This window comes from Rickettsia peacockii str. Rustic (assembly GCF_000021525.1).
GTDB lineage: Bacteria > Pseudomonadota > Alphaproteobacteria > Rickettsiales > Rickettsiaceae > Rickettsia > Rickettsia rickettsii.
The window spans coordinates 807,117-922,459 of record NC_012730.1 but is presented as its reverse complement, the minus strand read 5'-3'; the positions used below and the strand labels follow the sequence as shown (position 1 = coordinate 922,459).

Genomic DNA, 115,343 nt, shown 5'->3' with positions numbered 1-115,343 from the left:
AACAATTAATAGATAATTTTCTGATTGAATCTCATGATCGTAAGCTTAAATTTATGATTTCGGTATAATAACCTTAACTTTTTATTGTATAAAATATTAATTTATATTTAATTATAAAAATCAACTTAGGGTAAAATGGTTGATATAATAAAAAAATTGTCGTATTGATTGGTGTACCTTTTGCTTTTTTTGCACAAGCAGTTGGAGATTGGCTAGAAACAGGACAAATATCCGGCGATACTCAGACTGGAGATATTTGCTTTCAATTAGCATTAGTAGGAGTAGGGACACTTATCATAGCCCAGGCATTTAGTAACTTGCCTGATTATGTATACAACGAATATGTCAAAGTAGTACAAGATAGTGAGATATAAGTTACATTAGTTGGCTAATTTTTTTCTATTCATAATAGGCTACAAGTTATTCGATTTATAGCTTTTTTCTTATAAGTTATTACACAAACTTATTATTTCATCTTTATATTTTTGTTTGTGTAAATATTTGCTTTTTAAATTTAGATTTTTAAAATCCTTGTGATTCAATGGCGGGTATTTACTAAGCTTTATTAAATCTTCATCTAAAATAAAATGCTTACGAGGAATATTTATAGTTTGTGCATTCTCTTCACGATAAGCTGCAAGCATTTGAATTTTGTGATTAAAACTCTTATCATCACTTCCATATTTTATTTTTTTCCAAGCATCTTTCGGCTCAACCTTATAATTTCTAACATCTAATAAAGCACTAAGAGTAGTTTGATATTTATTAGTTAAATTATTTCTAACAATTATATTATTTAACTCTTTATATATCTTATACAAATACTCCACGTCTAACATTGCATAATTTAACATATCACTAGTAATAGGGCGTTTTAGCCAGTTAGATTTTTGGTGGGTTTTATCGATAGTAATACCGATTAGCTTATAGCAAAGGTCATCATAGCTTAGCTGTTTACCGAATCCGCAAATATTTGCTGCAATTTGTATATCAAAAACATTAGCAGGTAGTGTTTTAAATAAATTATAGAAAATCTCTAAATCTTCACGAGGAGCATGAAATATTTTAGTAATATTATTATCTGCAAGCAGCTTATTAAAAATATTCAGATCTAAATTGCTTAATGCATCAATTATTCCGCAATATTCTTCTGCTTTAACTTGAATTATACTAAGCTGAGTATAATAAGTATAGCGACGCTCAAATTCCGTATCTATGCTTAAGCATGCCTTATTTGCTAACCAGTTACAAAATTCTTCTAATGTTTTTTGATTATCGATAATTTGCATAGAAGCTATTTATAAAGCTCCGATAATTTTTAAGAAAAGATTAGTATGAGATAACGACAGAACCACTTCAAGACCGATTAAAATAATAATAATCCACTCAAGTTTGGTGGAATGTTTATAATTAAGATCGTTTGAAAGAATGTCTAAAAGCTCGTGAATCATATTAAGACGATGATTCATTATATTTTGCCGTATTTCTATGTCTTGAAACTCTGCTGTCATGAGATATAGAGGCTCATAACTCGGACGACGCCAAAAAAATTCTGGAGTATCGAATATATCGCTATGCAAACTGATTGAATAACGCTCGTTAAATAATATACCTATTTGCTGTAATATCTCCTTTTTAGAAAGCGATACGCTACCGGTTCTAGCTAGTTCCTGTTGTATAGGGGTTGTCTGAACAATCAAGTTACTAACAGATTGCTCAAGAACGCTAAGTTTAACCGATTGTGCAAGAGCATGGGAAATAGAAAGTTTAACAAAAACTGATTTATCTGCTAAGATTATTTTATTTTTTTCTTCATCAATAAATGTTTTCTTGACTTCCGTATTATATTCAAAATAAATATAATCGGATACCGGCTCTTTAAGCTTATTTACTGGTACTAAATCAGTATCGCTTAAAACTATTTTTTCTTGAATTTCATCGCCGCCCCAAATAGTTACACAACCAAACGGAAAGAAAAATATCTCTATAAAATCAGAATCTTTATTTATCTCTTTCCGAATATATAAAACATCATCAAAATGTTGAGGTTCAAGACCAATCTTTTTTAAATTAGTAACTAGATCACTCATCTTATATTCGGAAGAAGTACAGTAAGATGAACATCTCATGATTATTAAGTTTAATTTATATAAATTTAGAGTATAGTAGTTAGGAACCTATAAAGTCAATAATATTATAATTATGTATGAAATATTAAGTAATAGAGAAGTTATCAAAATAATAGGTTTCGATTCCGTAAAGTTCCTACAAAATCTCATTACTAACGATATTTGTAAGAGTATAGTCAATTCAGTTGAATTCGGATACAAGGAGCGAGGAGCGAAGCCTATAATAATAGGCGAGACGACGAGTAACGCAGTAGGCGAGTCCAAATCAATTGACTATAATTATTGCTATACTTATTTGCTTAATAATCAAGGAAGATATTTATTTGATTTTTTCGTGTATGTTCATAACCCTGAGGAAATTTACCTTGATATTGATAAAAGTAATAAAGCTGCTTTGATAGAGTATTTAAACTTCTATAAATTTCGCTCAAAAATACAAGTAATAGATTGTAGTAACGAATATAAAGTTATCTACTCACTTCAAAAATTAGATATAGATTCGCTAATTACGGTTCGTGATCCTCGTTATGCTAAGCTTGGTTTCCGCTCAATAAATAAGCTCGATGTCATACCGCTGTGCGGTATCCAGACAATAATTAAAAAAGACTGGATCTCGTGGTCAAGCCACAGGGTGACAGAGGGGGAACCGCCCCCCTCAACAACATCTCCCCGTGAAAACGGGAATCCAATATACCTAGAAGATAAATATAATTTTGCAATAATAGATGGTGTGGAAGATTTAATCACAGATAAATCTATTCCAAATATGTATGGTGCTGAGGAGTTAAATGCAATTAGTTTTGATAAAGGTTGTTATGTCGGGCAGGAAGTGATTTCAAGGGCTAAATATCAAGGAGTTATAAGAAGAAAGATATATAAAATTACAGCAGATGAAGATTTATCTTCATTAGTTAAAGATGAAGAAATACTCGCAGATAACAATAAAATCGGCGTAATATGCTCAAGTTATCACAATAAAGCAATCGCCTTAATCAGAGAAGAAAAATATCTTGCCGATAAAGAAGCTGATGTTACCGTTAAAGGGATTAAAATCAACTTATCTCTCGCACCTTGGTATTAAATAATAGTTAATTTTTTAATAATTACTTGACATTTATCAAGTTTTCATGTATTATTATAATTAGGCACATTAGATTAGACACATTAGACACAAACCATATTTCATGGTATTTTTTATAAAAAATTAATATAAATTGGAGACTTTTATGTATACACCTTTTCAATTATTAACTTCAGGAAACATACAATTAATACCGGCTATATTAAACAGAACTAATGTTAACAACAAACTTAATATTTTTGAAGCTCTTTGTAGTTTAATACCTCAACAATAAGATCAGAATGTTAAAAATGTTTTAGAAAATATTGCTGTACAGATATTAAACAAAATGATCCTCATCCCTGACACTAATTGGGATAAGAAAGATACAAACGGTAATACTATACTTGAATGGGGTATTTGGAGTAATAGCTCCAATGTTATTGATGTATTTCATCATAACCCTGCACTTATGGCAAAATTTGTTTCAACTGAGAAAGCACAAATTCATAATTTTTTCCGTGTTGCTATGGAGTCGCATATTTCTGATGATTTCCGTAAGACACAAATTGAAAAACTTACACAATTAGGTTTAGATATTAATGATCTTGGTCAAGATAATCATATTGCTTTATATTCTACAATAAATATCCGCTTATTACTAATAATCCGAGTAATCAAAATATAAGTTTATTTCAAACTCAAATGGATAAATATTATAAAATAATTGAGAATCTAGTTAAATTTGGTGTTAATCCTTCGCTTGAAGCAAATAATATATTAAATTTATTAGCTACCGGTACTTTACAAATACAAAATACAATATCTAAAATGTCCGATAACGGTCATAAATATTTAGCTCAAGCAGGTTTTAAAACTTTAATAATGAATGTAAAGGAATTAGTAGAAAAAACATTAGGAAAGTGTAACCTTAAAAATTCTACCGGCGGTAATAATATGATTGCTACGCTTGGTAATATAATATGGTCTATTAAACAAGATATTTCAAAAGCATCCGGTCAAGAAAAAACATTGTTAATCAACAATTTTAAAGAACTGAAATCTTTAGCTGAGCCTATAATAGAAAAAATAGTAAAACTTCTTAGAAAAATGCATAAAAATACGCATACAAAACCTGATGTAAATTTCTATGATAAGAGTGGTAAAACACCACTTGATTGGTATAGCGATTAACGCTACTAAAATCGTAGAAACTTTAATAAAAAATGGCGGTAATGTAAATCTTCAGTGTACTCAAGATGCAGCTACTCCTAGCCATAGATTATTTTTAAACAATTCAAAAGTATAATGCTAGTAACCCAAAACTGCCAACTCTAAAAGCATTATTAAATAAAGAAAACAAGCCACCATTTGATCCAAGTATCAAGATGGTAGGTAATAAAAACGGCAGCAGATGTATGAGAAGAGAAAAAAACAGCTATAGTTGATGACAATGATTGTCATAATGCACTTGATGAGTACACAACTTGGTATAATAACGATTATACTATAGCATCATTAGGTCAGGGCAGTAGAAGTTTAATCTTTATGAATAAAAATGAGTCTTGTATGTCATTCCTAGCTAAAAGCGGCCTTATTGCATGGCTCGTTTATGTCATGCCCGCAGAAGCAGGAATTTCAGCATAAAGCGAGCTTTAAAAAAAATCTTTTAAAAAGTTTTGAAGTACTGGATTCCCGCCTACGCGGGAATGACATCGAGTCTTATGACACCCATGTGTATTCGTAGGAATGACATACTTTTTTAACTCCACAAAAATATTGTTTGTTTCTTTTTTTATCTTTATTATTCTTTGCATAGAAAATCCCTATAACTTAACTCTATGCCAAATATAGATCTCCTTATTTTTACTAGCTTTTTAGCGATTAATTTGCTAGTTGGACTTCTAAATATCACAAATATAAAAAATATTTGCGAATATGCGATAGGAACAAGGAATTTTTCTACAGGTACAATAGTCGCAACTCTTATTGCTACTTGGATCGGTACTAGTACTTTTTTAATCGATAATTCAAGAATATATACGGACGGATTATTGTACTTATTACCTAGTATATTCGGTAGCGTTGTTAGTTGGTTATTAATTAGTGACTTTATAGCTCCTCGTTTTGAGAATTTTTTGGGTAGCTTATCGGCAGCAGAAATAATAGGGGAGGCGTATGGTAACAAAGTTCGTATTCTTACGTAGATAGTTAGTATATTAATGTCTATAGGTAGGATTGCCATGCAATTCCACGTAGCAAGTTTAATATTACAGCTATTCTTTAACATTTCAAATTTGTACATAGATTTATGTATTGCCACTGTAATAATAAGCTATTCTGCTTTTGGCGGTGTAAAATCGGTTACTTTTACCGAAGCCGTACAGTTTTTTACTTATAGTGCAATTATTCCAGTAATAGGAATTGTCGTATGGAATGTTTTTAGCGATCCGCATATAGTTATAGACTCAAATGTACAAACTCGTCTTACTGATTTACAAGGATTGTTTCACTATACTAGTCCTAAATTTTGGATTTCTTTAAATATTTTTATATATTTTGTGATTCCGTCACTTGGTCCTTCAATTTTTCAAAGAATATTGATGGCAAAAGACACAAGGCAAATATCACGAACATTTTTTATTTCGGCAGTTATTTGTCTTTTTTTATCCGTTTTATTCATTTGGATTGCAATATTATTATTGTCTCAAGATCCGGTAGTTAACACCAATGAATTGTTTTTACGGATCATTAAAAGTTATATAGGATTTAAGGGGTTAATAGTCGGCGTTATTATGGCAATGATAATCACAAGTACAAACTCTTATATTAACGTTGCAGTGGTAACTTTTACTAATGACATAATTAAAAAAGCTTCATTAAATTATAATTATATAACCGCAATTACTATAGGATTAATAGGTTTTATTATATCGCTCTACACTAAAGATTTAATAAATCTATTTTTATTATTGACTAGCATCTATTTACCGCTAATCACTTTGCCGTTAATTTTGTTAATATACGGTTTTAAATCAAGTGCCAAAAGTTTTTTTTATCGGTATGATTACTGCAATATTAACTATTATATTGTGGCAAATATTTTCTTTAAGAGCAGTTCTAGGTATTTATCCGATACTACCCGCAACTATTGTAAATTTACTCTTTTTCCTTGGAAGCCATTATATTTTAAAGCAACCCGGAGGGTTTAGTTCTTTAAAAGAGCCGCTAACCGTTAAAATAATCAGGCAAGAGAGAGAAAGAAAAGGTTTGACTTTATTTCGTGATCTTAAGAATTTTAACATCTTTAAATATTGGGAAAGTACCCTACCAAATCAAGAAATTACTTATAGTTATGTCGGTATATTTATTTTAATATCGATGTTCTCATCTTTATATATCACATCAGGTAGCAGAATAATGAACCATTTGGAGATATATAATATTATTTACCATACCACACTTATAACTGCTGCAATATTAATTACTTATCCTTTATGGTCTTTAAAGTTTCAAAAGAATTATATTATATCTTTATCTTGGTTTGTGGCTACTTTCGTTATATTAATATTTTTCGGTAGTTTACTTGTTATATCAAGTAGTTTTGATCAACTGCAATTAATGTGTGTGATAATTAACTTACTTATAATTGCAACGATATTCAGGTGACAAGCTACTTTACTACTTATGACCGTTACGTTTGCTAGTATAGAGCTTTATAAATATTTTATGGATGAGAAGTTATTAATTAGCATAGATAGTTTTCAATTCAAAGTAGTATATTCCTAACCTTATTTAGTAGCCTTTTAATAGTATGCTTAAAACCAAGGCAGGAGCAAGAAAAATTAGTTAACCTAAAAAATACTCATCCAGTCTTAATGATGCACTCAATAAAAAAGATATAAACTTAAGCGAATTGCTACATGAAAGGATTAAAATATGTAAGAAATTATATCTAAACGGCAAAATCTTAAATTTTGTATCTGATATTGAAAAGAATATAATAATTATATTCTTTTCAATTTTAACTGTGATCCTCATTATATTAAACACACATTCGATAATCTAATAATAAATGCTATCAGCTATTGTAGTGAGGGAATAATAAAAATTGATCTACACATGCGAGAAAATAATATCTTGTTTTATAGTATAAAAGACGATGGAATAGGAGTACTGAAAGAGGAATTGCAGAGTATATTCGGTGTATTTGTCGTAAGCTCTAAAACACGTACGGCAGGAGGTAGAGGAGTAGGACTTGCATTATGTAAGAAAGTAATAGAACTGCACGCCAGAAAAATTTGGGCAGAAAACGATAAACAGGGAAAGACTACTTTTATTTTTACGATGCCTTTGTAATTGAAAATGTCATTCCGTTGATCACAGGAATACAGTACTGTTTGCTGTCATAACGTGCCCCGCCACGGTATCCAAAAAACAACTTATAACACGCATTTTTTAACATTTTTACCGGATACCGTGGCAGGGCCACGGTATGACATTATTATGAAAAAAATTATTTTTAATAAACAACGAGATTTTATATCAATTATAGCACCGGCGTCAAGCTGTCTAGATGCACAAGATAAATTAAAGGAAGCTATTAAAATACTAGCGTTGCATGGTTTTAAAACTTTAGTAGATGATAAGATTTTTTCAGGTGATGCATTGCCTTTTTTCGCTGCTTCTAAAGAGGAAAGGTTAAGAATGTTTAAAGAAGCTATGGAAAATGAACAGGTTAAAATAATTTGGGCTTTTCGTGGCGGATATGGATGCAGTGAATTTGTAGAAGATTGTTTTAATATAGAACAAAAAGGGGATAAAGTCCTGATAGGCTATAGCGATATTACCGTTTTGCATTTATTACTAAATAACCATTATAATATCCCAACTATTCACGGTTCAGTGTTAACTTCGTTACTACCGCCTACTAATCAGGATATTATGCCTATAATAAATGTTCTTAAAGGAGAAAAGAGTGAAATACAACTTATACCTATAAAGAAAATTAGTGAGGAAAATATAACAGGTACAATAACAGGCGGGAATTTAACGGTTTTAACTAAATTGATTAGTACTGGTTTGCAAATTCATTCTCATTCCTATGCTTCTTTATGTCATTCCCGTGGAAGCGGGAATCCAGAAAAAATAATACTGGATCCCCGTTTCCACGGGGATGACAATAAAATTCTATTGCTTGAAGACGTTAATGAAAAAGCCTATGCCGTACATCGTAATCTAGTTCAATTAAAAAATACCGGTATATTTGAATGCATAAAGGCAATAATCTTTGGTGATTTTACTAAAGGGGATGAGTTTGTAGAACAAGCTATAAAAAGTTTTTGTTTAAATCATATTCAAAATATTGGAACTTATAAAGCAGCAGGAATAGGGCATGGAGAAGTAAATCATCCAGTTATTATGAATCATGAAGTAATTATAAACAGTAATGTTTTAAGTTTTACTAGCCCTTTTGAAATAGTAGAAAACAAATGACAAATTCTATCAGAATAGGTACAAGAAAAAGTCCACTTGCTTTAATACACACTAATTTAGTTATTCAGCAAATCAAACAATTTTTTCCTGATATCAATTGTGAAATAGTGCCGATTATTACTAGCGGGGATTTAATCCAAAATAAACCATTATACGATATAGGCGGTAAAGCTTTATTTTTAAAGGAAATAGAGCAAGCCTTGCTTGATAAAAAAATTGACTTAGCTGTTCATTCTTTAAAAGATGTACCGGGTAGAATACCTGAACCGCTAGTAATAGCTGCTGTTTTAGAGCGTGAAGACCCCAGAGATGTTTTTGTTTGTCTAAAATATAAATCTATAGAAGAGCTGCCGCAAAATGCCGTAATAGGTAGCTCGGCAGTACGAAGAAAAGCATTTATCCAAAAAATAAGACCGGATTTAAAGGTAACGGTTTTTAGAGGGAATGTTGATTCAAGAATCAAAAAGCTAATGACCGGCGAAGTTGACGCAACAATTTTAGCATATACAGGTCTTAAAAGGTTAGAGGTGTTTAATCCGGAGTATTGCCATTTGATAGAGTATTCACAGATGTTACCGTGTATAGGGCAGGGAGTCATTGCAGTTGAGATTAGAAAAGATGATAATGCTATGCTTGAGATATGCAACCAAATTAATCATCTTCCCACTTTTGAACTCATAAAACCCGAAAGAGCATTTTTAGAGTATCTAGATGCTAATTGCCGCACCCCGATTGCTGCTTATTCACAATATCTAGATGCAAATCCTAGACATCTTTCCAAACTCGCTTATAGGGAGGTATTTGAAGGAAACACAGAAGCACTTGCCACCGCAGCGTACAAAAGCAATCGCACAGATGCGAGTACCGGATTGACGTACAAATTACCCCTAGAAGTAGAGTTTGGGAAGATGTATAATATACAAACCAATTTTATGCTCGGTAACCTTGATGGCAGTAAAATAACTTTCCATACCGAAACTACCAATATAAAAACTTCAACAGAAGCAGGCATAAAAGCCGCTAAAATGATGTTGGAAGCTATCTGTAAATAAATCTTAATCGATAATTTAATTCTTTTTTGCTGCAAATTATAAGATTTTTTTGAAATATGAATAACACCCTATCAAAAATCTTATCAATTTTTGCTAAAAAAGCTCTTTACTTGCTAATTACAATTTATTTACAGATAACCTCTTAAATCAACTAGATAAATAGATATTTAGGGAATATACTCCTAAAATATCTAAATTTGCAAGATATTATCATGACAATACAAATTGTAATAGTTGAGATTATATCTTACGTTTAGTAAAATAAATTAATTATTAAATGGAGATGAAAAATGAACTTAAATCAAAAAATAATAAAGCCAAAAATAGGGTTACTAGAACTAGCTAAGAGTCTTGGTAGCATATCATCAGCATGTAAAGCGATGGGCTATAGTAGAGATAGTTATTACAGATTTAAAGCACTGTATGAAACTGGTGGCGAAGAGACATTATATGAAATTAGTCGAAGAAAGCCAATAATAGCGAATAGAGTTGATCCAGCGATAGAGAAAGCAGTAATGGATATGGCAATAGAATATCCAGCATATGGTCAGCTAAGAGTATCAAATGAGCTTAAGAAGAGCGGTATACTTGTATCGCCTGGAGGAGTGCGATCAATTTGGTTACGTAATGATTTAAACAATATCAGTAAAAGACTTAAAGCATTAGAAGCAAAGATGGCTCAGGATGGTATTGTTCTTACTGAATCTCAATTACAAGTGCTAGAGGAGCGTCGTAATGAAAGAGAAGCTCATGGAGAAACTGAGACGCAGCATCCAGGTTATCTAGGATGTCAGGATACGTATTATGTAGGTAATTTCAAAGGTATAGGTAAGGTTTATTCTCAGGTATTTATTGATAGCTATACTAGGGTAGCTGATGCTAAACTATATACTGATAAAACAGCTTTAACTGCTGCTGATATGCTTAATGACCGCGTGTTACCATGGTACGAGACCCAAGGGATACCAATACTTCGTATTCTTACAGATCGTGGGTCAGAATATAAGGGGAATATAGAGCATCATGCTTTTGAGTTGTTTCTAAGTATCGAAGGTATAGAGCATACTACAACTAAGGCATATTCTCCCCAAACAAATGGTATGTGTGAGCGTTTTAATAAAACCATGAAACAAGAATTCTTTGATACAGCTATGCGGAAAAAGATTTATACAGATCTTGATGATTTACAATTAGATCTTGATATTTGGTTAGAGCATTTCAATAATGAGCGACCACATTCAGGAAAATATTGTTATGGAAAAACTCCTATGCAAACTTTTAAGGATAGTAGAAAATTAGCTGTTGAAAAGAATAATGAAATCTTGTATCTTGAATACGTCTCTGACAGTCAAAATTTAACTGACAATCAGGTGCAAAATTTATAGTGTCTGTAAGATCAAATCTTGTCTTCTACAACAGCACTGCAGCGTACATAAAAGTACGTGAGGATGCGAGTACCGGATTGAAGTACAAATTTACCTTTAGAAGGAGGTTATGCAAGAAGCCTATTAATACCTATCATTATCATCATACACTCCCCAAATTACTTTCTTGGAAATCCAACCTGTGTAATCCTTACATGTAATTTGGCAGAATTGTTCTTTACATTTTTTTAAACTACAACGAACTTTTGGCATTAATTTTGCTATAACTCGGCTTTTATGGTCTGCGGATTTGGTAAGTTCTATTTCCTTATCAGAAGTAATAACTACTGATCTTTTACCTGATAAAACGCTTGAATGTATCCAACCGCCTTCGCCGTTAATGTCACGTACTTGTCGCCATTGCTTGTACTCTGCAGTTATTTCTACCGGTTCGCCTTTTTTAACAAAAACCCATTCTACGGCAGATTTAGTAGTTGGTCCGCTCCTTGCATTTACTTCATTAGATTTTATTGAAACAAATCTCGGAATAGGCAATTTTTTATTATCGGCATTAATTGTTGTTGATAATATTACAATAATTAAAGTAATAAGAATTTTAATCATTATCTTCCGCTTCAGATAAAGCATCCTCTTTTTTTGCTATTATATAATTACCAAGCCTAAATTGTACTTTTATTCTATTAATTTCCTGCTCACTAATACCTATATTTTTTAGGACTGTTCCACCTATTTGTAATCCAGTCTCATAACTTTCTGGAATAATAGTTGTGGCACCTAAATCATAAAACTCTCTAGCATTTTTTAAATTTTTTAACTTAACGACAACCGGTATATCCTGATAATTACCACTAATTGTTTTAAGCGATTTCTTGATAGTTACTTGATTATTCATAGTAAGTATTATAGCGAATGCTCTTTCCGTACCTAATGCCTTTAGAGTATCGGCTTGCGATACATCACCTTTAAAAACCGGCAAACCGTTTGATAGCTCTTCTTTTACTCTATCATCATCTAAATCAAGTATTACGTAACTTATACCTTCCGCTTCCAAAACTCTTGCTACCATTTTACCGGTATTACCGAGTCCGGCAATAATAATATGGTTTGTTAAATCTCTTGCCCCAAGCTCAATCATTTGAGTCGGAGTTTTACCAAGTCCTTTATCAACTTTCTCAGCAATCTTTTGCCCTAAAGCTGCGAGTAATGGAGTAAGTGCCATAGTAAAAGTAACTACGAGTAATAATATATCGGCAGTACTTTCTTCTAATACTCCACTATCTTTACCTAAACTGAATAATATAAAACCAAACTCTCCACCTTGCGATAATAATAAGCCTGAATAAAAAGCAACTCCTTTATTAAAACCGAATAAAATACAAAAAGCCGTTATGATTAAGGTTTTTATACCTATTAAAGCAATAGATAAAGTAAGAATATGAGATATTTTTTCATACATTTCTAGGGCATCGATATTCATACCCACGGTCATGAAAAACAATCCTAAAAATAAACTTTTGAAAGGATAAATACTTTCCTCTGCCTGCAATCTAAATTCAGTTTCTGCAACTAATACTCCGGCAACAAATGCTCCTAGAGCTAAAGATAAACCAAATGTTTCGGTAGCCCAAGCAGCAGAAAGTACTATTAACAAAGTCATCGAAATAGGTAACTCGCTTGCATTATTACTTTCTGATGAAATGAATGAAAATACAGGACGAAGAAAAACACGACCGACAATAAATATTGTAAGTAAGGCCGTTACGGCTTTTAAGAGTGCAATACCAAGAGCCGCTGCAAGCGAGGCTTTATTGTTACCGGCAAGTAACGGAACTATCACAAGCAATGGCACTACGGCCAAATCTTGTAGTAACAGAATAGCTAAAGAAACTCTTCCTATTTGCGTTGATTGACTACGATTTTCCTCAATAACCTGCATAACAAGTGCTGTAGATGAAAGGGCCAGACCACCGCCGGTAATAATAGCCGCACTACTATTGCCGTCTATAAGCACCATTGCACCGGCAATTACTATAGCGGTTGTTAAAACTTGCAAACTACCGAGACCAAATACATATCGTCTCATAGCTTTTAATCGCTCGAAGGATAACTCAAGTCCTATCGCAAATAATAGAAATACTACACCAAGTTCACCTAGTAACTTAGTTTGGTCATATGTTACGATTTTTAAACCGTGATCACCTATTGCAGCTCCGGCAATTAAGTAACCAAGTACCGGACTTAATCTAAGACGCTTAAGTATAGCCACGATAAAAACCGCAGTACCGAGTAAAATTATAACGTTAATAAGAATATGATCGTTCATCTTTTCCAAATTTCTTCTAACTTAAAATGCTCCCGTACTTCAGGATAAAAAATATTAATTAAAATAGTACCTGCATCTATTAGTACCCATTCTGATTTACCAAGCCCCTCAATATTACTATTTATACCAGCATTATTTTTTAATTCTAAAGCTACATATTCAGCAATTGCTCCAACATTTTTAGTCGAACGACCGCTAGCAAATATAATATAATCGGCTAATTTATGTTTTCCTGTTAAATCAATTACCTCAATATCTTCTGCTTTTTTCTCACTTAAACATTCTAAGATAAATAATTTTAATTCTTCAGTTTCTTTTTTCATAATAATTAATAGAATGACATAATAATATTAATTATTATATGCATAAGAGTCGATTTTATCAATGAATGTTTAAAATTCTATAATAAAAATTCATATAAAGCTTTACTTTAAGCAAAAAAACTTTAATTAATACTTAAATTAATATTGATAAAATAATGGCAATATCTGTAGAAGAGTTAGAAAAAATACTTAAAGAATCATTTCCGAACAGTACAATGAAAATTACTGATTTAGTAGGAGATCAAGACCATTATGCCTTAGAAATATCAGATGTTCAATTTAATGGACTTTCTTTAATTAATCAACATAAATTAGTAAAAAACGCCCTGTCTGAAATATTAAATAAAAAACTACATGCAATTACCATAAAAACTATCGCAGTTCCCGAAAAATAATTACAAATATTAATATGATAATCCTTGTATAAATTCAACTTATTATTTAATTTTATGCAAACAGCTGATTATATAGTAATCCGCTATTCGGTGTGTAATTAAGAATAAGGATTTTAAAATCCTTATTCTTAATTGATGCGGGTTTTTAGAAGTTTACTTTAAATCTTAGCGTACCGGACTGGGCATGGTATTTTTTAGCTAAGTTCAGACTGTAATGCACTCCGTACTCCATTCTACCCTTCTTAATTACTGCACCTGCCCCTAAATCATATAGCATTTTAGTAGGTTTAGGTGCCAGTACCGGTAGAGGCTCATTAAGACCGTTAAGATCTGCAACGATTGCCGGTGTTTTACCTTTGAAATCGTAATTAATAAAGGTATGAATTTGCGGTCTAATTATGCATTCATCCTTATAGTAGGTTGTCTTAATTTCACCGCCGAGTATACCTTCAACCTTGTTATATTGACGTTTCTGAATAGTTAGGTTTTGGAAAGAAGTACAGTATTCCTGATAACCGGAATCTTTAATCTTAGTAAGCCTGATTCCTGCCATCGGTGCAAATGAAGTTTCTTTCCATAGATAATTATAACCCCCAACTACTTGACCGCTATAAAAAGTTGAATTATATTTACCGTGTGCTGTTTCATAACCGCCTATAATATTACGTAGTTCATTAGTTTTAATATCACTTCGTGCATAGGTGGTTACGCCTTCTATAAATAGGTTATTTATAAAGCTATATAAACCATATTATAGAGCCCATATTAGTTCCGACCTTAGTAGTATTGCCGGCTTTAGCATTTTACGTAACTTCGTATCGACTCTAATAAGCAGCACCCAGAATTATATTATCGTTTATAACGGTATCAATCCCGATTGAGCCACCGGTAGATTTAGCTTTATAAAGTCCGTTAAAGGCTTTTTGTACTGCCTTACCGTAATATAGGCTAGCCCATACCCCGTAAATGGAATTATTAGCTTTACTTTCATCAAGTTCACAATCACCGCCTCCGACAGCTACACCTCTCGTACGTGATGTAGCATCTTCTGCTGTAGGATTCGTAGCATTGTTATTTTCATCTTCAAGAGCCTTAATTCTCTCCCTTACTTTTTGATTAGCGATACTAGTATTATCTTGTGCAACATTAAAGCCGTCATTCGCTTTAGCACGACTTATTCCGCTACCTGAGCTTCCACCGCTACTTGTACCTGCAGAATTATCTCGGCTACTACCTATAGCCAGACATATCGCTACCGGAACTACTTCCCATGCCGTTACTATTATTAGCGGGAGAAACACCTGTTGCTTTAGGATTACAGCTATTACCGTATGGACTACTTACGCTGTTGGTTACACCGCCTTTAGTTGTACCTCCCAAACTAGAACTGCTCCCTTGTGCTGAAGAGTTACCGCTATTAGCAGGAGCAATACCGGTTGCAGCAGGACTATTATAACTTGAGCCACCGGCACCACTCTAACCACTAGAAGCCATTGATGGACTGTATACATCCGAACCGAAAACTGAACTATTGTAGCTTGAGCCACCTGTTGACGGACTGTTATAACCCGTAGTACCTCCAAAGCTACCGCCTCCTCCAGTTGATAACTGGTTAGCGCCTACGTTTGAGGTTGGAGTCGTTACGACCGAAGCATTTGGACCGTAAGGATTGCCTCCGACATTAGCAGGACCGTTAGGACCAAAACCACCGGTACCAACTGATGGGCTACCGCCGCCTGTACCAATATTATTTCCTGTAGTTCCTCCTGTACCGGGTCCGTTAGGACCAAATCCGCCTGTGCCTGTAACCGGAGTAGTCGGAGTATTATATCCTGCCGGATTGCTAGGTGTTACGTCGTAGCCGCCCGGAGTGGTAGGCGGAACATATATATTGTTAACTACACTACCGCTAGTTGGTGGCGGCTGTAGAGGGTTAAAACCTCCAACACTCGAACCGACGGAAGGACCCCATTGGGGTAATAAGCGGAGTAGTTATTCTATGTATTTCATTTGAAGGTCTTTGTAATTATAGGTAATAGATGTTCAACGACTTCTCATCTTTGCCCTACAAGGGTATTTACTATAACATTACCAACAGGAGTATTTATTAAAATTTTGATGATATTATCTATTGTTACATCTCCTGTTGGTTCTATCGTTAAAAGTACAAAGGAATTACCTGTAATTTGCCATCTGACAAAACCACCTTCATTAGCGGTTACATTAAACGGTAAGCTTACAGCATTACCAACTATGATATTACCTCCTGCCGTGGTGATGATAGGATAAGCACTACCTTGCCCAATAGCAAACGGATTATTTTGTGCAGTTAAAAATACTTTAATTGAAGAAACATTTGATAAATCAAAGGTACTACCGCTTGCGAGTACTATATTACCGCTATTAGCGTTGCCTGTTTGCCCTGCATTTATAGTATCATAGAAGACATTTATAATAAGCTCACCGGTAGGAGTAGCAGAGCCTGTATAAGTAACTTTATTATTACCAAGATCGAAAGTTATATTACTTCCTGAGATATTGCCCCCGACATTTACGCTAGTATTATCACAGGTAAACATCATTGTTGCTTGATCGGCAACTTATAGTATTTGCTCCTAAATCCGATGCAATAATAAAAGCGGTTTTCTTCGGTGCAAAAGTAATAGTATTAGTGCCTGTTACCGCTTTTTGTAACCATACATCATCATCGCATTTATGACTACCGCCATTAATCGGTGCTTGTACAAGTGCAGCATTAGTGTATTCCGCTGAAGAGTTGCTGCTGCTCCCTTTGAAGTTCTCTGAAACGATTTTTGTTTTGTAATGAAATTTTGTTGTTGCTCTTGGCACTTTAACACCGCCGACCGTGGCTGACGGAATGTCTAAACTTCTACTGTTATAACCGGTAAATACCGCTGATTTACCGGCATCAATAGTAATATCTTTAGCATAGGTATCCCCTTTTACCGTGCCTTTATTACTACTGAACTAGTTTAAGGTTTAAATTCTCACCGCCTAAATCATCGGTCAAACCATTATTAGCGTTAAATATTGCCGTATCTTGATTATTAGTCTTGGTTGTTATACTCGAGTAAAAATCTTCGCTATCGATTGTGATTTTACTGTCTACACCGTTGAACTGAACGGTTTTAAGGTGATTTGAGTCTGTGAACCTACCGAACCACTACCGCTAGCTCCAGTTGTTAAATCATTTGATATTGCAAGAGTATGGATTTTATTACCTGTGGTCGTAATTGATTCATTTATTATACTTGTATTATTAAGGCTTAAAGTTGCAGACTGAGCAGTAGTAAATGAAATCGAGCCTGTTTTCACGGTACCTTGAATTGTAACATCACCCCCGTCTATTTGAACTATATCGACCATTCCTTTAGTACCCTATACTACCGGAATAAGTAATAGCAGTAAATTCATCAAAAATCACCATGCTCTATCCTCAGGATTTAAAAGCAAAGAAAAGCTTGATCCTTCAGAAATATCTAAACTATTCGTTGTTCCCTTAAATTTTATGTCGCCACCATTTATTAATATTACATATCCTGCATTAATACCTCCGGTACAATTTAATACATCACCGCTAATAGTTATATCACCCACTTTTGAAGTATTGCTACCTATAGCTCCACTAACGCTGCTTGGACCGGTAAACATTAAATCCACAGCTTTACCACCTGTGATGTTAATACCACTGGTTAAATTAGTTGCTTGAGTAAACACTTATTACCCGTGTCGGTTCCTTGGATTTCAGCAATTGACATATTACCGCCGGCGTTAATCGTAACGGTGCTGTTGTCAACACCCGCTTTTAACATTGCAAGGTTCGTAATTGTATTCGTTGAGTTTCCATTACCGTCAACTGTACCTATAGTACCGTTAGTACATCCGGTACTTGTTATATTACCGGTAATAGCTGATGTTATATTATTTGCTATATCACTAGCAAATATTGCTACGGTACCGACATTATTTTGGAAATTCATATTACCGTCAATCTTTACAGCCCCAAGCTCGCTATTAATAGGACCGGAAGGAGTGGAGAAAAAAATTTGATCCAAACTTTTGATCCTATAGCAACTTTTGCAACAGATACGTCGATATTTGGGGTATTAAGAGCAGTTATTACCAGTGTTCCGTGCCCTGTAAGTGGTACTTTACTCACCGGATTTGCTTTTGTTCCGATAGCATACTTATTAGCCATACCATCTATTGTTAACTTGGTATTAGCATTTCTTGCATTTATCTCAACTACACCGGTATTTGGAACAACTGGCTCTATATTACCTGTTAACTCTATAGTACTGTTTTTGCCGCTAGCTACGGTAGTCATTAACTTTAAAACAGATGCGGGATTCACGAATGTAACACCTGGTGCATCTAATGGAAAATCACCGTTTAATGCATCAAGGGCATAAACGGCTGGTCCAGCATTAACCTCACCGATATTAATTTTGGCAATCTTAGCCGAGGTAAGTGATGCATCGGCAAAAACCCCGCCAGCAGCAATATTAAGCACTGCAGTATTACTCATATCAAGTCCATTTGTACCTAACGTAGCATTAGTACCAACAACGCCGACATTACCACTAACATTTATAACAGCAAGGAGGTTTGCCTTTGTGCCAAGAGTTTCATTACCCAAATTACCCTGCAAAGTTAACACAGTTAACACATTGTTATTAGGTATAGTACTAGAAGTACTACTTAAATTGACGCTACCGCCTCCACCGGCAAAACCATCGACACTATTCATAAAGGTAACTTGTTGATTTTTGCTAGTAGTTAAACCAAATACGGATTTAGTATTATTCAAATTAATATCACTTCCTAGCGTTAAAGCCTTGTTAGATACATCTATCGTAAATGCCGCGACTGCATTTCCCTGCCCGATATTAATTGTGTTTACCATACCTATACTTGAATCAGTAGCCGTTAAAGTAGTACCGGTAGTATAAACGTTTAATGTTCCTGTGTTCCCGTTTTTGATTTGGCTGTTAAGTAAATAACCTGCAGGATTTGCTCCCGAAAACTCTAAAACACCGCCATTGGTAAAATCCACGTTACCGCTTTTTGTAAGCGAGTCTTGTAAATTCGCCACAGCATTGTTACCAAGTGTTAAAGAAGTAGCGGATACACTTTTTTGCAAGATAACCGTTTTATTACCTGCTGCATTAACAGTAATTGCTCCAATATTATTTATGACTCCGGTAACGTTACCGCCTCCTAAAAATACTAAATTACTGTTAGTTGCTGCACTACTTGTCACTGCTGCTAAAGTACCGGTATCATTAACGTTAACCGTACCTGCAGACCCTTTAAAATCAGTCTGTCCTGTAATAACTGTTGTGTTAATAGTTCCGGCCCCGCCAAAAGTTGCATTACCGGTACTGTATATGTTCCTGTTCCGACAGTAACATTACCCGTAGTATTTGTTGTAAGTTGGCCTGCTCCGACCGCAGCATTACGCGTACCTACTCCTAAAACATTAACAATGCCGTTAACACCTCCGCTACTTGTTACTGCCGCTAAATTACCGCCCGCAACAAGGTTTATTGTACCGGCATTATTGCCTTGAACATTTAATATATTAACCGGATTTGTAGCTCCTACATTACCGATAACCGTACTATTACCGACAAAATTTAATATATTCACACCTCCTCCTAATGTATTATCTATATTACCACCGGTAGTCCCACCAACATTCTTACCATCAGCGATTGTTACTTGTGCGGCCGTACCGTTAAAATCTACATCAGAAATTATATCTTGCTAAAATCGTACTAACGAGTTCTGCGTAAATTGTACTAATCCTCCCGCGCCGGTATCCAATCCACACCATACGGCGTGTCTACTCCTATATTAATAGGCTGATACTGGTTCCCTATCTGAATAGTTTGGGCAAAGATGGTTCCTGTAATTGTAGCTGGAGTGTGATTTAGAGGAGCTCCTATCCCATCGGTTAAAAATTTGTTAAGCCTTATTGTCCCTCCTGTTCCATTACCGCTACCTGCATTAAGTGCAATTTCTCGGCTACCGGAAGCCACGTGTACTCTTAATTGACCATCTACATCATTTGCTGGAACTAGGTTGAAGCTAGCCACAAATTCTGCAGCATTTGGCGATTCATTACTTACGTCATAAGTAGCATTTTGGCCGCCAAACTTGATACTATGTCTATAGGTTGTATATCCATAACTTCATTAACGTAAAGACCTGCGGCTGGTGAAGTATCAGTAGCAAAATTAAGTAGCTTATTATTTGCAATATTAAAAGTTTTTGCCTTAATCCAACTTGGATGTTTAAATTGAAAGTCAGTGTCAATCTGTAATGTAAGATCTGCCTGGCCTTGAACAGAAGTTACTATACTACCTGGATCTGAGATAAAGGCGATTCTATTATCACCAGTAGGAGGAAAAAGTAGATGTAGCCTGAAAAATCAAAGTACTAGCTAAATCGTTAAAATTAAAGCTGTTAAAAAAGTATTCCCTGGTGCTTCTCCTGGTCCTGGAGCAACAGGAGGAACCACTGCAAGTACTTGTGCATTTGTAACTGGCGTACCTGTTAAAGTGATGTTTATAGCGTTAGGGACATCTACAACACGCCCGACATTTTCTTTAGTAAGATCAACCAGGTATAATCGGTCCAAAATATGTTATTTGGCACAGTCATTGTTGCATTATTAAAGGTATCTAAATATATAGCAGGAATTGCTGGCACATCTACAGTAAAATTATTTACTTTGCCAAGGGTTACAAATGAACCTGGTACATATGCTCCTACGCCAAAAGCACTACCATCAGCTACTGAGCCACCCCCTACTGTTACGATTCGGTTAGCAGTACCAAGGGCACTAACTAGTGCTAGCAAGCATCAATGCCGCAATTGATGTAAACATGCCTTTTTTTATTAAATTTTTTATCGTTGACTTGACATAATATCTCCTAAATTTGGGCTTAATTTTTCTAACTTATGATTTTGTTATATAAATAACATATTACTTTTAATTGAAAAACATTAATTAATACTAAAAATATCTATAAAAATACTTATAAATAAGGTATTTTCTATATAGAAAAGTAACTTATGATTACTTTTTCTTGTTTAAAATAAATTAAACTTTATGTACTTTTTATAGAAATTCGGTAAATCCGTATATAAAACTTAAGAAATACAAGGGTAAAACCTATCTATTTTAGCTTCTTAGTGAAAACCGCAAAACTTTATTAATTTTTGTACCTCTTATGTCATTCCTGCGAAAGCAGGAATCCAGTAATCTTTAATGTCATCCCGCAACTTGATTGCGGGATCTCAGGACACAGTCTGTTATACAAGATCGGGGTCAAGTCACAGTATAACAGCAAAAAAGACTAGATTCCCGCTTCCACGGGTATGAACATAAGGGCCATACAACAAAGCCGCAGGACTAATACAATGACGCTTAGAACCTAACAAAACCACTTTTTCTAGGTAAAATCTATAAATTTTTACATAAACAAATTGATTTGCTACGAATAATAGAGTATATAGTATAGGTATAATTAATTATCGGGGCGTAGCGCAGCCTGGTAGCGCATCTGGTTTGGGACCAGAGGGTCGGGAGTTCGAATCTCTCCGCCCCGACCATAAAAACATAAATTATAATGTCAAAAGACGATCTCATTCAGTTTACAGGTACAGTACTTGAACTTTTACCTAATGCTACTTTCAGAGTAAAGCTTGAGAATGAGCATGTAATTATTGCTCATACTTCCGGTAGGATGCGTAAAAATCGTATCAGAATATTACTAGGAGATAAAGTTATGGTAGAAATGACTCCTTATGATTTAACTAAGGGGCGTGTGATTCATCGTCACTAGTCTTTATAAGTATGAAGCAGAACAGAAAAAACCTACCGATTATATTAGCATCAAGCTCTCCTGCAAGAATTGAGTTACTAAACAGAATCAAAATTATCCCTTCACAAATTATTCCGGCAGATATAGACGAAACACCTAATTTGCGTGAATTACCCGCTCCCTTAGCCATAAGACTTGCTTACGAAAAAGCTATAAAAATTGCATCTCAAATAGAGGAATCAGCTATAATTATAGCTGCCGATACCGTAGCGGCAGTAGGTAGAAGAATATTGCCGAAAGCTACTACTTATGAAGAAGTCAAGAATTGTATTAAGATGTTATCCGGACGTCGTCATCGTGTCTATACCGGTTTATGTATTATCAAAAAAGAGAATGATCAGCTTACAGTTAGACAAAAAATAGTTCAGACTATTGTTAAGTTCAAAAAATTAAGTGATGAAGAGATTAATTTTTATTGTTCTTTGGATGAGGGAATAGATAAAGCCGGCGGATGTAAAATTTCCGGTTATGCAGAAGCTTTTATCTCATTTATTTCCGGCTCATATTCAAATGTTATGGGATTACCTTTATTTGAAACAGTAAATGCTCTAACTTCTTTAGGTTTTAGATGTTCAAGTATCATGCCTGCAAAAATGAATTATTGTCATTCCGCGACTTGATCGCGGAATCTAGTTAAAAATACTAAAATTATTAATATAATAATTTGTTTTTCTAGACCCCGTTGTCAAGCCACGGGGTGGCATTAAATGTTTTTGGATTCCTGAGATCCACGCACATAAATTACCTAGCTACTTAATTCCCAGGCTCATCCAAATGACTTCTCTCATAATTTTCATGACGCTCTTGAGCTTCAATACATAATGCAGCAATAGGTCGTGCTTCTAATCTTTTTATACCTATTGGGTCGCCTGTTTCTTCACAGTAACCATATTCCCCATTTTTAATACGTGATAATGCTTCTTCTATTTTACTCATTAATTTACAATATCTATTTCTACTACGAAGCTCAAAAGCTCTTTCTGTTTCATGAGTAGCACAATCGTTAAGATCGGATTCTTTTAAATTTGCTTCCTTTAAATGATTTAAAGTCTCTTGAGATTCCTTTAATAAATCCTCTTTCCATCTTAAAAGTTTTTGTCTAAAATATTCTAGGTGATTAGGACACATATATTCTTCATCTTGAGAAGGTTTATATCCCATAGGTAATTTAGGTGTTTCTAGCATATTAATATCTCAATATTAACTTTAATATATTATGTTTATAAGGTTTTTAAAATAATATATAACTTAAAATTAATGCAAGAAGATTATGAATATTAATATATTTTATTTTTTAATTGGATATGCGGTAGTATATACAGCTTCTAAATGCTTTATACTTGTTTTAGTATAGTTTTGTGTAGTAGATAGACTTTTATGACCTAATAGTTCTTGAAGAGAGCGTAAATCTGCACCATGCTCAAGCAAATGTGAAGCAAAACTATGTCTAAATGAATGAGCAGTTAAATGCTGCGGTAAACCATAAAAATGCTTTAATTTAATTAATTCACGATTAAATACCGATGGTTGCAATTCCTTACCCTGCTTTCCTCTAAATATGGGTTCATTATCACCTAACTTATACGGCAATATTTCTAAATATTGGGTAATTAAATTTTTAGCAATCGGTAACCACGGAATTATTCTTTCTTTACTACCTTTACCTATTATTCTTATAAATTCTAGATTTTGTAGATGAAGTTTCGTAATTGATAATGCTTCCGATATACGTAGACCTGAAGCATATATAAGGACAAGTAGGGCTTTATTTCTAAGTTCTACCCACTTAACATTCCCGTATTCTTCAATATGTTCAAGTGATATTACTACATCATCTTCCGATAAAGCTTTTGGTAACAATTTAGTCTTTTTAGGAGATTTTATAGAAAAAATTATATGACTATTTAATTGTGTTGTTTTCTCTAAAAACCTATAAAAATTTTTTACTGCAGATAAACCACGTGAAATTGAAGAAGCGGTAAAATTATCACAGTTACGTTTTGCAAGCCAACTTCGGATTAATCTGATATCTGCGGTTTTAATATGATTTATCGTTACAAGCTCTGAATTATAATAATTCATAAACTCAAGAAAATGCTTAAGGTCATTATTATAAGAAATTACTGTATGATTAGAGTAATTTCTTTGCAAAACGAGGTATTTTTGCCACTTATTTATTAATGCTTGAATTGATGTATCTAACATTTATAAAAACTTAACTATTTTTAATATTATTCTTAATGCTAACAATTATTGACTCATAATTTTATAAATGTGAGCATGAATTGAGGGTTTATGTTTACATATACGTAACCTATAAAACACAAAAAATTTTTTAGGATAATGAATAATGTGAAATAATACACAATTTTTAGATTTAATGAAATCCTATATGAATCCAGAATTTTATATGAGTTCTATGAAAAATACAATATCCCTAGTGTAGATCTTGCATCTATCACAAATGCAAAGAGCTATGAATATTCTTTTAATAACTAACCAAATTGCTACAAAAAGCATGCAATCTTTGCTTAAGAAAAATTCCGAAATTATACAAAATAATGTTAATACTATTTTGAATACTACTAAAGAAGCAACAACTTCTAAAGATTTCAAACAAGCTAGTGAATGTCATCAAAAATGTTTAAAATCTATTTATATCTTTTAGCTACTAGATTCCTGCTTTCGCAAGAATGACATAGTGGGAATCTCCTCTCAGTTGCTCGCCTTTCTGTTTAACCAATTTTGTAAATAAGATTCTGCTAGCTCCTGATCTTCTATAATAATTACATTTTCAGCATTACGTTTATCGGCAGCAGCCGTGAAATTAAACGAACCGGTTATTACTTTCTTTTTATCAATAATTATAACTTTATTATGAGCGATTCCCGGTACTTTATCTATATATACATCAATTTTTGCTCGTTGTAATTCATGTAATTTAGAAAATTTTTGCTTTAAATGACTACGATCAAGCAATATTCTAACCTTTACTCCTCGCGCTTGTGCATTAATAAGTGCAGTAGTAATTAACGCATCGCTCATACCGTATGCCTGCATATAAATAGATTCTTCAGCTTTATCTATCTGATTGGCTATAAACTTAGTACAACCGGCAGGCGGAGTAAAACATGTACTAACTTTACTTCTTGAAAGCTCTGAAATATTGTAATGCTTTATTTGCAGAGCAGATAAAGCTAATGATTTTTGACTTATTAGATTAGTAAAATAATCCGGATTCTGTCCATAAATACCTAAAGCAATTCCCAAAATAAAGGCAATAGATATTTCTATAAATTTATTATTTTTTCTCTTCATGACTTATTTATATTTTAGGCATTGCATAGATCGGCTTTTCCGTCATTGCGAGGAAAATTACAAAGTAATTGACGAAGCAAAATCTCATGAGATTGCCATGCAGCCTATGGCTGCTCGCAATGACGATTTAGTATCCCCACAAACAACACCTACTTCCTTACGTAACTTCCTGGAGCTTCTTCAATAACCTCTAGATTCTGATAATCTAAAGAATCTACTAGCTTATTATCATTATTTTTTATAAGCCAATTAAGCCAATAATTCCACCATGAGCCTTTATATTCCGTAGCTTTCATAAGCCACTCATGACTACTTAAACTTAAGTCGTCATTAAACCGATAATTATATTTAGCACTAGCGGGAGGGTTAACTACAACTGCTACATGCCCTGAATCCGTGAGACAAAAAATCTTATGTCCGTTTAATAATACGAAAAAAGAGTTACAATTAACTTTTCCAAGATCTATTTTTGTTCAGAGTACCTCTAAATTATTAGACTCTTTTAGCAAGTTATTGCAATATGTATTTTGTAAATATTCCTCATACATTTTTGCCAGCAAATTAGTAGAATCCGCATTCCAATATAGCAAATCAAAAGGCATCGGTTTTTTACCGAGTAAGTAATTATTGACAAAAAACGTCCAAATTAAATCATTAGCCCTACGTGAGGATCAAAAAATATGAAACAACAACGCCAATTTTTCAAATTAAACGAGTATACCTTATATCTTTAAACTATTCCACATACTATTAACCTTGTCGATAACTTCCTGACTCATTTCTATTTTTTTACCCCATTTTCTATTTGTCTCAGGGTATATTTTATCGGTTGCATCTATTCCCATTTTACTACCAAGGCCTGACTCAGGAGATGCAAAATCCAAATAATCTATCGGGGAATTATCTATAAAGCTCGTATCACGCCTTGGGTCGCTTCTTGTTGCTATTGCCCAAATTACTTCTTGCCAATTACGAACATCAATATCGTCATCTACAACTATAATAAACTTACTATACATAAAGTGCCGTAAGTAAGACCAAATCCCAAGCATTATTCTTTTAGCATGACCGGGATAGGATTTTTTAATCGATACTACCGCAACTCTATATGAACAACCTTCAGGTGGAAGCCAAAAATCGACTATTTCCGGAAATTGTTGCTGTAATATAGGAATAAAAATTTCATTTAATGCTTCACCTAAGATTGATGGCTCATCAGGCGGTTCTCCTGTATAGGTGCTTAAATATACTGGATTTTTCTTCATCGTTATTGCGGTAACCGTAAATACAGGAAATTCCTCAACATCATTATAATATCCGGTGTGATCCCCAAAAGGACCTTCAGGCAAATACTCCTCTAAACTTACATAGCCTTCCAGAACTATTTCACTATGTGCAGGTACTTTGAGGTCAATAGTTTTGCATTGTACCAACTCTACTTTTTTATTACCGAGTAAACCAGCAAAATTATACTCCGAGATATTCTCAGGTATCGGCATAACTGCTGCCAAAGTTACCGCTGGATTTGCCCCGATAACGATAGCAGTAGGAAAAGGTTCTTGTTTTGCTTCTTTCCAACGTTTATGATGCTCTGCTCCCCCCCGTAACTTTAACCAACGCATCAATAGCTTATTTTCTGAAATAACCTGCATTCTATATATGCCAAGGTTGTAATTATCGATTTTATCTTTTGTTGGACCTTTAGTAAATACTATACCCCAAGTAATTAAAGGCGAAATATCATCCGGCCAACATCTTTGGATCGGCAATATATTAATATTCGGTTTGTCAATGACGATTTCATGACAAGCTGCTTTTGATACGGTTTTAGGAGACATAGCAAATATACGCTTAGCAAGCGGTAACATTGACAATGTTTCTTTAAAAGATGCGGGTGGTTGCGGCTGTTTAAGGAATGCTAGTAAAATGCCAAGTTCTCTTAATTCTTTGGGTGACTTAAGTTTAAGCCCCATACAAATACGATTTATACTAGCATAAAGATTAGTTAGAACAGGTATGTCGGACTTAATGCCGTCGACTTTTATAACATTTTCAAAAAGTAATGCAGGTCCGCCTTGTGCTAATACTCTTCTACTAATTTCAGTAATTTCTAAGTCAGTTTTAACCTCAAGAGCAATACGCTTTAACTCACCGTTTTTTTCTAAAAATTTTAAAAACTCCGGTAAATCTTTAAAGCTCATAGTTTTTTTTGTTTATAATGTGCGGCTTATTTTATCGTCATTGCGAGCAGCCATAGGCTGCGTGGCAATCTCATTAAATATCCTGAGATTGCTTCGTCAATTACTTAGTAATTTCCTCGCAATGACGATACGGTATGACCTGATGGATTTCGCTACTTACTAAAATTAGCTTTTACCTGCATATCATTCTGAATAATTGTGTAGTTAATTAGCTCATCAATTACAGAATTTTTAATATTATATATTATATTTTTTTCTGAATTGACATGAATATTTTTAGCTGTTAATTCATCGATACTGCTAGATTTAATATGTGCAAAATATACTTCATTACCTACTTGAAATACAGGCGTATTACTTCCTATTGTAGTATTAAAAATGGATAATAATATTTCAGGAGTTAGTGTTAGATCATTTTCCATTTCGGATCTAATATAGCTTTTTTTGCTTATTTTTATTCCGGTAGCTTTAAGCTCTTTTATGTTCTCTTGATCTGAATTATATTCCTTTGCTAAATCCTTGATAATTTTTAAGTTTACATCTGCAATATTCCGCTTTATCCAAGCTTTATTTACCTGCTCTTTAATAGCATCAAATTCAGGTATTTTTGCCGGCTGAATAGATTTTAATTCTACCAATATAAGATAGCTTTTATCCTCTGTTTCTATAGGATAAGATAATTCACCTTCCGAAAGCTCAAAAATACTATCGGCACTTTCAGCAATTATTTTATCTTCAATAAGCTCTGCATAACTGATATAGTTAACGTTTTGTATCGGTAGCTTATATTTTTCGGCAATTTCAACTAAGCTAGAACCGGCTGCCGTCTCATCTTCCAGCTTTTTAGCAAACTCCATATTAAGTATGTCGATTTTTTGAGCCTTTAATAAATCATGTAATTGTTTTTGTACCGCTTCAAAACTTTGATCACCGAATTCATCTTTATTTTCATTATAAAATTCTAACAACTCATCTTGAGTAACTGAGACTTTTAAATCCTTAATATTAGCTTTAATATAAGAAAAGCTGCGTTTCTCAGGTACCTCAAACGCGGTTTTATTATCTTGGTAAAAATCCTTTAATTGCTGACCGGTAGGAGTAGGGATTTGTAAATCTTTCGGTTTATTTTGTAAATCTATTTGTATTAATTCTACTTCTCTTTTTTCAGCCATATAATCTACTATATTGTCAGTCATAGCTTTAGGAACATAGAAACTTTCTATAAAAGTACCAACAAAAATATTTTTTAGAGCTTTTTCTTTGAAGTTTAATAAATATTTTTCTTCATCCATATAAGAATTTCTAAAATAAGTTTTAAAAATTTTTATATTGAAAACACCTTGCTCATTTTTAAAAACCGGTGATTCTTTAACTAAAATTTTAACTGTATCATCACTTAGATCTAAGTCATAATAACTCACTAAATAATCTAAGACATTATCGTAAACAAGCCTTTTTAGGATTCGGTTATCAATATTTAACTGTGCTATTTCTTCATCCGTTAAACTTGTTCCCGTTTGCTTACTTATAGCATTAATTTCTAAAGATTTTGCTCTCAAGAAATCTTCCTGGGAGATATTTTTCACATGAGAAAAAGTAACAATATCGCCGCTTCTTCTTCCATTTAATACATCTTTAATACCAAAGCCGACAAAAGCAAAAGCTATCATTGCGAATAAAACCCGCATTATAAAACTATCGGCAGTTTTTCTAATATTATCTAACATAATGTTTTATTTAAGTTTTTATCTTCATTGCAAGGAAATTACGAAGTAAGTGACGAAGCAATCTCAGGATATTTGACGAGATTGCCACGTTGCTTCGCTCCTCGCAATGACGCTTCTCAAAACTACATTATAAAGCAAAAAAGCCTATATAGTCAAACTATATAGGCTTTTTTTATGATTATAGAACGGTTAATTAAAAATTAACACGAACTTTTACACTACCTTGCTGAGCGAAATACTTACTTCCGATATTGGTATCGTAGTTAATCCCGTATTCCATCATTTTATGCTTAGCAGTAACACCGACACCGACATCAAAACTTGTTTTGCTTTGCTTAAAGCTGTTGGTTGGAAGAGGAGCAGTCATACCTTGTAATCTTGCATCAATCGCCGAAACTTTATTCTTGAATGCATAATCGACCATTGCGTAAAGCTCAGGTGTTAGCACTATTTCATTGACATTGATATTACTTGATACTTTAGCACCGAGTAAACCGTCGAAAGTATTATAGTTCTTGCCTTTAACGGTAAGATTTTGGTAAGTAGTACCGGTTTCCTTATAGCCCTTATCTTTGATAGTCGAATATCTAAGCCCAGCTAGCGGTGTTAAGTTAATGTTCTCAGGCATCATATAGGTATAACCAGCCATTAACTGACCTGTATAGCTTTCGGATTTATACTTACCGTTTGCAGTTTGATAACCGACAGTCTCTAGTGTCGTTGCAATAACACGTCTTGATTTGCTTCTTATCTTATTATCTGAGTAAGATGCTATAGCTTCAACGAAGAGATTTTCATAAGGTACATTATATAAACCGTATAAAGAATAGATGTTGCTCTCTACCTTATTCTTATCGCCCGTTTTATTATTTTTTAGCTTAATGTCAGTATCGGCTCTTGTATATGCAAGTCCGAGTGCTAGATCATCGCTAACGAAGCCGTCAAAACCTATAGTGCCACCAGTTGTATCAGACTTATAACCACTTATACTGTTACACATCTTCTGCGTTGCATTACCGACAAACGGGCTTATCCACGCACCAAACTTAGCATCCATATCTTCATCACCAGAAGAAACAGGACCTTTATTCCCTGATTGTACTTTATCCATTCTAGCATTTAGAGCAGTTATATTACTTGATATATTACTCGCTACAACTTGATTATTAACGGCAGCTATAGTGTTCGCTAGGTTTTACAACATCTTGCATGAGATGAGTTGTAGCATCTGCTTCCTGTAGCGGTGTCATTAGACCAAAGTTATTGAAAGCTTGACGTGCATCTGAACCATTGGGAGCATCCTCCATTAACTCAAGCGATTTCTTTATATTTGCTGCAGCATTTGGGATATTTGCAAGCGGTCCACCCGGTGCAAAATCTTCATCTATAACATCTGCAGCTATATCCTCTGCAAATAACGTTAAAGTCGATGCATCAAAAGTAAAGTCAACAAAACGGTTGTCATTATTAATAGTTATTTTAACATTCTCTTTAGGAGTAGGCTTTAAACCACCTGCTGTTTCTGCAGATATTACCGTATATTTTGTATCTGGGCTTATATTATTCATGTCGAAATTAGTAGCAGTAACAACAAGTGCTAAAGTTGAAACCCCTGATAAATCAAGAGTACTACCTGATTTAATTAAGATATTACCACCTGACTTAGCTGCTCCGTCAAAAGTAGTATTTAAGGTTAGCGTATCGGTAAAGCTACCGGTGCCAGTATATGTTACTTGATTTGCACCTAAAGTAAGTGTAGTACCGCTACCTGTTATATTACTATTAAAGGCTAGGCTATTGCCGAAATTAATAGTAGCACTGTTAGCTACAAAGCTGGTAGCCGTTACATTTTTAGCAAAACTAGTGATAGAACCTTTGGCTAAAGTAACCGCACCTGTATTAGTGAATGTATTGGCAAAACTTGTAGTACCGCCAAGTGTCGCCGTACCTTTTGCGTTAACACTGCTTGCAAAACTTGTAGCACCTGCCGTTGTGATATCACCAACCGAATTAGCCGCAGTCCCTACAACACCACTAACACTAACGCCATTCATGAAGTTTAGCTTCAGAGCCTGACCACCGGTTTTATTTATGCTGCCTGTTAAGTTAAAGTGTGCAGGTAATGTTAAAGTATTTGTGCCTGTACACCTTGGATTTCGCCGATTTTAACGTTACCGCCTTTGGCAATAGTTACATTTCCTGCACCTACTTTTAACATAGCAATCCCGTTTACTCTATTAAGATTACTTGCACCTAAAACTATTAACGTACCGTTATTAGTACCGCCGGTATTTTGGACTGTTCCCGCAACATTTACATTGTTATTTAATGTTACCGTACCGTTTTTTGCATTAAAATCTAAGAAACCGCCAATATTACCGGTTTGAGTTAATTGAACAGCATCATTAAATAAAACTACATTTGCTGTAGTAGCTCCAAGTTCTAATTGACCTGTAATATCAAGCACTATATTTGTTGTATTAAAAGTGGTACCTGCCGCGCTACAATCTCCCGCTCCTTTGAACAATATAGTTTGTAACTTATGAGCTCCACCAAACGTCTTGCCTCCGGCTATCGTTAATTTTTTTCCTGCAGTTACAGAATTTAATATTACTATACCCTCATCGTCATTATCAGGGTCTATATTCGCACCTAGTGTGATCGTACGATCGTTTCCTGAACTATTTTGTAATACTAATTGAGCATCCGCATGTGCAAATTGAATATTTCCTGCCGGTATATTTAAATTACCATTATTTGCATCAATCGTATAAGTAGCATCGTTTATTTGTATAGCACCAGCATTAAATGCTGTACTGCTAGTAAAATCTGCATTATTGTTAATAAGCACGTTCTGTATACCTTCTAAATTTACATCGTCAGTTATTGTAACGGCATTATAAATAAGTAAAGTGTTAAATTTATTACCGCCTCCATCACCGATATTTCTAGCGGTACCTGCTACATTACTCCCAATATTCAGGCCATTAACCCCACCATTAAAGACTATCGTACCTTCATCAGCACCGGGAGCTACTAAATCAGCTGCTAATAATATATTATTTACTCCGACTCCGGTTAAGTTAGAAAGTACTAAAACAGAATCTAGAGCTCTAAAATGAATATCTTGAGCATTTAATATAGTAACATCACCAGCACTTGCATCAATTGCAAAAAGATTACCAGCTCCAATATTGATTTCTGCAACTGTTCCTATAGTTAAATGATATGCCATAAGTAACTTTGTATTAACATTTAATATAGCATTATTGCCGTTTGCTATAGCTCCTTTAAAATAATAAGGGATTGCGTTACCACCACCATCAAGAGGTCCGTTAAACTCTAAAGTACTCCTGGCTCCAAAATCTATATTATTCGCAGCTAGGCTTCCTCCAGCTTGTAATGTTATTCCTGCTCCTACATTCACTGTTGCTAATGCATTTGTATTACCTATATTGCCAGTTACTGTACTATTACCGGTAAACGTTACTATACCATTATTTGCATTACCGGTATTATCTATCGCTCCGGTCACCACTACAGGATTCGTAAATGTTACTGCTGACGCAGCATCTGTCAACTTAGTCGTAGTAGCTTTAATAACCGCTCCCCCTAACGTGGCTGTACCTGCTCCTACACTTATCGTGGCTAATGAATTTGTATTACCTATATTCCCGGTTACTTGACTTAATGCACCATTTAAATTTAAGACACCTACATTATCACCGCCTGTGGTGTTATCAATCGCACCTGTTAATACTGCATTTGCATTTGTAAGGGTTAATACCGATGCAGCATCTGTCAACTTAGTCGTAGTAGCTTTAATAACCACTCCCCCTAACGTGGCTGTACCTGCTCCTACACTTATCGTGGCTAATGAATTTGTATTACCTATTGTTCCGTTAATGGCAGCATCTGTCTTGACAGTTATTATACCTCCTCCATCTATATTTCCTGCAAGTGTTATCTTTGCCGGAGCTGCAGATTGTATAATTAGTGCAGCATTCGCTCCCTCTAAATCTATATTTCCTAAACCTGTATAATTATCGGCAGGCGCATCAAAACCATGATTTGCAGCAACAGCATTATTACCATTTAAAGTTAAGCTTTTGCCGGCAGTAATAGTAACAGGCAACAAGTTACCTCTCGTTATAATCGAACCAAAGACGGTATTTTGAGCAATATTTAGATCTAAGGAGTAGTATCCGCAACATTTATAGCCGTAATAATATGATCGGCTACATCTGCAGTGATAGTATAATCACCACCGTAAGTAAATGCCCAATTGTTTTGAGGACTGTCAGCAGGAGTAATAATAATTAACCCTTCAGCCGTTATCTCATTCCAATTACCATTGCCAATATTATCACTAAATGCTGCATGATTATCAGTAGCAACAACACCTGCAGCAACACCGAGTGCCCCGCTACTACTCAGCATTATCGCTGCGGTTGAGGTGGTGAATAAAGCGGCTTTAAGACCTTGTTGTATTGCTTTTCGAAATAATTTTGGAGAAATATTCGCCATATGTAAAAGCTTAATAAAAATTAAATCACTTAAAAAGTGTTATAACGCAACTTTTTTAGTATGTCTATTATAATTAATAACATAGATGATATTTTTATGTATAGATTATATGTCATTCCGTAGCGGCGTTGGCCTTGTTGCATGGCTCGAGAAATCTGCTGGGTGTCATCCCGTGGACAAACCATGGGATGACAGGGAGGGAATCGCTCCACTCGGGCAATGCCCGCTCGCAATGACTATTTAGTATCCATATTCTCCTAACACCTTAATAACATCATCATACATATAATATTCAGAAGCATTAGCTTTGAGCAATAATTCTGTAGCCGGGACACAATGATTACTCTTCACCATAGCCAGCGGTGTTAGACCTGATTTATCACGATAATTAATATACGCAGTGTGTTCAATTAAAAACTGTATTAATTCTTCACCGCAATTAGCTTTTATAGCATGATGCAGAGCTATACGTCCTAATTGGTCTTTGTACTGGGCAATCAACACCTTTACTATATAAATAAAGTTTCTACTAACTCTAAATCACCGGCATATATTGCTTTTTGTAAAAGCTTTTGTCCTAAAGCTTTATCAAATTCGAATGTCAATGATAAATATATTGATGTCATTCCTGCAAAAGCAGAAATCCAGCATAAAGCGAGCTTTAAATTTCAAAAATTTGCTGTATCTATAATTTTTCTTGGATTCCTGCTTTCACAGGAATGACATAAGAGCCATGCAACAACGCCTACGGCTGCGTAGCGCATGACGAAAAAATACCCTACCTCTCAGGCAATAATATCTCTCTTTTACCTGTATGATTCGGTGGTGAGACTATTCCCTCTTTCTCCATCTTCTCAACTAAGTTGGCAGCTTTGTTATAGCCAATTCTAAGCGACCTTTGGATATAGCTAATGGAAGATTTGCGTTCGTCACGCACTATCTGCACAGCTTTTTTGTAAAGCACTTCATCAGAGGTGCCGTCACCGATATCAATGCTACTATCGTCTTCTTCAGGTTGCTCGGTAACGGCAGAGATATATTCAGGCGTACCTCTCTCTTTCAAATATTCCGTAATTTGCTCAATTTCGGCTTCATTAACAAACGGTCCGTGTACCCTACTTATCTTGGAAGTACTCCCCATAAATAACATATCACCCATACCGAGTAACTGCTCGGAGCCTTGCTCTCCTAAAATCGTTCGGCTATCGATTTTAGAGGTAACTTTAAAACTAATACGACTTGGAAAATTGGCTTTAATGACACCAGTAATAACGTCTACAGAAGGTCTTTGTGTTGCCATAATAATATGGATGCCTGCCGCTCTTGCCATCTGAGCAAGCCTTTGAATCAGCATTTCAATATCCTTACCGGCAACTAGCATTAAATCAGCCATCTCATCAACAATAACCACTATGTAAGGCAGTTTTTCCATGTTCATTGTAACGGTTTCGTAAATAGGCTTACCTGTTTCAGGGTCAAAACCAGTTTGAATCGAACGCTCAATTACCCTATTCTCTTTAACCGCTTCTAAGATTTTTGCATTATAACCTGCGATATTCTTAACACCGATATTGCTCATCATTCTATAACGGTTTTCCATTTCCTTAACTGCCCATTTAAGAGCAACTACCGCTTTAGAAGGCTCGGTTACCACAGGAGTTAGCAAATGCGGTATTCCATCATAAGCCGATAATTCAAGCATTTTCGGATCAATCATGATAAAGCGACATTCTTCGGGAGTATAGCGGTATAAGAGCGACACAATCATCACATTAATACCGACGGATTTACCTGAGCCGGTGGTTCCTGCTACTAATAAATGAGGCATTTTAGCAAGATCGGCAATCAGCGGCTTACCTGCTAAATCTTTACCCAAGACTAACGGCAATAAAGTTGATTTGTCTTGGTATTCTGGGGTCTCTATAAGTTCTTTTAAGCAAAAGAATTCACGCTGCTTATTAGGAAGCTCAATACCAAGTACATTTTTGCCGGGTATGACTGCTATCCTTGTTGATAAAGCAGATAGTGAGCGTGCTATATCGTCAGATAATCCTACTACCCTTGATGTTTTCGTACCTGCTGCCGGCTCAAATTCATATTGAGTTACCACCGGTCCTTGATTGATATTAATTATCTGCCCTTTAACTCCAAAATCATTCAGCACGGTTAATAACTCTTCAGCCTTTTGTTTAAGCTCTGAGGACGAAGCTCCTTTTACATGATGTTTTTCAGGATCACGTAATAACGAAATAGGCGGCAATTCTGCTATTTCGCTTTGAGATATTTTAGGGCTAACAGGTTTGCTAAAGAATTTTATAGGATTTGCAGGTACGGATCTCGCTTCTTCAGGAAATTTTACTTTTTCACTTACAGGCTTTTGGTAAGAAGAAGTTATATTTATCTTATCATTGTTTTTAGTAGGGAATAATCTTATCGACGACAATCGTGAAAATACATTATGTAAAAAAGATTGTATCCGATAGATTAAAAATTTCCCTAGCTTAATAATAAAATTACTTAAAGAAGTAAATTTAATTTCAAATAAAACAACTAATATAATAAAGGTAAAAAATATTAATAATAAGTATAGTTGATTTGTAAATCGCTCAAAAAAATTAGAAGCTATTATTCCGATAGCTCCACCTGCATTTGCCGGTATGAATTCTAGCTTAATCTTAGATAATAATGTGCTACTGCTAACGAGAGCAAGCAACATTACAAACATACGGATAAATGAGTCGCGATATCTTCCATACCAACAATTTCTCCCCCAAACAAAGCAAGCAAGCGGTATGATAAAAGCAGCCAACCCAAAAAATTGATATAAACAATCCGATAAATAAGAGCCAAAAATTCCTACTAAATTACTATGGTACTCTGTTGTGACCGAGTTAAACGACGGATCGTCTATATTATATGACGTGAGAACAGTAACAATCCCAAGCCCGATTATCCCTAAGATAACCGCTTGTACCTTATTGTTTGAAAGAATTTTATTTATGTAATATAGCATAGTTTTAAATATTAAGCTAAATTATGAGTTTTATATCTTTTTCTATAATACTCTATAGGCTTTTCAATAAAGAAATAATTATTACTGTTATAAAAGTAACCAACGTATTAAGAAATGTCCCATTATCAGCCCAATATGAAATAGCAGGTAATATATTATACAAGACAATTAAATGACAACAATATATTGGGTAGAGAGTAAAGCAATTAATTTGTCTAACTTATTATCTTTGGTTAAGTCAAATATTTTTCCTAAAGATAGAGCAAATAAACAATAAAAAAGTAATTTTTTTAGTTGAGGCTCTATTGGGATAAACGGAAAAGTAATAATTATTAATATAATATATAAATAGAGTAATTGACTAAGCCAAGACTTTTTTTCGTTTATTTGTTTATTTCTTGATTAGTATAAATATAAAATGCTTGACTACCAATTAAGAAAACTGCAAGTTCAGAAGGAAAGAATCTATAAGACCAAGAATCTCCTATAAATCCATTAAACTGAAGAATAATTCTAGTAATTAAAGATATACAAATTATGGATAAAATATAGATATTTTTCTTTTTTAGAATCCAAGGTGCCATTAAATAAAAAGAAATTTCTAGCCCAATGGACCAACCAGGAGGTATCAACAAAAATTGATAAAGAGGAGGCGTGGAGTCAATAAAGTATTTTGTAAAATGTACTGTATTATTATTAATTCCAATAAACATTGTTACATCTTGCAACAACATTGTTAGGTTTGCAAAAATTAAAAAAACCAGCCGGAAATGGAAGATTACACAATTGCTTAAAAAAGAAAATTTTTGCTGCAAGAAGAAAGTAACTAAAATACAAAAGATATAAGTAGGATTAAGCCTTAAATATCTACGTTTCCAAAATTTTATTTTGCTTGTATAATTGCTCTGAATCATAGCCATATAAAAGCCGGAAATCATGAAAAAAGATTGTACTGCAATTGTTGTACCTATAAATTTAAGCAATGGATGAGAAGTTGAATGTGCAGCCACAACAGAAAGAGCAAATAATAACCTCACTACACCCATTATGTTAAATAATAATTATATTAGCAATTATATAATATCCAAAACCTACATCAAGTAACATAGCAGCACTTCTCACAATAATAGGATAAGTTATTTACATTAAAAGAGCCAGTTTGTATTATGAAAATATATTTTTTTGAGGGAAAGGTAACCAAAATTCATGACCATAAAAATCCACACGGGAAAAGATTTCATAAAGATGCGGGCAGCAGGAAAGTTAGCTGCAGAGACGCTCGATTTTATTATTGATCACGTAAAACCGAATGTCACTACTAATAGTTTAAATGGCCTTTGTCATAATTTTATTACTTCTCATAATGCCATTCCTGCACCGTTAAATTACAAAGGCTTTCCGAAATCGATTTGTACTTCTATAAATCATGTGGTTTGTCACGGCATTCCAAACGATAAACCGTTAAAAAACGGTGATATAGTAAATATTGATGTTACGGTAATTTTAGACGGTTGGTACGGTGATACTAGCCGTATGTATTATGTCGGTGACGTAGCAATTAAGCCAAAGCGTCTTATTCAAGTAACTTATGATGCAATGATGAAAGGGATTGAAGTAGTTAGACCCGGTGCTAAACTCGGTGATATCGGACATGCTATTCAAAGCTATGCCGAGAAACATAATTATTCTGTGGTTAGAGATTATACGGGTCACGGTATCGGAAGAGTTTTTCATGACGAACCGTCAATATTAAATTACGGTCGCAGCGGCACGGGTCTAACGTTAGAAGAAGGGATGTTTTTCACCGTTGAACCTATGATAAATGCCGGTAATTATGACACTATATTAAGTAAACTAGATGGATGGACAGTTACTACACGTGATAAATCATTATCGGCTCAATTTGAGCATACTATAGGCGTGACTAAAGACGGTTTTGAAATATTTACGTTATCACCTAAAAAACTTGATTATCCTCCATACTAAACTGTAGGGTAAAAATTGATTTTGTTGTATGGCTATCTATGTCATTCCCGCGGGACATTGTTGCGTGGATCAAAAAACGCACTCAGTGTCATCCCGTGGCTTGACCACGGGATCCAAAAAGCATTTAAAAAGACTAGATCCCGCAATCAAGTTAGCTAGGATGACATTAAAGATTACTGGATTCCCGCTTTTAGCTAGGAATGACATCAGCAACATTTTACTTTATTTATAATTTGAATAAACATAAAGAATGTTAGAAAATAATTTGTTAGAATTTAGTAATGATGAAATAATAGATACGCCTCATTATATAGGTCACCGTAAAAGAGTAAAAGAACGCTTCGTTGCCGCTGGAGCAAAACATTTTTCTGATTACGAATTACTTAAAGTAATGTTATTTTCGGCTATTCCTAGTAAAGACATAAAACCTCTTGCTAAAAAATTACTTGATCATTTTGATATTACGGATTTAATTAACCTTGATAAGGAAAGGCTACTTAGTATTAAAGGCACCAATGAAAATTTATATATCAATTTTGCTCTACGTGAGCTGATAAATTAGAGTATTGAAACAAAAAATAATAAATAAAAATATTAATGCTTCTTGGAGTTCTTGGATTGATTATTTAAAAGTTAATATGGGCAATATGCGACTCGAGCAATTTCGTATATTATTTTTGAATAAGAAAAATATTTTAATTGCTGATGAGGTAAGTCAAGGAACTATAGACCAAGCTGCGGTATATCCACGTGAGAATTAAACGAGCTTTATTTAACGAAGCAAGCAGCCTTATACTTGTGCATCATCATCCAAGCGGTATCCCTGAACCTTCAAAAGCCAACATTCATATGACAAATAAGATAGTAGAGACATGCCAAACCGTAAATATTATAGTTTTAAATCTAATATGTTCCTATGAATATAAATAGCTACAGCACATTATTTATTTTTTCTTTTATATCCACCGCTATATTAACATATATATTAACTAAATATCTTCCTACTATCGGTTTAGTTGATATACCAAGTCACCGTCGTTCTCATGATAAGATAACACCGCGCGGCGGCGGTCTTGCTATTGTAGTTGTTGTAATGATTGCTTTGAGCGGGTTTGAATATATAACGAGCAATAACTTTGTTAATTCAATAAAAATATTACCGTTATTATTGGCAATTGCTTCGATTTCCTTTTTAGATGACTTAAAAGCCGTACCTATTCTAATTCGTTTAATAGTCCACTTAATTTGTGCAGCTTTTGCTATTTTTCTTTTTTCGCAGCTAAACTCTGTACATATACTAATATATTCTATTTTAGTTATAGCTTTAAGCGGTTTTATTAATATATATAATTTTATGGACGGTATAGACGGTATGAGTTGTGTGGAATCTATCCATCTATCTAGCACTATGCTTATATTATGTTTTTTACAATTTCCGACTATTAATAATCCATATTTTATAGCTAGTGTAAATGTTATTATTCTTGGTTGTTCTTGTGGTTTTTTAATATTTAATTGGCATCCGGCAAAAATATTTTTAGGAGACGTGGGCAGTATTAGTCTTGGATTCTTAACGGGTCTTTGTTTGCTCCTGCTGGCTCTTACAAGCACTAATTTATTTATAGCTTGTGCTATTGCTAGCTTATATTACATCACTGATGCAGTGCTAACCATATTAATTCGGCTACTCAATAAAGAAAAAATTTGGCAGCCTCATTTAAAACATTTTTTTCAAAAAGCAGTACAAAAAGGTAAATCTCATAAACAAGTAGTATCGATTATAGCAGTTTGTAATATATTTTTAATGATCATATCGGTTACATCTTTACATTTTCCCGTAATATCTATAATGCTTGCTTTAGCCGTCATAACTTTAACAGTGCAGAGTTTATTAAAATGAAGCTAATTAAAGAGGATATCAATAAAATAGTTAGACGTATATTTGCTAAACAACATCCATTGCTGCCTGAAATCATGATTAACTGGAATAAAATAGTCGGGTTTAACTTCAGCACTAAAGCATTACCTTTAAAAATCACCACCTATACTTATAAAAAACAAAAGATTAATACGCTGTTTATACAAGCTGAAGATAATGCTACTGCAGCAGAATTACCTTATTATCAAGATATTATTCTAGAACGTATTAAAATTTATTTAGGCTTTGCAGCAATACATCAAATGAACGTAACGTTTTATAAAGGCAAAAAGAGTCTTTAGATTAAGAGTTTGTTGGCATGAATATCAATGCCATCTCTACTATAACTCCGCAAGCTTGTAGGTGTTGTTGCCTGGCTCAGTTTATGTCATTCCCGCAGAAGCGGGAATCTAGTAAAACATCAAAAAACAAGTTTTTTTAGTTTACCAAATATGTAACTTCTATATCAATATTGAAGTTATTTTTCTGGATTCCCGCTTCCGCGGGAATGACATCGTACGGGCTAACCATACAACAACTCTGCAGCCGTAGGATCTAGGAAAAATAATAAAAATGCTGTAAATCAGAATTTTTTACTGGATTGCTTCGTCAATTACTTCGTAATTTTCCTCGCAATGACAAAAAAGCTGAATCATGCTATAATACCTTGCAGTCGCTTAGCTCATGACGTCTCAGTATCCACGTAGGCAATACCAAGACATACAAACAAAAAAAGGAGTCTTTAATAAAGACTCCTTTTTCGTGTTAATAGCTTGTAAAAAGATTTAAGACTAATTACATATCAAATCTTAATCCTGCCATTAAGTTATGACCTTTATAACGGGTTCCACCAAATTTAACTTTATCCCCGTCAATAGTTTTGGTGGTATTTTTTGTTTTACCGTAATCTCTCCAGCTATAAACTAGTTCAGCTTTTACACCTTGTGCAACTTCAAATGAAGTTCCTAAAGATAATTGATAAGCAAAGTTAGTTTTGTTTTTAGTAGTACCGTTGAAAGTGTCAGTTACACTACCTTTAATATCTTTAGAGTTAATTTTTTCCTTTACAAAAGCAGCACCAACACCTGCACCTGCAAATACTTTAAACATGCTTAAATCGACGAAATCAACATAACCGTTAAGTAATACACTTACAATAGTAGGTTTATTTTTTACTGAGAAAGAATTACCGTCTGGATAAGTTTTTGATTTCTTTAAATGATCACTTGCTACCGTTCCAATTGTTAAATCGGTTCTTAGATTATCCATGATATAGTAACCCGCACCGATCTCACCTGTAAATCCTGTATTAGACTTTATATTATTTAACTTAAAATCTGCTCCTTTAGGTTTTGTTTTGTTAAAAATCACACCACCGGCATTAAGTTTTAAATACCATTGATTTTCCACAGATGATGACATCGATGAATTAGTAGATGAATCTACAGAAGAATTCATATCGCAATCAGCAAATGAAAGACCAGAAGTTAAAAGTGCTGTGCTTGCAGCTGCTATTAAAAGTAATTTTTTCATATTGTTAAATTTTTCCTTTAAATTTTATTAGTTGTTAGTAAAAACGATATTAGATAATAATTTTACAATTTTTACCTAAATTCGATAAAAAATAGCTTTAAGTGACATTTCTGAGTTGTCATCTAATATCACTCCGTGGCTTAACCACCGGCCGGAATCCAGTCTTTTTTTTATTTCTAGATACCGTGGTTAAGCCACGGTATGATATTAGGTTATTACCTAAAACTATTAATATATTCTTGTTAATTATATATCAAATCTTATACCGGCTGTTAAGTTATGACTTTGATAATGCATACCACCGGTTGGTACACTTGTTCCTTGGTAAATTACATTCTTACTTTTTGTTCTACCATCATCTATCCAGCTATAAGCTAGTTCTACTTTAACACCGTCGGCAATTTGTGCAGAAGTACCTAAAGTTAGCTTGTAAGAAATATTAGTTCTGTTTTTAGTGTTAGATGAAAGACCGGTTATCCCATTATATGTAATTTTTTCTTTAACTAATGCAGGACCAACACCGGCACCAGCAAAAACATCGAACATATCAAAATTAGTTAAATCTACATAACCGTTAATAAGTAAACGTGTAATAGTAGGTTTATGGCGTGCTGAAACATTAGTACGGGTAAAAGGTGCATTAGTCGCAGCTCCGGATTTCTTTAACTTACCACCGATTATAGTACCTAAAGTTAAATCGGCTCTAAAGTTTTCGGAAATATAATAACCGATACCTAAAGCAACTGGAACAGTTGTATTAGATTTTAATTTAACACCGGTTGTCTTATCTTTTTCTTCATTAAACATTGCTGCACCGGTATCTATTCTTAAATACCACTCATGATCCATGCCCTCAGCAAATGATACGCTAGAAGACAAAATTGTTGCACTTGTAGCAGCTATTAAAAGTAACTTTTTCATGATTAGCACCTCAAAAATTAAATAATTAAACATTATCTTAATGGCATATATAACATATTATATTTTTTAGTTCTATATTTAATCGGCAATTAGATTCATATAATAAAGCTTTTATTAAGTTTTGTGACAAAATAAACACATATAGTTAATTCATGTTATTTTAGGTTCTGTGAAGATTTCTAATTGATTTGTTATTTTGAGATATTTTTAAGCGAAAATTATAAGATTTTTGAAGGAATAGTTAATCCTATTTCAAAAAAATCTTATAATTTTCGCTTAAAAATATCTCAAAATAACAAATCAATTAGAAATCTTCACAGAACCTATGTATTTATTAAACTTATCTTTCTCATCTTTAAATTTATCGGCATCAGGCAAAGCAGTTTTTTTTTGGTAATATTTTTCCATCCTTTATTTTCTATAAAATCTTTTGCACGTTCTACCCATTCTATTAACCCCGGTGATTCAGGTTTAATAGCACCTATAGGACAATCAGGAACACAAACGCCGCAATCTATACATTCATCGGGGTTAATGACTAACATAAAATCATCTTCCCTTTCACCTTCATAAAAACAATCTACAGGACATACTTCAACACAATCGGTATATTTACATTTTACGCATTCATCGGTTACAACATAAGTCATTTTATTATCTGTTTTTGATTTTGTCGATTAATATAGCAGTTCTTAAAAGTAATACTAATAGAAAATATAATATAAAACTAATAAACATGATAATTAAAGGTTTTAGCATTGAAGAGTGAATAGTTGGACTCCCTAGCCTTAAAACACTAGCAGGCTGATGCAGACTATACCAAATATTTACCGAGAATTTTACTATCGGTATGTTAATCAGTCCGATAAGAGCAATAATAGAAGAAGGATTTTGTGCCTTTCTTATATTATCCGCACTATTCACTATAATAATATAGCTTAAATATAATAAAAATAATATGAGCATGGAGGTAAGTCTTGCATCCCAAACCCACCATGTCCCCCATATAGGTTTTCCCCATAAAGAACCTGTTACTAAACTAATCAAAGTAAAAGTAGCCCCAACGTAACTAGAAGCTACGGCTAGCAAATAGCTAATAGTAGTTTTCCATACTAAACAGCTAAAGCTGCATACTGCCATGAAAACATAAACACCAAGAGCCATCCAAGAGGCAGGGACATGAACATACATAATGCGTACAAAATCACCTTGCTGATAATCTACCGGCGAAACTATGAGGGCTAAATAAAGACCTATAATCATCATTACGCAAGTAGATATAGCTAATATAGGTATTATAACCTTTGATAATTTATTAAAATAATAGGGGGTTAATAGTTTTAGCATGTTTTCTTACTTCTTTATGTCATTCTGTGGCTAGAAATAACAGTTCTTATCCTCTTAAAAAACTCTTTCATTAATAGCCCCGAATCTTCGGCAAGAATTCCGCTATATATTTCCGGTCTATGAAAACAAGCACTACTGTTAAAATATCGCAAATTACTTTCGACTGCTCCGTGCTTGGAATCAGAAGCCCCATAAAATAAACGTTTTAACCTGCTATGAGCTATAGCTGCCGCACACATAGCACAAGGTTCTAAAGTAACGTAAATATCATAATCATTTAAATTTTTAGAAGATATAAGATTACATGCTTTATTAATAGCAATAATTTCAGCATGATAAAGAGCGTTATTTTTTTCTTCCGTATTGTTATGGGTACTAGCAATAATTTTCTGATTTAACCTATCTACAACTACCGCTCCGACCGGGACTTCATTTTTATCAAAAGCAATCTTTGCTTGTTTTAAAGCTTGCTCCATGAAAAAATTATTAAAATTAGCTTCTTTATCTAACAATATATTCACGGTACTTTACGTGTTCTTCGATTCCAAAAGGATCTTGGTGGATAATTATTTCCGCCTCCGGAAATTCCTGCAATATTTCAAAAGCAATCTCATCGCTAATTTTATGAGCATTATAAAGCGACATATTGCCGTCCATTTCCAGATGGCACTGGATAAAAGCTTTTTGACCGGCATATCTAGTTTTCATTTCGTGCATACCTTTTGCCCCTAAATGGTTATTAACTATCGAGATAATTTTTTGTCTGTCTTGTTCGGGTAATTCATGATCTACTAAATTTTTAAATGCCTTTTTAAATAAAGAATAAGAAGAGTGAAATATATATAACGAAATAACTACACCAAATAATGGGTCAACAAACCAAAAATAATCACTTAAATTTATAGAGATAATTACTATAACATTAGTTAGTAAGTCCGTGAAATAATGAAGCTTATCTGCTTTTACTATTTCCGATCCTGTTTTTTTAATTACATAAGTTTGGTAAAACACTAAAATAATTGTTAAGAATATACATACATACATTACAGTAGTACCGTCGCTAATATTCTCCGGTTTTGTTTTTTCAAATAAAGATTTAACCGAAGAAAAGCCTACAAAAAAAGCTGAAGCAAAGAAAAATATCGATTGAGAAAAAATTGTTAAATCCTGCAGTTTTTCATACCCGAATCGATGATGATGATCCGGCGGTTGCAGGGCAAATCTTAAAGCTATTAGATTAATAAAGGAGGAAGTTATATCAAGCATTGAATCAATTAAAGAAGCAAGGATTGATTGCGAATCGGTAACAACCCAAGCATATAATTTTATACTTAAAATAATTAATGCCGTAGTAACCGATAAATAAGATGCCGATTTTATTAACCGATTACGGCTATTAGTATCCATGACAAATCTTTCCAATTTATTTATTTGTAGTTTAACAAAGAAAATATAAAATTCAATTATAATGAGGTTCTGTGAACAAAATTAAAAATAATATTTTAAAATACAAATAATTTAAATTTTGTTTACAGAATCTAGTTTTAGCTTTACAAAATTCTAAAAACCATATACTTATTAATTATATATTAATTTAGAGAGAATTATATGAAACTATTATCTAAAATTATGATTATAGCTCTTGCAACTTCTATGTTACAAGCCTGTAACGGTCCGGGCGGTATGAATAAACAAGGTACAGGAACACTTCTTGGCGGTGCTGGCGGCGCATTACTTGGTTCTCAATTCGGTAAGGGCAAAGGACAGCTTGTTGGAGTAGGTGTAGGTGCATTACTTGGAGCAGTTCTTGGTGGACAAATCGGTGCAGGTATGGATGAACAGGATAGAAGACTTGCAGAGCTTACCTCACAGAGAGCTTTAGAAACAGCTCCTAGTGGTAGTAACGTAGAATGGCGTAATCCGGATAACGGCAATTACGGTTACGTAACACCTAATAAAACTTATAGAAATAGCACTGGTCAATATTGCCGTGAGTACACTCAAACAGTTGTAATAGGCGGAAAACAACAAAAAGCATACGGTAATGCATGCCGTCAACCTGACGGACAATGGCAAGCTGTGAATTGATAGACAAAACGTCATTGCGAGGAAAATTACGAAGTAATTGCCGAAGCAATCTCAGGAATTTTATTATTTCATGAGATTGCCACGCAGCTTATGGCTGCTCGCAATGACGTTATAACAAAAGGAGCAACCTATGACTTTCATAATAACAAGTACGGCATTTAAACATAATGATCGCATTCCTGATAAATTTACTTGTAAAGGACAAAATGTTTCACCGCATCTAGAATGGAGTAATGCTCCTTCAGATACTAAATCTTTTGCACTTATAATGGATGATCCGGATGCACCGGTAGAAATAGCACCGCCACACGGTATATGGGATCATTGGGTAATATATAATATTTCTGCTTCTATTACTAAGCTTTCAGAAGGACAAATAGATAGTAGTATTAAAATTTTAAATAATAGCTGGCAAGAAAAAAAATACGGCGGTCCTTGTCCACCTGCCGGCAAACCTCATCGTTATTTTTTTAAACTATATGCCCTAAATGATTATCTTGAGCTTGATGAGAATGCTAGCAAGCCAGATTTAGTATTAGCCCTGCAAAAACATTTACTTGCCGAGGCAGCACTAATTGGCATTTATTCTATTTAATGAATGCTATTTATTGCCCACTGTGTCATCCCGTGGCTTAACCACGGGATCTAGAAAAATAACTTAAAACATTAATAACTTTAGTATTTATTACTGGATCCCGTGGTCAAGCTACGGGATGACAGAAGTGAACTGACACATGCAAAAACCTATAATCGAGTTTCGTAACGTATCTAAAAAATTCGGTAATAAATTGCCGATAAATAACGTTAGTTTCACTGTCAAAAAAAATAATATCACTACTTTAATCGGACCTAACGGTGCAGGTAAAACTACCATAGTACGCTTAATGCTTGGACTTGAAAAACCTACAAGCGGCGAGATTATAATTGATCCCAAACTAAAAATTGGATATGTACCGCAGAAGTTCGGATTAACCCTTGATTTACCTATTACAGTAAAAATTTTTTTAGAGTTGTTAGCACCGAGTAATTTTAATAACAATATTAAAGAGATTAACTCATTTATTGATTTGGAACATATAAAAGATCAAGAAATTTCTAAGCTCTCAGGAGGGCAGTTTCAAAAGGTAGTTCTTGCATGTTCAATAGTTAATAATCCCGACTTAATTATTTTAGATGAACCGTTACAGTCTTTAGACGTAACAAGCCAACAAGAATTTTATCAGCTTATTAATTTGATTCGTAAAAAGCTCAATATTACGGTTTTTATGATTTCTCATGATTTATTTACCGTAATAAAAAACTCCGATCAAGTGATATGCTTAAACGGTCACATATGTTGCAGCGGAATACCAAATGAAATAACTCCTAACTCTGAATTCTCAAATGCACTTTCTGCTCTAGGCTTCTATACCCACCACCATGACCATAAGCATTAGAATTCTTGCATAACTTATTTGTCTCCAAAGGATCTCTCCTTATTAGCTATGTTATGCAAGAATTCTATTATACTTGAATTGTATTCCACACTCACCTAAGCTTGTTCTGTAGCATCACCTATCAACTCTACTTTTAATGCATTGTGATCCGTATTATCGAACTGAGTTAAATCATTTTCATTTGTATTACCTGATTCTTGTTGGTCTGTTATCACATTAAACAATTCTTTCGTAATGAGCCTGGCCTTAGATAAGTTTTTTACCTTATAACTATTTTCAATAAAGAGTTTCTACTGACTTGGTTCCATTGCAAGTAATTCTTTCACACTAACACCGACGTCAGTCAAACTTTTTATATTATTGTCATTTTCAACAAAGAATTCTTGTTTATTGTTTTCTATATTCGAAATTTGTGCAAAAGTAAAACCTATGTTAAGCAACGATATTTCCTCTTCTGTTAAATCTCGGTTAATTTGCTTACTTATTATAAGTTGTTGTAGTAATTTACTATCAGTTTTTAGCTCTTCAATAGTAGAATATTGATTAACCTGGTTATTAGCATTTTTTCCTAAGTTTAATTCTATTGTTGGTACTTCTCTTGTAATAGGATAAACATTTGTTGCATCGCCATATATAAATCTTGCTCCATTGGTTTTGGATGAAGTATAGTGTTTATATCAAGTTTAGGAGTTTGTCCGCCACATCCTACATATAAATTTAATGCTTGTTTTTGTAATGCTTCTCTCAATTTATTTATTATAGGTACAAATAATAATTTATCTTCTTTCCCTAAATGCTCAAATGAATCTAGTACCATACATAGAAGTGGCTTTTTCATTCTTTTTTCCCTCTCCAGCAAGCCAAGCATATGACTGAGCTCTTATATTTCCTTTATAATCCGTAATTATATAAAAACCGGCATTTGCTTTACTCATACCGTCTAAAATACATCTTTCGGAATCATGTCCTATAGATTGGCAAGAATTACTAAATTTACCAAGCATAAAACCTTTTATATCATCGGCAGGTAATTTAGGAAAATTATACTTTTTGCCTGTTACCTCTATATCAAAATTAATATCAGGCATATAATATTCTTTTATAAAGTTCAATGTTTTTTGAAAACTATTATTATCTAGTTTTCCTTTTAAAGAAAAATTAGCTAAATTTTTTGCATGTAATTTATTTTCTTCTGATAATTCTTCTTCGTTGTACTTATAAGATTCTTTAATTACTATTTCAGTTACTTGATTTACTAATTCTTTAAATCATTTTTAGTTATCTGCTGAAAATCATTTAATTTATTTTCTTTAAGAATTTTTTGAAATTTTTCAGTTTTTTCCAGTAAGTGTGCATTACTGAAAATATATAATGCGTCTCTTCCAGATTTATTTAAAATTTGAAAAAATTCTAATGTTTTGGAAGACAATGTTTGTGGTAAATTAAATTGAAAACTCAATTCTATTGTTTCTTTTGTATCATAATTAACAGTTTTTAAGTAACTTTTTATATCTTCTAAATTTCCAAAGTAAGTAGATACTTTTTTAGCCATTTCTAAAGAATTTAACCCGCCATTCTCCGTATATAAGTCAGCGATTTTCGACAATATGGCAATATTCCTTACATAGTTCTTTACTAATAAGATTTTTTTAAGGCGTGTATTTGTACTTAAATATTGCTTATGTATTTTTTCAAAAACATCATTAGTATTTAATTGATCAAAATTATTTTCTAATAATTCTTTTAATGTATCACTAGACTTTTTATTAAAGCCCTCTTTATATAATATATTTCAGCATCGTCTTGGTTTATTCCAGCTTTTTTTAAAGTCATGGGATTACTTTTAGCATTTTCTTCTAAGGTTGTTATGGCCTTTTCTAAATTAATTTTTTCTTTTGGATCACTAGCTTTCGCTAGTTTTTTGTTTAATTGTTCCAAGCGTTGCTTTGGATCTTGTTTATCTATCCATTCTTCGGTAGTTAATAAATTATAAATTTTTTCAATACTATTAAATGTAACTTTCATTAATTTCTTCTTTTATAATTATTCTACAGAAAACCATAAAACATGGTAATAACCACAAAATATGATAATTTTTAGAAAATAGCAAGGATTAGATTAATTTTTCTTAACGAAATCAAGGGATGAGTGTTAAGGATAATTTAGAAATACATCAAATAGCAAATTATATAGAGTAACTTGCTATTTATATTAGATCACACCAAATATTGCTTTAAATATCTACCGGTATGGCTTTCCTCACAGGCAGCGATGTCGGCAGGGGTGCCACATACAACTATCTTACCGCCTTTGTCGCCACCTTCAGGACCGACGTCAATAATATAATCTGCAGTTTTTATAACATCTAAATTATGCTCGATAACTAAAACGGTATTGCCCATATCAACAAGTTTATGTAACACTTTTAACAATTTATTAATATCGTCGATATGTAATCCTGTAGTCGGTTCATCAAGTATATAAAGCGTTTTACCGGTTGAACGTCTTGATAATTCTTTAGCAAGCTTAACGCGTTGTGCTTCACCACCTGAAAGAGTAGTAGCAGACTGACCGATTTTAATATAGCCTAGACCCACTTCATTTAAGGTAATTAATTTTTCATAGATTAACGGTATTTTTTCAAAAAACTGCATCGCATCTTCTACAGTCATCATCAAAATATCGGCAATAGATTTACCTTTATATTTTATTTCAAGCGTTTCTCTATTATATCTGTGACCGTTACAAATATCACACTTTACATATACGTCAGGTAGGAAATGCATCTCTATTTTTATTAGCCCATCACCTTGGCATGCTTCACATCTACCACCTTTAACGTTAAACGAAAATCTGCCTACTTTATACCCTCTAGCTTTTGATTCAGGTAACTCCACAAACCAATCCCTAATATGGGTAAAGGCACCTGTATAAGTTGCAGGGTTTGAACGAGGAGTTCTACCTATCGGAGATTGATTAATATCGATAATTTTATCAATATATTCAAGTCCTTTTAACTCTCTATATTTGCCGGGAAATACTTTGCTAGTTGGCTCTAAATGCTTTAGAGCCGCTTTATATAGAGTATGAATCATCAAGCTTGATTTACCGCTTCCCGATACTCCCGTTATAGCAGTAAAAGTACCAAGCGGAATTTTGACATCAACATTATCTAAATTGTTGGAAACCGCCCCAAGTAATTCAATTGCCCTATTATCATGCCCTACTCTTGTTTCAGACGGCACTTTGATTGTTTGACGACCACTTAGATACCTACCTGTGATACTTTCTTCACAATTCTTTATTTCTTCAGCATTTCCTTCCGCAATAACACGACCACCGTGAATACCGGCTCCCGGTCCTATATCAATAATATGGTCTGCTTCATATATTGTTTCTTCATCATGCTCGACTACCAAAACGGTATTACCCAAATCTCTAAGCCTTTTTAGTGTCTCAATTAATCTTGTATTATCTCGTTGATGAAGACCAATAGACGGCTCATCAAGTACATATAAAACACCGCTCAGTCCTGAACCTATTTGAGATGCAAGACGAATACGCTGACTTTCCCCCCCCGATAAAGTACCTGCTTCTCGTGATAACGTTAGATAATCAAGCCCGACATTCATAAGAAATTTTAATCTCTCGGTAATTTCTTTGAGTATACGCTCAGCAATAAATAATTGCTTTTTATTTAATTTTTCTTCTAAGTGACTAAACCATTTTTGCAAGGCTGCAATACTCATACCTGCTACTTCGCCTATATGAAAATTTGCTATTTTAACGCATAATGCTTCGTCTTTTAATCTAAACCCTGAACAAGCAGTACATTTATGTTCTGACTTAAATTTAGCTAGTTCTTCTTTAATTAAAACCGATTCTATAGTACGGTCCTTTTCTTGCAAACTTGGTATTATACCGGCAAAAGGTTGTTTTATTATTTGCGTTTTAGAACCATCGTGAAATTCAAACTTTATTGCCTCTTCTCCTGAACCTGCAAATAAAATATCCTTAACATTTTGTGATAAACTTACAAAAGGTACTTCAATAGAAAATTTATAATGATCGGCAAGAGCCTTTAATGTCTCTAGGATAAATTTAGAAGCTGTACTACCCCAAGGCACTATTGCACCGTCTTTAATAGCAATTCTTTGATCCGGAACTATTAAATCTCTATCAAAGAAAAACTCCTTACCTATCCCTTGACATTTAGGACATGCTCCAAAAGGGCTATTAAAAGAAAAGATTCGAGGCTCTATTTCAGTAAGCTGAAAACCCGATACCGGACAAGAATATTGCTCGGAAAAAGTAATACGCTGATTTTTTTCAAACTCGCTCTTAACTGCCGGCGGTAATTCTACAATTTCCAAATAAGTAATACCCTCAGCAAGATTTAACGAACTCTCTAAGCTATCTGCAAGTCTATTACCTAAACTTTCGTCTAGAACTATTCTATCAACGATCACTTCTATATTATGCTTCTTATTTTTATCAAGTTTCGGTAAATCATCAATTTCGCAAACTTCCCCGTTAACTATTAATTTCTGAAAGCCTTGCTTTTTCAAATTCATAATTTCACGCTTGAACTCACCCTTATGTCCTCTAACAATAGGAGCGAGTAAATATATTTTCGTACCCTTGGGTAGTTCGTTAATTATATCTACCATCTCGGAAACTGTTTGGCTATGTATCGGAAGACCGGTTGCCGGAGAGTAAGGAATACCCACCCTTGCATATAATAACCTAAGATAATCGTAAATTTCCGTTATAGTTCCAACCGTAGAACGTGGATTTTTGGAAGTAGTTTTTTGGTCAATTGCAATAGCAGGCGATAATCCGGAAATAGATTCTACATTAGGTTTATTTTGTAAATGTAAGAATTGCCTTGCATATGAAGATAAACTTTCAACATATCGCCTTTGACCTTCTGCATAAATAGTATCAAACGCTAAAGAAGACTTGCCTGAACCGCTAAGACCGGTGATAACAACAAATTTATTCCTTGGAATATTAACATTTATATTTTTTAGATTATGCTCTTTAGCACCGCGTACCTTAATATATTCTTGGTTCATAATCACTTCACTACAAAATTTTTGAGATATTTTTTAAAAAACCTGTAGTATTATAGGCTTTTTTATTTTACTATTGCAATAGTAATATTTTAAAGTAGGTAGTAATCTATGGCAGGTAGTTTAAATAAAGTAATCTTAATAGGTAATGTAGGGCGTGATCCGGAAATGAGAACTACGGGCGAAGGAAAAAAAATCATTAATCTTTCCTTAGCAACAACCGAAACTTGGAAAGATCGCATTACCAGCGAACGAAAAGAACGCACTGAATGGCATAGAGTAGTGATATTTAGTGAAGGGTTAGTATCTGTTGTAGAACGCTATGTCACAAAAGGTAGCAAATTATATATTGAAGGTTCATTGCAAACCCGTAAGTGGAATGATAATTCAGGTCAAGAAAAATATACCACGGAAGTTGTGTTACAAAACTTTAATTCACAATTAATATTATTAGATAGTAAAAACTCTAATAATCATAATCAAGATTCAGGGCATAGCGAATATAAACATCCTGAAACTAAAAATCATTCCTTTGACCATAGCGACTTAGACGACGAAATACCGTTTTAATCAAAATTGTTATGAAAAATTTTATTTGGGCAATAATTTTAATACCAATATTTCTTTCAGGGTGTTCTACTACTCATGATGTAGCTAGAAGGGTAAAGCATTCGCAAGATATAGCAACTCAAAATAACTTTCAGATGGGGCTAGTAAACGGTGGTGATTTTACTCTTACGACTTATCAGCGTATTACCGACCGTAACCTACCTTTTGTATTCTATATTGAGGGAGATGGACATCTTGCGGATGGATCTGCTAATTCCGACAACCCTACTCCCGTTAATCCGATGCTCTTAAAGCTTGCTACAATGGATCAAAGACCGAATATTGTTTATATAGCAAGACCTTGCCAATATACTCCTTTAGAAATGAACTCAAAATGCATTAGCGATTATTGGTTAGATAAAAGAATGGGGCAGGAAGTTGTAGATTCAATTAACAATGTCATAAATATTATCAATAACGGACAAAAATTTAGCTTAGTCGGCTTCTCCGGTGGCGGCGGGCTTACAATATTAATTGCCGCTCAAAATAGTAATGTTAAAGATATTATAACGATTGCCGGTAATTTAGATACTAAAAAGTTTGATAAATATCATAATTATCGTGGTTACTTAGTTAAATCCTTAAACCCGATAAATTATGCAAAACAGGTTAATAATATCCCTCAATTACATCTCTCCGGCATGGATGACAAAAGAGTCCCGCCTTTCATAGCAGCACTTTACGTAAAAACAAGTAACTCACCGTGTGTAAAAAAGCAAACTTTTCCTAATATTTCTCATGCAAAAGGTTGGGATAAAGTTTGGTCTAATATATTAGATATTCCTCTGATTTGTAATTAGGCATTAGGAAATATTATTAATTTATATTCAAGCACTTATCATGGCTTTTGCCCTTAATGTTATGCCGGCTGTACCAAATTGTTTTAGACATTTTCCAATCTTTAAACGCTTTACTTCCGTAACATTTACATATGCTGTATCAACTGCTTGTATGTATGTTATTAGCTCTTTTGGTTTTCCTCATTTAATAAAAACCTTTAGAAACTGGGAAGTATTAATTATTATGATTCCAACAAGTATTGGATTTGGTATATTTCATTTTGAAAAATTGGAGAAAGAAAGTGGAAATTATCCGACAAAATCTTTTGCTCCTTCTCCGGTGGTGTCTGCTTAATTGATAAATATTTATAGCAGGTTTCCTCTAATATCTCTTAGTTTAAGCGTATTATTAGAGAATTACAGGAAATAATCAAAAGTTTTAATAATTAGTAATAATTATAATAATATTGCCGACGTTTCACTAAGCCTTGCAGCTTAAGACCGCCTTTAGCACACATCCATCGCAGTAACTCGTTAGCAGCGTTTGCATATTCACCTCGGTTTAGCTTTTGCTGCAATGTTGATGCTTGAAATGCCCCAGCCCCACAGTTGAAAATAAACGAGATTAAGGCGGCTTGTTGGTTTTCGGTTAATGGCACACCCTAGTGGACGATTATCGATACATTTACCAGCTTCGAGTAATTATTATTTATCTTTCTACAGATCCTCGCTTGCTTTTTTGCGATATATTCTTGGGAGTAGTAATAAGAAATGAGGAATGGGAGATTTATGTTTGTTAATAGTAGCCCTTATGCGTTCTAGTGTTTGTTTAGTATTTTTATTAGCATGTGTTATAGCATCCATATAAAATACCTACTTCTTTCTGTTCTTTTTTGAAAGCTTCTTTATTTCCTATGTTAGCCAAAGCTTTAAAACTATGTTTTATAACTTGTCCAATATTTTTAAAAACATGCGAATTATCTTTTTTAGCTGTTTCTTTGCACCATATATCTAGATTCTCTAATTCTTTTTTGAGTTCTTGAGAAATTGCTTTTTTGTTTTCAGGATTTTCCTTCCATTTTTCATAAGTATTAATAATCTTTTCTAATTTTTCTTTAAACTCTTTTTCGTTATTACTAGGTTTTAAATTAAGCATTACACCAGAATGGTCTGATGATAGTTCTGTGAGGGTATTAATAATCATTTCTTCTTTTAATCCATTATTAGCTCCAATTAAGCAAATTTTCATATTTATGTCTACATATGGAGCGATACTTGTGATATCATGATTATTAAATATTAGTTAACACAAAAGAAATTAAAGCTTTAATTAATAAACTTGAGAAATATTTTTAATATTTCGTTTTATAAGGTGATAAATTTACTATTTAGAAGAAAGAGAAAAGCTGCTTAGTTTAGAGACTTGGTGAAAGACAATTAATATTCAGTTAAACGGTCAAAAGCTTGATTTTATGCTGCATCTGCGGTTTGATACGTTTGTAGAAATACCGAGAAATGCAGAATGGCGCACCCTAAAGGATTCGAACCTCTGACCCACAGATTAGAAATCTGTTGCTCTATCCAGCTGAGCTAAGGGTGCTAAACATTTATGGTAAACATTATATCAGTTTAAGCAAAGTTTTTCAAGGATTCTTTTTTTATTAAAAATAATAAGCAAATATGATAAAAAATGTTCATGGATAAATTCTACAATTACAATTCTTCTTCACATCAGGCTTTACTTAGTTTTAAAGTAAAGCCTAATTCTAAACAAAATCTAATTAGCAATTTTGTAATTATTAATAATATCCCATATCTAAAATTATCTATAAAAGCAATACCGGAACAAGGTAAAGCGAATGAAGAAATCATAAATTATTTAGCAAAAGAATGGAAATTATCACGTAGTAATATCGAAATTATTAAAGGTCATACTCATAGCTTAAAAACGATATTGATAAAAAATATTAATGAAGACTATTTAAATTGGATTATTAATTCCTATATTAAATAAGGTGCAGTTGTTGCTAGACTTCCAATGTCATTCCCGCATAGGCGGGAATCCAGTTTATATTTATTATTTTCTAGATTCCTGCTTCCGCAGGAATGACATAAGCAGTCATATGACGAAAAAATAATTTATTAACTGGAATAATTATGATACAAGAAAAAAAGAAATTTGATGCCGAGGTTGGCAAGATTTTAAATTTAATGATTCACTCTCTTTATAGTAATAAAGAGATTTTTATGAGGGAGTTAATTTCCAATGCTTCGGATGCTTGTGATAAATTACGTTATTTATCTCAAAGTAATAGTGAATTAGTAGCTGGCGATAGCAATTTTAAAATTACGGTTAAAGTCGATAAAGATAACGGACAAATCATTATCCGTGATAACGGCATCGGCATGAATAAAGACGATTTAATTGAAAATCTCGGTACTATTGCAAGATCGGGTACGGCAAATTTTCTTAAAAGCCTATCCGGTGATTCTAAAAAAGACAATATGCTAATCGGTCAATTTGGTGTTGGATTTTATTCAAGCTTTATGGTAGCCGATAAAGTGACTGTAACCTCAAGAAAAGCTGGGGAAGATAAAGTCCATATTTGGGAATCAGACGGGCTTGGTGAATATACTGTCTCAGATTCAGATAAAGAGTTCACAAGAGGCACGGAAATCGTTTTAAATATCAAAAAGGAAGAAGATACATTCCTTGATCATTTTAGATTAAAACACATCGTTAAAAGCTATTCCGATCACATAGCAGTACCAATATATTTCTTTGATGAAGCTGGTAATAATGAAATCCAGCTTAATTCAGCTTCTGCATTATGGACAAGACCGAAATCGGAAATTACGGAAGAACAATATAAAGAATTCTACAAAAGTCTATCTTATGCCATTGATGACCCTTGGATAACTATGCATAATAAAAACGAGGGAGCTATAGAATTTACTAACCTACTTTTCATTCCATCAAGCAAAACATTTGATTTATTCCACCCTGATCGCAAAAGGCGAGTAAAATTATATATAAAAAGAGTATTTATATCTGATGAGAATATAGATTTAATCCCGTCATATTTAAGATTTTTACGAGGCGTGGTTGATTCAGAAGATTTACCACTAAATATTAGCCGTGAATCACTGCAGCATAATAGCGTGCTTGAGAAAATCAAAAATGCTATTACAAAAAGAGTGCTTGGCGAGCTTAGAAAAAAGAAAGAGGAATCACCTGAAGAATATAATAAGTTTTGGGCTAATTTCGGCGGTGCTTTAAAAGAGGGTTTATGTGAGGCTACTACCAACCATGAAAAATTATTAGAGGTATGCATATTCAGAAGTGCCTTGCATAATAAAATGATCAGCCTTGACGAATATATAGCGAATTTTAAAGAAGGGCAGAGTACTATATATTATTTAAGCGGTGATAACCCCGATAAATTACTTTCAAGCCCACAAATCGAAGGGTTGTTAAGTAAAAAAATCGATGTATTACTTTTTACCGATACAGTGGATGATTTTTGGGTAAATGTTAATAGCAAATATAAAGAACATGCTATTAAATCAGCGACAAGAAGCGATATCGATGTAGAGCAAACTACTTCACAATCTGAGGAGAAAAATATAGATAGTAAAAAATCTGATGATGAATATAAATTGCTAACAGATTATTTTAAAGAGACACTAGGGGAGTTGGTAAAAGAAGTTAAGATCTCTAAAAAACTTACTTCAAGTCCTGCTTGTCTTGCCGTTAGCGACGCTGCTATGGATATTCGTATGGAGAGATTTTTGATTGAACAGAAACAAATAGCTAATGCCTCAGCTAAAAATCTAGAGTTAAACCCTAAAAATAAAATCATAGAGAAAATCTTTAACGACTTAAAAGCAAATAATAAAAATAATGAAGAATTGGTTAATCTAATATTTGATCAAGCCTGTATTTTAGAGGGTGAACCGGTTGCTGATACAGGTGCATTTTCAAAGAGATTAAACGATATTGTACAAAAAGCCATATTATAACTTTAAACTTTTTTAATTTTAATGTAGAATAGTTGCAAACGTGAGTTTGGAAGTATTGTTCTGTTCGATGTCATTCCCGCGTAGGCGGGAATCTAGAAAGAACATTCAAAATATCTGATTATAGAATTTTATAATTAATAAAATGGATTCCCGCCTACGCGGGAATGACATCGAGCAAATGTCTTATTACGATATTATATTTAGCAAACATATAGATAAGATCAAAAGCGAAGGAAGATATCGAGAATTTAAGGCCTTAAAAAGACAAGCCGATAATTTTCCTTTTGCAGAACACGCTAATAAACAAATAGTTATGTGGTGCATTAATGACTATTTGGGTATGAGTAAACATGCAAAAGTAATGCACGCTTCTATAGATGCCTTGCTAAAATACGGTGTTGGATCAGGTGGAACTCGCAATATCGGCGGTAATAATATTGCCATTCTTGAGCTTGAAAAAGAACTTGCAAATTTACACAAAAAGCAAGCAGCTTTAGTTTTTACATCCGGTTTTGTTGCAAATGATACAACGCTTGCAAGTCTTGCTAAAATCATGCCGGATATAGTATTTTTCTCCGATGAGCTAAATCATGCATCAATAATTGCAGGGATTACAAGTTCAAGAGCTGAGAAATATATATATAGACATTTAGACGTTAAGCATCTAGAAGAGCTTTTACAATCAGTCGATATTAATAGACCGAAAATTGTTGTTTTTGAATCGGCTTACTCTATGGACGGTTTTTTCTCACCTATCAAAGATATAATCAACTTAGCCAAAAAATATAATGCTTTAACCTTTATCGATGAAGTTCATACGGTCGGTTTATACGGTAAACAGGGTGGCGGTATTGCCGAGCTTCTTAATTGTAGTGATCAAATCGATATTATTCAAGGGACACTTGCCAAAGCATATGGTACTATCGGCGGTTATATCACTAGCAACCATAATTTAGTTGACTCTATAAGACTAAACGCTCCAGGGTTTATTTTCACTACTTCATTGCCGCCGGTAATTTCTACCGCTGCAACGCATAGTATTAGACATCTTAAAGAATCGAATGAAGAACGAATAAAACATCAAGAAGTAGTTACAAAACTTAAAAATTCTTTTGAACGTTTTAATATACCGTATTTGAAAAATGAAAGTCATATAGTGCCGATAATTATTGGTGATCCGATTAAAACGGCGAAAGCCTCAAATATGCTCCTTAATGAATACGGTATTTACGTTCAACATATCAATTTTCCAACCGTACCGAGAGGTACGGAACGCCTCCGCATCATCCCAACCCCTGCCCATACCGACAAAATGATCAATGATTTATCTGTAGCTTTAGTGCAGATATTTGCCGAACTTGATATAGAATTATCTTCTGCTAAAGAACTGAACGAAGAAGTACGCTTAAATCTTATTGCGTAACGCCATTGTGAGGAAAATTACTCAGTAATTGACTAAGCAGTCTAATAAAAAATGCTCTTAATGTCATTCCTGCGTGGCATTGTTGCGTGGATTGGTTTTCCGTCATTGCGAGAAGAATTACGTAGTAATTCGACGAAGCAATTCAGTAAAAAATTCTGTAAATCAGAATTTTTTTAATTATTTTTTTGGATTGCCACGTCGCTTCGCGCCTAGCAATGACGATTTGGCCTCCACGCAACAACACTTTCAGTTATTTAGCTCATAACGATATCTATCTTTGGTTAACAATGCCACAAATCTTATACCCAATTTATTTACTTGCTTTTGCTCCTAAATCATCTAGTTTATTGCAATATACTCTAAAAAAGTAAGATATACCCCTTTAAATTCTTTTTAAAAAATAAAGGGTTACCCCATAAATACCTTATCTTTATATAGTTTAAAAAATAGTTGTGTTTTTATACCACTATAATATTAATTTTTTATTTCTATATAATTAATTTGTTTACTTTGAAGAATTTATAATTTGTTTTTTCTGCAAAATTTCAATACAAAGCTGTAATTATTGAGCTTTTAAAGTTAACTCAGATAAAGAACAAACGAGCAATAACAAAAAAGAAAAAAGTACTTCTACAAAATCGACTACGGCTAGTCGCTTAGCTCATGACAATATCCATCTTTAATTTAGCAATGTCTAAATTTTAACTTAATATAATTACCGAATATGTCTTTTTTTGACCGCAAAACTGCAATTATTAAACTCTTAAAACTCATGCCGGCAAAGAGTTTACTGCTTCTAAAATAGCAACCTAGCTAGTTGATACTTATCCTGATGAAACAAAACGAAACGGCAAACGATTACTTAGCACTAAGAATAAAGTAGCAGAAAAAAATTATCATAATGAGTTATAGACACAAATTAAGGTTATTACTTACTATATCAAACATCGAACCGAACATTAATACAATAAAAAAGGGAAATCGGGCTAAATATTGTTATATTAATAATACCGATAAGATATTTGATATATCCAAAATTATTAAAGCCCTTGAAAATTATAAGAAGCAGGAGCTTACTGCTATGGAAATGGCTCAATTGCTGTTAAGTGCTAACGCGAAATAGTTAGTGATTGCAAAAATAGACGACTATATGCCAGCAAAGGTGAGTTCTGCGAAACTCACAGTTAGCAATGCCTAATCCTAATGGGATTTTACAAAAACTATTGCATATTGCAGCTCTTTAGTTTATTTTGGTTAGCAAACTATATACAGAATTAATGGATTATTAAAATGGGAATTACCGTATTAAAAAACGAAGGATTGGATTTTCATGCAAGAATTTCTACTCCTTTAAGTGAGATAGATGACGATATTCAAAAAGAATTACTTGATTTAACCAAAAAAGTTAAAATAGCAGGTTTTAGAGCCGGTAAAGTACCGGTTTCAATTGTTAAGAAAAAATACGGTACTTCCGTCAGGAATGATATAATAGAAAGAAGAATTAACCATTCAGTAAATCACGTTATTAAAGAGCATAATCTAAATATAATCGGTAGACCCAAAATTGAAGAATTACAAAACGAATCCGATAAAGCTTTAGAATTTACCGTAAAAATAGAGCTATTACCTAAAATTACTATTCCGGATTTAAAAAAAATCTCACTAGATCGTCCAAAATTAGAAGTAAACTCTAAAGATGTTGAAGAACAACTAGAAAAACTTGCTGCATTAACAAAAAATTATACTAAAGAAAGTAAAGCAAAAATAAAAGACGGAGATCAGGTTACTATTGATGCAATCGGGTACATCAAGGAGAAAGCTTTTGAGGACGGTAAATTAAATGATTTTAAGGTAATAATAGGTAGTAATGCACTTATTCCCGGTTTTGAGAAACAATTAATAGGTTCTAAAACAGGTAGTGAAGTAGATGTTAATGTTACTTTTCCTGAAAATTACCATGCTAAAGATTTAGCAGGTAAGGATGCTCGTTTTGTAGTACAAATTAAAGCAGTACATACTGCAGAACCTACCGTTATCGATGACGAATTTGCTAAAAAATTCCAAAGTAATAGCCTTGAAGAATTGCGTACACATTTTACTAAACAAATAGAAAATGAGTCGGAAGAAGCTATTAATACTATAATGAAAATGAACTTATTTGATAAGTTAGAAAAATTGTTAGATTTTGATGTACCGGAATCTTTATTAGAGCAAGAAAAAAATATTCTAAAGTCCGGAACCGATAAAAATGAACAAGATGAATCATTATTGAAAGATAAATCCTCTAAAGAAATAACAGCATATTATAATAAATTAGCCCTACGCCGTGTGCGAATAGGCTTATTACTTGCTGAATATGCAAAATCTAAAAATTTGCAATTAGAGCCTGATGATTTAAGAAAAGTTATTATGCAACAAGCACGTAATTTTCCTGGGCAGGAAAATATGATATTTGATTTTTATAAAAATAATCCTAGAGCAATTGAAGGACTTAAAGGTCCTGCCTTAGAAGATAAAGCTGTACAATATATATTTAATCACGAAATAAAGCTTAAAGAAAAGAAATATACTAAGGAAGAGCTAGAGAAATATCTAGAAGCAGAAGAGCAACGTATTACTTTAGTTTAAAGCTTATTCATTGTCATTGCGAGCGAACGTTAGTGAACGTGGCAATCTCAGGAATCCTCGTAATTTGTAATAGTTGAGATTATATCTTATATTTAGTAAAATAAATTAATTATTAAATGGAGATGAAAAATGAACTTAAATCAAAAAATAATAAAGCCAAAAATAGGGTTACTAGAACTAGCTAAGAGTCTTGGTAGCATATCATCAGCATGTAAAGCGATGGGCTATAGTAGAGATAGTTATTACAGATTTAAAGCACTGTATGAAACTGGTGGCGAAGAGGCATTATATGAAATTAGTCGAAGAAAGCCAATAATAGCGAATAGAGTTGATCCAGCGATAGAGAAAGCAGTAATGGATATGGCAATAGAATATCCAGCATATGGTCAGCTAAGAGTATCAAATGAGCTTAAGAAGAGCGGTATACTTGTATCGCCTGGAGGAGTGCGATCAATTTGGTTACGTAATGATTTAAACAATATCAGTAAAAGGCTTTAAGCATTAGAAGCAAAGATGGCTCAGGATGGTATTGTTCTTACTGAATCTCAATTACAAGTGCTAGAGGAGCGTCGTAATGAAAGAGAAGCTCATGGAGAAACTGAGACGCAGCATCCAGGTTATCTAGGATGTCAGGATACGTATTATGTAGGTAATTTCAAAGGTATAGGTAAGGTTTATTCTCAGGTATTTATTGATAGCTATACTAGGGTAGCTGATGCTAAACTATATACTGATAAAACAGCTTTAACTGCTGCTGATATGCTTAATGACCGCGTGTTACCATGGTACGAGACCCAAGGGATACCAATACTTCGTATTCTTACAGATCGTGGGTCAGAATATAAGGGGAATATAGAGCATCATGCTTTTGAGTTGTTTCTAAGTATCGAAGGTATAGAGCATACTACAACTAAGGCATATTCTCCCCAAACAAATGGTATGTGTGAGCGTTTTAATAAAACCATGAAACAAGAATTCTTTGATACAGCTATGCGGAAAAAGATTTATACAGATCTTGATGATTTACAATTAGATCTTGATATTTGGTTAGAGCATTTCAATAATGAGCGACCACATTCAGGAAAATATTGTTATGGAAAAACTCCTATGCAAACTTTTAAGGATAGTAGAAAATTAGCTGTTGAAAAGAATAATGAAATCTTGTATCTTGAATACGTCTCTGACAGTCAAAATTTAACTGACAATCAGGTGCAAAATTTATAGTGTCTGTAAGATCAAATCTTGACTTCTACAATTTCTAACATACCAAGTTACCCCTACACCTATTATAACAGCTATGGAGGCAACTACAGCTGTGCCAATGCTTATATATTGAGCAACCAAGGAATTATCGTTATCACTCTCATCAAACATATTTTCTTGAGAGTTGTAAGTTGTATTGAAAGCAGTATTAGTAAGGTTTGCTACGGTGTTATTAATTAAATTTATTCCCGTTTCAGTCTAACTTTCGGTGTTATCGGAAAAGATTGATTCAGAAATTTCGGCAGTAGAGCTTGTTATTGTGTTATTAATCGGATTAGCTGCTATTTCAGATAAGTCTTTTGTTATGAGTTCTAATAAGTTTTCTATTGTGTTAGTACCTTGAGTAGTGCTAGATATCGGGTTAGATATTAAATCCTTTATTTCTGAAGAAATTCCATTCAAATTATTTCCTTTAAGTACTTCAAACATTTTGCATCCTTTACTATAACCTATAGTAATAGGGTTATTAGTTGCTGCAGTATTAAGTATATACTCAATAGTAGGGTTTTAAATTTTAGTATAATTTTGTGGATCAAAATAATAACGAAAATTTTCTTGACATATTTTCATCAATGCTTCCTCATACATAAAAGTATTATCACCTTGTTTTTTTTAATATATAATCTATAATCTCGTATATCGTCTCCATTATCATTAACTACAGTAATAATAGCCTCGTCTATAGTTAGTTAACGCTTTCTTTATTTTGAAAAACCCTCTAAATATTAGGTTCATGATATCGTTATTTAATAATTCAATTCCTTTGCTATACTCCATCGCTGCCATATTGTTTTTAGGACAATTCGATACAATTAAATTTTTTGTAGTAGGATCTATATAATAATTTTCTCCGTTATATCCTATTTAAAGCATATTATATTCTTGATCTCCAATTGTTGCTCTTGTTCTTGTAGTAATTCTTGCCACAGTGGTTAAAAATGAAGTTAATTGATGTATCATTTTGCTATTCCTTTGGATTTTTAAAATTGAAGGGCATAATCAGCAGTACTTATTTGATAGTCAAGAAATTATTAACAAAAATTAATAATTAATATATAATCATTGCAATTAGGTGAAATTATATAAATTTCAATATCGCTTGAAGTATTTAAAGAAATGTTATAAACTCAAAAAGTTCATAGAAATTTAAGGGTATTATGCAAGTAGTAAAAGCTTTAGAACAAATTTTAGCAGATAGCTATGCTTTATATTTTAAAACACAAAATTATCATTGGAATGTAGAAGGAGCAGAGTTTAGAAGTCTACATTTATTATTTGAGGGGCAGTATGAAGATTTAGCTGAAAGCTTAGATGAGCTTGCTGAAAGAATAAGAAGTTTAAATGCTAAAGTTCCCGCATTATCAGATTTAATAAAACTTGCATCTATAGATGAGGCAAATCTAAACGCAACGGCAAATGAAATGCTTAAAAGTCTAACAAAAGATCAAGATATTATTAGAGATACATTATATAAGGGACTCAAAGTAGCACAAGCAGAGGGCGATGAGGGTACAGCCGATATGATTATTGGACGAATTAAGGTGCATGAAAAGAATAGATGGATGCTGAAGAGTAGTATACTCTAGTGTCATTTCCATTTTCGTCATTGCAAGCGACTGAAAGGAGCGTAGCAATCTCAGGAGATAGTGTATGATTCCTGAGATTGCTGAGTCGATGCTGTGTATCTCCTCGCAATGACGTTAATGTTCATAACAAACAAACTAACAAAATAAAAATAAAATGGAACAATATGATGTAGCCGTTATAGGCGGTGGTCCAGGTGGATATGTTGCAGCAATTAGAGCAGCACAATTAAAGAAAAAAGTTGTATTAATAGAAAAAGAGCATTTGGGTGGGGTATGTCTTAATTGGGGGTGTATACCGACTAAATCCCTGCTTAAATCTGCTGAGGTTTTTGAATATATAAAACATGCTAAAGATTATGGAATTGATGCTAAAGGTGCTGAAATCAACATTAAGAAAATAGTCGAACGCTCAAGAGAGATTTCAAATAAGCTTGCAGGCGGTGTTAAATTACTACTGAAAAAAAACAAAGTGACCGTGATAGACGGAGTAGCAAGTCTTGCAGGAAATAAGGTAATAAATATAAATGATAAACCTACAGTAAAAGCAGGAAATATTATTATAGCTACCGGCGCAAGATCTAGGGTTTTAAAAGGCTTTAAGCCTGACGGTAAACAAATTTGGACTTCTAAAGAAGCTATGATACCGCAGCATGTGCCGAAATCTATGATTATTGTCGGCTCAGGTGCAATCGGTATAGAATTCGCTTCGTTTTATAATAGTATTGGTGTGGATGTTACCGTAATTGAGGCACATAATAGAATATTGCCTGCTGAAGATATGGAGATTAGCGGAATCGCTCATAAGAACTTTGAGAAGAAAGGTATAAAAATTATTACAAATGCTAAGTTAATTAAGCAAACAAAATCAAAAGATAAGATAGAAGTTGAGTTAGAGTTAGCAGATAAAACACAAAAATTACAAGCTGAAATTTTACTTATGGCAGTAGGTATTACAGCTAATACGGAAAATTTAGGTCTTGAGAAAACAAAAATTAAAGTAGAAAACGGCTATATAACTACTAACGGGTTAATGCAAACTGCGGCATCAGGAATTTATGCTATAGGCGATGTAGCAGGAGTGCCTTGTTTAGCTCATAAAGCAAGCCATGAAGGTATTATTGCAGCGGAAAGCATAGCGGGCTTAAAACCGCATACTATTAATAAACATAATATTCCTGGTTGCACTTATTCTTCGCCGCAAATAGCAAGCGTCGGTTTGACTGAAGAAGCAGCAACAACCTTAGGTTATGAACTTAAAATAGGCAGATTTCCTTTTATAGCTAACGGTAAGGCTTTAGTGAGCGGTGATAGCGATGGCTTAATTAAAACTATATTTGATGCTAAGACGGGTGAGTTGCTTGGAGCTCATATGATAGGCTCGGAAGTTACGGAATTAATACAAGGATATGTGGTTTCAAAAAATTTAGAAGGAACGGAGTTGGATTTAATTAACACTATCTTCCCGCATCCGACTTTATCGGAAATGATGCATGAATCAGTATTCTCTGCTTATGATAGGGCAATACATATATAATACTCGATGAACTTCAAAAATTGGCTACGTCGTCTTATAAGAGCTGTGGTGCTCACGTATTAAGTATATGCTCCGCTCCTCGCCTTATAGACTCCTTGCTCTTGTTGAAGTTGATCTTCGTATATACGTTTCATTTTACTTCGGAGATATAAATTAAGAAAATGAACAAAGGTAATTTAATCGAGAATTATGCAGTAGCGTTATTTAATAACGCTATGGTTGATAATATACAAGATAAGATCTTTGAAGAAATTACTTCTATAAACCGTATAATTACCGATAATTTTGATATTAGAGAGTTCCTATTTTCTCCTATAGTAAATAAGAACGACAAAATTAACGCAGTTAATTCATTAGCAAAAAATATCAAAATTAGCACAATAGTACAAAATTTTTTATTGTTATTGGTAAAAAATTCTCGTATTGCTATTTTATCTAATATAGTAGATGCTTATAATACTTTACTATATGAAAGTAAAAACATAAAGATAGTTCAGGTTATTTCTGCAAATAAGTTACAACCTAAAGAGCAGGAGTGGATTAAATCTCGTATAGAAAAAGAATTAAATCAAAAAACAGAAATATTATTTGATATAGATAATACTATTATTGGCGGTATTGTAATTAAATATGATAGTATGTTGCAAGATTACTCAATAAAAGGTAGTTTAGAGAAAATAACGAAAGCTTTAAAGACAGTTAATATTGCTGTATAGATATTTATATAGTCATTGCGAGGAAATTACGAAGTAATTGACAAAGCAATCTCAGGATATTTTATGAGATTGCCACGAGGCCTACGGCTGCTCGCAATGACGACTCGGTATCCACACGGGCAATGCTCGTTCGCAATGACAAGAAAATTAGGAGACATAAACCACATGAAACTAAAGCCTATTGAAGTAGCTGAAATATTACAAAAGGAAATAGCTAATATTAATTGCTTAAGTGAGCTTGAGGAAGTAGGGCAGGTAATAACCGTCGGTGACGGTATAGCCCAAATTTACGGTCTTGCTAATGTAAAATCCGGTGAAGTAGTAGAATTTAAATCCGGTGTTAAGGGCCTTGTTTTAAACTTGGAAAACGATAGTGTCGGTGCTGTAATTATGGGGGATGATAACCAAGTACAGCAAGGTGATAATGTCAAAAGAACTAAAGAAGTTTTAGAAGTACCGGTAGGAAAAGCTTTGCTTGGTCGTGTTGTTGATGCTCTAGGTAATCCTATTGACGGCAAAGGCGATATTGCAAGTAAAGAGTACAGACATATCGAGATGAAGGCTCCGGGGATAATAGAAAGAACGAGCGTGAGTGAACCCGTACAAACCGGAATAAAGGCTATAGATTCGTTAATCCCAATAGGTAGAGGACAAAGAGAGTTAATAATCGGTGATAGGCAAACTGGAAAAACAGCTATAGCCGTTGATACTATTATTAATCAAAAACAAGCTCATTCACTTACTAATGAAAGTGATAAAATTTATTGTATTTATGTAGCTATTGGGCAGAAAAGATCAAGTGTTGCACAAATAGTAAAAAAACTAGAAGATGCCGGAGCCATGGACTATACACTCATTGTTTCGGCTACTGCTTCGGAAGCTGCAGCTCTTCAATTCATTGCCCCTTATTCTGCCTGTAGTATGGGCGAATATTTTCGTGATAACGGCATGCACGCACTTATTATTTATGATGATTTAAGTAAGCATGCCGTTGCATATAGACAAATCTCATTATTACTTAGAAGACCTCCCGGGCGAGAAGCCTATCCCGGCGACGTGTTCTACCTGCATTCAAGGTTGCTTGAGCGTGCTGCTAAAATGTCAGAGGCAAAAGGCAGCGGTTCACTTACTGCTCTTCCTATAATCGAAACGCAGGCAGGTGATGTATCCGCATATATCCCAACAAATGTTATTTCGATTACCGACGGTCAAATTTTCTTAGAAAGTGAGCTATTTTATAAAGGCGTAAGACCTGCCGTTAATGTCGGTATTTCGGTAAGCCGTGTTGGTTCTGCAGCACAAATAAAGGCTATGAAGCAGGTAGCAGGTTCGGTAAAGCTAGAGCTTGCTCAATTTAGAGAGCTTGAGTCTTTCTCGCAATTTGGATCAGATTTAGACCCTGCCACTAAAGTACAAATCGATCACGGTAAAAGATTAGTTGAGATATTAAAACAAGCTCAATATCATCCTTTTCCGGTAGAAGAACAAATAGTAAGTATTTATGTCGGAACTAAGAAATATTTAAATGATGTCCCGCTTCAGCAAGTAAAAGAATTTGAAGATAAAATGCTTACGGAGATAAGGTTAAATAAAAAAGATATTTTGGAATCAATAAAAAACGAGCAATGTATAACCGAAGAAACCGAGCAGAAACTGAAAGCATTTTTAGAAAACTTCGTTAAGGAATTTGTTAAATAAGATGATGTTGTTTTTGTGTGGGTACTAAATCATCATTGCGAGTGACTGAAAGGAGCGTGGCAATCTCAGGATATTTGACGAGATTGCAACAAAGCTTCGTTCCTCGCAATGACATAAAAATACTAAATAAATATGTCAAATTTAAAGCAGTTAAGAACTAGAATTAAAAGCGTTAAATCTACACAAAAGATTACTAAAGCAATGCAACTAGTATCAGCTTCTAAAATGGCAAAAATAAAGAGTCAAATAGCCAATTCAAATTTTTATATTGAGGCTGTTAGTAAAATGATGTCTGCTATATTATCAATTGATATATATGAGTTATCTATAGAAGAGCAGAAATTTTTTAATACCGTGCCGAATAAAGCAAATTTATTGATAGTTATGACATCACAGCGTGGTTTATGCGGAACGTTTAATTACAGTATAATTAAGCAAGTTAAGAATGATATTAAAGAGTTAGAAAATAAAGGCGAACAAATAAAACTTATCATTATTGGAAAAAAAGGTTACGAAGCACTAAAAAGGCAATATGTAAATTATATTGATAGTTATTTTGAGTTACCTAAAATTCATGATGAAAATCTGATGCTACAAGTAAAACAAAAAATTATGTCGGCAGTAGAAAATCTAGAAGTTAGTAATTGTGTTATATATTTTAATAAATTTAAGAACGCAATGACTCAAATTATGACTAGACAACAGATTTTACCAGTAGCAAAATATCAGGATCATTCTATGATAGATAATCCTATAGTTAATTTAGTCGGATTCGGATACAAGGAACGAGGAGCGAAGCCTATAAATAATAGGAGAGCGACGAGTGACATAGTAGGCGAGTCCAAATCAATTGACTATAATTATGAATATGAGGGAGAAAATCTCATTTCTAATCTCATTAATTTATATGTGAATTCCCAAATAAATTATGCTTTACTACAAAGTAGAGCAAGTGAGGAGGGAGCTAGAATGACCGCTATGGAAAATGCAACAAATAATGCTAATGATTTAATAAGCAAGTTAGTTTTAAAGCTAAATAGATCAAGACAGGCTATTATTACTACGGAATTAATAGAGATTATAGCCGGTTCAGAAGCGGTTTAGATATACTCGTTTAATTTAAAAAATTGGCGTCGTTGTTTCATATTTTTTGATCCTCACGTACTAGTATATACGCTGTCCAAAAATATGAAACGCCTTGCTCTTTTCCACATTAAACTGCGTCTATCTGTTCTTCATTTTATTTGTATTATATTTTTTAACAAAAGAAAAAATCATGACAAAAAATATTGGAAAAATTACTCAGATTATTTCAGCGGTGGTGGATGTAAAATTTACGAATAACAGTGAGTTACCGGAAATTTTAAATGCTCTAGAGTGCTATAACGATAAACAAAGGATAGTCCTGGAAGTAGCACAACATATAGGTGATGATACAGTGCGTTGTATTGCTATGGATTCTATGGAAGGGTTAGTGCGGGGCGTAGAAGTAATAGATACAGGTAGTCCTATTCGTATTCCTGTAGGTACTGAGACGCTTGGGCGTATTATGAATGTTGTAGGTGAGCCGATTGACGGTAAAGGAGACATTAAAAGCTCAAATATTTCTTCTATATATAAGCCTGCTCCTGATTTTACCAATCAGTCAACCGAGCGTAATATATTAGTAACCGGTATTAAAGTTATTGATTTACTTGCTCCTTATACTAAAGGCGGTAAAATAGGACTATTCGGTGGTGCAGGAGTCGGTAAAACCGTGCTTATAATGGAGCTTATTAATAACGTAGCTAAAGCACACGGCGGTTATACGGTATTTGCAGGAGTTGGTGAGAGAACTAGAGAAGGTAATGATCTTTACCATGAAATGATTGACTCGGGTGTTATTAACCTTGCAGAGCCTGAAAAGTCAAAAGTAGCTTTAGTTTATGGACAAATGAACGAGCCGCCGGGAGCAAGGGCAAGAGTTGCGTTAAGCGGTCTGACCATTGCGGAGAGTTTTAGAGATATGAATGAAGGGCAAGATGTTTTGTTTTTTGTAGATAATATTTTCCGTTTTACTCAAGCAGGTTCTGAAGTATCGGCGTTACTCGGTAGGATTCCGTCAGCGGTAGGGTATCAGCCTACTCTTGCAACCGATATGGGCGAACTACAAGAGCGTATCACCTCTACTAAGTACGGCTCAATAACTTCCGTGCAGGCTATATATGTACCGGCGGATGATTTAACTGATCCTGCTCCTGCTACTTCTTTTGCACATTTAGATGCTACAACGGTACTTAGCCGTCAGATAGCTGAGTTTGGGATTTATCCGGCAGTTGATCCGTTAGATAGTAATTCGCAGGTACTTGATCCGATGATTGTCGGTGAAGAACATTATAGTGTAGCAAGACAAGTGCAGCAGGTTTTACAAACTTATAAATCGTTGCAGGATATTATCACTATTTTAGGTATGGATGAGCTATCCGAAGAAGATAAACTAACCGTGGTACGTGCTAGAAAAATACAGCGTTTCTTATCGCAGCCTTTCCATGTCGCTGAAGTATTTACCGGAGCTGCAGGCAAATTTGTTAATCTAGCCGATACTATCGCAGGCTTTAAAGGACTTGTAGAGGGTAAATACGATGATTTACCGGAAGCTGCTTTTTATATGGTCGGAACTATAGACGAGGCTATAGAGAAGGCGCAAACGTTGAAGTGACGTTGATGTCATTCCCGCGTAGGCGGGAATGACGTAGTAATTTTACTATATTATTCTATGAACGCAACAATTCTAGTCAAAATAATTACTCCTTTAAGTATTGCATTGGAAAAGCAAGCTAAAATGGTAACAATGTCGGGTGAGGAGGGTATGTTTGGAGTGCTGCCGAGTCACGTTCCGATGATTGTTAGTTTAAAAGCTGGTTTAGTGCAGGTTTATATAGATGATATGCATAAATCCGAAAACACTTATCTTATTTCCGGCGGTGTAACCGAAGTAACGGCAAATTATATTAATATAGCTACGGACACGGCTATTAACGTTACGAATTTAAGTGAAGCGGAAATAGCAACTAAGCTTCTCGATCTTCAAAAAACTTTATCAGATCAACATTAATTTGTTTGAAAAATCTACGTTTTGGGATAAGGTTATTTTAATGTCATTGCAAGGCTTTTTTCCGTCATTGCGAGGAGCGAGAAGCGACGCGGCAATCTTGTCAAACTTCCTGAGATTGCCACGCAGTTCTACGGCTGCTCGCAATGACGATGTTTATTCCACATAATCAAGTGAGAAACAAATGTCAAAAGTACATAATTCAGAATATATACAAGAGTTATCAGTCGATAATACTTCATACAAAATTTACGATATAAATAAAGCGGCAAGCGATATAGATCTTCCCTTAAAAAAGCTTCCATATAGTTTAAGAGTATTATTTGAGAATGTATTACGTTCTAATGGTTCAAAGCAAAGCTTACTTGTATTTAAAGAATGGCTAAAAACTAAAAAATCTGATGCGGAAATAGATTTTATACCGGCAAGAGTTTTGATGCAGGACTTTACCGGTGTGCCTGCTATTGTAGATTTGGCGGCTATGCGTGATGCGATGGAGACAATAGGAGGTGATCCGTTAAAAATTAACCCGCTCATTCCTGTTGATTTGGTAATAGACCATTCCGTAAGCGTTGATTCTTATGCAGCTAAGGATTCATTCAATAAAAATGTTCAAATGGAAATGAAACGTAATATAGAGCGTTATGCATTTCTTAAATGGGGGCAGCAAGCATTTAATAATTTTAAAGTAGTGCCGCCGGGTACGGGTATTTGTCATCAGGTAAATTTAGAATATTTAGCAAAAGTCGTGTGGCATAAAGACGGCACCCTTTATCCTGATAGTTTAGTTGGAACGGATAGCCATACAACTATGGTAAACGGTTTATCGGTGCTTGGTTGGGGAGTCGGCGGAATAGAGGCAGAAGCTGCCATGCTAGGTCAACCTCTTACTATGATTCTGCCGGAGGTAATTGGGGTAAAACTAACAGGAAAATTAACAGGTATAGCTACCGCGACCGATTTAGTTTTAACCGTTACCGAGATGTTGCGGAAAAAGAAAGTAGTAGGTAAATTTGTCGAGTTTTTCGGTGAGGGTCTTAAAAACCTAATGATTGCCGATCGTGCTACTATTTCTAATATGTCGCCTGAATACGGTGCTACTTGCGGCTTTTTCCCGATTGATCAAGAAACTATAAAATATCTAGAGCTAACAGGTAGAGAAAAAACGCAAATCAGATTAGTAGAGCAATACGCAACCGAGCAGAATCTTTGGTATGATTTTGAACATGCGGTAGAATATACTGAGGTTTTAGAGCTAGATTTATCTATGGTACATAGTTCACTTGCCGGTCCAAAACGTCCACAAGATCGAGTAAACTTAAATGATGTAGCAAGTAATTTTAAATATGAATTACCGAATTTTGCTTTAGAAAATAAAGACATTGATAAAAAATATGCCGTAGCAAATCAGAATTACGAAATTGGTAACGGCGATGTGGTAATTGCAGCAATTACTAGCTGTACTAATACTTCTAATCCTTCGGTTATGATTGGTGCAGCACTTCTTGCTAAAAAAGCACTAGAACACGGGTTAAAGGTAAAACCTTGGGTTAAAACTTCTCTTGCTCCTGGTTCAAAAGTCGTAACGGAATATTTGAAGCTTAGTGGTCTTGATAAATATTTAGATGAATTAGGGTTTAATCTAGTAGGTTACGGCTGCACTACTTGCATCGGTAATTCTGGACCTCTAAATCCAGAAATAGAGGAAACTATTAACAAAAACGGACTAGTTGTTGCTTCTGTTTTATCTGGTAATAGGAATTTTGAAGGGCGAATTAATCCGCTTACTGAAGCAAGCTATCTCGGCTCGCCTATTTTAGTCGTAGCATATGCACTTAGCGGCACTCTTAATATAGATCTAACAAATATGCCCATAGGAGAAAATATTTATTTAAAAGATCTTTGGCCAAGCAAAGAAGCGATAGATGAAGTTATTGCAAATTCAATTAATTCCTCTATGTTTATAGAAAAATATTCTGATATATTTAGCGGAACGAAAGAGTGGAAAGATTTACAGGTTACTAATAGTTCTACTTATAACTGGAATAAGAATAGTACCTATATTAATAATCCGCCTTATTTTAAGGATATAGGCAGTAAGAATAATATACAAGATATAAAATCTGCAAAAATTCTAGCAATTCTCGGTGATTCTATTACTACCGATCATATTTCGCCGGCAGGTAGTATTAGTAAAACCAGCCCTGCTGCTAAATATTTAACGGACCATCATATAGAGCCTCTAGATTTCAACTCTTACGGATCACGTAGAGGAAATCATGAAGTAATGATGCGTGGCACATTTGCTAATATTCGTATAAAAAATGAGATGTGTACAGGTGTAGAAGGCGGGTTTACCATAAACCAGTTAAACGGCACGCAGCAAACTATCTACGATGCAGCTATGGACTACAAAGCTCATGATGTATCGGTAGTGATTTTTGCAGGTAAAGAATATGGCAGCGGCTCATCTAGAGACTGGGCAGCAAAAGGACCTGGGTTGCTTGGTGTAAAGGCAGTGATTGCCGAGAGCTTTGAGCGAATACATCGCTCAAATTTAGTAGGTATGGGTATTTTACCGTTAACTTTTACCGGCAATAATACAAGATTAGATTTAAAGTTAGACGGTTCAGAAACTATTGACATTACAGGCTTAAGCGAGAATATAAGCTCTTATCATCCTGTTAAATGCGTGATAAAAAAACAAACCGGTGCAATAAGAACAATCGATTTAATATTGCAAATATTTACGGATAATGAGATAAATTATATAAAGCACGGCAGTATTATGCATTTTGTGGTAGAGAGTTTGAAGGGGTAGTTTGCTGGTATCGTCATTGCAAGGAAATTGCGTAGCAATTGTACGTACGTAATCTTGGGAGTTTGTTATTATTTTATGAGATTGCCACGCAGTCTACGGCTGCTTGCAATGACCACTCAGATAGCCATGCAACAACGCCACATGGGAACGACATAAAGAGGTAAAAATATGGACAAGCATCTTAAAGAATATACCGAGAGCGGTAAGAAAAATTTAATTGTGGTATATATATTATATTTATGCGGGATCGTAGCTCCGATATTGCCGTTAATCGGGGTATTTTTTGCATATCTTAACAAAGATAAAGGCGATAACTTTGCAATTAGTCATTACGTGTTTTTATTTCGTACTTTTTGCCTTGGGGTTCTTGGGTGGATTGTATGTTTTATATTTACGTTTATCATGATTGGAGTAGTACTATACGTTATACTCGCTGTTTGGTATATACTTCGTGTTGCCATCGGTTTTAAATATATGATAGAAGACAAAGCATACCCAAACCCTATGACTTATTGGATAAAATAAAAATGATAAAGCTGAACGTAGACGGTTCTGAAATAGAAGTATCAGAAGGTAGCACCGTTTATCAAGCCTGTACACAAGCAGGAAAAGAAATCCCTCATTTTTGTTATCATGAGCGTCTAAAAATTGCTGGTAATTGCCGTATGTGCTTGGTTGAAATGGAAAAATCACCAAAGCCTATAGCTTCTTGTGCTATGCCGGTAAGTAACGGTATGGTTATTCATACCGATACGCCGATGGTAAAAAAAGCACGTGAAGGGGTGATGGAGTTTTTACTGATTAACCATCCTTTAGATTGTCCTATTTGTGATCAGGGCGGAGAGTGTAATTTACAGGATCAGGCTTTCAGATACGGCAAAGGTACTAATAGATTCCACGAAAATAAGAGATCTATTAAAGATAAATATATGGGACCGTTGATTAAAACAGCGATGACTAGATGCATACAATGCACAAGATGTATTAGATTTGCGAGCGATATAGCGGGGATAGAGGAAATGGGAGCTATTCACCGTGGAGAACACATTGAAGTAACTTCATATTTAGAGCAAACTTTAGATTCCGAAATGTCCGGTAATATGATCGATATTTGTCCCGTCGGTGCTTTGAACTCTAAGCCTTATGCTTTTAAAGCTCGTAAATGGGAGCTAAAACATACCGCTAGCATTGGAGTGCATGATGCCGAAGGCTCTAATATTCGTATTGATAGTAGAGGCGATGAGGTAATGAGGATATTACCTCGTGTTAATGAAGAAATAAATGAAGAGTGGCTTTCGGATAAGAATCGTTTTAGTTATGATGGTTTAAAATATCAGCGCTTGGATCGTCCTTATATCAGAAAAAACGGTAAGTTAGTAGAAGCTAGCTGGAGTGAAGCTTTAAAGACAGTAGCGGATAAAATAAAATCCGTAAAACCAGAAAAGATTGCTGCTATTGCTGGTTCTCTCTCTTCTGTCGAAGCAATGTTTATGTTAAAAATATTATTGCAAAAGCTTGGCTCTAATAATTACAGCGTTAATCAGTTTGACTATAAACTAGATACCATGCAGCGAGGCAATTATTTATTTAATACTACTATTGCAGGGATAGAAAAGGCTGATTTATGTTTGCTAATCGGAGCAAATCCAAGGCAAATAGCTCCAGTATTAAATAGTAGAATAGGTATGCGAGTACGTGCCGACTCACTAAAAGTAGCAAGAATAGGTGGGGGGCATAACCAAACCTATAAAATTCAGGATTTAGGAAGTGATATTAAGATTATTGAGGGGCTAGCTATTGGTACTCATGAGTTTACGAAAGCCTTAAAAGCAGCAAAATATCTGATGATTATAGTAGGTGACGGTGTATATGCAAGAGATGACGGATATGCTATATTGTCGCTTATTCATAAGATAGTGACCGAATATAATATTATGCGTGATGATTGGAAAGGTTTTAATATATTGCATAATCACGCTTCTATAGTTGGCGGTCTTGATATTGGTTTTAATACTCCTATTAAGCTCGAAGAGTTGGAACTCGCTTATTTACTTGGAACGGACGCCATCCCATTTGATAAGCTGAAATCGACCTTTATAATATATCAAGGACATCACGGGGACGCAGGTGCTAGCAGTGCTGATGTAATTTTACCTGCGGCTGCTTATACCGAGCAGAGCGGAATTTACGTAAATTTAGAAGGTAGACCGCAAATAGCAGAAAAAGCAGTATCGCCTGTAGGGGTAGCTAAAGAAGATATAGAAATTATTAAAGAGCTTGCCGGTTATCTAAAAATAGATATCGGAATGGATAATTTGCAAGAAGTAAGAGTAAGACTTGCTAAAGAATATAAGGTATTTGCTAGTATTGATAGAATTATAGAAAATAAATTTAGTAAGTTTAGCTCTAAAGATAAGTTATCAAAAGAGCCTATAACTGCAGAACCTATTAATTATTATATGACTGACGTGATTAGTAAAAATTCGGTCACTATGGCTAAGTGCGTTGAGGCTAAGGAAGCAAGAGACGAGGAGGCGGCATGATGAAAAATATGCTATTCTCACCCCATATGTCATTCCTGCAAAAGCGGGAATCCAGCTCTTTTTTTGTAAATTATTTTCTGGATTCTCACTTTTGCGGGAATGATATAATAAGAGTACAATCATGCTAGAACTCTTTTTTGAATATATTTTTCCGTTAATTATCATCGCTCTAAAGGTAGTTGCAATTACTACCCCTTTAATATTGTGCGTTGCGTATTTAACATATGCAGAGCGTCGTGTTATTGGATTAATGCAGCTTCGACGAGGACCTAACGTTGTCGGTCCGTTTGGATTACTTCAGCCTATTGCCGATGCGGTTAAGCTCTTATTCAAAGAGCCGATCATTCCAACCAATTCCGATAAAATATTATTTATTTTAGCACCGATGATAACTTTTATATTAAGTTTAATTGGCTGGGCAGTTATACCCTTTGCAAAGGGCGTAGTTTTGGCAGATATTAATGTAGGTGTTTTATATATTCTTGCTATTTCTTCTTTAAGTGTTTACGGCATTATTATTGCTGGCTGGGCTAGTAACTCAAAATATGCTTTTTTAGGAGCTATACGTTCCTCTGCCCAAATGATTTCTTATGAAGTGTCGATGGGGCTGGTTATTATTACCGTGCTACTTACTACCGGTACTCTCAATTTAAGTGAGATCATTGAAGCACAAAGAACAATGCCGTGGTGGATTGATTTAATGCTACTACCTATGGGTGTCGTGTTTTTTATCTCGGTGCTTGCCGAAACAAATAGATTACCTTTTGATTTACCTGAAGCAGAATCGGAGTTAGTTGCTGGCTATAATGTTGAATATTCCTCTATGGGATTTGCTTTATTTTTTCTAGGTGAATATGCTAATATGATATTAGTTAGTGCAATGACTACGACTTTCTTTTTAGGAGGTTACTTGCCGCCCTTTAATATATCGTGGTTAGATTGTATTCCGGGGTTCTTTTGGTTTGTATTTAAGGTCGGATTCTTATTGTTTTGTTTTTTATGGATTAGAGCGACCTTACCAAGATATCGCTATGATCAATTAATGCGACTTGGCTGGAAAGTATTTTTACCTCTAACTTTATTTTGGGTAGTGTTAGTATCAAGTGTGCTTGTTTATACAGATAATTTACCGAGTATTTAGGTGTTATTGTCATTGTTGCTTGATCGGTTTACCCGTCATTGCGAGGAAATTACTAAGTAATTGACGAAGCAATCTCAGGATATTTGACGAGATTGCCACGTAGCCTACGGCTGCTCGCAATGACAACTCGGTATCCATGCGGGTGATGCCCTGCAGAAATACATCGATCTTTAATATATAATTTTTATGATAAACTATTTAAAATCGTTTTTTCTATATGAGATAGTAAGGGGGATGGCTTTGACTTTAAAGTATTTCTTTAAGCCCAAAGTTACCATAAATTATCCTTATGAAAAAAGCCCTATTAGTCCAAGATTTAAGGGTGAACATGCCCTGCGTCGCTATGAAAACGGTGAAGAACGCTGCATTGCGTGCAAACTCTGTGAGGCGATTTGTCCGGCACAAGCGATAGTAATTGAAGCGGACGAACGAGAAGACGGCAGCAGGCGTACTACTCGTTATGATATAGATATGACAAAATGTATTTATTGCGGATTATGTCAGGAAGCTTGCCCTGTAGATGCAATAGTTGAAGGTCCTAATTTTGAGTTTGCAAGTCTAACTCATACCGCACTTATTTACGATAAGGAAAGATTACTGCAAAATGGCGATAGATGGGAACAGGCACTCGCTAGTAAACTACACAAAGATTACGAGTATAGGTAATATACTCGTTTAATTACTCTTCATTTATTCGGAATATATACGTATATTATGCTATTATGATTCTGTTAATAGGTTCATTTCAAAAAAGTTAAATTAAAAAAATATATCATGAAAATTCGAACCTTGCATTCGAGATTTCATAAACCTTTGTAATTTAATTATTGCTTTTCTTTTTTTTGACTTTTATTCTCTTAATTATAAAAACTAAAAAACTATATTCCTACTGGAATAAGAGAAACTCATAAAATATATAGTACTAATGAGCAATATTTAAAGCTAAAATCATATGATAAGGATTTATATGAACAATTAAAAGCCTCCAAAAGAGCTAGAAGACAAGAGAATTAGTTATAAGAATAATATATAAAGTTACTAAAACACATGCTGTAAGTACAATAATTAATTGTTCAATTTGGATTATAGTTAGCCTTATATTTTTTATTGTACATTGGGAGATTTATAAAAATACGCAAAACAATAATAATTAATCAAGCCGTAATATCTGTGCAGATTTTATAGAGCTTTCTAGATGAGAGGATAGAAGAACAATACCGCCGCTATTTGCTTTCATGACAATTAGATTATTGAGTAAAGCCCTATTTTCTTTGCTTAAGTTAGTTTCAACTTCATCAAGTAGCCATAAGTCAGATTGGCAAGCAATAAGCCTTGCTATGGCTACGATTTTCTGCATTCCGCTAGACAAACTATAACATTTTTTATCTAATAAGTCGTGTAATTTGAAGTAATGAATAGCAGCATATAGGGTTGCAGCGGAATTATAAATTTCTGACCAAAATTTTAGATTCTCAAAAACAGTCATTTCTGATTTTAGACCTAAATTATGACCGATATAAGTGCAGTAAAGTTTAGCGATATTGTTAATATTACAGTTTCTATAGTAGATATTACCGCTACTCGGTTGCATAATTCCTGCTATCATTCGTAGCAACGAGCTTTTCCCACAACCGTTAGCTCCTTTTATATATGTTATAGAAGAAGGAAGAAAAGTAATATTTAGATCAAATAAGTTTTTAAATTGTAATTGATGAAGTGATAGCATGTCCTTGTCATACCGTAGCTTGACCACGGTATCCATATAAAAGCAATTCAAAATACTAATAATTTTACTAGATATCGTGGTCAAGCCACGGTATGACATCTGTTGCTTTTTAATAAATTTAATTTTCATGATGCTCTTCTGGTGTGGTCCGTTAATTCTGTATTATCTTGTTGATTATTATGACCAATTCCAAGTTTCTCACGAGCATCTCTTCAAGCTTCTTTATGATCTGATGCATCAGGATTTACCACATGACTTATATCTATGCCTGTTACCTTATTAGCTTCTTGACCTAGTTTTTTAGTTGCGTTGTTTAATTCATGGTTTATTTCTTTAGTTTCTTTTGCTATTTTTCATATAAATCTCACTTTTAAGTTCTATAATTAGAGTATCATTTATATTTTTTGTAAGCAATTAAAATTTTACCAGCAAATTTTCCACCGATAAGCTAAATACATTTAAAATAGAACTCGGCATTAGACCAAAGTAAATAATTAATAATATTAAAGGAGCTATTGAGATTATTTCGTATTTATATAAATCTCTGAAATGCATAATTTCTTTATTGGTAATTTCACCGAGCATTACTTCTTTGTATAATTTCAGCATATAAACCGCCCCGAAGATTATGCCGAGAGCTGCTATAAAGGTTGCTACTACATTCACCTTATAAATCCCAAGCAGGCTTAAAAATTCTCCAATAAATCCACTAGTTCCGGGTAACCCGACAGAGCCGAGCATTGCAATCATAAAAAATGCGGCAAGCACCGGCATTTTACTTGCTACACCACCATATTTAGCTATTTCTTTTGTATGTAATCTTTCGTACAAAGTACCGACTATTAAGAATAGACATGAAGAAATCACACCGTGGCTAAGCATCTGAAATATTGCTCCGCTAACTCCGGCTTTAGTAAAGCTAAAAATACCTATCGTAACATATCCCATATGTGCAATAGATGAATATGCTATCATCTTCTTCATATCTTTTTGAGCAAGCGCAACGAGTGATGCATATATTATAGCAATAACGCTAAGGTAAATTACGTAAATTGCAAATTCTTGTGATACACTCGGACATAGAGGTAGTAATACTCTTAAAAAACCGTAACCGCCGAGTTTTAGCAAAATACTGGCAAGAATAACCGAGCCGCTGGTTGGAGCTTGTACGTGTGCATCGGGTAGCCAAGTATGAAAAGGAATAATAGGGATTTTAACGGCAAAAGCAATAAAGATAGCCCACCATAAAATTTGCTGAGCAAATAATGGAATATTATCGGTAAGCTGAAAGATATAGGTTAAATCAAAGCTATGCATTTTGCTATAAATATAAATTAATGAAAGTAGGAAAAATAAAGAACCAAAGAACGTGTATAAGAAGAATTTAAGAGCCGCATATATTCTATTCTTGCCACCCCATACGCCGATAATAATATACATCGGCACTAATATTGCTTCAAAAAACAGATAAAATAATAATAAATTTACCGAGGTAAATGCCCCTATACACAAAGATTCCATTAATAAAAAACATACCAAATATTCTTTAATATATTTTTTAACAGTAAATAAGCTTCCAATTATACAAATAAGAGTAAGAAAAGAAGTTAGAACCACAAAAAATATTGATATACCGTCAACGCCTACATGGAATTCAAGCCCGATCTTATCAAGCCAAGCGTAGCGTTCAACAAATTGATAAGCGGGGTTTGAGGAGTCAAACTCTATTAAAATATAGATAGTTGAGATGAATGTTAAAACAGAACTAAGCACTGCAACATACATTACATATATCGGTTTATCTGCTTTTTTACTTTGACTAATAAACAGCAAAATATATAGCACGCTTATTAGCGGCAGAAAAATACTGATAGATATAATAGGTAATTCTAACATTCTTTAAGATTTTATGAATTTTTTTCCGTCATGGCGAAGCAAATTACGAAGTAATTGACAAAGCAATCTCAGGAATTTGTTATTATTTCATGAGATTGCCACGCTCTTTACGTTCGCTCGCAATGACGGTTTTAGTTTTTAACGCAAATAACATCAGTACATTATGTTTTTCCAAACAAAATAACTAATTGTTACAACAATAAATGATACTATATACAAAGCATAATTAAAAACATATCCTGTTTGTATTTTGCCGGTAAGAACGCTAAAGCAATTAACGACTCGTGAAAAACCGTTTGGTCCAAAACGATCGATTATTTGCTGATCGCCAAGATAAAATAAAGAAGCTAAACAGTTAATAGGTTTCACAATTAAGCAATTATATATTTCATCGAAGTAATATTTATTGCGTAATATGTTGGAAATTAATACAAGGGGTGTCATACCGCGGCTTGACCGCAGGATCCAGGCGTTTTTAATATTTTTACTGGATTTCCGCTTTTGCGGGAATGACATAACAGTACTTGACTTATATAAGTAAATCCCAGTAACAATCCCCACTATACCGACTGCCATAGGTAGTAGCTTAATATATAAAGGCGGGTGGCTAATTAGTAATTTATAAATATGTAAATTAAATAGGCTTGCATGGAAATAACCGTTTGGTTTGTCCATAGCAAGTAAATAATAGCCGATCATACCGCTAAAAAAGCTCCCGGCGACAAGTAATATAAGTGGATTATTCATTACTTTAGCCGGTTCGTGAGCATGCTCAAAAACATCTTTTTCTAGCTTAGTTTTGCCATGAAATACCAACATAATAATCTTCATTGAATAAATAGGGGTAAGTATTGCTGCTGCTATTCCAAAAATAAACATAAACGAGCCGCTACTATAAGCCGCTTCTAAAATCGAGTCTTTAGAGTAAAATCCTGCCAAAGGATAAATCCCTATTAGTGCAAGTGAGCCGATTAAGAAGTTGCCATAAGTTACCGGCATTTTATTTCTTAAATCACCCATTTTAAAAATATCCTGCTCGTGAACGGCATGTATTACGCTGCCGGCTGATAAGAATAATAAGGCCTTAAAAAAGGCATGAGTTACTAAGTGAAATATTCCGCTATTATAGGCAGATACTCCGCACGCCATGAACATATAACCAAGCTGACTGCAAGTTGAGTAAGCAATAATCTTCTTGATATCGCTGTGCATAATAGCAATGCTTGCAGCAAAAAGACAAGTAACACCGCCGATAATCGTAATAAATTGTAGAATTAAAGGGCTATATTCAAATAAATACGAGCAGCGTGCTACTAAGAATATTCCTGCCGTTACCATGGTTGCTGCATGAATAAGTGCAGATACCGGAGTCGGTCCTTCCATCGCATCAGGAAGCCATACATGTAAACCGATCTGTGCAGATTTACCCATACAACCGATGAATAATAATAAACAAATAATGTCTAGAATGTAAAAATGTAAAAATATTTTTATATTAGATAATAATTCTGCAGATGACAATACATCTTTGTAATTTGCTGAGCCACAATAAACAATAATCGTCATTATGCCTAAGATAAAAGCAAAATCGCTGGCTCTATTTATTATAAAAGCTTTAATCGCTGCTTTATTGGCTGATTCTTTTGAATACCAAAAACCTATTAGTAAATATGAGCAAACGCCGACGCCCTCCCAACCGAAAAATAACTGTAAGAAATTATCGCTAGATACTAGCATTAACATAAAAAAAGTGAATAAAGAAAGAAAAGACAAGAAGCGTATAATCCCCTTATCTTCGGCCATATAGCCAAGCGAGTAGATATGCACGATGCTTGACACCCATGTTACGGCTATAAACATTATGCTAGTTAGCTGATCGATATAAATCGACCAATTTACTTTAAAATTTCCAACCTCAATCCATGGTAATAATTTAATATGGATTATATTCCCGTCTAAGCCTGCATCGCAAAATATTATTAATGAGAATAAGGCAGATAAAGATAAAAAGCCGGTTGCAATTACTTGCGCTAATTTTTTGTCTATTACCCTTACGAATAACCCGTTTATTATGCTAGATGCAAGCGGTAACATGATGATCATTATGCAAATATTTTGATACATCATTATCCCCACATCTGATTAATGTCGGTAATTTCAATGGAGCCTTTATTACGGAAATATATTAGTAATATTGCAAGCCCGATTGAGGTTTCGGCAGCTGCTACGGTTAAGATTATAATACTAAAAATTTGTCCCGATAATTCTTGCATATATACGGAAAATGCAACAAAATTTATGTTAACTGCAAGCAGCATTAACTCAATAGACATTAATATATTGATAATATTTTTGCGATGCATAAATAATCCAAACATTCCGATAGTAAAAACTAAGCTGCTTAAGATTAAATAATGATTAAGCGAAATATATTCATTCATATTTAATATTCTCAACACCTTTATTTAGAATAGGCTTTGTCATTAATACGGTATTTTCTTTATTGTGACGTAGTTGTTTTGATATATCTTGACGTTTTACTCCCTCACGCTTCTTTAGTGTTAACGTAATACATGCAATCATAGCGACAAATAATATAAGGCCCGCCATTTGAAACGGTAGCATAAAGTCTGTGTAGAGTACGCCTCCTATTGCTTTAGTATTTGAGATATTATTTGTTATGGTAAACGATACATTGGAGTTGAAATTAATATTTTTAGTACCAAGTAAAATAATTATTACTAAATCGGCAAACATAATCAAAGCTATAAAAATACTTAAAGCTAGATTTGCTTTTAGCTGCGTTATTGTCTTATTAAAATGCATATCTAGCATCATTATCACAAATAAGAATAATACTGCTACAGCTCCAACATAAATCACTATCAGCATCATAGCTAAAAATTCTGCTCCAAGCAAAATCATAAGCCCTGCACCGTTGATAAATGCAAAAATTAACCATAATACCGAATATACGGAATTTTTGCTTAAGACAACGCATACGCTACTGATAGTTATTAATGTTGCAAATAAATAAAAAAATATAGGCATGGTGTTTATATAGGTTGTGTCTTATCTCTATTTTATCCTCGTAAAACTCGTTTTACAACATTAGGTTCTTTCTCAATAATCTTAAGAAGTAATTTTGCAGCTCCGGTAGGTAATCTTCTGCCTTGTTCCCAGTTTCTTAAAGTTGCAACACTCACTCCAAATGTTGTAGCAAATTGTTGTTGTGTTAATTTTAACTTATCTCTTGCTTCATGCACGTCTATATTAGATGATTTTATATCATGTTTATTTGCTTTTAATTTTCCTTTAGTGTATAAAACAGCCTCTTGCATTCCAATTAATATACTTTTGTCGGTTTGATTAGTATTTTTATTATTTATTTTTGCCGCGTCCGACATATAATTTTCCAATTCTTCAGTTAGTTTTTTTAATTCATTACAACTATTATGATTAATATTTTCCATCTTACTTTTTATAAAACCGGTTATTAAAAATACCGGCATATTTTCATTGTAGTAAAAATAAATTATTCTTATACTGCCACTTTTACCTTTATTATTACTACTTAAAGTAAATCATAACTTTCTTCTTATACCTCCAGTGCCTTTTATTATATCACCTTGGTCAGGATTAGCAGCAATGTAATGTATTATTTTAAAGCATTCTTTTTCATTTAAATTATTCTTAGCGAATTTTTGAAACTCTGTAAGCTCAACAACTGAAATCAGTTTTTTACTCATAATAATTATACGCCATTGGCGTAGGAGAATCAATAAATAATTTTTGTTTAGTATCATGGATACCGTGGCAAGACCACGGTATGACAGAGTGCAAATTGGCTACACCAACAAAGCATTAGAAGAAAATTTCTTGATCATCGAAATAAATAAGCTTTCTAGTTCTTTGCGTATTTCTTCCTTGTTTTCTACTTTTTGACCTTCTTTACTTAAAGTTAGCTCGCCTTTTTCTACATGACCAAGTACAGCCTCAATGATTGCTTTTTTATCATGTTTACCATCCATATATCTAAGTGCACACTTCTCAAAGAAATTAACGCCGATCGGTTCATGTTTTAAATTTGTAACCCACATAGAAGGTGTATGGGTTGCTTGATGTATCACCATTTTTGTTGTTTTAGGCTTATCAAGCTCAGGGTTATTTCGATGCTTCTGATTTGTAATACTAATATAACCTTGTAGTACTAGCTTCATTGCATTATTTAAAAGCTCAGCTTTGATTTCGTTTAATTTAGTATTATGTAGCTTTTTATTAGCTTCAGTGGTTATTTTCTCAAAGCTTAACGGATTATTTAGATTTTCGCTGAAAGTGTATAAAATAGCTTTCATATAAGGCGAACTAGTTGTTAAGTTAGAGTCTTGATTGCCGTTTAAGAAGAATTTTAAATTTTCGGAAGCATTATTAAGATCTACTTCTTTGAGTGGTTTTTCAGGCACTATATTAAAGATTATATTAAATTTCGTTATATCATCATTGTTAATATTTCTATTAATTTTCACATCACTATGACATAGTAAAGTGGTTCTAAAACGACGATTCGTAATGAAATCCATATATTGTTCGGTTCTAACTATATCGTTTACCGCTTTTAACTGCTCTACTACTTTCGGCGGCATATTACCGAGATACATAGTCGAAAGATTACAATCGGCTAAATATTGTAAATTGTGCTTTCTTGCTTCATTCATAAATTCATGGAAGTAGAATTGAGCATTTTCTTCTTCTAGATGATCATGACGTAAATAATGATCGGTTTGTTTAGCAAGTAGCCCTGCTTCGGTTTTTAATGCTTCTGCATAAGGAGTTTTAGAGTTTTCTAAGCTATCCTTAACAAATTCTAGTAACAATCTAGATTGAGCTATTCTATCCCGTACATTTGCAAATGCGCTAGAATGATACATCATCATATCTCTAATAGTACGGACCATATTCCAGCCAGGGAGGGTATTATAGCTAATATATGCTATTCCGTTTGGACTAAGATTTTTATTACAAACTTCAAAAATTTTATCTCTAACGGTTTTTGGTACCCAAGAAATTACGCCATGGCAAATTATATAATCAAACTTACCGAAAGAATCGTTAATATCAGTTATCGCACAATGATGGAACTCTATATTTTTTAATCCTAGCGCTTTAACATTTTTATTTGCTTCGTCAATTTGTACCTTAGACAAATCAACCCCAACAAAATAAGCTTTTGGATAAAGAACTGCATGTGGTATTAAATTACCGCCTGCTGCACAACCAAGCTCTAATATTTTTGCATTCTCGACTTCAGGAGCATTTACACCGAAAAGAGTTGCAAGTGTACTTAAGTGATAAGGATTTGTAAGAGCATATGGGTAGCTTTCATACGGTATTTCATCATAAGTGTTATGATCTGAAACCGCACCGTTAACAACGGATTGTGCGGAATGTGTTTGTTTTGCCATCTTATCATGACCGTTAGGGGTAGAAGAAGAGTTAGTAGCTTTTGGAGACATATTTTTCCCTTATATAGTTGAATTATTCGTGTCATCCCGCGGGATGATGACATTTTAGCTTTCATATAAATATTTCACAGAATTATTAAATGGCAATCTATAAGTACATCCTATGCCAAATTCTCCAACGGCTATAGTTTTTTTGATAGGATTTGTTGGCACGAATTGCCCCGTTTTCATATCAAGCGTATCATAATTAATTCTTACTCTATATGCCGTTTGTAATTTTGCAGTTGCATCAATACTTAAATTTGAAGTTACATCTTGTGAAATTCCAAGACCTGCTTGCCAAGCAACACAATTTTTATGAGTTTTTCTTACTTTAAAATAATCGCTATTTATAACACTCCACCTAGAAGAGGTAGGCTTAACTTTTTCTTGTGCTATTCCACCTCCAAGTATTACAAAAGGTGTGAAAGTTTTTATTTTTTCTAAATCATAAATAAGATTTAGCATATATATATTTGATAATACGGTAGTATTACCTGGGTTTTTAGGAATAGTGAGACCATTACTTAAATTTTGCTGAGGTAATACGTAATGCAGACTATATTTAGGTTGATAAGTTGCTGAGAATTCAATAGCTATCTGTGGATATATTATATAGCCTATTTTTCCACTATACATACTTGATTTTTTTAAAATTATTTCGGTATTTGAGTGTTTATGTCGGAATTTACTAACGACCGGTTCAATTATTCCGCCTTCTACTCCTATATAGAACCCTGTTTCTTTTGCGAAAGCAATGTTATTAAAAATGATGATAGTAATAAAAAATAATTTTAGTAATTTAGTCATTATAATTGCTTAAAAAATAAAAAAATATTATATACCCCCTTTATTAATGGTCAATCATATTTTTTCTAATTATGGAAGCAATTATACCAAATAGTAATAAAGTAATAGTTACAGTGAACGCAACATATTCCGGAATCGCTATATAATGATGAATAAATATTTTAAAGCTGATAAATATTAAAATTAAAGCCAAAGAATATTTTATATAACTGAAACGTTCTACAATTTCTGCTAAACAAAAGAATAACGCTCTAAGCCCTAAAATAGCAAAAATATTTGAAGTATAAATTATATAAACATCATTAGTAATTGCGAATATTGCCGCTATACTATCTATAGCAAAGACTAAATCTATTGCTTCTATCAGTACTAGAGATATAAAAAGGGGGGTGCAATATAGTTTGTTATTACGTTTAACAACAAATTTATCCCCTTCAAGGTTAGGGGTAATATTTAGATTTTTTATTATTGACTTGTAAATATAAGAATTCTGTATATCAAAAGTTTTATGTGATACATAGAAAGTTTTTATACCTGTAGCAATAAGTATTACGGCAAAAATATATAATAACCAGGCAAATTTATTTATAAGAATAATACCGCCGTAAATCATTACGGCTCTGAATATTATTACGCCTATTATACCGAAAAATAAAACACGATGTTGATATTGCCAGGGAATTTTAAAAAATTGGAAAATAATAGAGATAACAAAAATATTATCAAGTGACATAGCTTTCTCAATGAGAAAGCAAGTATAATATTCACGAGCATGATCTGCCCCCGTATTATAGTAAACATAGATACCGAATAAACAAGCTATTACAATATAGAAAAGACTAAAAAGTACGCTTTCTTTAAAGCTCATTATGGTATTTTTTTTGTGTATTATTCCCAAATCGAGAATCAGTAAAGCAGCGATTACCGTATAAAAAATAATCCAACTCATTTATTTATCTCTTCATTTTATATTGCATGTGGAAATATAGTCCTCCATCAAACATAACTCTTAGCTGGAATCTTATAATATTTTCTCCTGGTTTTAAATAACGCTTTATATCAATCGGTAAATTTTTAGCTTGTAATGCTTGATCTTGGTCATTTCCATTGTTACAGTACCTTTTCTCATCTAGAGAATCAATGTTAGTAGGGAAGCTAAGTAACTTTGTGCCGTTGACATATATTAATGTGCAATCATCATACCATAAATCTTTTACTTCAAAATACTCAATATCGTCCATTATTGCATCTAAAGTTACTTTGAATTCTACAGTATGCAATATTGTATTGTCCGGTTTATTTGCTGCAGCTATAAGTGCTCCATCCTTTGGAAATGCCATAATGCTCCCATGTGGTACCGGTTTTTTGTTGAAGATATAGTCACCTATTTTAGTTACCGGATTATAAGGGGTCTCAAGTAATTGGTCTGATGGAAAGTCGTTATAACCAACTTTTATGGGGAATCCTTTAAATTTTCTACAGCCGACATTGTGGCCTAAAGGTTCAAACTCGACAACCTTTCTATCAAAATATGATAAACAATGGCGTTCTAAAGGTTTATTAGGATCAATAGGTATCCAATTCGTCGGGCATTTTCCTTTTGCAAGTTCTCCTATATCGCTTTCAGGCCATTCTGCATTACCGTGATTGTTACCGGAAGGAGCTTTCTCTGTGCTAGGAATTTTAGCACAAGTAGGTACTAATATAGGAGCACAAAGATTTAGCTCTTGCCAAGTTTTATCTCTTACATCCTCAGTCTCAGCGTTATATGTCGGCTCAGGAGGAGTATTGTTATCTCCTTTTGTATATGTCACTGTATAATATTTTGAAGGATCTACCGGTACTAATATTGGTCCTATGTTAGGTTTCGGCTCGATTCTATCTGTATAATCCCTACTTAAAACACATATTGGAGTATTAGCCTTATCGTTATTGGTATAGCATTTACTCGGAATCTTATTTATATTGCAAGTATAAATTGTAATACCTCTTCCTGGACCTGACACTGTTTCTTCTAGAGTACAGCGCGTTAGATCTATATCTTTTTTACATAAGCCAAGATTTGGATATTTAACGTTATATTTTTTTTTAAAATCTTTACAATTTATAGTATCGTTGTTGTTGAGTTTAGCAAGTACACAATTTGTTGAGTCATGATTGTAACCGGGTATAGGTGATCCATCAGGTAAAGTAGGACGCAGCATAGGGTTACAATGTTGGAAATTTTTCGGCATCAAGCAGGCATGCGTTCCACCTTGGATATATTTACCGTTTATATATTCTAAATATTTTAAATATACCGCACTTGAGTCAGGATTTCCATTACTATCATAAGGTGCTTTATCGTCTTTATATTTACCGTGAATAGTCAACTGATTTAGAGCATTCTCTCCTGAAAACGGCATAGCAATATATTTATCTTCCTTTGGATCTTTAGGTATAAACGCAACGGAAGAACTATACTTATAACCGGCAAGCATTACTATGCTTTCTGTGTCAGTGGGGTTGGGAGGTGGAGGTCCGGCGTATGCTAACGGCGTTACAAGAGTGCTTGTTTCATCTATGATATTGTCGCCTTCTCTTACTTGTACTGACGCAATGAATTGCGGTTTATAATAAGCATAGTTGGGATTGCTATTATTAGTACAGGTAATGCCGGCATATTGCTTTGCACATTCATAAGCAGCTAAGCTGTAAGAATGATTTACTCGCGGTACACAATCTATTAAATTACCGGACTCAAATAAGCAAATATTATTAGGATTTTGCTTATCGTCTTCGGTATTACTAATAGAGACATAAAGCTTTCTATCTTTACCGTTGTTGTCTTTTAAGATGACATCTGTCTTTATAGGCATTAAGCTAGTTGTATCTTGCTTTTGTACCTCAGGAAATTTTACGCTTACATCCTTAAATTCGCCGATATTAACTCCCCACACTTTTTGACAGGTAGTTGAATTAGAACTTGGACAGTCCGGTATATCGCTTATGTAGTAATCGCTGGGTGTTTCTACATTTCCAATTTTCTGCGAATATATTATTCTAAATCCCTCATTACAACCGTTAGCCGTAACACTACATGGCGTAGAAATTTCTGTATTAATACATGGAGTGTTGCCTGAAGTATTCTTACACGATTTAATTAAATCTTTAAAAGCCGTATTAGTATGAGTAATTTTTGCTGAAGAAAAATCTATATTACGTGGTTCTACACAAGTTTTGAGGTCAGAGCGAGAACTCGTGCAAAGCGGAACAAGATTGCTAAAGCTAACACGTATGGTATTATTAACAATATTGTTTTTAACATTAATATTAGATGGCACTACACAAGCCGGATTAGTAGAAGATTGGTCAAACTGGCCGCTTGCATCTTTTATGCTACATACATTATGAGCACTCGCATTAGTGGTAATATAATCTAAATTTGGACAATATGGTGGTGGAAAAGGCCCTAAAGGTAATTGTACACAACCAAAAGAATAGCTATCTACAGAACCGTTTAATGACCCAAGTGCTTCAATAATTTTTATTATTAAAGCAGGAAAAAAATTAAAAATCTCTCCTATTGCATTAAGTATTGATTGAAGTACTTTTATAAATTCTGAATTTTGATCTATCATACCAAGAAGCTGCCCTAATAAACTTGGTAAACTTACTCCTTTTATCGTTTCAACTAAAAATTTTAATACTTTTGCAATAGGGCTAAGTTCGTTAGTGTGATGAAGAGGTTGACGATTAGGATTCCAGTCCATCGGATCAAGATGTGCACCGGAATCTGAAACAAGGTTAACAAGTCCAGGATCGCTATAAGCACAAAGTTTAGGAGGTTTTAAAGTAATTATTTTTCCGTCTATACCGATTATCTTATTATCAGTTTCTGTATAACCGACTTTATTGAGATGTACTCCATCGGTATAACCTGGATCTGCAGGGGAAGGTGGGGCATTTATCCCGGGAGGTGGAGGCATATCCGGTACGGCAACTCTAGCACAGACTCTAGTTAGAGGTATACCGTAACCTGTAGGCCATAATACACATTCTCCATCCCAATTTAAAGTAGAGTTTTGGTGCCAACAAGCTATGGCATTACAGCTTTGAATTCTAATACGAATTTTTGGAGTAAAGTAACTACTATCAGGGGCTTCTTCTGCACATCTATTGAGTAAAAAACCGATCAATATACCTGGGTAATCAAATTTTAATAAACAAGTATCATTATTACGACCGTCGCTTTTATTCCAAGGAGGACATAATGTGCCTGGTTTAAAAGGTCCTCTTGGCTTTGCATTGATGCCTCCATCCTTATTCCAAATTTCCGTTCTCTCACTTTGACCGCAATTACATGGATCGCTAAGACAAGTGACTATATCATCCCAAATAGATGCATATACATTAAATGAGAAAAATGAAAATAAGAAAAATAGTAAATATTTTTTTAACACTTTGAGTATTCTTTATGCTCGTTGTTTTTATAGTTCATAATAAATTATTGTCATCCCACGAGCTTGTAGCGGGATCCAGTCCTTTTTAATTTTTTTTGGATCCCATAATAAATCACGGGATGACAGAGTGAAATATTAGTCCGTATTTAACTCATTATATAGGTAATTAACCCAATTATCCGGAGGACCTTGGTGTTGTTCAAGTATTTTTTTATAAATATCCATTTCCTCCTGTCTGCTTGATAAAATACGGACAACTCCTATTAAAGCGGCAATACTTAATTCAGAAGCTATCGATTCATTATCCTTACTAATTAAGAACATTCTTGCAGAAAGTATTAGCTGTGATAATTTTCGTATTTCCGGCTTGCTTAAACCTAAAATTTTATCTAAATCTTCTATTTTAACGTCAGACGGTAGAATAATTTTAGTATTAATTAAATCAAGCCAAGGTTTTATAGTATATTTTGGATATGACTTAAGATAAATAAAATTGAAATTACTGACGAAAATACCGTTATTTTGAGACAAATTATTATAGATTAAATTTATATTATCATAATAAATCTCAGGTCTGTAAAGTTGATCAAAATTATCGGCAGCAAATATTTTAGGTTTTGTGCCAACTAGACTTAAATGATAAGTAAAAGCATAAATTACTGCTGCACTAATACTTTGGTGTTTCTTTAAATTATTATTAAATTGTTCTAAAAATTTTCTCTCCGTCGGGTAAAATTGTTTAGAAAACGGCTCATCAGAAAGTTTATATAAATTTAACCCTATAACTTTCCCTTCTTCAATGTTAAGAGACGATCCGTCAAATAATCCGGAATATAATTGTTCTTCGGTAAAAACTTTAAGTTTATCAAGTATTTGTATTCCTCCTTCCTCCTTAAAATCTTCTAATTTTAAAATATTGGAAAAAATACGTTTTTCTTTTTCAATTGATAAAATTTTATTTTTTAATTTCTCTAGAAAGGATATCTCTATTTCGCTAAGAGGTGAAATATAATGACCACTGATTAATTTTAAAAATTCTAAAATGAATGCTTGTGATTTTTCTGTATCATCTACTAAAAATGGATTGATAATTTGTTTGTCCGGTTCTAACCATTTGCCTTCTATTGCCTCGATAAAAATTTTAGAATCATTATTATTAGAGATATAAATTATTGTTGGATCGTATTTAGTCGATTCTGATATTAAAAAGTTCAATAATACGGTTTTGCCGGTTTTCCCCGTACCAAAGATGCAAGTATTACCTTTATTCGTTTTATCATGAAAATTCATGAAATATGGAGTACCTTTCTCGGTTCGCAGTAAAGTTATAGCCTTACCCCAAGGATTATATTGATTACCGAGTGTAGTATTATGAAGAGCGGTAAGAGAAGCAATATGCTCTACGGATAATGGCGACATTCTACGTATAAAGGCAAAGTTAGCAGGTAATTGCGACCAAAATATTTGCTCAATATTAATATCTTCTTTTACATGAATAATACCAAGTTTAAAAAGTTCGGTTGATGCTTTAGCTACGGCTGCATCTAGTTTATTTTCATCTTCTTCTATAACGGCAATTGAAATTTGCTGATTACAAAATTGAAAATCTAAATTAGCTGCCTCAAGCTTATTAATCCCTTTGTGATTAAGTAAAGTTGAGTCGTTAGTAATTTTTAGAATATAATCTTGACCACGCAATTTGGATATTACTTGTTTTTTGCTAACAAAGTAAAATATTTCAGTTATTATTAATTCAATCGGTAACTGTAAAAATTTATCCAGTGTATTAGAAGGAGTTTCATGATATTCTTTTATAGATAGTAAAGAAACGAATTTATTATTTTTCTCATGATCCGTAACTACCATTTTATCGCTGCTAATTGTATAAATACTTCTACCTATTGCATCGGATAAATCTATTATAGGTACCAAACAATCATTATTATTAAGGTTAGCTATGCGATTATATAAAAATAAAGGATTAGAAAAAACATTATCATTTTCAAATATTATACCGAGTTTTTCAGCACCGAATTCGTTTAAATCATTTAAAATATTATTAGTGATATTGTCTAATTTTTGAAAAGCTGAATCTAAGTAGTTATTTTCAAAATCAGTAATTAATTTATTAGATAAAGAATTTATTAAAGAGTTAAAATTTGTGATGTTAACTTTAGCAGAATCATGTACTATAGATATATATAAAGTATTAACGAATTTATCATTCCAATGGTTTTTTCTTTGCCATAAGGTATGAATATTTGCCGGTAATAATTTTTTGTAAGGAGTTGAATCGTCTAAGTTTTGTTTTTCTCGTATTGTATGTAGCCAAAAAGCAAAATCATAATTGGTTATATTCTTTTTTATAGACACTCTAACCATTTCACGTAAATTTTGTATGTTATCGCTTATTTTCTCTGAGGTAATGCCGTGTATTTTGATAATTTGTAGTAATTTACCGTCTTTGGTAAGTAAAGTATTTTCATTATAATGACATGCTATAGGTATAAAATTAGGAGCATTATAATTATATATATCTTTGTCAAATTTTCGTAAACCACTAAACACAAATAACCTGAATTTAAATTATCGTTTTGTATACTAGTTCAACTTGAAAAATTGGCTACGTCGTCTTTGTAAGTCCTCGGATGCTCACGTATTAAGTATACGCTCCGCCCCTCGGCTTACAGACTCCTTGCTCTTTTCCAAGTTGAACTTCGTATAATAACTCTTCATTTCACAGGAGTATATACTAATGAACTTTGCCTGCGTGGATGCTAGAGGCGTCATTGCGAGCAGCCGTAGGTCTCTACTCGATGTCATTCCCGCGAAAGCGGGAATGACATAAGAGCCATGCAACAAAGCCAATTTAACAACAACTAGAAACTTTCTATTTAATAAACAATTATTCACTATAGGCAATGATTTTTTGTAATCCTCCCATGTAATTTATCAAGACATCCGGTATAGTTATTGATCCATCTTCATTCTGATAATTTTCAAGTATTGCAACCATAGTTCTTCCGATAGGTAATCCTGAAGCATTTAAAGTATGAACTAAGGTAGTTTCGTTACTGCCGAATTCTTTATATCTTGCTTTCATTCTACGTGCTTGAAAATCTCCACAATTAGAACAGCTAGCAATTTCGCGATATTGCTTTTGTCCCGGAAGCCATACTTCTATATCATAGGTTTTTTTTGCCGCAAATCCCATATCTCCGGTGCAAAGTAACATAACACGATAAGGAAGATTCAGTTTTTGTAAAATAGTCTCTGATGCATTAGTTATATATTCATGCTCATTTGTTGATTCTTCAGGGGTAGTAATAGATACTAGCTCAACTTTACCGAACTGATGTAATCTAATCATACCTCTTGTATCTCTACCGCTACTACCTGCTTCTGATCTAAAGCACGGGGTGTAAGCAACATAACGTATCGGTAATTTTTCTCTTGGTATAATAGTATCGGCGACCATATTTACTAAAGATACTTCTGCGGTTGGAATTAGTCTGTAACCATTGGTTGTTGCAAAAGACTCTTCGGCAAATTTAGGTAGTTGTCCTGCATTATACATAGCATTATCTCGAACTAATACCGGAGGTGATATCTCAAAGAAATCCCACTCTTTAGTATGAACATCAATCATAAAATTAATTAAAGCACGTTCTAGCTTTGCTAAATCACCTTTTAACGTTACAAATCTAGTTCCAGAAATTTTAGCAGTTTGTTCAAAATCCATTAAATTTAATTTTATACCTAGTTCAAAATGCTGTTTATTCAAAGCATTTGGATTTGTCTCTCCGTAAGTACGAACTAATTTATTCATACTTTCATCCATTCCGTAAGGTACTTCTTCGTCCGGAATATTAGGAAACATATTTAATAGTTCATTTAATTCGTTATTATTATTTAGATCATGTTCAAGTGCTTCCAACTTCTCATTTATATGTTTGACATCTCTTTGTAACCCTTCAAATTCTTCGCCGCTTTTAGAGGCCATATTACCTAAAATCTTTGATTTTACCTTACGTGCATGCTGAAATTCTTGAATTAAACTCGTAATTTTTCTTTTCTCTCTGTCGAGCATAGCAATTTTACTAGACATAGGTTCAATAAATCTTTGGCTAAGCTTTTCATCGAACAATTCTTTATTTTCTCTAATCCATTTGATATTTAACATTTAGTGTCCTCAGTTTTTCTATAAAATTACATATCATTATTGAAGTTTCATATAATAAAAGTAGCGGTATTGCAAGAGCAAACTGGCTTAAAATGTCAGGAGGCGTTAATATTCCTGCAATAATAAAGTTAATTACCACGGCAATGCATCTTTTTTGCTTAAGTGTTTGTACCTTAACTATTTTTAGTATATTTAATATCATTATTACAACTGGTAGTTGAAAGGCGACTCCAAAAGCAATAATTAAATGAATAACTAAATTTAGATACTCGCTAATTCTTGCTTCCAAAACTATCGGTACGATCATATCACGTTTTTCAAAACTAAGAAAAAAATTCCAAGCTTTCGGCATTACAAAGTAAAAAACAAAAATACTACCGCACCAAAATAAAATAGGCGACATAAAAAGAATAAAAGCGATAATTTTTTTTTCATGGCGGTGTAACCCGGGACTGATAAATAAATAACACTCCAAAGCAATTATAGGTATAATAATAGTAAAAGCAGTAAAAGCTGCAAGTTTAATATAGGTAAAAAATGCTTCTGTAAGCCCTGTATAAATTATATTTCGTACCGTATCACCGCTTAGCTTAGCAAGCGGTTTTAATAAAACACTATAAATATAGTCGCTAAAATAATAGCAAATAGCAAATATAATTATAAAAGCAGTAAATATTCTAAGAAGCCTTATTTTTAATTCTAATAAATGTTCTTGAAAACTATATAGTTTCATAAAAATTCTGACTCTTCATTTCGCAGAAATATATATATCAATATTATAAACTTTTTTTAATAATTGTCATATCTTTTTAGAAATATTCATAAAGCCTAGTTTCTTTCTATATATTTTATAAAATATCGGGATAAATAACATGCTAAACAGAGTATTACCTAAAAAGAATACAGGCCAAGTAAGATATTTTGCACAAATACCGCCAAGGCTAGCTAGAATAATACGGCTAAGCGAGCTAAAAGATGCAATAATAGAATATTGTGTGGCAACAAATTCACTATTGCAAAGGCTAGCAAAATAGATAGAGATAATAGTTCCTGCAAAGCCTGCACAAAAATTTTGTACTGTAACAGTTATTATAAATGTCTTTATATCATAGCCGATAGTAGCAAGAATCATAAACATAAGAGGTGACAATAATTGAATAACTCCACCAATTAAGACACTATGAAATATACCCATTTTTGCAGCTAAAACGCCGCTTAAAGCTCCTCCGACGATCATGATTAGTAACCCGTAAGCTTTGTAAATAACGGCAATTTCATGAGTAGTAAAACTTAAATCGAGCAATAAAGGCGAACTCATAGCCATAGGTATAGAATCCGCAGCCTTATATAAAAAGATAAACAATATAATTAGCAGTAAATATTGCTGTTCATTTTTTAAGGAGATAATACTTTTTTTAATAACTTCAAAATATTGTTGTAATCCTATTAAATGAGTAGTTGTATGGTGTATTTCTTTTGATTGTGGTTCTTTGATACATAAAATTACTATAGGTCCAATTAGAGTAATGAATAGAGCCGATTTATATACTGTATTCCAGCCGAAAATAATTGATGAATATAAAGTACCGACGCTGCCAAGTAACATACCTAAACGAAACCCTATGCTACTAAAGGTAAAAGCCATTGAAAGCTCTTCTTTAGATGTAGGTCTCTCAATTCTATATGCATCAAGTACAATATCTTGTGTAGAACTGCAGGATGAAATAATAAATAAGATAATTGCAGTAATATATAAGTTATTACAAGGGCTTATGTTTAAGAACCCCGTCATCGCTAGGATTAAAAATATTTGTGATACCAATGCCCAGCCACGCCTGTGACCGAATTTAGAACATAAAAAAGGTATAGAGTATTTATCTATAAAAGGTGACCATATGACCTTTAAGCAATACGGAAAGGCAGCTAGTGATATCGAACCTATTATATCAGTGGTGTATTTTGCTTCGGATAATTGATATGGAACTGTAAAAAAAATTAAATTGAACGTAAGACCGGAGATTAAGCCTAAAAGTAAAATACCGATTAAATATGTATGGTTATTTATGTCATTCTTGCATGAATTGATCTTCAACGTCATTGTGAGGAAAAACTGTAAGTTGCGACGAAGCAATCCAGTAAAAAATTCTGATTTACAGAATATTCTATTATTATTTCTGGATTGCCACCACGCTCCTTGCAGTTGTGGCTTTGTTGCATGGCTTGCTTCCACTTCTGTCATCCCGCAAGTTTTTAGCAGGCCCCAGTTAAAAATACTAATATTGTTAGTATTTTTAGTTGTTTTCTGGATACCGTGGTCAAGCCATGGTATGACACCGAACACGTTTTTTGAGCCATGCAACAACGCTTTCAGTCGCTCGCAATGACGATTAGGTACACACGCAATAATGCCTCGCAGGAATGACATAAAGGAATGATTAAAAATTTTGTACATGAAATCTAATAGCTTTAAATAGTTACTTAATATTTCATTTTTAGGGAGTAAGGAGCGACTTTGGAAAATATTTTACCGACTACCGGTATTTTAGTTACAATAGTGCTGATTAAGAAAAAGGAAGGAATAACATTTCCTTTAACCATAATTAATTGCTGCTTGGTATCAATATTACCTGTCATAGTAAAATCAAAGAACGGTCCATGTGCTTCCGTATCAAAAATTGTAATTATATTTCCTCTATAATTAAATTTACCGATCATATCTTCAAATAAAATATTTTTATTATTAGTTATTGAACTAAGAAAACCCGGCAACGAAACAAAGGAAACAAGCCGTGTTAAAAAAGGAGTATCGACTACCGTAAAATGTTTTATAGAAAATTTGCCGTCTAATATTGGCACTATTTCACCTTTTTTTACTTCATATCTTTTTGTATTTAAGTTGATGTTAATTTGACCGTTTTGCATAGTGGTATACATTCCAAGTCCCTTAAGCAATGCTCCGGCATTATCGGATTCAATGAACCATTGTTCAAAAGTTTCCTTAGCAGTAAGCGACATCTTAACTTTTTTATTATCAATATTAGCATTTAGAAAGCCGGAGAAACAACGCACTTTATCACATTTAATTGCTAAATCAAGATTACCTAGAATTATATTATTTTTTAAAAGTATTTTTGATATATTAGTTTTTAAATTAATATTACGTGTAGAATCTCCCGCTTTTTCTAAAAACTGCATCATATTAGCATTTGATAAATCTAATCTGTTTCCATAAAGTGTCGTATTAAGATTATGGTTATCTATAATTATGTTTCCTTTTAAATCCGTATGATTATGTTTAACAGAGGCTAGATTAATATTATAAATATTTTTCTTAATTAAGGCATTACCGTTAATTTTTAGATTATCCTGCCCTGAAAGGTTAAATACAATATTTCTATCGAAATTTTTATCATTTAATTTAGTATATAAATATAAATTGGCTTTTTTATATAATTTTTTATGAATAGATACTTTATCTATATAAAATTCTAAATTATTAAGATTAGAATTAACGGTAATAAAACTCTCATTATTATGCTGTTTTTTATACTCAAAATTTAAAACTGTGCTGCCTGAAATTAATTTAAATACTCCAAATCTTTGATTATTTGCCGCAATATTGCTTTTTATTTTAAGTAAACACTCATTATTTTTATCCGATATATCATGATCATAAGTAAAGTTGCTTGCATAATTATTAATGTTACCTTGACCGCTAATATTTAGTTTATTATCTTTAAAACTACCTTTGGCTTCACCGTTTTGTAATAGGATATTATTGTCTAAGGTGTTAAAAGAGATATTTGTTAATGTCGACAAAACATTATAGCTATTAGGGATATTGGGGCTAATAGGAATTATTAGCTCTATTATTGAATTTGCCGTTCCTTTGATTTTTTTAAGATCAATATTTTGAGCTTTAATATTTTGATATGCATCATTTGGAACAAAGGCAATTAAGTCATTAATTTCACCTTTAGCAGTAGCATTAAAAACAAATTGTGATTTATCCAGTCCTTCCCATTTGAAAGTCATAATACCGTCTGAAACGACACTTTTACCGCTATATGCTTCATTAATTAGAAATTTTATTTCCGGTCCTGAAATGATTATATTAGTATCAACTTTAGTCAAAGGTGGTAAATCTGTATGATATTTATATTCAAAATTCGAGATATGTAAATTTGCTTTTAAATTATCTTCTACTAAAATATTTTTTTTTAAAAATTTTTTATCTAATTTAATATTTAATTCTCCGTTTTGGATGTAACCTTGTTTTATATGTTCTCGTAAATATGAGATTATAGGATTATCCGGAATGATTTTTTCGACTGTTTGATAAATTATTAAAGGCATATTTGCGGCAGCTGCACTTGCATCGATATTTTTATTGGTTATTATACCGCTTAGTGATAAAAAAGCTTTGTTCCCAAAGGTGAGTTTGCAATTAACAGTCTTTGGATTATCTTTAGAATAGGTGGTTTTATATGAGCATAAAGCATTTCCTAGAGGTAAGTCTGCTCCTTGCTCATCAGTTAGGATATCACTTTTTATTGAAGTTAGTCGTATGTCGGTTAGGGAATTTTTTTTAATTATATTTAACGAATAATCACCGGTCGTTGAAGTATTTATAATCTCTTCATCGTTATTTGAAATTACGGAAATTTTATCGATATTAAAATTAGCCTCTATTAACGAATTAGAGAAGAAATTTTTGAAATTAAAGAAAAGATTAAAATCGTTAATTTCTCCTCTAGCATTATCTATAAGACTTAAGGAAATTTTATCTATGGATAATCGGTTTTCTTTAAATTCTAAATTATGTAGTACAGCCTTTATATCATTTTTACTTAAATAAAATTCAATTATTTTTTTCAAAGGTTCATTTAAGTGTCCTTTATTTGCACTATAAACAGTTAGAGTTATAGCCAAAGATAATGAAATCAGAATTATAAAAATACTAATAAAGGTTTTTTTAATAAAATTCATTTGAGCTTGTAAATCTATTGAAATATGATAAAAGCTTTATATTCTCGGATAGAACTGCAAAAATTGGCTACGTCATCTACAAGTACTCCGGTACTCACGTATTAAGTATACGCTCTGTTCCTCGTCTTGTGGACTCCTTGTACTTTTTGAAATTGAGCTTCGTCTATACTACTCTTCATTTATTTGAGGTATACACTTGGAATATAACGTATAATTTAAAAATTTAATATAAAAATCACAAAAAATTATGAATATTACATTTATCGGTAGCGGATATGTGGGATTAGTCTCAGGTATTATTATGGGCTATTTAGGTCATAATGTTACTTGTCTTGATAATGATGAGGTTAAAATATCCAAATTAAATAAGCAAATATTACCGATTTATGAAGCTAAACTTGATGAGTATCTTAAGCAAGCTTTAGAATCTGATAGGTTAAAATTTACAAATATTTATAATAATGAACTTCAAAATGCTGATGCAATATTTATTACGGTCGGTACACCTTCAAAAGGGTTGGGAGAAGCGGATTTAAAATATGTTTATGATGCTATTGATAAAGTTTTCGAGCATATAAATAAAGATTGTTTAATAGTCATAAAATCTACCGTTCCGCCGGGTAGTTGCAGTAATATTATAGCTTATTTAAAATCAAGAGGCTTTTCATTTAATGTTGCTTCTAATCCTGAGTTTTTAAGAGAGGGTAGTGCGGTAGAAGATTTTTTATATCCTGATCGTATAGTTATCGGTGTAAATAATAAAGAATCAGAGGAAATATTGCGAAAAATTTATGCACCTTTACAAGGTGCAAAGTTTGTGGTTACCGATTTAGTGACGAGCGAACTTATTAAATATGCTTCAAATAGTTTCTTAGCTACCAAAATTGCTTTTATTAATGAGATGGCTGATTTATGTGAAAAAATCGGCGGTAATATTAAAGATTTATCTAAAGGTGTAGGACTTGACCAAAGAATCGGTCAAAATTTTTTAAATGCAGGACCTGGTTTTGGCGGTTCGTGCTTTCCAAAAGATATTCTAGCATTAAATAATCTTGTAGAAAATCATCATATAGATTGTAGGATTCTTAAGGCAGTAATTAAAAGTAATAAGCAGCGTCCAAGTAATATGGTAGATAAAATAGCTACTTTGTTAGACGGAGATTTAAAAGGTAAAAATATAGCAATTTTAGGCTTAACATATAAAGCAGGAACAGATGATGTAAGAGCAAGCCCTGCCATCGCAATTGTAAAGATCTTATTAAATAAAGATGTATATGTTAAAGCATTTGATCCTATCGGTCTTGAAAATGCTAAAAAGAATTTGGAACATAAAAATTTGCTATATTTAGATTCAGCAGTTGACGCCTGTAAATCAGTAGATATTATAGTTATTGCAACTGAATGGTCAGAATTTAAAGAACTTAATTGGCAAGAAATTTATGATTTAGTAAAATCGCCGATAATCATTGATCTTAGAAATATACTAGATAATGAAGCAATGAAAAAAATCGGTTTTAGATATTATGCAGTCGGAAGTAAAATTTAGTCTTGTCGTTAAGGCTTCCGATGTTATTCCCGCGTAGGCGGGAATCCAGGGTAAAGCGAGATAAATATTCCCGCCTACGCAGGAATAACATAAAAAGTCTACGGGAATGACATAAGGAGTCATACAGTAAGACAATAAACTTTAACATTAATTTAAAATGCGACCTGAATTTATTCATTTAAGAACTCAAAGCTCTTATTCTTTTCTAGAAAGTGCATTAACGATTGAGAAGGTAGTAGAACTTGCTTCATCGAATAAAATGCCTGCTATTTGTTTGGCAGATAAGGGAAATTTATTCGGCTCATTAGAGTTTGCATTATGTGCAGTAAAAAAAGGACTGCAGCCGATACACGGAGTTATTCTAAATATAAAATACGATATAGATATTTTTGCTCAAATTTTGCTTATAGCTAAAGATGAAACTGGTTATAAAAATTTACTCAAACTATCAAGCCTTACTTTTACTAAAAATGATCGTAAGATATGCGATCACATTGATTTTGAAGATTTAATCGAATATCAAGAAGGATTAATAGGATTATGCTGTTATACCGACGGTATTGTCGGAAAATGCTTGCTAGCTCGCAACGAGGAGCAAGCGATGCTGTTTGCACGTAAATTACAGGAAATTTTAGGAGATCGTTTTTACTTTGAGATTATGAGACATGAGCTACCGGAAGAACAGTTTATTGAGGATAGTTATATTAGAATTGCTGCCGAGCTGGCTATTCCGCTTGTTGCTACTAATAAAGTTTTGTTTAGTGAGAAAAGCATGCATGATGCACATGATGTATTGTTATGTATATCAGCCGGTGTTACTAAAGAATATCTGGATCGAAAAACAGTTAGCGAAAATTGTTATTTTAGATCACCGCATGAGATGATAGAGCTTTTTTCCGATTTACCTAGTGCCATCCAAAATACCGTGAATTTAAGAGAGCGTTGTTATTTTGCCGCACATGCAAACCCGCCGATGCTGCCTAATTTTGCCACCAAAGATATTAGTGAAACGGATTTAATTAAAAAAGATGCAAAAGAAGGGTTGCTTGCAAGGCTTGCTACAAAGTTTAAATCTGAAAATATTGCGTTAGAGAATCAAGAAGCATTGAAAACCGAATATTTTGCTCGTCTTAATTATGAGCTGGATATTATCTGTAATATGAATTTTGCCGGTTATTTTTTGATTGTATCTGATTTTATTAAATGGAGTAAAAAAGAGGGTATTTTAGTCGGACCGGGTAGAGGATCGGGAGCAGGCTCGGTTGTTGCTTGGAGCTTGCTTATTACTGATCTCGATCCGATTAAATTTGGCTTATTATTTGAAAGATTTTTAAATCCTGAACGTATTTCAATGCCTGATTTTGATATTGATTTTTGTCAGGAAAGGCGTGAGGAAGTAATTAATTACGTACGTTCCAAATACGGTAATAATAGAGTAGGACAGATTATAACTTTCGGTAAGATGCAGGCAAAGGCTGTAATTAAGGATGTCGCTCGTGTGCTTAGCTTACCTTATAAATTCGCTGATTATCTAACGGAGCTTGTCCCTTTTAGTGCAGTTAATCCAGTTAGCTTAAAACAGGCACTGCATGAAGTTCCGGAGCTTGCAAATGCCGCTAAAGGTAATGGGCTGTATAATTTAGACGGTGAAGCGGAGTTAATTAAGTTAGTGATTGATACTTCGTTAATTCTTGAGGGGCTGCATAGGCATTCCTCAACTCATGCTGCAGGAATCGTAATAGCAGGTACTGATTTAGTCGATATAGTACCGGTATATAAAGATTCTAACTCCGATATGCTGGTAGTCGGTTATTCTATGAAATATTCCGAGATTGCCGGTTTAATTAAATTTGATTTTTTAGGGCTACAAACCCTAACGGTTATTACCGATTGTAAGAAACTGCTTAAAGAGCAAGGGATAGAAGTAGATTTTAACAATATGACGTTTGATGATAATAAGACTTATCAAATGTTGTGTAAAGGTAAAGGAGTCGGCGTTTTCCAATTTGAAAGTATCGGGATGAAAGATGCACTTAGACGCCTTAAACCTGATTCTATACATGATTTGATAGCTCTTGGTGCGTTATACCGTCCTGGTCCTATGGAAAATATTCCTACCTATATAGCTTGTAAGCATAAATTACAACAGCCTGATTATTTACATGAGCTATTGAAACCAATCTTAGAAGAAACTTACGGAGTGGTGATATATCAGGAGCAGGTACAAAGAATTGCTCAGGTTCTTGCAGGTTATACGCTAGGAGCTGCCGATTTACTTCGGAGAGCAATGGGTAAGAAGATAAAAAAAGAAATGGAGGAGCAGGAAGAAATTTTTGTTAAAGGAGCAATTGCTAATAATATTTCGGAATCTCAAGCTAAATCCATTTTTGCGACCGTGGCTAAATTTGCCGGATATGGTTTTAATAAGGCACATGCTGCGTCTTACGGTGTTATTTCATACCAAACTGCATATCTTAAAGCTAATTATCCTGCTGAATTTTTAGTAGCATGCTTAAATCTTGAATTGAATAATCACGATAAAATTAATTTCTTTTTACAAGAAGCAAAAGATAACGGCATAAAAATTATTGCACCTAATATTAATATTTCTGAAGGGTATTTTAGTGTAAAGTTTTCGGACACTGTCATCCCGCATAGCGTAAAGCCTGTCATACCGCGACTTGATCGTGGTATCCAGGAAATTTCAAAAGATACCGTGGTCAAGCCACGGTATGACATCGCGGGTGCAATAATCTTCGCCTTAGGTGCTATTAAGGGAGTTACGCCGAATTTCGGTAAGTTAGTAACGGATGAGCGAAAAGCAAGAGGGGCGTTTAAATCAATTACTGATTTTATTGAAAGATTACCCCCAAAATCTATTAACAGTAAATTATTGGAAAATTTAATCAAGTCAGGCTGTTTTGATGAGCTGCATGATAATCGATTGCAATTATTGTCAAGTATTCCAAAATTGCTTTCTTATTCAACTGCATATCACGAAGAGCAGGAATCTAATCAATTTAGCTTAATTAAAGTTTCTAGTTTAAGTCCAACTATTTTAGTATCAAGCGATTATGCCGATAAAAATACTTTAGCCTTTTATGAATTTGAGGCTATGGGTTTATTTATCTCTAATCATCCTCTTACGGAATATCAAGAAATATTTAGTCGTTTAAATATTTTAAATACTGCGGATTTGCATAATAACTTACCTGATGGTACTAACCGAGTAAATCTTGCCGGTGTAATACAAAAAAAGGATTCTCGTATGTCGGCAAGAGGTAGGTTTGTGACGCTCGTGCTTTCCGATCCTGAGAATATCTTTGAACTTAGTATTTTTAGTGAGGAAGTTTTAAAAGATTATGTACATTTACTTGATGTTAAAAGTTTGGTAGTTGTTAATTGTGACATAGTTAAAGATGAGGGAGGAATAAAACTAACGGCAAAAAGCTTTTCATCAATTGAGGATGCAATTAATAATAAACAATTTGAACTACAGTTTTATCCACAAAATCATGAAGAATTACGGCAGATAGTAACCTTGCTTGCAGCTCGTATAAATAATGAAGATCAGAGTAATGCTAAAGCTACAATCTATTTACAAAGCGCAGATGTAAAGAATTTTGTAGCAAAAATTACATTACCTGAAAAATTCTTGCTCCAAGGGCAAGATTTTGAGATTTTAAAAGGATATAGTAAATAGCGTAGTTGTTGAGTGGTTCGGTTTTCCACTGTCATTCCCGCAAGGCATTGTTGTGTGGATATCGGGTCATCATTGTGAGCAGCCATAGGCTGCGTGGCAATCTCATGAAATAATAACAAACTTGAGATTGCGGACGTACAATTACTTCGTAATTTTCCTCGCAATGACGAAAAAACCGAGCCATGCAACAAAGCCAATGCCTCGCAGGAATGACATCGAAACCTTGAGTCAACTTTTTATAGGCAATACCTGAATTGACAGTAAAATGAATCTATAATTGATATAATTGAGTAATATTCTTTGATGTTTTTTTACCGCTAAATACTGCATTATTTGTAGAAGTCAAGATTTGATCTTACAGACACTATAAATTTTGCACCTGATTGTCAGTTAAATTTTGACTGTCAGAGACGTATTCAAGATACAAGATTTCATTATTCTTTTCAACAGCTAATTTTCTACTATCCTTAAAAGTTTGCATAGGAGTTTTTCCATAACAATATTTTCCTGAATGTGGTCGCTCATTATTGAAATGCTCTAACCAAATATCAAGATCTAATTGTAAATCATCAAGATCTGTATAAATCTTTTTCCGCATAGCTGTATCAAAGAATTCTTGTTTCATGGTTTTATTAAAACGCTCACACATACCATTTGTTTGGGGAGAATATGTCTTAGTTGTAGTATGCTCTATACCTTCGATACTTAGAAACAACTCAAAAGCATGATGCTCTATATTCCCCTTATATTCTGACCCACGATCTGTAAGAATACGAAGTATTGGTATCCCTTGGGTCTCGTACCATGGTAACACGCGGTCATTAAGCATATCAGCAGCAGTTAAAGCTGTTTTATCAGTATATAGTTTAGCATCAGCTACCCTAGTATAGCTATCAATAAATACCTGAGAATAAACCTTACCTATACCTTTGAAATTACCTACATAATACGTATCCTGACATCCTAGATAACCTGGATGCTGCGTCTCAGTTTCTCCATGAGCTTCTCTTTCATTACGACGCTCCTCTAGCACTTGTAATTGAGATTCAGTAAGAACAATACCATCCTGAGCCATCTTTGCTTCTAATGCTTAAAGCCTTTTACTGATATTGTTTAAATCATTACGTAACCAAATTGATCGCACTCCTCCAGGCGATACAAGTATACCGCTCTTCTTAAGCTCATTTGATACTCTTAGCTGACCATATGCTGGATATTCTATTGCCATATCCATTACTGCTTTCTCTATCGCTGGATCAACTCTATTCGCTATTATTGGCTTTCTTCGACTAATTTCATATAATGCCTCTTCGCCACCAGTTTCATACAGTGCTTTAAATCTGTAATAACTATCTCTACTATAGCCCATCGCTTTACATGCTGATGATATGCTACCAAGACTCTTAGCTAGTTCTAGTAACCCTATTTTTGGCTTTATTATTTTTTGATTTAAGTTCATTTTTCATCTCCATTTAATAATTAATTTATTTTACTAAATATAAGATATAATCTCAACTATTACACATAATATACAGACAATAGGTGCTAAATCTCCTGAAAAAGCTAAAAAAATTATAAATGAAACTTTAATAAGTTTTATTGTTTTGATGCCTTACCTTGGAATTTCATCATTAGAAAAACACTTTTATCGCTTATGTTTTAATATTACACATAAAAATAGATTAGTGGAAAATACATTATTAACTAGTAATCTTAAGTATAACTTTTGGAGTTATTTTAAACACAACACTGAAGCTATAAATATAATTTAGCATACTACTTGATTATTTATAGAATAGATTATTTTGGTAGTAATTGGAATACTTTATGCTTTAGGTTAATTCTATTAAATGTATATATTACATGAATTTCATTGTTATCAGGACTCATAATAATAGCAGGATATGAATATTCTTCAGACAGGATGTTATTATATTCTATATCCCCTTCAGGATAGATAGAATTTCTAATAGTGATAGGGTGCCTAACCCCTCATCATAGGATGTAGCTACACTTAATATATTTCGTGATTTATGATTATTGATTACTCGATTATATGTAAGTAGTAATGTATCATCACCTAAATTAATGGCATCAATGGCACTATCAGGGTTTAATAAGTTTACTGGTTCTAAATTACTCCAATATATTCCATTATTTATGGATATTGATCTGTGTATGTAAGTAGACATTAAGGAATCAGTTTTTCTAGGTCTTACTAACATTATGATTTTATTTGGTAAATTACTACTAACTAAAGTTGGCTGTATAAAACCTCTGTAACCTTTTTGAAAAATTTGAGGGTTGGATGGTAATATAGGATTACTTAAATTCCATGTATGTAAATCTGATGAATATTCTATATATGAAAAATCATCAATACAACTTTCTCGAGAACACGGAGATAAAATATTATTTTCATAAATTAGTGGCTTATTACGTGCTGGTCCTAGAATACCATGTAATAGTTCTGGTTTTTGCCATGTTAATCCCTGATCATAAGCACGAGATAATATTCCACTCCATGTTCTTGGATAAGGTCCAATTTTACTAAAAATGAGTAACTGATTATTCAAGAAAGTAATTACTGGATTTCCACAACTGATTACCCCATTATCTTGTTTTAGCGGGATATGATGATCACGGAAATATTGCGGTGAAACGATTCTTTCTGGAGTAGTCCATTGGTAATGAACAGAAGTAGTAATATTATTTAGTAAATAAGGACAAATGAGAGCAAAAATAAAAAATATTACTAATTTAATCTTAAGAATTTTTAATGGGTATATAATATAACTTAAATAATTTAATATTAAATAAGCACAAAAATTTACTATTGCTACAATAAAATTGTGATGAATAACTGCTTCTGCTGTAAAATTAAAAGAATTTTTTAAAATTTCACCACAATAAATATAAGTAAAATAAAAACATATTGGCCAACCACATGATATTAATAATAAAAAGAAGACTGTTTTTAGATTGACCCTTTCATTGTAAATAAGATTATCTTTTAATGGATTATCTGTAGTTTTTTGTATTAAAGTAATATTTTTCTTAACACGACGTTTTGCATCAGCAAATTCAGGAGTTTCCCGTAAAGCAGTTCTAGCAACTGCTCCAACAATTGCTATTATAGTTCCAAGCAAAAACGCTATACGCCAATTAAATCCAAATGAGGTGACTAAAGATGCAACAGCTAAGGCTATCATTCCTCCTAAATTAGCAAATACTGATGTCATTAAAACAATAGGATATTGTATAGGAGGTTTTGTTATTTCTAGTAAGTATTAGTTGTGCTCCAACTATTTCACCCATAGAAGATAGACCTTGAATAATACGACATGTTATAACTATCACAGTAGCAATGAGTCCTTTCTCAGCATAAGTTGGGACAAGGGCCATTGCAAGACATGAAGACGACATTAAGAATGTAGTAATAATTACAGTTGCTTTACGACCAATTATGTCACCAACTAAGCCAAAAATTCTGGCTCCAACAGGTCTCATCACATAAGTGGAACAAAATGCAAAAGCAAAGTAAATAGCTTGAGTATGAGGGTCTGCCTTAGGAAAAAATAATTCATTTAATAAAACTGTCATATGAACATATAGCATCAGATCAAAATATTCTAAAAATGTTCCAATTGATAATAATCCTACAGCTTTTTTTTGTTCTGTTGTTAATGAAGTAAATGTTCCTTCATTATGTTTAATATATTCTATCATTACTTGACTGTTTTAAATACCATATAATGGTATCAGATGATATAGAATTTATCTACTCCTTAATTTAAATATTAAAAATTTTTATATATGATATTAAATTATCTTAATTCGTGATTATCAAAAATATTTTTGCCGATTGTAGTCCACTGATCTTGGATATTAGGATTTTGTATTAATTTTTCTTTTAAAGAAACAAAAGCTCCTAGTAAACTGTTAGTGGGTAAATCATCAAGCATCAAGTTTAGCTTTAACAACTAAGCCACCGATTTCAATTAAACGACGGGTACGAGCTTTTCTTTCTTGAATTTTAAGTCTTGCTTCTTCAGTAATAATTTGAGCTTTTTTTTGTTCTAATTTTAATCTACGTTTTATGACATTATCCATATAGATAGTTTTTTCATGATTATTATAATCATAATGAATCATCAATAAATTATAAGTCAACTTCATAACTATAAGTGCTAGGAAATTCTATAAATTTTTTCTAAAACAGACTAATGTTTGATACAACTTGTAAGCTTTAAACATGGCTATGCTTCTACAGTGTATAAAGGACAAGGAGCCTCAATTAAAGATGTCTATGTATTACATAATTTAGCTGGAAATAGTAGGAATTCTTATGTAGCCATGACAAGGCACATAGAAGAGGTAAAATTTTATTATAATAGGAAGGCTACCAGGAATATGGCCAGTTTAATATCGCAACTTAGCAAAATAGATAATAGGCTATCTAGCATTAATTTTAAAACTTTAGAAGAATTAGTAGCGATTCAAGATCAAGAAAATAAGAGTCCTAATATTATAGATAAAGTAGGTGACTGGTTTAAAGGGGTAGTAGAAGATATTAAGGATAGATTACACAGTAATGATAATTATTACCACTTAAGAGTGAAGTTAGGACCACCTGCTAAAGTAGCAGAAATCCTAAGAAGCACTAGCACAAATTTTGTCACAAGCCATCAAGATCAAGAAGAGCGAAAAAGCTCTTCTTATAACCTCAAGAATTGTAATAAACAAGATACAACAATAAGTGTTAAGTTACAAGAGGATATTATGGCAAAGAATAAAATAGATTATAATGCTATTAATAAAAAGAAGCACTGGAATTAAAGCAACGATTATCATTTAAAGCAGAAGAAATAGGAAGAAATTTGTTAGGTAGTCCAAATAAGCATTTATCAAATAGCCAGTTACTCCGCTGGGAGAAAGATGGTAAAATAGCGATGAAGATATGTGGCAGTAAAGCCGGCATATGGTATGATTTTAGTAAAGGAGAGGGAGGAGATTTATGTACCTTAGTACAAAGAGAAAAGAATTGTGATTTTGTAGAAGCTAAGAAATATTTACAAGAAATAGTTGGTGTGTCAACAAACAGTAAAGATCTAGCAGCAAACAAAAATCAACAAATTAAAACTCAAACAGCACAAGAGGCTGAAACAGTAAAAATTAAGAGAGCTATAGGGTTATATGAAAAATCAGACTCTGTAAAATATGTCATGCCAAATAATGTAGCAAAAAGATATTTATCAGAACATCGTGGAATTAAAGAAGTATTAACAAGATATCAACTAAGTAACGATCTTAGAACTGATATGATGTGGCATAGTAATAGTAAACAATATTATCCTGCATTAATTGCTTTTGCTAGAAATAAAGATGGTAATATTACCGGTGGACAATCAATTTATTTAAACAAAGACACAAATAATAAAGCTGATATTGAGGTTAATAAACGTTAATTTGGTAGAATCAGAGGTTCTTTTGTTGAGATTAATAAAAATAACGAACAACAGAACGCAAGCATTAAACATGGCAACAATTTAGTTAGTAATATAACGATTATAGCAGAAGGACTCGATACCGCTTTAAGCATTGCGGAAGCTGCTATTAAAGGCAAAATTCTTTGTAGTTTAGGTGTAAGTAACATCAGGCACTATGAGTCTATCAAAGGTGAGAGAATAATAATTGCTGCCGATAATGATGGCAAAGATGCAGTATCAGTTAATACTGTAATTAAAGCACAGAAAGAATTAATTAGCAAAGGAGCTATAGTATCGATAATACGACCACCAGAAAAAGGCGATTTTAACGATATGTTAAAATCCCAAGGGGCAGAATCTATAGACAAGCTTATAGAGCCTGAAATAATAAAATGAACAGCAGCTAGTAAGGCAACAGAACTTAAATCATCCTTAAAAGCAAATGATAATAGCAAATCACAAATTAAGTCTATAGAATTACTATTTTCAAAAATGGTAAATAACGATAATAATGGACTAAATAATTTGCAACAACAGCAAATAACAGCTCTGGCAAAATTTGGCACAGCAGAGAATATCAATACTGCCTTACAAATCTACAGAGAAAAAGGCATAGATTCTTGTATTTTCTATAGTAACAAGATTTGTGAGTCGGTAATAGAGAAGAAGATACAGAAAGATTTACAAATTATGAAGAATAAATTTGATCCTAAATATAATCTTGGTGATAAAAAATTTTCTGATATAGTAGTACATTATTTTCAAGGCACAAGTCATCTCGTTCCTGAAGATTACTTAAATGCTATAGGAAGGGATAAACAAGTAATGCAATATATAAGTCCAAGCTCAGAAATAGGTAAGTATAATAATATTTTATCAAGTTAAAAAATGTAAATATATGAGTGAACAAGGAAACCTGCTTGGTGGTCCAGATAAGGATAAGAAGAAAGCTAAGCATGATAAAATATTTCGTAAGGCACTGGAGAATCCTCTAGTCGCCCATGAGTTCTTTAATGCACATTTCCCCAAATATTAAAAGTTTAATAGATTTTCCTAGTTTAACAATGAAAAATACCACTTTTGTAGAAAGCTCTTTAAAAGATTCTATCTCTGATGTTTTATTCTCATGCAAATTTGATAAACAAGATGGATATTTATTTTTGCTTGTCGAGCATCAATCAAAAGCAGATCATTTTATGGCTTTTAGGCTATTCAAATATATGATTAATATTTGTGAGCGATATTTAATACAAAATCCTAAAGCTAAGACTTTACCATTAATATACCCAATGATATTTTATAATGGTCAGGAGAAATATAATGTTGCAAGGAATTTGTGGGATTTATTTGCCAATAACAAATTAGCAAGAGAGTTATGGATTAATGATTACCAGTTGGTGAATGTTCATGAAATTCCTGACGAAGAGTTTAAGCAAAGGATATGGTCAGGGATATTAGAATTTTTTCTCAAGCATATACATGAGAGGGAATTATTAAAAAGATGGCAAGAAATATCAGATATATTACCGGAATTAACAAAAATAACGACAGGTTATGATTATCTAGAAATGATATTATATTATACTTTGACAAAGATAGAGCAAGCTGATAAAATAAAGCTAGAGAATTTATTATCAACAAAGTTGAATCCAGAAATGGGAACAAGGCTTATGAGAAGTTTAGCACAGCATTGGCAACAAGAAGGGAAAGAAATAGGTATTCTTGAAGGCTTACAAGTTGGTGAAGCTAAAGGTATCCAAATTGGAAAAGCTGAAGGAAAAGCTGAAGGGGAATATAATAAAGCAGTAGAGGTAGCAAAGAAAATGTTAGCTCAAGGTTGTAATGTTTTTTTAATTTCTAGTGTAACCGGTCTTGATAAAGCTTTTATTAGTTCTTTAGAGTAAACATATTTCTTATAAAATTTACTCTGCTGTTTGAAAAATCATTTATACAAAATTCTGAAATAACAAAAAAGTTTTTTATACACAGCTTACCTCTAAAACTCGTAATACTAAATTAGCAATTTAAAGGGGC

Annotated in this window: 103 protein-coding genes, 2 tRNA genes and 11 pseudogenes (1 of these 116 only partly in view); 49 read left to right on the top strand and 67 right to left on the bottom strand. The window is 33.3% G+C overall.

The genetic code is table 11. The features are described from left to right. Both RPR_RS05435 and RPR_RS05430 read left to right on the top strand, forming a co-directional pair. Positions 1-68, top strand: partial view of a 5-formyltetrahydrofolate cyclo-ligase gene (locus tag RPR_RS05435; RefSeq protein WP_012736873.1) — the end only. Its footprint begins 454 nt before the window's first position; only the last 68 of its 522 coding nucleotides appear in the window; the start codon falls outside the window, past its left edge; the stop codon is at positions 66-68. A gap of 96 nt (positions 69-164) precedes the next feature. After that, positions 165-374 carry a hypothetical protein gene (locus RPR_RS05430; RefSeq protein ID WP_012736872.1) on the top strand — a complete coding sequence of 70 codons (210 nt, stop codon included), beginning with the start codon at positions 165-167 and terminating at the stop codon, positions 372-374. A gap of 69 nt (positions 375-443) precedes the next feature. On the opposite strand, the gene RPR_RS05425 is transcribed toward RPR_RS05430, so the two are convergent. Both RPR_RS05425 and RPR_RS05420 read right to left on the bottom strand, forming a co-directional pair. Next, positions 444-1,289 carry a ribonuclease D gene (locus RPR_RS05425; protein WP_012736871.1) on the bottom strand — a complete coding sequence of 282 codons (846 nt, stop codon included), beginning with the start codon at positions 1,287-1,289 and terminating at the stop codon, positions 444-446. Between the two features lie 9 nt (positions 1,290-1,298). Then, a complete protein-coding gene (locus RPR_RS05420) occupies positions 1,299-2,090 on the bottom strand; it encodes an RMD1 family protein (RefSeq protein ID WP_012150942.1) in 792 nt (263 codons plus the stop codon). Positions 2,091-2,202: 112 nt separating this feature from the next. On the opposite strand from RPR_RS05420, the gene RPR_RS05415 reads away from it, so the two are divergent. From RPR_RS05415 to RPR_RS05380, 8 genes and pseudogenes are all read left to right on the top strand, one after another. Beyond that, positions 2,203-3,210 carry a YgfZ/GcvT domain-containing protein gene (locus tag RPR_RS05415; RefSeq protein ID WP_012736870.1) on the top strand — a complete coding sequence of 336 codons (1,008 nt, stop codon included), beginning with the start codon at positions 2,203-2,205 and terminating at the stop codon, positions 3,208-3,210. A 145-nt stretch (positions 3,211-3,355) separates the two neighbouring features. Beyond that, positions 3,356-3,484 (top strand): hypothetical protein, encoded by a 129-nt coding sequence (locus RPR_RS09535; protein ID WP_014273554.1) that lies wholly within the window; start codon positions 3,356-3,358, stop codon positions 3,482-3,484. A 54-nt stretch (positions 3,485-3,538) separates the two neighbouring features. After that, positions 3,539-3,877 (top strand): hypothetical protein, encoded by a 339-nt coding sequence (locus tag RPR_RS05410; protein ID WP_012736869.1) that lies wholly within the window; start codon positions 3,539-3,541, stop codon positions 3,875-3,877. A 17-nt stretch (positions 3,878-3,894) separates the two neighbouring features. After that, positions 3,895-4,383 (top strand): ankyrin repeat domain-containing protein, encoded by a 489-nt coding sequence (locus tag RPR_RS05405; RefSeq protein ID WP_228368822.1) that lies wholly within the window; start codon positions 3,895-3,897, stop codon positions 4,381-4,383. Positions 4,384-5,030: 647 nt separating this feature from the next. After that, positions 5,031-7,548: pseudogene (locus tag RPR_RS09765) on the top strand (sodium:solute symporter family transporter). Positions 7,549-7,695: 147 nt separating this feature from the next. Then, entirely contained in the window at positions 7,696-8,685 is a 990-nt protein-coding gene (locus RPR_RS05390; RefSeq protein ID WP_012736868.1) for an LD-carboxypeptidase, read from the top strand. Then, positions 8,682-9,737 (top strand): hydroxymethylbilane synthase, encoded by a 1,056-nt coding sequence (gene hemC, locus RPR_RS05385; RefSeq protein ID WP_012736867.1) that lies wholly within the window; start codon positions 8,682-8,684, stop codon positions 9,735-9,737. Before RPR_RS05390 ends, hemC begins: the two co-directional genes overlap by 4 nt. A 290-nt stretch (positions 9,738-10,027) precedes the next feature. After that, on the top strand, positions 10,028-11,122 hold the full coding sequence (locus tag RPR_RS05380) for an IS481-like element ISRpe1 family transposase (RefSeq protein ID WP_012736866.1): 1,095 nt from the start codon (positions 10,028-10,030) through the stop codon (positions 11,120-11,122). A 123-nt stretch (positions 11,123-11,245) separates the two neighbouring features. Here the strand turns inward: RPR_RS05380 and RPR_RS05375 are convergent, their stop codons facing one another. From RPR_RS05375 to rsfS, 3 genes are read right to left on the bottom strand one after another with little or no spacing between them, the layout of a single operon-like run. Further along, a complete protein-coding gene (locus RPR_RS05375) occupies positions 11,246-11,725 on the bottom strand; it encodes an SH3 domain-containing protein (protein ID WP_004997294.1) in 480 nt (159 codons plus the stop codon). Next, the gene (locus RPR_RS05370; protein WP_012736865.1) at positions 11,718-13,445 is read right to left on the bottom strand and encodes a monovalent cation:proton antiporter-2 (CPA2) family protein; all 1,728 of its coding nucleotides are present in this window, start codon (positions 13,443-13,445) and stop codon (positions 11,718-11,720) included. Before RPR_RS05370 ends, RPR_RS05375 begins: the two co-directional genes overlap by 8 nt. Further along, a complete protein-coding gene (gene rsfS, locus RPR_RS05365; protein WP_004997291.1) occupies positions 13,442-13,768 on the bottom strand; it encodes a ribosome silencing factor in 327 nt (108 codons plus the stop codon). Before rsfS ends, RPR_RS05370 begins: the two co-directional genes overlap by 4 nt. A 155-nt stretch (positions 13,769-13,923) precedes the next feature. On the opposite strand from rsfS, the gene RPR_RS05360 reads away from it, so the two are divergent. Further along, positions 13,924-14,163, top strand: a complete 240-nt coding sequence (locus RPR_RS05360) for a BolA/IbaG family iron-sulfur metabolism protein (protein WP_012151363.1) — start codon at positions 13,924-13,926, stop codon at positions 14,161-14,163. Positions 14,164-14,308: 145 nt separating this feature from the next. On the opposite strand, the gene RPR_RS05355 is transcribed toward RPR_RS05360, so the two are convergent. The 3 genes from RPR_RS05355 to RPR_RS09180 all read right to left on the bottom strand — a co-directional run bounded on the left by RPR_RS05355 (position 14,309) and on the right by RPR_RS09180 (position 15,543). Beyond that, positions 14,309-14,881, bottom strand: a complete 573-nt coding sequence (locus RPR_RS05355) for an autotransporter domain-containing protein (protein WP_410526307.1) — start codon at positions 14,879-14,881, stop codon at positions 14,309-14,311. A 106-nt stretch (positions 14,882-14,987) separates the two neighbouring features. Next, positions 14,988-15,464: an autotransporter outer membrane beta-barrel domain-containing protein gene (locus RPR_RS08235; RefSeq protein WP_146603341.1), complete on the bottom strand. Its 477-nt coding sequence runs from the start codon at positions 15,462-15,464 to the stop codon at positions 14,988-14,990. After that, positions 15,394-15,543: a hypothetical protein gene (locus RPR_RS09180; protein WP_228368818.1), complete on the bottom strand. Its 150-nt coding sequence runs from the start codon at positions 15,541-15,543 to the stop codon at positions 15,394-15,396. Before RPR_RS09180 ends, RPR_RS08235 begins: the two co-directional genes overlap by 71 nt. A gap of 289 nt (positions 15,544-15,832) precedes the next feature. On the opposite strand from RPR_RS09180, the gene RPR_RS05345 reads away from it, so the two are divergent. Continuing rightward, entirely contained in the window at positions 15,833-16,024 is a 192-nt protein-coding gene (locus RPR_RS05345; RefSeq protein ID WP_085065715.1) for a hypothetical protein, read from the top strand. A 193-nt stretch (positions 16,025-16,217) separates the two neighbouring features. On the opposite strand, the gene RPR_RS05340 is transcribed toward RPR_RS05345, so the two are convergent. From RPR_RS05340 to RPR_RS09760, 10 genes are all read right to left on the bottom strand, one after another. Next, complete coding sequence (locus RPR_RS05340) at positions 16,218-16,742, bottom strand: hypothetical protein (protein WP_187145813.1); 525 nt, start codon at positions 16,740-16,742, stop codon at positions 16,218-16,220. Next, positions 16,729-17,013 (bottom strand): hypothetical protein, encoded by a 285-nt coding sequence (locus tag RPR_RS05335; protein ID WP_085065714.1) that lies wholly within the window; start codon positions 17,011-17,013, stop codon positions 16,729-16,731. Before RPR_RS05335 ends, RPR_RS05340 begins: the two co-directional genes overlap by 14 nt. Positions 17,014-17,289: 276 nt before the next feature. Continuing rightward, entirely contained in the window at positions 17,290-17,550 is a 261-nt protein-coding gene (locus tag RPR_RS09175) for a hypothetical protein (RefSeq protein ID WP_228368817.1), read from the bottom strand. A 54-nt stretch (positions 17,551-17,604) separates the two neighbouring features. Continuing rightward, complete coding sequence (locus tag RPR_RS05325) at positions 17,605-17,901, bottom strand: hypothetical protein (RefSeq protein ID WP_085065713.1); 297 nt, start codon at positions 17,899-17,901, stop codon at positions 17,605-17,607. Further along, the gene (locus tag RPR_RS05320) at positions 17,877-18,239 is read right to left on the bottom strand and encodes a hypothetical protein (RefSeq protein ID WP_085065821.1); all 363 of its coding nucleotides are present in this window, start codon (positions 18,237-18,239) and stop codon (positions 17,877-17,879) included. Before RPR_RS05320 ends, RPR_RS05325 begins: the two co-directional genes overlap by 25 nt. Continuing rightward, positions 18,179-19,447 carry a hypothetical protein gene (locus tag RPR_RS09170; RefSeq protein ID WP_228368816.1) on the bottom strand — a complete coding sequence of 423 codons (1,269 nt, stop codon included), beginning with the start codon at positions 19,445-19,447 and terminating at the stop codon, positions 18,179-18,181. The genes RPR_RS05320 and RPR_RS09170 overlap by 61 nt, the downstream gene beginning before the upstream one ends. Positions 19,448-19,452: 5 nt before the next feature. After that, the gene (locus RPR_RS08630; protein WP_187145818.1) at positions 19,453-19,836 is read right to left on the bottom strand and encodes a hypothetical protein; all 384 of its coding nucleotides are present in this window, start codon (positions 19,834-19,836) and stop codon (positions 19,453-19,455) included. A 152-nt stretch (positions 19,837-19,988) separates the two neighbouring features. Further along, positions 19,989-20,285, bottom strand: coding sequence for a hypothetical protein (locus tag RPR_RS05300; RefSeq protein WP_187145780.1), 297 nt, complete (start codon positions 20,283-20,285; stop codon positions 19,989-19,991). A gap of 347 nt (positions 20,286-20,632) precedes the next feature. After that, the gene (locus RPR_RS09165; protein ID WP_228368815.1) at positions 20,633-20,830 is read right to left on the bottom strand and encodes a hypothetical protein; all 198 of its coding nucleotides are present in this window, start codon (positions 20,828-20,830) and stop codon (positions 20,633-20,635) included. Continuing rightward, positions 20,776-21,051, bottom strand: coding sequence for a cell surface protein (locus tag RPR_RS09760; RefSeq protein ID WP_085065712.1), 276 nt, complete (start codon positions 21,049-21,051; stop codon positions 20,776-20,778). The genes RPR_RS09165 and RPR_RS09760 overlap by 55 nt, the downstream gene beginning before the upstream one ends. 679 nt (positions 21,052-21,730) lie before the next feature. Between RPR_RS09760 and RPR_RS05285 the strand changes: the two genes are divergently transcribed. From RPR_RS05285 to RPR_RS05275, 3 genes are all read left to right on the top strand, one after another. Further along, positions 21,731-21,807: transfer RNA gene (locus tag RPR_RS05285), tRNA-Pro, on the top strand. Positions 21,808-21,824: 17 nt separating this feature from the next. After that, positions 21,825-22,040, top strand: coding sequence for a translation initiation factor IF-1 (infA, locus tag RPR_RS05280; protein WP_012736864.1), 216 nt, complete (start codon positions 21,825-21,827; stop codon positions 22,038-22,040). Positions 22,041-22,051: 11 nt separating this feature from the next. After that, the gene (locus RPR_RS05275) at positions 22,052-22,699 is read left to right on the top strand and encodes a Maf family protein (RefSeq protein WP_012151371.1); all 648 of its coding nucleotides are present in this window, start codon (positions 22,052-22,054) and stop codon (positions 22,697-22,699) included. A 133-nt stretch (positions 22,700-22,832) separates the two neighbouring features. On the opposite strand, the gene dksA is transcribed toward RPR_RS05275, so the two are convergent. Together dksA and RPR_RS05265 are read right to left on the bottom strand one after the other, a co-directional pair. After that, the gene (gene dksA / locus RPR_RS05270) at positions 22,833-23,264 is read right to left on the bottom strand and encodes an RNA polymerase-binding protein DksA (protein WP_004997250.1); all 432 of its coding nucleotides are present in this window, start codon (positions 23,262-23,264) and stop codon (positions 22,833-22,835) included. Between the two features lie 102 nt (positions 23,265-23,366). Continuing rightward, positions 23,367-24,284, bottom strand: a complete 918-nt coding sequence (locus RPR_RS05265; RefSeq protein ID WP_012736863.1) for a tyrosine recombinase XerC — start codon at positions 24,282-24,284, stop codon at positions 23,367-23,369. A 175-nt stretch (positions 24,285-24,459) separates the two neighbouring features. Here RPR_RS05265 and RPR_RS05260 point away from each other — a divergent pair. Then, positions 24,460-24,747: pseudogene (locus RPR_RS05260) on the top strand (phasin family protein). 47 nt (positions 24,748-24,794) lie between these two features. Here RPR_RS05260 and pld read toward each other — a convergent pair. From pld to RPR_RS05220, 9 genes and pseudogenes are all read right to left on the bottom strand, one after another. Next, a complete protein-coding gene (pld, locus tag RPR_RS05255) occupies positions 24,795-25,397 on the bottom strand; it encodes a phospholipase D (protein WP_012736862.1) in 603 nt (200 codons plus the stop codon). A 149-nt stretch (positions 25,398-25,546) separates the two neighbouring features. After that, positions 25,547-25,693 carry a hypothetical protein gene (locus RPR_RS08625; protein ID WP_014411112.1) on the bottom strand — a complete coding sequence of 49 codons (147 nt, stop codon included), beginning with the start codon at positions 25,691-25,693 and terminating at the stop codon, positions 25,547-25,549. Between the two features lie 426 nt (positions 25,694-26,119). Further along, positions 26,120-27,598, bottom strand: a complete 1,479-nt coding sequence (locus RPR_RS05245) for a UbiD family decarboxylase (RefSeq protein WP_012736861.1) — start codon at positions 27,596-27,598, stop codon at positions 26,120-26,122. A gap of 152 nt (positions 27,599-27,750) precedes the next feature. After that, the gene (locus RPR_RS05240) at positions 27,751-29,325 is read right to left on the bottom strand and encodes a SurA N-terminal domain-containing protein (RefSeq protein ID WP_012736860.1); all 1,575 of its coding nucleotides are present in this window, start codon (positions 29,323-29,325) and stop codon (positions 27,751-27,753) included. A gap of 193 nt (positions 29,326-29,518) precedes the next feature. Further along, positions 29,519-33,430 (bottom strand): annotated as a pseudogene (locus RPR_RS05235) (autotransporter outer membrane beta-barrel domain-containing protein); the annotation flags it as partial. An 86-nt stretch (positions 33,431-33,516) separates the two neighbouring features. Continuing rightward, positions 33,517-33,852, bottom strand: coding sequence for a hypothetical protein (locus RPR_RS09925; protein ID WP_410526302.1), 336 nt, complete (start codon positions 33,850-33,852; stop codon positions 33,517-33,519). Between the two features lie 240 nt (positions 33,853-34,092). After that, positions 34,093-34,356 (bottom strand): ankyrin repeat domain-containing protein, encoded by a 264-nt coding sequence (locus RPR_RS05230; protein ID WP_228368814.1) that lies wholly within the window; start codon positions 34,354-34,356, stop codon positions 34,093-34,095. A 274-nt stretch (positions 34,357-34,630) separates the two neighbouring features. Then, positions 34,631-36,865, bottom strand: a complete 2,235-nt coding sequence (locus tag RPR_RS05225; protein WP_012736859.1) for a DNA translocase FtsK — start codon at positions 36,863-36,865, stop codon at positions 34,631-34,633. 383 nt (positions 36,866-37,248) lie between these two features. Continuing rightward, the gene (locus RPR_RS05220) at positions 37,249-37,911 is read right to left on the bottom strand and encodes an acyltransferase family protein (RefSeq protein WP_228368813.1); all 663 of its coding nucleotides are present in this window, start codon (positions 37,909-37,911) and stop codon (positions 37,249-37,251) included. A 160-nt stretch (positions 37,912-38,071) separates the two neighbouring features. On the opposite strand from RPR_RS05220, the gene map reads away from it, so the two are divergent. From map to RPR_RS05190, 5 genes and pseudogenes are all read left to right on the top strand, one after another. Then, positions 38,072-38,851 (top strand): type I methionyl aminopeptidase, encoded by a 780-nt coding sequence (map, locus tag RPR_RS05215; protein WP_012736858.1) that lies wholly within the window; start codon positions 38,072-38,074, stop codon positions 38,849-38,851. Between the two features lie 250 nt (positions 38,852-39,101). Further along, positions 39,102-39,413, top strand: a complete 312-nt coding sequence (locus RPR_RS05205) for a UPF0758 domain-containing protein (RefSeq protein ID WP_085065711.1) — start codon at positions 39,102-39,104, stop codon at positions 39,411-39,413. 4 nt (positions 39,414-39,417) lie between these two features. Then, positions 39,418-39,781, top strand: a pseudogene (locus RPR_RS05200) (JAB domain-containing protein). After that, on the top strand, positions 39,768-40,751 hold the full coding sequence (locus RPR_RS05195; protein ID WP_012736857.1) for an MraY family glycosyltransferase: 984 nt from the start codon (positions 39,768-39,770) through the stop codon (positions 40,749-40,751). Before RPR_RS05200 ends, RPR_RS05195 begins: the two are co-directional and overlap by 14 nt. Continuing rightward, a complete protein-coding gene (locus RPR_RS05190; protein ID WP_012736856.1) occupies positions 40,748-41,071 on the top strand; it encodes a DUF721 domain-containing protein in 324 nt (107 codons plus the stop codon). The genes RPR_RS05195 and RPR_RS05190 overlap by 4 nt, the downstream gene beginning before the upstream one ends. Before the next feature lie 493 nt (positions 41,072-41,564). On the opposite strand, the gene RPR_RS05185 is transcribed toward RPR_RS05190, so the two are convergent. The 6 genes and pseudogenes from RPR_RS05185 to RPR_RS05155 all read right to left on the bottom strand — a co-directional run bounded on the left by RPR_RS05185 (position 41,565) and on the right by RPR_RS05155 (position 45,977). Then, positions 41,565-42,302 (bottom strand): outer membrane protein, encoded by a 738-nt coding sequence (locus tag RPR_RS05185; protein ID WP_012736855.1) that lies wholly within the window; start codon positions 42,300-42,302, stop codon positions 41,565-41,567. 246 nt (positions 42,303-42,548) lie between these two features. Continuing rightward, the gene (locus RPR_RS05175) at positions 42,549-43,223 is read right to left on the bottom strand and encodes an outer membrane beta-barrel protein (RefSeq protein WP_012736854.1); all 675 of its coding nucleotides are present in this window, start codon (positions 43,221-43,223) and stop codon (positions 42,549-42,551) included. Positions 43,224-43,523: 300 nt separating this feature from the next. Next, positions 43,524-43,873, bottom strand: a pseudogene (locus tag RPR_RS05170) (ferredoxin family protein). A gap of 4 nt (positions 43,874-43,877) precedes the next feature. Then, positions 43,878-44,570 (bottom strand): heme ABC transporter permease, encoded by a 693-nt coding sequence (locus RPR_RS05165; protein WP_012736852.1) that lies wholly within the window; start codon positions 44,568-44,570, stop codon positions 43,878-43,880. Positions 44,571-44,584: 14 nt separating this feature from the next. Next, the gene (locus tag RPR_RS05160; protein ID WP_012736851.1) at positions 44,585-45,091 is read right to left on the bottom strand and encodes a nucleoside deaminase; all 507 of its coding nucleotides are present in this window, start codon (positions 45,089-45,091) and stop codon (positions 44,585-44,587) included. Further along, positions 45,072-45,977: a cation diffusion facilitator family transporter gene (locus RPR_RS05155; RefSeq protein WP_012736850.1), complete on the bottom strand. Its 906-nt coding sequence runs from the start codon at positions 45,975-45,977 to the stop codon at positions 45,072-45,074. The genes RPR_RS05160 and RPR_RS05155 overlap by 20 nt, the downstream gene beginning before the upstream one ends. A 201-nt stretch (positions 45,978-46,178) precedes the next feature. On the opposite strand from RPR_RS05155, the gene RPR_RS05150 reads away from it, so the two are divergent. Further along, positions 46,179-46,658 carry an RT0821/Lpp0805 family surface protein gene (locus tag RPR_RS05150; RefSeq protein WP_012736849.1) on the top strand — a complete coding sequence of 160 codons (480 nt, stop codon included), beginning with the start codon at positions 46,179-46,181 and terminating at the stop codon, positions 46,656-46,658. On the opposite strand, the pseudogene RPR_RS09920 reads toward RPR_RS05150, so the two are convergent. Next, positions 46,657-46,743, bottom strand: a pseudogene (locus tag RPR_RS09920) (lytic transglycosylase domain-containing protein); the annotation flags it as partial. The gene RPR_RS05150 and the pseudogene RPR_RS09920 overlap by 2 nt on opposite strands. A 45-nt stretch (positions 46,744-46,788) precedes the next feature. On the opposite strand from RPR_RS09920, the gene RPR_RS05145 reads away from it, so the two are divergent. Next, positions 46,789-47,253 (top strand): YbhB/YbcL family Raf kinase inhibitor-like protein, encoded by a 465-nt coding sequence (locus tag RPR_RS05145; protein ID WP_010977848.1) that lies wholly within the window; start codon positions 46,789-46,791, stop codon positions 47,251-47,253. A 139-nt stretch (positions 47,254-47,392) separates the two neighbouring features. Then, positions 47,393-48,094, top strand: a complete 702-nt coding sequence (locus tag RPR_RS05140) for a metal ABC transporter ATP-binding protein (protein ID WP_012736848.1) — start codon at positions 47,393-47,395, stop codon at positions 48,092-48,094. Positions 48,095-48,384: 290 nt separating this feature from the next. On the opposite strand, the gene RPR_RS09160 is transcribed toward RPR_RS05140, so the two are convergent. The 6 genes from RPR_RS09160 to uvrA form a co-directional block, all read right to left on the bottom strand. Continuing rightward, on the bottom strand, positions 48,385-48,534 hold the full coding sequence (locus RPR_RS09160) for a hypothetical protein (RefSeq protein WP_228368812.1): 150 nt from the start codon (positions 48,532-48,534) through the stop codon (positions 48,385-48,387). A gap of 140 nt (positions 48,535-48,674) precedes the next feature. Next, positions 48,675-48,911, bottom strand: coding sequence for a hypothetical protein (locus RPR_RS05130; RefSeq protein ID WP_016830557.1), 237 nt, complete (start codon positions 48,909-48,911; stop codon positions 48,675-48,677). Beyond that, positions 48,892-49,182: a hypothetical protein gene (locus tag RPR_RS05125; RefSeq protein WP_085065820.1), complete on the bottom strand. Its 291-nt coding sequence runs from the start codon at positions 49,180-49,182 to the stop codon at positions 48,892-48,894. The genes RPR_RS05130 and RPR_RS05125 overlap by 20 nt, the downstream gene beginning before the upstream one ends. Positions 49,183-49,349: 167 nt before the next feature. Continuing rightward, positions 49,350-49,700 (bottom strand): hypothetical protein, encoded by a 351-nt coding sequence (locus RPR_RS05120; RefSeq protein ID WP_085065709.1) that lies wholly within the window; start codon positions 49,698-49,700, stop codon positions 49,350-49,352. A gap of 137 nt (positions 49,701-49,837) precedes the next feature. Beyond that, the gene (locus RPR_RS05110; RefSeq protein ID WP_012151402.1) at positions 49,838-50,119 is read right to left on the bottom strand and encodes a hypothetical protein; all 282 of its coding nucleotides are present in this window, start codon (positions 50,117-50,119) and stop codon (positions 49,838-49,840) included. Positions 50,120-50,310: 191 nt separating this feature from the next. Beyond that, entirely contained in the window at positions 50,311-53,172 is a 2,862-nt protein-coding gene (uvrA, locus tag RPR_RS05105) for an excinuclease ABC subunit UvrA (RefSeq protein WP_012736847.1), read from the bottom strand. Positions 53,173-53,280: 108 nt separating this feature from the next. On the opposite strand from uvrA, the gene RPR_RS05100 reads away from it, so the two are divergent. The 3 genes from RPR_RS05100 to RPR_RS05090 are packed head-to-tail and all read left to right on the top strand — an operon-like array spanning position 53,281 to position 54,912. Next, on the top strand, positions 53,281-53,739 hold the full coding sequence (locus RPR_RS05100) for a single-stranded DNA-binding protein (protein ID WP_010977855.1): 459 nt from the start codon (positions 53,281-53,283) through the stop codon (positions 53,737-53,739). 11 nt (positions 53,740-53,750) lie between these two features. Further along, the gene (locus RPR_RS05095) at positions 53,751-54,578 is read left to right on the top strand and encodes an alpha/beta hydrolase family protein (protein ID WP_012736846.1); all 828 of its coding nucleotides are present in this window, start codon (positions 53,751-53,753) and stop codon (positions 54,576-54,578) included. A 40-nt stretch (positions 54,579-54,618) separates the two neighbouring features. Continuing rightward, positions 54,619-54,912, top strand: coding sequence for a hypothetical protein (locus RPR_RS05090; protein WP_085065708.1), 294 nt, complete (start codon positions 54,619-54,621; stop codon positions 54,910-54,912). A 91-nt stretch (positions 54,913-55,003) separates the two neighbouring features. Here the strand turns inward: RPR_RS05090 and RPR_RS05085 are convergent, their stop codons facing one another. The 3 genes from RPR_RS05085 to RPR_RS05075 form a co-directional block, all read right to left on the bottom strand. Beyond that, a complete protein-coding gene (locus RPR_RS05085) occupies positions 55,004-55,216 on the bottom strand; it encodes a lysozyme (protein WP_085065707.1) in 213 nt (70 codons plus the stop codon). 182 nt (positions 55,217-55,398) lie between these two features. Then, complete coding sequence (locus tag RPR_RS05080) at positions 55,399-55,806, bottom strand: hypothetical protein (RefSeq protein WP_228368811.1); 408 nt, start codon at positions 55,804-55,806, stop codon at positions 55,399-55,401. A 274-nt stretch (positions 55,807-56,080) separates the two neighbouring features. Next, positions 56,081-56,157: transfer RNA gene (locus RPR_RS05075), tRNA-Arg, on the bottom strand. Between the two features lie 96 nt (positions 56,158-56,253). Here RPR_RS05075 and RPR_RS05070 point away from each other — a divergent pair. From RPR_RS05070 to RPR_RS05040, 6 genes and pseudogenes are all read left to right on the top strand, one after another. After that, positions 56,254-56,571 carry a DUF167 domain-containing protein gene (locus RPR_RS05070; RefSeq protein ID WP_012736845.1) on the top strand — a complete coding sequence of 106 codons (318 nt, stop codon included), beginning with the start codon at positions 56,254-56,256 and terminating at the stop codon, positions 56,569-56,571. Positions 56,572-56,714: 143 nt separating this feature from the next. Then, entirely contained in the window at positions 56,715-58,580 is a 1,866-nt protein-coding gene (gene htpG / locus RPR_RS05065) for a molecular chaperone HtpG (RefSeq protein WP_012736844.1), read from the top strand. A gap of 178 nt (positions 58,581-58,758) precedes the next feature. Continuing rightward, entirely contained in the window at positions 58,759-60,003 is a 1,245-nt protein-coding gene (gene hemA / locus RPR_RS05060; RefSeq protein WP_012736843.1) for a 5-aminolevulinate synthase, read from the top strand. Between the two features lie 901 nt (positions 60,004-60,904). Then, positions 60,905-61,126, top strand: coding sequence for a hypothetical protein (locus tag RPR_RS09755; RefSeq protein WP_014363331.1), 222 nt, complete (start codon positions 60,905-60,907; stop codon positions 61,124-61,126). A gap of 167 nt (positions 61,127-61,293) precedes the next feature. Further along, positions 61,294-62,631, top strand: a complete 1,338-nt coding sequence (gene tig / locus RPR_RS05045) for a trigger factor (RefSeq protein ID WP_012736842.1) — start codon at positions 61,294-61,296, stop codon at positions 62,629-62,631. 129 nt (positions 62,632-62,760) lie between these two features. Then, positions 62,761-63,855 (top strand): annotated as a pseudogene (locus RPR_RS05040) (IS481-like element ISRpe1 family transposase). A 237-nt stretch (positions 63,856-64,092) separates the two neighbouring features. Here RPR_RS05040 and RPR_RS05035 read toward each other — a convergent pair. After that, positions 64,093-64,323, bottom strand: coding sequence for a hypothetical protein (locus tag RPR_RS05035; protein WP_228368810.1), 231 nt, complete (start codon positions 64,321-64,323; stop codon positions 64,093-64,095). Between the two features lie 728 nt (positions 64,324-65,051). Here RPR_RS05035 and RPR_RS05030 point away from each other — a divergent pair. The 12 genes from RPR_RS05030 to nuoI all read left to right on the top strand — a co-directional run bounded on the left by RPR_RS05030 (position 65,052) and on the right by nuoI (position 79,690). Next, complete coding sequence (locus tag RPR_RS05030; protein ID WP_012151348.1) at positions 65,052-65,480, top strand: Dps family protein; 429 nt, start codon at positions 65,052-65,054, stop codon at positions 65,478-65,480. Positions 65,481-65,634: 154 nt separating this feature from the next. After that, positions 65,635-67,014 (top strand): dihydrolipoyl dehydrogenase, encoded by a 1,380-nt coding sequence (lpdA, locus tag RPR_RS05025; protein ID WP_012736841.1) that lies wholly within the window; start codon positions 65,635-65,637, stop codon positions 67,012-67,014. Positions 67,015-67,175: 161 nt separating this feature from the next. Further along, positions 67,176-67,730: an ATP synthase F1 subunit delta gene (gene atpH / locus RPR_RS05020; protein ID WP_012736840.1), complete on the top strand. Its 555-nt coding sequence runs from the start codon at positions 67,176-67,178 to the stop codon at positions 67,728-67,730. Positions 67,731-67,895: 165 nt separating this feature from the next. After that, a complete protein-coding gene (atpA, locus tag RPR_RS05015; protein WP_012736839.1) occupies positions 67,896-69,428 on the top strand; it encodes a F0F1 ATP synthase subunit alpha in 1,533 nt (510 codons plus the stop codon). Between the two features lie 132 nt (positions 69,429-69,560). Beyond that, a complete protein-coding gene (gene atpG / locus RPR_RS05010; RefSeq protein WP_012736838.1) occupies positions 69,561-70,532 on the top strand; it encodes an ATP synthase F1 subunit gamma in 972 nt (323 codons plus the stop codon). 172 nt (positions 70,533-70,704) lie between these two features. Continuing rightward, positions 70,705-72,126, top strand: a complete 1,422-nt coding sequence (atpD, locus tag RPR_RS05005; protein WP_012736837.1) for a F0F1 ATP synthase subunit beta — start codon at positions 70,705-70,707, stop codon at positions 72,124-72,126. A gap of 57 nt (positions 72,127-72,183) precedes the next feature. Next, positions 72,184-72,522 (top strand): F0F1 ATP synthase subunit epsilon, encoded by a 339-nt coding sequence (locus RPR_RS05000; protein WP_012736836.1) that lies wholly within the window; start codon positions 72,184-72,186, stop codon positions 72,520-72,522. Between the two features lie 181 nt (positions 72,523-72,703). Further along, complete coding sequence (acnA, locus tag RPR_RS04995; RefSeq protein WP_012736835.1) at positions 72,704-75,340, top strand: aconitate hydratase AcnA; 2,637 nt, start codon at positions 72,704-72,706, stop codon at positions 75,338-75,340. Positions 75,341-75,508: 168 nt separating this feature from the next. Next, positions 75,509-75,865 carry a DUF4870 family protein gene (locus RPR_RS04990; protein ID WP_004997331.1) on the top strand — a complete coding sequence of 119 codons (357 nt, stop codon included), beginning with the start codon at positions 75,509-75,511 and terminating at the stop codon, positions 75,863-75,865. Positions 75,866-75,867: 2 nt separating this feature from the next. Beyond that, entirely contained in the window at positions 75,868-77,883 is a 2,016-nt protein-coding gene (gene nuoG, locus RPR_RS04985; RefSeq protein WP_085065818.1) for an NADH-quinone oxidoreductase subunit NuoG, read from the top strand. A gap of 121 nt (positions 77,884-78,004) precedes the next feature. Continuing rightward, positions 78,005-79,024, top strand: a complete 1,020-nt coding sequence (nuoH, locus tag RPR_RS04980) for an NADH-quinone oxidoreductase subunit NuoH (protein ID WP_012736833.1) — start codon at positions 78,005-78,007, stop codon at positions 79,022-79,024. 186 nt (positions 79,025-79,210) lie between these two features. Then, on the top strand, positions 79,211-79,690 hold the full coding sequence (gene nuoI / locus RPR_RS04975) for an NADH-quinone oxidoreductase subunit NuoI (protein WP_012736832.1): 480 nt from the start codon (positions 79,211-79,213) through the stop codon (positions 79,688-79,690). Between the two features lie 484 nt (positions 79,691-80,174). On the opposite strand, the gene ccmA is transcribed toward nuoI, so the two are convergent. From ccmA to RPR_RS04890, 17 genes are all read right to left on the bottom strand, one after another. Then, entirely contained in the window at positions 80,175-80,750 is a 576-nt protein-coding gene (ccmA, locus tag RPR_RS04970; protein WP_012151337.1) for a heme ABC exporter ATP-binding protein CcmA, read from the bottom strand. A gap of 414 nt (positions 80,751-81,164) precedes the next feature. Continuing rightward, complete coding sequence (locus RPR_RS04965) at positions 81,165-82,646, bottom strand: NADH-quinone oxidoreductase subunit M (protein WP_012736830.1); 1,482 nt, start codon at positions 82,644-82,646, stop codon at positions 81,165-81,167. A gap of 153 nt (positions 82,647-82,799) precedes the next feature. After that, on the bottom strand, positions 82,800-84,773 hold the full coding sequence (nuoL, locus tag RPR_RS04960) for an NADH-quinone oxidoreductase subunit L (protein ID WP_085065706.1): 1,974 nt from the start codon (positions 84,771-84,773) through the stop codon (positions 82,800-82,802). Next, a complete protein-coding gene (nuoK, locus tag RPR_RS04955; RefSeq protein ID WP_012151334.1) occupies positions 84,773-85,087 on the bottom strand; it encodes an NADH-quinone oxidoreductase subunit NuoK in 315 nt (104 codons plus the stop codon). Before nuoK ends, nuoL begins: the two co-directional genes overlap by 1 nt. Next, positions 85,080-85,697 (bottom strand): NADH-quinone oxidoreductase subunit J, encoded by a 618-nt coding sequence (locus tag RPR_RS04950; RefSeq protein WP_010977789.1) that lies wholly within the window; start codon positions 85,695-85,697, stop codon positions 85,080-85,082. The genes nuoK and RPR_RS04950 overlap by 8 nt, the downstream gene beginning before the upstream one ends. Positions 85,698-85,729: 32 nt before the next feature. Then, positions 85,730-86,158, bottom strand: a complete 429-nt coding sequence (locus RPR_RS08615; protein ID WP_012736828.1) for a helix-turn-helix domain-containing protein — start codon at positions 86,156-86,158, stop codon at positions 85,730-85,732. 72 nt (positions 86,159-86,230) lie between these two features. Continuing rightward, positions 86,231-86,395 carry a hypothetical protein gene (locus RPR_RS08610; protein ID WP_228368809.1) on the bottom strand — a complete coding sequence of 55 codons (165 nt, stop codon included), beginning with the start codon at positions 86,393-86,395 and terminating at the stop codon, positions 86,231-86,233. Between the two features lie 99 nt (positions 86,396-86,494). Further along, on the bottom strand, positions 86,495-88,159 hold the full coding sequence (locus tag RPR_RS04940) for a methyltransferase regulatory domain-containing protein (protein ID WP_012736826.1): 1,665 nt from the start codon (positions 88,157-88,159) through the stop codon (positions 86,495-86,497). A gap of 54 nt (positions 88,160-88,213) precedes the next feature. Continuing rightward, positions 88,214-88,957: an outer membrane protein gene (locus RPR_RS04935; protein ID WP_012736825.1), complete on the bottom strand. Its 744-nt coding sequence runs from the start codon at positions 88,955-88,957 to the stop codon at positions 88,214-88,216. Between the two features lie 43 nt (positions 88,958-89,000). Then, complete coding sequence (locus RPR_RS04930) at positions 89,001-89,906, bottom strand: TerC/Alx family metal homeostasis membrane protein (RefSeq protein ID WP_012736824.1); 906 nt, start codon at positions 89,904-89,906, stop codon at positions 89,001-89,003. A 4-nt stretch (positions 89,907-89,910) separates the two neighbouring features. Next, positions 89,911-93,399: a hypothetical protein gene (locus tag RPR_RS04925; RefSeq protein WP_012736823.1), complete on the bottom strand. Its 3,489-nt coding sequence runs from the start codon at positions 93,397-93,399 to the stop codon at positions 89,911-89,913. Between the two features lie 135 nt (positions 93,400-93,534). Beyond that, complete coding sequence (locus RPR_RS04920) at positions 93,535-95,967, bottom strand: VirB4 family type IV secretion/conjugal transfer ATPase (RefSeq protein WP_012736822.1); 2,433 nt, start codon at positions 95,965-95,967, stop codon at positions 93,535-93,537. Between the two features lie 84 nt (positions 95,968-96,051). Further along, positions 96,052-96,267 carry a palindromic element RPE5 domain-containing protein gene (locus RPR_RS09750; RefSeq protein ID WP_014411077.1) on the bottom strand — a complete coding sequence of 72 codons (216 nt, stop codon included), beginning with the start codon at positions 96,265-96,267 and terminating at the stop codon, positions 96,052-96,054. Positions 96,268-96,304: 37 nt separating this feature from the next. Then, positions 96,305-97,582, bottom strand: coding sequence for a serine--tRNA ligase (gene serS, locus RPR_RS04905; protein WP_012736821.1), 1,278 nt, complete (start codon positions 97,580-97,582; stop codon positions 96,305-96,307). Continuing rightward, entirely contained in the window at positions 97,560-98,315 is a 756-nt protein-coding gene (tatC, locus tag RPR_RS04900; RefSeq protein ID WP_012736820.1) for a twin-arginine translocase subunit TatC, read from the bottom strand. The genes serS and tatC overlap by 23 nt, the downstream gene beginning before the upstream one ends. A gap of 66 nt (positions 98,316-98,381) precedes the next feature. Beyond that, complete coding sequence (locus tag RPR_RS04895; protein ID WP_228368808.1) at positions 98,382-100,034, bottom strand: MFS transporter; 1,653 nt, start codon at positions 100,032-100,034, stop codon at positions 98,382-98,384. 26 nt (positions 100,035-100,060) lie between these two features. After that, complete coding sequence (locus tag RPR_RS04890) at positions 100,061-102,571, bottom strand: DUF3971 domain-containing protein (RefSeq protein WP_012736818.1); 2,511 nt, start codon at positions 102,569-102,571, stop codon at positions 100,061-100,063. A 247-nt stretch (positions 102,572-102,818) separates the two neighbouring features. Here RPR_RS04890 and RPR_RS04880 point away from each other — a divergent pair, with 247 nt between their 5' ends. Continuing rightward, positions 102,819-104,117 carry a UDP-glucose dehydrogenase family protein gene (locus tag RPR_RS04880; protein WP_012736817.1) on the top strand — a complete coding sequence of 433 codons (1,299 nt, stop codon included), beginning with the start codon at positions 102,819-102,821 and terminating at the stop codon, positions 104,115-104,117. A gap of 157 nt (positions 104,118-104,274) precedes the next feature. Continuing rightward, on the top strand, positions 104,275-107,820 hold the full coding sequence (gene dnaE, locus RPR_RS04875) for a DNA polymerase III subunit alpha (RefSeq protein WP_012736816.1): 3,546 nt from the start codon (positions 104,275-104,277) through the stop codon (positions 107,818-107,820). A gap of 364 nt (positions 107,821-108,184) precedes the next feature. On the opposite strand, the pseudogene RPR_RS04865 reads toward dnaE, so the two are convergent. The 4 genes and pseudogenes from RPR_RS04865 to RPR_RS04850 form a co-directional block, all read right to left on the bottom strand. Next, positions 108,185-109,279, bottom strand: a pseudogene (locus RPR_RS04865) (IS481-like element ISRpe1 family transposase). Positions 109,280-109,757: 478 nt separating this feature from the next. Then, positions 109,758-111,062 carry an MFS transporter gene (locus tag RPR_RS09520; protein WP_266105306.1) on the bottom strand — a complete coding sequence of 435 codons (1,305 nt, stop codon included), beginning with the start codon at positions 111,060-111,062 and terminating at the stop codon, positions 109,758-109,760. Then, positions 111,043-111,549: an MFS transporter gene (locus RPR_RS09515; RefSeq protein ID WP_266105305.1), complete on the bottom strand. Its 507-nt coding sequence runs from the start codon at positions 111,547-111,549 to the stop codon at positions 111,043-111,045. The genes RPR_RS09520 and RPR_RS09515 overlap by 20 nt, the downstream gene beginning before the upstream one ends. Positions 111,550-111,647: 98 nt before the next feature. Beyond that, a pseudogene (locus tag RPR_RS04850) lies at positions 111,648-111,933 on the bottom strand (conjugal transfer protein TraD). Positions 111,934-112,233: 300 nt separating this feature from the next. Here RPR_RS04850 and RPR_RS04845 point away from each other — a divergent pair. Both RPR_RS04845 and RPR_RS04840 read left to right on the top strand, forming a co-directional pair. Further along, a pseudogene (locus RPR_RS04845) lies at positions 112,234-114,194 on the top strand (toprim domain-containing protein). 13 nt (positions 114,195-114,207) lie between these two features. Then, positions 114,208-115,213: pseudogene (locus tag RPR_RS04840) on the top strand (Rpn family recombination-promoting nuclease/putative transposase). The last annotated feature ends 130 nt before the right edge of the window (positions 115,214-115,343 follow it).

Excerpts from the sequence above, each read along its gene's own strand:
- RPR_RS05425 (WP_012736871.1), bottom strand. The coding sequence starts at position 1,289 with ATGCAAATTATCGATAATCAAAAAACATTAGAAGAATTTTGTAACTGG.
- RPR_RS05420 (WP_012150942.1), bottom strand. The coding sequence starts at position 2,090 with ATGAGTGATCTAGTTACTAATTTAAAAAAGATTGGTCTTGAACCTCAA.
- RPR_RS05415 (WP_012736870.1), top strand. The coding sequence starts at position 2,203 with ATGTATGAAATATTAAGTAATAGAGAAGTTATCAAAATAATAGGTTTC.
- RPR_RS09535 (WP_014273554.1), top strand. The coding sequence starts at position 3,356 with ATGTATACACCTTTTCAATTATTAACTTCAGGAAACATACAATTAATA.
- RPR_RS05410 (WP_012736869.1), top strand. The coding sequence starts at position 3,539 with ATGATCCTCATCCCTGACACTAATTGGGATAAGAAAGATACAAACGGT.
- RPR_RS05405 (WP_228368822.1), top strand. The coding sequence starts at position 3,895 with ATGGATAAATATTATAAAATAATTGAGAATCTAGTTAAATTTGGTGTT.
- RPR_RS05390 (WP_012736868.1), top strand. The coding sequence starts at position 7,696 with ATGAAAAAAATTATTTTTAATAAACAACGAGATTTTATATCAATTATA.
- hemC (WP_012736867.1), top strand. The coding sequence starts at position 8,682 with ATGACAAATTCTATCAGAATAGGTACAAGAAAAAGTCCACTTGCTTTA.
- RPR_RS05380 (WP_012736866.1), top strand. The coding sequence starts at position 10,028 with ATGAACTTAAATCAAAAAATAATAAAGCCAAAAATAGGGTTACTAGAA.
- RPR_RS05375 (WP_004997294.1), bottom strand. The coding sequence starts at position 11,725 with ATGATTAAAATTCTTATTACTTTAATTATTGTAATATTATCAACAACA.
- RPR_RS05370 (WP_012736865.1), bottom strand. The coding sequence starts at position 13,445 with ATGAACGATCATATTCTTATTAACGTTATAATTTTACTCGGTACTGCG.
- rsfS (WP_004997291.1), bottom strand. The coding sequence starts at position 13,768 with ATGAAAAAAGAAACTGAAGAATTAAAATTATTTATCTTAGAATGTTTA.
- RPR_RS05360 (WP_012151363.1), top strand. The coding sequence starts at position 13,924 with ATGGCAATATCTGTAGAAGAGTTAGAAAAAATACTTAAAGAATCATTT.
- RPR_RS05340 (WP_187145813.1), bottom strand. The coding sequence starts at position 16,742 with ATGTTTACCTGTGATAATACTAGCGTAAATGTCGGGGGCAATATCTCA.
- RPR_RS09175 (WP_228368817.1), bottom strand. The coding sequence starts at position 17,550 with ATGGTCGATATAGTTCAAATAGACGGGGGTGATGTTACAATTCAAGGT.
- infA (WP_012736864.1), top strand. The coding sequence starts at position 21,825 with ATGTCAAAAGACGATCTCATTCAGTTTACAGGTACAGTACTTGAACTT.
- RPR_RS05275 (WP_012151371.1), top strand. The coding sequence starts at position 22,052 with ATGAAGCAGAACAGAAAAAACCTACCGATTATATTAGCATCAAGCTCT.
- dksA (WP_004997250.1), bottom strand. The coding sequence starts at position 23,264 with ATGCTAGAAACACCTAAATTACCTATGGGATATAAACCTTCTCAAGAT.
- RPR_RS05265 (WP_012736863.1), bottom strand. The coding sequence starts at position 24,284 with ATGTTAGATACATCAATTCAAGCATTAATAAATAAGTGGCAAAAATAC.
- pld (WP_012736862.1), bottom strand. The coding sequence starts at position 25,397 with ATGAAGAGAAAAAATAATAAATTTATAGAAATATCTATTGCCTTTATT.
- RPR_RS08625 (WP_014411112.1), bottom strand. The coding sequence starts at position 25,693 with ATGAAAGCTACGGAATATAAAGGCTCATGGTGGAATTATTGGCTTAAT.
- RPR_RS05245 (WP_012736861.1), bottom strand. The coding sequence starts at position 27,598 with ATGAGCTTTAAAGATTTACCGGAGTTTTTAAAATTTTTAGAAAAAAAC.
- RPR_RS05240 (WP_012736860.1), bottom strand. The coding sequence starts at position 29,325 with ATGTTAGATAATATTAGAAAAACTGCCGATAGTTTTATAATGCGGGTT.
- RPR_RS09925 (WP_410526302.1), bottom strand. The coding sequence starts at position 33,852 with ATGGCGAATATTTCTCCAAAATTATTTCGAAAAGCAATACAACAAGGT.
- RPR_RS05225 (WP_012736859.1), bottom strand. The coding sequence starts at position 36,865 with ATGCTATATTACATAAATAAAATTCTTTCAAACAATAAGGTACAAGCG.
- RPR_RS05220 (WP_228368813.1), bottom strand. The coding sequence starts at position 37,911 with ATGGGTGTAGTGAGGTTATTATTTGCTCTTTCTGTTGTGGCTGCACAT.
- map (WP_012736858.1), top strand. The coding sequence starts at position 38,072 with ATGACCATAAAAATCCACACGGGAAAAGATTTCATAAAGATGCGGGCA.
- RPR_RS05205 (WP_085065711.1), top strand. The coding sequence starts at position 39,102 with ATGTTAGAAAATAATTTGTTAGAATTTAGTAATGATGAAATAATAGAT.
- RPR_RS05195 (WP_012736857.1), top strand. The coding sequence starts at position 39,768 with ATGAATATAAATAGCTACAGCACATTATTTATTTTTTCTTTTATATCC.
- RPR_RS05190 (WP_012736856.1), top strand. The coding sequence starts at position 40,748 with ATGAAGCTAATTAAAGAGGATATCAATAAAATAGTTAGACGTATATTT.
- RPR_RS05185 (WP_012736855.1), bottom strand. The coding sequence starts at position 42,302 with ATGAAAAAATTACTTTTAATAGCAGCTGCAAGCACAGCACTTTTAACT.
- RPR_RS05175 (WP_012736854.1), bottom strand. The coding sequence starts at position 43,223 with ATGAAAAAGTTACTTTTAATAGCTGCTACAAGTGCAACAATTTTGTCT.
- RPR_RS05165 (WP_012736852.1), bottom strand. The coding sequence starts at position 44,570 with ATGCTAAAACTATTAACCCCCTATTATTTTAATAAATTATCAAAGGTT.
- RPR_RS05155 (WP_012736850.1), bottom strand. The coding sequence starts at position 45,977 with ATGGATACTAATAGCCGTAATCGGTTAATAAAATCGGCATCTTATTTA.
- RPR_RS05150 (WP_012736849.1), top strand. The coding sequence starts at position 46,179 with ATGAAACTATTATCTAAAATTATGATTATAGCTCTTGCAACTTCTATG.
- RPR_RS05145 (WP_010977848.1), top strand. The coding sequence starts at position 46,789 with ATGACTTTCATAATAACAAGTACGGCATTTAAACATAATGATCGCATT.
- RPR_RS05140 (WP_012736848.1), top strand. The coding sequence starts at position 47,393 with ATGCAAAAACCTATAATCGAGTTTCGTAACGTATCTAAAAAATTCGGT.
- RPR_RS05130 (WP_016830557.1), bottom strand. The coding sequence starts at position 48,911 with ATGGTACTAGATTCATTTGAGCATTTAGGGAAAGAAGATAAATTATTA.
- RPR_RS05125 (WP_085065820.1), bottom strand. The coding sequence starts at position 49,182 with ATGCCTGATATTAATTTTGATATAGAGGTAACAGGCAAAAAGTATAAT.
- RPR_RS05110 (WP_012151402.1), bottom strand. The coding sequence starts at position 50,119 with ATGAAAGTTACATTTAATAGTATTGAAAAAATTTATAATTTATTAACT.
- uvrA (WP_012736847.1), bottom strand. The coding sequence starts at position 53,172 with ATGAACCAAGAATATATTAAGGTACGCGGTGCTAAAGAGCATAATCTA.
- RPR_RS05100 (WP_010977855.1), top strand. The coding sequence starts at position 53,281 with ATGGCAGGTAGTTTAAATAAAGTAATCTTAATAGGTAATGTAGGGCGT.
- RPR_RS05095 (WP_012736846.1), top strand. The coding sequence starts at position 53,751 with ATGAAAAATTTTATTTGGGCAATAATTTTAATACCAATATTTCTTTCA.
- RPR_RS05090 (WP_085065708.1), top strand. The coding sequence starts at position 54,619 with ATGGCTTTTGCCCTTAATGTTATGCCGGCTGTACCAAATTGTTTTAGA.
- RPR_RS05080 (WP_228368811.1), bottom strand. The coding sequence starts at position 55,806 with ATGAAAATTTGCTTAATTGGAGCTAATAATGGATTAAAAGAAGAAATG.
- RPR_RS05070 (WP_012736845.1), top strand. The coding sequence starts at position 56,254 with ATGGATAAATTCTACAATTACAATTCTTCTTCACATCAGGCTTTACTT.
- htpG (WP_012736844.1), top strand. The coding sequence starts at position 56,715 with ATGATACAAGAAAAAAAGAAATTTGATGCCGAGGTTGGCAAGATTTTA.
- hemA (WP_012736843.1), top strand. The coding sequence starts at position 58,759 with ATGTCTTATTACGATATTATATTTAGCAAACATATAGATAAGATCAAA.
- RPR_RS09755 (WP_014363331.1), top strand. The coding sequence starts at position 60,905 with ATGAGTTATAGACACAAATTAAGGTTATTACTTACTATATCAAACATC.
- tig (WP_012736842.1), top strand. The coding sequence starts at position 61,294 with ATGGGAATTACCGTATTAAAAAACGAAGGATTGGATTTTCATGCAAGA.
- RPR_RS05035 (WP_228368810.1), bottom strand. The coding sequence starts at position 64,323 with ATGTTTGAAGTACTTAAAGGAAATAATTTGAATGGAATTTCTTCAGAA.
- RPR_RS05030 (WP_012151348.1), top strand. The coding sequence starts at position 65,052 with ATGCAAGTAGTAAAAGCTTTAGAACAAATTTTAGCAGATAGCTATGCT.
- lpdA (WP_012736841.1), top strand. The coding sequence starts at position 65,635 with ATGGAACAATATGATGTAGCCGTTATAGGCGGTGGTCCAGGTGGATAT.
- atpH (WP_012736840.1), top strand. The coding sequence starts at position 67,176 with ATGAACAAAGGTAATTTAATCGAGAATTATGCAGTAGCGTTATTTAAT.
- atpA (WP_012736839.1), top strand. The coding sequence starts at position 67,896 with ATGAAACTAAAGCCTATTGAAGTAGCTGAAATATTACAAAAGGAAATA.
- atpG (WP_012736838.1), top strand. The coding sequence starts at position 69,561 with ATGTCAAATTTAAAGCAGTTAAGAACTAGAATTAAAAGCGTTAAATCT.
- atpD (WP_012736837.1), top strand. The coding sequence starts at position 70,705 with ATGACAAAAAATATTGGAAAAATTACTCAGATTATTTCAGCGGTGGTG.
- RPR_RS05000 (WP_012736836.1), top strand. The coding sequence starts at position 72,184 with ATGAACGCAACAATTCTAGTCAAAATAATTACTCCTTTAAGTATTGCA.
- acnA (WP_012736835.1), top strand. The coding sequence starts at position 72,704 with ATGTCAAAAGTACATAATTCAGAATATATACAAGAGTTATCAGTCGAT.
- RPR_RS04990 (WP_004997331.1), top strand. The coding sequence starts at position 75,509 with ATGGACAAGCATCTTAAAGAATATACCGAGAGCGGTAAGAAAAATTTA.
- nuoG (WP_085065818.1), top strand. The coding sequence starts at position 75,868 with ATGATAAAGCTGAACGTAGACGGTTCTGAAATAGAAGTATCAGAAGGT.
- nuoH (WP_012736833.1), top strand. The coding sequence starts at position 78,005 with ATGCTAGAACTCTTTTTTGAATATATTTTTCCGTTAATTATCATCGCT.
- nuoI (WP_012736832.1), top strand. The coding sequence starts at position 79,211 with ATGATAAACTATTTAAAATCGTTTTTTCTATATGAGATAGTAAGGGGG.
- ccmA (WP_012151337.1), bottom strand. The coding sequence starts at position 80,750 with ATGCTATCACTTCATCAATTACAATTTAAAAACTTATTTGATCTAAAT.
- RPR_RS04965 (WP_012736830.1), bottom strand. The coding sequence starts at position 82,646 with ATGTTAGAATTACCTATTATATCTATCAGTATTTTTCTGCCGCTAATA.
- nuoL (WP_085065706.1), bottom strand. The coding sequence starts at position 84,773 with ATGATGTATCAAAATATTTGCATAATGATCATCATGTTACCGCTTGCA.
- nuoK (WP_012151334.1), bottom strand. The coding sequence starts at position 85,087 with ATGAATGAATATATTTCGCTTAATCATTATTTAATCTTAAGCAGCTTA.
- RPR_RS04950 (WP_010977789.1), bottom strand. The coding sequence starts at position 85,697 with ATGCCTATATTTTTTTATTTATTTGCAACATTAATAACTATCAGTAGC.
- RPR_RS08615 (WP_012736828.1), bottom strand. The coding sequence starts at position 86,158 with ATGCCGGTATTTTTAATAACCGGTTTTATAAAAAGTAAGATGGAAAAT.
- RPR_RS08610 (WP_228368809.1), bottom strand. The coding sequence starts at position 86,395 with ATGAGTAAAAAACTGATTTCAGTTGTTGAGCTTACAGAGTTTCAAAAA.
- RPR_RS04940 (WP_012736826.1), bottom strand. The coding sequence starts at position 88,159 with ATGTCTCCAAAAGCTACTAACTCTTCTTCTACCCCTAACGGTCATGAT.
- RPR_RS04935 (WP_012736825.1), bottom strand. The coding sequence starts at position 88,957 with ATGACTAAATTACTAAAATTATTTTTTATTACTATCATCATTTTTAAT.
- RPR_RS04930 (WP_012736824.1), bottom strand. The coding sequence starts at position 89,906 with ATGAGTTGGATTATTTTTTATACGGTAATCGCTGCTTTACTGATTCTC.
- serS (WP_012736821.1), bottom strand. The coding sequence starts at position 97,582 with ATGTTAAATATCAAATGGATTAGAGAAAATAAAGAATTGTTCGATGAA.
- tatC (WP_012736820.1), bottom strand. The coding sequence starts at position 98,315 with ATGAAACTATATAGTTTTCAAGAACATTTATTAGAATTAAAAATAAGG.
- RPR_RS04895 (WP_228368808.1), bottom strand. The coding sequence starts at position 100,034 with ATGTACAAAATTTTTAATCATTCCTTTATGTCATTCCTGCGAGGCATT.
- RPR_RS04890 (WP_012736818.1), bottom strand. The coding sequence starts at position 102,571 with ATGAATTTTATTAAAAAAACCTTTATTAGTATTTTTATAATTCTGATT.
- RPR_RS04880 (WP_012736817.1), top strand. The coding sequence starts at position 102,819 with ATGAATATTACATTTATCGGTAGCGGATATGTGGGATTAGTCTCAGGT.
- dnaE (WP_012736816.1), top strand. The coding sequence starts at position 104,275 with ATGCGACCTGAATTTATTCATTTAAGAACTCAAAGCTCTTATTCTTTT.
- RPR_RS09520 (WP_266105306.1), bottom strand. The coding sequence starts at position 111,062 with ATGACATCAGTATTTGCTAATTTAGGAGGAATGATAGCCTTAGCTGTT.
- RPR_RS09515 (WP_266105305.1), bottom strand. The coding sequence starts at position 111,549 with ATGATAGAATATATTAAACATAATGAAGGAACATTTACTTCATTAACA.